Consider the following 82606-nt stretch of genomic DNA (forward strand, 5'->3'; position numbering starts at 1 on the left):
ATTCATCGTTCCTCCTGGTTGATTGGTTTTTGTCGACATAATTTTACCAGAAAACGGTGAATCATTTTTTGTTGCACTTAGATTGTAAATTCAAGACAATAAAAAACCGCCAAACGGCGGTTTTGTGTGTCATTCTTATTCTTCTTCGATTTCTTCCTCGTCGAAGTCGAAATCGTCGTCTTCTTCGTCGAAATCTCCGTAGAGCTCGTAGTCGTCAAAGTCGAGATCGTCGTAATCGTCGAAGTCGTCTTCTTCGTAGATAAAGTCTTCCAATTCGCCGAGATCTTCTTCCACGACGTCTACATAATCTTCGAGATCGTCCAGGCGGTCGTCTACGGTTTCAGCCAATTCGGCCACGACATCCACCAATTCCAGTAAAATTTGGCCTTCTTTCGATGTATCGTCCACACCCAAACCGTCCGCTAAACCTTGTAAATAGGCGATTCTTTGCAAAATGTTTTTCATAGCATCCTCCTTGGCTATACCCTGGACATATATTCGCCGGATCTGGTGTCGATGCGGATGATATCGCCGCGGTCGACAAAAAGAGGTACAAGTAGAGTAAATCCGGTCTCTACCGTCGCGGGCTTGGTGGCACCGGAAGTGGTATCCCCTTTTAAGCCGGGTTCCGTTTCGGTGACTTCGAGCTCGACGAAGTTGGCCGGTGAAACGTTAAAGGGCTTCCCTTGATAGATTTGAATGGTCGCGGTGTCGTTTTCGCGCATAAAATTCAGCGCTTCCTCCACATAAGACTTTTCAATGGGAATTTGCTCGTATGTATCGTTGTCCATAAAGTAATACAATTCGCCGTCGTTGTAGAGGTACTGCATTTCTTTGGTTTCGATTACAGCGCTCTCGAACTTCTCCGAGGGATTGAAAGTGGTTTCTTTGGCCCCCCCATTGATCACGGAACGAATCTTGGCCCGAACAAACGCCGCACCTTTTCCCGGTTTTACGTGTTGGAAGTCGACGATTTGATACACATCTCCATCCATTACAAAAGTTACGCCTTTTCTAAAATCACCAGCTGAGATCATATTTTCCTCCTTAAATGTACTTCGGTTCAATTATACCAAAAGGAAATTTCCCCCTCAAGTTTACTTTCTCCTACCGGAACTCCTTTTTCGTGCGGATATTGCCGCACTCGAGGAATTCGGGAAAATTTGCCAAATATCGCTCTGCCTTTCGGGGGTGAAAATTGGACACCGTATCCATCGGCAGGTACCCGATACAAAGGCCGTCGCAGACGATTTTCCCCTCGACGACGCTGTCCGCTTCGGCTATCACGACGCCGCGCACATACAGGGTTCCCCGTAAAACGCTGCCGGACCGCAAAAAGACGAGACCTTCCGTCGAATACCCGTCCGGGACCGATAGCTCACTGCGAATGTCGAGGGCCTGTTTTGCCTCGGTCTGTATCTGTCCATCCGCCCCATCCGTCAGGATCCATTTACCTCCATTGTAATGCATTTCGCTCGGCCGATCGACGACCACAGAAGGCAGTCTATCCTTCGGCGCATACGACCAGAGGCGAAATGCCTCTTTCCACGCGGGCAAAAGCCCCGCCGTTTCGATTTCGTCGGCAGAGAGAATGCCGTCTTGCTGCGCAAACAGCGGGTGGACGAGTTCTCCCGTTACGATCGCGCGGCTGTATATCCCCCGGTAGCGACAGTCGGCGGAAAGAGAAAACCTCGTATAGGCGCCGGACGTGCGTATAGGCGAGATCTTCGCCTTTTCTCCGGCGATGCCATCCCAACTGGGCGCGCTGAGGGCAATGGCATCCCTTTCCAAGAGCACTTGTCGAAACACTTCTTCGTCCGTCGATCGATAGGCCAAATGGGCCATCGATTCTGCGGCATAGCCGCTCTTCAGACCGTCTCGCTCCGCTTCCAATAAAAGGCCGCCCCGTTCCAGTCGAGACAATAAAAAGAGCAACAAGAAAGAAAGGATGGCGAAGATAAAGATCACCAAAATACTCACCGATCCCCGCGCCTTATTCATACTTCCCCCGGGCGGCGACGATCCGCTCTCGTTCCTCTATGCCGTCTTTCCATCGTATGCGCAGCAAATTCTGATCGCGTACAAAGCGTATATCCCCGCTCCCTTCCCATATGCGATTTTTTACGCCGTAAGGGCCGTAGCTTTCTTTCTTCCGCGGTACGCCGATATGATAGTCTGCATAGCGATCCAATCGACCCCGTTTGGAAACATAGGTGATGATGCCGTGTTTTTCCTTGCCCTCCCTTATGCGATAGATGGTGATCGCATCGGAGGAGACGGCGCGGATTTCTTCCGCTGCCAATACTTCCTCGGCCAGGGAATCTACGGCAAAGTCTCTGTCCCTTAATCGGTCGATCCTCTCATTTATATGCATGGCGCTCGTCAGCGATCCCGATAGAATCTCTGCCGTCGCCGCAATCAACACGGCGCTCAATGCGATGGCGATCAAAATCTCAAGGAGCGTAAATCCCTTCTTTCGGCCGATACACGCTGAAGAACTTTTCTCCCGTTTCTTCACTATATACCTCCACCATATCTCCATAAGGGTCGTAGGGCGTAATCATAACCATGATGCCCGGCTCTCGGCTTTCCTCGTAGGCGAGGGCGCATTCCGCGGCATTCTCCGCGCGGCGCAAAATTTCTTTTCGCGATTCGATGCGCCGCCCCTGCCGATACCCGCTCCCCAAAGCGGATGCGACGAAAATCACCAGCAGGCCCATCAAGGCGACCGCCGCCATCACCTCGATCAAGCTGAATCCCTTACTCTTCACGAATCTCCTCCACGCGAATACGCGCATTGACCGGCGACAGGATCAACAGATACCTGCCGTTTTTTGTTTCGAATTCGACCATTCCGCTATTGGAAGGCCGCCCGGAGGCACTGAATTCGAAATAATCTTTTCGGTTTGCCGTCCTACAAAGCCGCATATAGGTACCGGGTTCATAGACGACGGTTTTCGTTTCGCTGCCGTCTTCTAGTGCATAGCGATCCTCGAAAAAGTCCATTCGACAGCTCTTTCTTTTGACCATCGCCTCTCTGCGTAAGTCGTTCAATTCCGCTTTCATTCCATAAATTTGGCGCTCAGCACGGAATCGCTGAACGCCAAAATATCCCAAAGACGCAATGCTTACGACGATCGCCAATACGGCGACCGTACAGAGCACCTCGATCAGCGTCATAGCCGGGATCTTATGATTCATTGGAAAGAATTTGCACATTTTTAACGGCCATCGTCTCCTCTTTCGCCGTGTGCGGTGTAAAGCGATAGCGAATTTGCGTGGCGCGCATGGTGCCGTCCATGCCGTTTAAGGGGAAGAAAATACGGTGATAGCCGTCGCCCATATCGTCCGTGCGCACGGGCACGACTTCTTTACTATTGCCCTTGAGATCTGCCAAGACAAGGCTAAATTTGCCGTCGCTTTCGAGGGGCATTGATACGTCGATGCTGAACTCGTATCCGTTTTTCGGCAGATAGAATCCGCCCGTATCCATGCGGAGTTCGCGTTCAGTCGCCTCGGTTTCCGTTACGGGCACATCGGCGCCTTCTTTTTCTTCTGTGGTCTCGTCTTTCGACGCGTCGAGAGCCTGGATTTTGTACTGTAGCTTCAAAACATCTTCAGATTCTTTGTGTCCGGAAGGCTCCTGTGCCATGGAGACCGCATTTCCGTCGACAAAGTTTGCAGAGAGAATGCTCTTGAGCGCCGAATAACGGGTAATCGGCGGAGCGATATACTCCGTTTCGGCAGTCATGGGCGGTTTGTCGGTTTGCGGCTTCACCTTGGGTTTTGTCGGCGCTTGGGGCTTCTTCTCGGCGGGTTTGGCACTCGGCGTACTTGCCCTGGGCGGCGTATAGCTGACCGAAGGTTTGCGGCCGGTGATCACGCGGGTCTTGGGCGTCTTCGAAGCGTCAAATGGCTTGGTGGTCGCCGTAGAACCCGACGCGGGCTTGGGATTCGAAGAACTCGTACTCGGCATAGACGTCGACGGATTCGTGGGCGTCGCCGTCGTATTCGGCGTAGGCGTCGGCGGCGTCGGTGCCGACGGTTCTTCCGAAAAGGTCTTGTTCTCCAAGCTGTTGTCGGTCACCGTATAGGGAAGGAATACCCTAAGCACGGTAGATTCCGCGCCGGACGGGTCTTTCTGGTATGAAATGGAGTCGATTTGAATTTTTTTCGGCGCGCTTTCCAAGGTTTCGATATACTGCGCCAATACATCGCCGGAGCCGTTGTGCTCGACAACGAGATTAAGCGATCCGTTGCTGTCGTCTGTCTTTACGACTTCCTCGCTCACGATCACGGCATTGGGATCGGCAGAAATATAGTTGGCGACTGCGGCCTCGACTTCGTCCTCGCGCAAGATTTCCTTTTCCGGCGCATAGACGGAGGCATCGGGTTTTTCGGCATGGGCCACCGAAGAGGCATTCAATGCGGCCTTTAGGGCTTGTTGCTGCTCCAAAGGCGCCTTCAAAAATGCGGCATACCCGCAAGCACCGGTCAAAGACAATAAAAGCGCGGCAAACACGGCCTGTTCTCTCTTCGAAAAGTTTCCCTCTTTAAGTCGCTCCAGGCCGTTCTTAAACAGCGGATTGATAGGGCGTTTTTTTTCGGGCGTTCCCTCCGCCCGTTTCGGCAAAAAATTAAATTTCACTCCATCACCTCGCAAATATTGTATCAAAACTCACAAAGAAAGTCGATACAATCAAAAAGAAGAGGAGTCGCCTCCCCTTCTTACCAAAATTTTCTATCATTTCCTCCTGCATATACCGCATCGGCGATTCTTTCGTGCCCTTCGGGTACGAGATGGATGCCGTCGAAAAACAGGTCATCCGAACCTTCCAGCACCGCTTCTAAATGCAGCCCCTGGGCGATATGATCCCACTCTATCGCCTTTTCTCGCAGCGAATCCAAAAGAGAGATTCCTACAAACGGTTCTTCGTTTACAATCACCGGTACGGGCGGCACGATATACAGAAACCGCGCCCGCCGCGATTCGACGTAGCGTCGAATCGCGGCGACCGCCCTCTGTAACGTTTCGACCGAAGCGCCGCCGAGCAAGTCGTTGCAGCCGCCCAGTGCGAGTACAATCTCTCCCGGTGCGATCTCCGGCAGATTGTTTGCAATCTCCGTGATCCATGCCCCGTTTGCGCCCGAGTTTATAATGGGTCGTTCGAGCTTACTTTCTAAAAGCGATACCCAGCATTCGCTTGGAGCCACGCCGTAGCCGGCGACATAGGAATCGCCCAGGGCGATGATATTAGCCAATGACGTGCTCTTTGATTTCTTTTTGGAGCGAGGCGATCAAGTCTTCCATCTTTACGCCGGCGGTCTCTTCGCCGTCGCGGGCACGGACCGACAGAGTCTTGTCCGCCTGTTCCTTTTCGCCGACGATGACCATATAATTGATGCGGTTGATGCGGGCGTCGCGAATCTTCTTGCCGATTTTTTCATTGCGGCGATCCAATTCGACGCGAATGCCCGCCGCTTCCAATGCGCGATACACTTCTTCGGCATAGTCTTGCGATTTTTCGCTAATGGGAAGGACCGCCACTTGTACCGGCGCGAGCCAAAGCGGGAACTTGCCGGCGTAGTGTTCGACAAGGATGCCCATAAAGCGTTCCATAGAACCCATCAAGGCGCGGTGGCTCATTACCGGCTGTTTCTTTTCGCCGTCTTCGTCGACATAGGTGAGTTCAAAGCGTTCCGGCATTTGGAAGTCCAGTTGAATCGTACCGCATTGCCAGGTTCTTCCGATGGCGTCTTTTAAGTGGAAGTCGATCTTGGGCCCGTAGAATGCGCCGTCGCCTTCGTTGATTTCGTAGGCCATCTTCTTGTCTTCCAACGCTTTTCGCAGCGCTTCGATGGCCGTGTTCCACTGCTCGTCGCTGCCCATGCTGTCTTCCGGACGGGTAGAGAGTTCTACGGAGTAGTCGAAGCCGAAGGTCTTATACAATTCGTCGGCGAGTTCGATCAACTTGCCCACCTCTTCTTGAATTTGAGAAGGCAGCATAAATACGTGGGCGTCGTCCTGGGTAAAGGTACGGACGCGGAACAGGCCGTGCAGCGCGCCCGAAAGCTCGTGGCGGTGTACTTGGCCGAATTCCATCAGCTTGATGGGAAAATCGCGATACGAGTGCATATCCGCTTCATATACGAGGATCGAACCTGGGCAGTTCATGGGTTTAATGGCATAGTCTTCGCCGTCGATCTTCGTAAAATACATATTGTCGCGATAGTGGTCCCAGTGGCCCGAACGATGCCAGAGGTCTTCGTTCAAAATGATCGGCGTCTTGATCTCGCCGTATCCGCGTTCCAGTTGCAGATCCCGCCAATAGCGTTCCAGTTCGTTTCTGATGATCATTCCCTTGGGATGGAAGAACGGGAATCCGGGGCCTTCTTCGCGGAAACTGTATAGGTCCAATTCCTTGCCGATCTTGCGGTGGTCTCTGCGTTTCGCCTCTTCCAGGCGTTCGAGGTATTCGTCGAGGTCTTTCTTCTTCTCGAAGGAAATGCCGTAGATGCGTTGCAGCATCTTGTTGTTTTCGTCGCCCCTCCAGTATGCGCCGGCAACGGAGGTCAGTTTTACGGCTTTGATGGATTTGACTTCTTCCAAATGCGGGCCGCGGCAAAGGTCCACATATTCGCCCAGGCGATAAATCGAGATCTCTTCGCCTTCGGGCAGCTCTTGGATCAGTTCGGATTTATAGGGATCGTCTTTAAAGAGCTTGGCCGCTTCCTCGCGCGAAAGCACCTCTTTTTGGAAGACGGGATTCTCTTTGACGATCTTTTGCATCTCGTCTTGAATCGCCTCCAAATCTTCGGGATTGAGCTGCTCGTCGAGATCGATGTCGTAGTAAAATCCGTTTTCGATAGCGGGGCCGATCGCGAATTTTGCGTCGGGATAGAGGCGTTGTACCGCCGCAGCCAACAAGTGCGCCGAAGAGTGCCAGAAGATTTGCTTGCCCTCGTCGTCTTCGAACTTGACCACGCGGAAATTGCCGCCTTCGGTGACGGTGTCGTGTTTACCGAGAATCTTTCCGTCGACCACCGCACCCACGCTGGCGCGTTCCAAGCCGGTAGAAATATCGGAGATCAGTTCCTTTACGCTCTTTTCGCCTTCGTATTCTCTTACGCTGCCGTCGGGCAATGTCAATTTCATCATAATCACCTCAATAAAAAAAGCCGACCGTCCCGAAAGGACGATCGGCGTCGTGGTTCCACCTTTTTTGCTTCTTAAGGCATGTAACGTATGCAGACGCTGCCGATTAAGGCAGAAGTCGGGGTTGGTTTTCCACATGAGTAAGAGCTCGCACCGTCCTCTTATCGCTGATTGGTATGTGTACTCTTCCCGTCAAACTTAAGTGGAGTATAGCAGAATTTCATCGGGAATGCAAGTCGTCAATCGCGCTTTTTGTCACGCAGATATTCTACCAGCGCATCGGGAGAAAGGCGCTCTTCTTTGCCGTTTTCCATATCGCGGAGCGTGACCGCGCCGCTTTCGATTTCGGAAAGTCCGACGACGATGCAATACGGCACGCGCAGTTGGTCGGCGTATTTGAATTTCTTCCCCATCTTTCCGCTTTCGCCGTAATAGCCGGCGCAGATTCCCGCGTCTCGGAGCGTCTTTAAGAGGGCGAGAGACTCGCGTTTTGTCTCTTCAAAGGGAAGAATCAACACATCCAGCGCACTGTCTGTGAAATCGTCTAACAACCCCGCTTCGTTTAATTGGTAATACAGGCGCGACAGGCCGATCGAAATCCCCACCCCCGGCAACGACTGCTTTGTGTAGTGCGCGGCCAGATTGTCGTAACGGCCGCCGCTGCACACCGAACCGATGGAGGGATACTTGTCGAGAATCGTCTCGTATACCGTGCCGGTATAGTAGTCCAGACCGCGGGCGATCTTCATATCGGGTTTGATATGTTCTTTTTTAACGCCCAGGGCATAGGCGATATCGAAGACCGCTTCTAATTCCGCCACCCCTTCCGAAAATTCCGCCTCTTCCACAGGCAGCGCACGGAGGGCTTCAAAGACCTCTTGAGTCGTTCCGTCGATCGCGATAAAGTCGGCAATGGCGGAGACAGACGCATCCGAAAGCCCCAAGGCCTGTAGTTCCTCTTTTACCGCTTCCAAGCCGATCTTGTCGAGCTTGTCGACGATTCGAAGGACCTCGGTAGAATCATCGATGCCGAGGGATCGATAAAATCCGTTTAAAATCTTTCGATTGTTGATATGGATGGTAAAATCCGAAAATCCCAGATCCATAAAGGTGCTTTCGATAATCGAGGGAATCTCTCCATCGTTAAACAGCGACAGCTTTCCGTTCCCTATAATGTCGATATCGCATTGGTAGAATTCACGAAAGCGGCCCTTCTGCGCCCGCTCTCCCCGGTAGACTTTGCCGATATGGTAGCGGCGAAAGGGAAAACTCAAATCGCTATAATGCTGTGCAACATAGCGGGCCAGCGGCACGGTAAGATCAAAGCGCATCGCGAGATCCGTATTGCCCTTTTTGAAGGCATAGATCTGCTTTTCCGTTTCCCCACCGCCCTTCGCCAACAATACCTCCTGCTTTTCCAAGACGGGCGTGTCGATGGGCAAGAAGCCTTTTTCTTCGTAGTTTTTTCGGATAATGTCTTTCATCCGATTAAAAACCCGTTGGTCTTCGGGCAAAAGCTCCATAAACCCGGGCAGGGTGGACGGTTGTACGATATCGGTCATGATCTACCTCCTTGTAGGGCAAACATGGCCACCGATGCGGCCACATTGGCATTTAACGAATCGATGGAATCGCGGATGGGGATGCGGATGCGGTGCTCTGCGGCGCGGGAAATCTCCTCGCGAATGCCGTGGGCTTCGTTGCCCACCGCCAGGATAAAATCGTCTTTCGCCTCAAAATACGGCGTCAGCATATCTCCGCGGATATCCAAAGTATAAATGGGGCACTCTTTGGCCAGTCGGAAGAGCGCAGCATCGTCTATTTTGGCGATGGGAATGCGAAAGGCCGATGCCATCGACGCGCGTAAACTCTTGTCGTTGGCGGGATCCACGCAGTTCGGCCCGATCAGCACGCCGTCAAAGAAAAAAGCTTCCGCCGAACGGATCATGCCGCCCAAATTCCCCGGATCGGATACGCCGTCGGCATAGAGGAATCGACCGCGCTTCGGCAAAGCTTCGGCATCGCGTAGAAAATGTTTCGCCACGGCGACGACGCCCTGATCGCTCTCGGTGGAGACCAGGGAAGAAAATGCGCGCGGAGAAAGCAGCGTGATCGCCGCGCGCTCCTCCGAAAACTCATCCAACAGCGCTTCTGCGCGATCTTCGTCGATAAAGATTTCCTCGATATATCCCGTCTCTAAGACTTCCGTGACGGGAACGATGCCTTCCAGCAACAGCTTTTTGTAGCGCTCGCGATATTTTTTGTCTTTCAGCTTGCGGAGCGTTTTCAGTTTGTCATTGGACGGCGAATCAATTCGATTCATCGTACAAAGCCTTCATGGCGCCCAAATCTTCGCTGGAGCCGAAGAAGATAATGATATCCTCTTTGCGTAGGGGTTCTTTGGAAATATTTTGAACGATCAGATCCTCATTGCGACGCAGGGCGATGACGTTGATATGGTACTGGTTGCGCACCTCGAGATCGCGGATCGTATCGCCCACCCAAGAGTCGGGAATGCGGTATTCTACGATGCCATAATCCTCGGAAAGCTCGAAGAAATCCAAGATGCCGTCGTCGGTCAGTTTTTGCGCTAGGCGCACGCCCATGTCCATTTCGGGATAAATAATCTTGTGCGCCCCCAGCTTTCTGAGAATGCGTCCATAGCGTTTGGTCGGCGCCTTGGCGACGATCAGAGGAATCTCCGCTTCCACGCATGCCATCGTCGCCATAATCGCCGATTCCAAATTCGTGCCGATGGCGATAATCGCCACGTCGAAATTCTTCAGACCGATGTCTTCCAACACTTCTCCGTCGGTGATATCCGCTTGAATGGCGGTGGTCACGTCTTCGGAGATATTGCGCACTTTTTCGGCGTTAATGTCGATGGCGAGCACTTCGTTCTGTAAATCGAATAGCGTCCGGGCCACCGTGGAGCCCAATCGGCCGATGCCGAATACCACAAAACTCTTAATCAAATTTGCCTCCTATCCTACGATAAATCTGCCTTCCGCATAGCGGTATTTTTTGTCGTGTTCTTTTTGGAACAGTCCCATGGCAAAGGTGGTCGGACCGACCCTGCCCAGATACATGGTGAAGGTAATAAACAGCTTCGATAGCGGCGACAGATCCGCGGTAATTCCGCGGGTGACGCCCACCGTTCCGAAGGCGGATACGGTTTCGAAGAGAATGTCCACAAATACGAATTTGTTGTGTTCAAAGAACACGATACAGGATGCCACGAAAAATACCAGACAGATGGCGATTACAAAGAGTGCAAAAATCTTTCGAATCGTCGTCTCGCTGACCCGCCGCTTAAAGAGTTCCGTATCGCGGGTCCCCTTTAGGGTGGTAAAGGCGGCGGCCATGGTGATGGCAAAAGTGGTGGTCTTCAGTCCCCCGGCGGTGGAGCCCGGCGATCCCCCGATAAACATCAAGAGGATGGCGAAAAACACCGTAATGTCGTTCATGCTCCCCATCTCGACGGAGTTAAAGCCCGCCGTCCGGAATGTGGTCGATTGGAAAAACGCCGCGAGCCACTTTTGTTGCTCGGGCAATGCGCCCAGGGTCGCCGGGTTTCTAAATTCGAAGAAGTATATCAAAAACATTCCGCCTAAGAGCAGCATCGCCGTGGTGGAAAGCACCAGTTTCGTATGCGACGACAGGTGTTTGCTCTGCCGGAACTGCCACAATTCCACATAGACGATAAAGCCCAAGCCCCCTAAAATGATCAGGGCGGCGATGGTGAGCGTCACCAAATAGTCGCCTTGAAAGGGGATCATGGAATTGCCGAAGAGGTCGAAGCCCGCATTACAAAACGCGGAGATCGCATGGAATACCGAAAACACGACGCCCTTAAACAGACCGTAGGCGGGCACGAGGCGAAGACTCAACAAAAGCGCGCCGATTCCCTCTACGACAAAGGTAAAACGAATCACGAATTCGATCAGGCGCACCATACCGCTGAGCGTATTCGTATTTAGCTGTTCGCGAATAAACATGCGTTCTCTGAGCCCGATTTTTTTTCCTAAAAGCACCGAAACCAATGCGATTATGGTCATCGTGCCCAATCCGCCGATCTGAATCAGGGATATAATAACAAACTTTCCGAATACGCTCCAGCCCACCGCCGTATTTCTTACGATCAATCCCGTTACACAAGATGCCGATGTGGCGGTGAATAGGGCATCGATAAAACTCGCGCCGTTTCCGTCACTCGAGGCAAAGGGAAGCATCAATAAAAGCGTGCCCATCGAGATCAAGAGCATAAACGAGATGCCCAGCACCAGCGGCGGGTTCTTTAATACTTCCCTCTGAATATGATTCCAAATTTTCACAGTCTGCTCCTATGCACAAGAAAACCCCACGGGGAGACATCCCGGTGGGGCAAATCTTATTCTCCCTTGGCTACTTGAACGAGTTGTGCAAATGCTTCCGGGTCGTGAATAGCGAGTTCGGACAAAACCTTACGGTTGATGTCGACATTCGCCTTTTTCAAACCGCTGATAAAGCGGCTATAGCTCATGCCGTTTTGGCGTGCGGCTGCGTTGATTCTCGTAATCCAAAGTTTACGGAAATCTCTTTTTCTTTGTTTTCTACCGCCGAAGGCATAGCTCATAGAGCGCATAACGGCTTGGTTTGCCGGTCTAAACAGCTTCGACTTTGCGCCGAAATAGCCTTTGGCTTGTTTTAATACTTTTTTATGACGACGCTTTGCGTTCAATCCTCTTTTTACTCTGGCCATGTCTACCTCCCGATTACGGAATCATCTTGTCGATACGGCGGGTATCGGCAGTGGAGACCAAGTCCCCTTTTCTCAAGTTACGCGTTCTGCGCGGGCTCTTCTTGCCCGTCAGGTGGCCTTTATATGCCTTGTATCTTCTCAGTTTACCGGTTCCCGTTCTTCTGAAACGCTTTGCGGAACCTCTATGCGTCTTCATTTTACCCATAGTTTTCCTCCTTAATTTTCGGACTTCGGGGCGAAGAACATAACCATGCTCCTGCCTTCCATCTTCGGCTTCTTGTCGACTTCCCCGTATTCTGAAACGAGTTCCGTAAATTCATCCAACACTTCGCGACCGATTTCGGTATGTCCCATTTCTCGTCCGCGGAAGCGAACGGATACCTTGACTCGATTGCCGTCTTGCAGGAATTCTTTTGCTTTTTTTGCCTTTGTGTTTAAATCGTGGGTCTCGATCTTCGGCGTCAAACGCAGTTCCTTTACGCTGATCGTCTTTTGTTTCTTCTTCGACTCTTTTGCTTTTTTCATCATCTCGTAGCGGTACTTTCCGTAGTCGAGAATGCGGCATACAGGCGGCTTGGCTTTAGGCGCGATATTTACGAGATCCATTTTAAATTCTTCGGCAATCTCCATTGCCTTTTCAATGGACACGATGCCCAGTTGTTCTCCATCGGGGTCGATTAGGCGCACTTGGCGCGCGCGAATGTCTCCATTGACTTGAATTTCTTTAATGATTAAACACCTCCGTAGGCAATAAAAAAACGGGTACAAAAATACCCGCCTTCACACGTTACTGGAACGAAACCTTAAAACTGATGTCGTAAGGTGAGAAGCGGACTTCTACTTGCAATACTAAGTAATTCTACCAGCTTAATCTGTATTTGTCAAATCATTTTTCGATGCCGAAAGGATTTGGTCGATCTTCGTCTGGATCAAATCCACCGCCACCCGATTGTGCCCGCCTTCCGGTACGATGATATCCGCATAGCGCTTCGAGGGCTCCACAAATTGCAGATGCGCGGGCCGCACGGTGGTAAGATACTGCTCCATCACCGAATCCAGACTCCGACCGCGCTCACGCATATCCCGCCGAATGCGCCGCAGAATGCGCACATCGCTGTCGGTGTCGACGAATATACGCATATCCAAAAGCGACAGGATCTCGGGCTCGGAAAACAACAGTATGCCTTCGAGCAAGATAATCTTCTTCGGCTCTATGCGAATCGTTTCGCGTTTCCGGTTGTGGGCGGTAAAATCGTACTCGGGCATATCCACCGCCTGATTTGCCTTGAGCGCACGTATATGCGAAATCAACAAGGCGTTGTCGAAGGCGAAGGGATGGTCGTAATTGGTCTTCTCCCGCTCCTCAAAAGGCAAATGACTCTGGTCTTTATAGTAATTGTCCTGTCGAATGATCGTACAGCGCGCTTCTCCGGTGTGTTCGAAGATCGATTTCGTCACCGTACTCTTCCCCGAACCGGATCCGCCGCAGATCCCTATAATTACAGGTTTCATACCTCTTTCACCCGCTTTCTGATCATATCTTTGGGGGCAACCGGACGATCCACCGCGACGCTGAAATGCTGCCGGGCCCGATTGGCGATTTCGATCTTCTCGCCGTCGAGATCGCGCATATCCGTAAATATCTGGACAAAATGCGGCTTGCCCGGTCCAAAGATCTCCACCTCGTCGCCGTCAAATATCCGATTTCTCTGCTCGATGAGGGCGCGACCGGTTTTCGGATCGTAGTGCAAGACGACGCCGACAAAATCGTAATTTCTGATATATGTCGTCTGCTCGCTGATGCCCCGCGCGTCCTTCGCCTCGGAATAGTAAAAGCCCGTGGTGAAATCCCGGTGCGAGACCTTTTTGATCTCCTCTTCCCAGGCGGGATCGTACTGATAGCCTTCGGGATCGGCGTAATAGGCGTCGATCGCCATCCGATACGAGCGAATCACCGTGGCCAGATAATAGGCGCTCTTTACCCGGCCTTCGATCTTAAGCGAGCGAATATTCGCTTCGATCAGCGCGTCGATGTGTTCGATCATCGAGAGATCCTTCGAATTGAGGATAAAGCTTCCCTCTTCGATGGATTCTATAGGAAAATATTCCCCCGGTCGATTTTCTTCCACCAGATGGTATTTGTATCGACAGGGTTGGGCGCAGTCGCCCTGATTGGCGTCCCTTCCGGTCATATAGTTGCTCAGTAGACAGCGCCCGCTATAACTCATACACATCGCGCCGTGCACGAAGGTCTCTATTTCCACCTCGGACACATTGTTCGCAATGGTCTTAATCTCTTCCAATGTAAGCTCCCGCGCCAAAACCACGCGCTCTGCACCGAGGTCCTTCCAAAAGCGAACGGTATCGCTGTTGGTCAGGCTGCCCTGTGTGCTCATATGGATCGGTATGGCGCAAGCGGCCTTTACCCGTTGGAACATCCCGGGATCGGCGACGATGACGGCATCGACGCCGATCTCTTCCAAGAACGCGAGATAGTCTTCCAATCCTTCGAAATCTCCGTCGTGGGGAATGATATTCAATGTGACATGTACTTTTTTTCCCCGCGCATGGGCGTATTCTACACCTTTTTTCATATCCGCTTTAGGAAAATTTTTAGACGCTTTTCTGAGTCCGAATGCCTCACCGCCCAAGTATACGGCATCGGCGCCGTAGTCGATGGCGGTGATCAGTTTTTCGAGGTCTCCGGCCGGCGCCAGCAGTTCGATCTTATTCATATTCTCTCCTAATCAATAAGAGGCCGTCGTCGATGGGAAGGATGTCCGCTACGATCCCTTCTTCCCGCAGGATGTCGTAGAGCATTCGCTTCAATCGCTTGACGATGGTCACCTTTCTTCGTACATATAGTTCTTTAGAGGCGAGCATGCCGTGAAAAAGTACATTGTCCATGGCGATCACCCCGCCCGGTGCCAATAGGGCCAGCGCGCGCTTTAGATATTTTTCGTATTGGCCCTTCGCCGCGTCGACGAAAATAAAGTCGTATATGCCTTCGTCGTTTCGCATAAATGCCTCTGCGTCTTCCACCACCAAGCGGATGCGCGATTCGAGGTCCTGATTTTGAAAGTGCGTACGGGCGGAAACCGCCCGGTCCGGATCGATCTCCACGGTCGTGATCGTCGCTTCGGGAAGCACTGCCGCCATCACCGATGCGGAATAGCCGATGGCGGTCCCCAGTTCCAGAATTCTTGAAGGGCACAAGACCGGCAAGAAGAACCGAAGGAAATTTTCAACCTCTTCTCCGAAGATCGGAACGCCTTCTTTTTCCGCAAATGCGCGCAATTCGCCGAGATAGCCGCCCCGGTCGGGTGCGATACGGGCGAGAAACCATTCATTATTGTCTTTGATACTATCTTGCATCGCAAAAATAGCCGGAATATCCGGCTATTACACATCCATAATAATGGGAAGAATCATGGGGTTTCTGCGGGTCTTTTTGAAGATAAAGCTGCGCAGGTCGTCGCGAATCTGCGACTTAATCGAAGACCAGTCCTTGACGTTCTGACGCTTGCAGTCTTTGACCGATTTTTGTACCACGCCGCGCACTTCGTTCATCAAATCCGTGGATTCCCGCACATAGACGAAACCGCGGGAGATGATATCGGGTCCGGAGACCATATCTCCGGTCTTGCGGTTCATCGCGATAATGGCGATGATCAGGCCGTCTTCGGCGAGGTGTTTTCTGTCTCTGAGTACGATATTGCCCACATCGCCGATGCCCAAGCCGTCGATCATCACTTGTCCGGCAGGGACATCCTTCACCATGCGCGCGTCGTTTGCCGTCATCTCCAGGCAGTTCCCGTTTTCCAATATAAAAATGTTCTTCTTGGGAACGCCCATTTTTTGCGCCACTTCCGCATGCTTTAAGAGGTGCTTGACCTCCCCGTGGATCGGGATAAAGAAACGGGGCTTTAACAGGTTCAACAACAGTTTATGCTCTTCCTGATAGGCGTGTCCCGAGACGTGAATTTCGGAGAGGGATTCGTAGATTACGCGAACGCCCTTGTCCAAAAGGCGGTTGATTACGGTGTTGATCGCGCTTTCGTTCCCCGGAATCGGATGCGCCGAAAGGATGATGACATCGTCCTTGGTCAGCTGAATGCGCTTGTGCTCGCCGGTAGAAATCCGCGTCATCGCACTCATGGGCTCGCCTTGGCTGCCCGTGGTGATCAAGACCAGTTGTTTCGGATTATAGCGATTCATATCCTTGATGTCGATAATCGTATTGGGCTTGACGCGCAAATACCCCAACTTTTCGGCGATGCCCATGACATTCAACATACTCCGGCCGCTGAGTACGACCTTTCTGTTATAGCGTTCCGCCGCCGTGATGATCTGCTGAATCCGATAGACATTCGACGCAAAGGTCGCGATGATAATCCGATTGCCCTTCATCAGCGCAAAGAGCCGGTCAAATGTCGCGCCGACCTTCCGCTCGCTCATGGAAAATCCTTCGCGCAGTACGTTCGTAGATTCGCTAAAGAGCGCCAACACGCCGCGGTTTCCGATCTCCGCCAAGCGGTTCAGGTCGATGGGATCGCCCGAAATCGGCGTAAAGTCGACCTTGAAGTCCCCGGTGTGAACGAGTACGCCGACGGGGGTGGTAATCGCGAGGGCGGCCGCATCGGGAATAGAGTGGTTGACATTGACCCATTCCACTTCGAAGAATTTCCCGATCTTTACGGGCTTTCTGTATCCGACGGTGACCATCTTCGTGCTCCTGAGGAGTCTGTGTTCCTTCAGCTTATTTTCCAGTAGACTCAAAGTCAATTTGGTTCCGTATATGGGAATATTGACTTGCTTGAGCACATAGGGAATGGCGCCGATATGGTCTTCGTGCCCGTGGGTGATGACGATCGCCTTGATTTTATGTTTGTTCTGCAGCAAATACTTGATGTCCGGAATCACCACATCGATGCCGGGCATATCCTCTTCCGGGAAAGTCATACCGCAGTCTACGAGAATCAGCTCGTCCTGATGCTCGATGACGGTCATGTTCTTTCCCACTTCGCGCATTCCGCCCAAGGGAATGATGCGAAGCTTACCGTTATTCTTCATTCGTTTCTCCTTTCGAGGCCTCTCGACAATGAGAACATATTCCGTAAAATTTTAAATTGTGATCCGTAATATGAAAGCCTTCTCTGTTTTCGATCTCCTCTTCCAAATTGTCTAGGAGGTCCAGGTTTACTTCTGTAATATCGTTACATTTTTTGCAGATTAAATGGTGATGGGCATGCTTTTCTTCTTGCAGGCGCCGTTCGTAGCGCGTTACGCCGTCGTCGAAGGAAAGCACGGTTAAAAACCCGATCTCTTCCAAAAGATTTACGGTGCGGTAGACCGTGGCGATGCCGATTTCGGGCATCTTTTCCGCCGCATAGCGAAACACTTCTTCCGTCGTAATGTGTTCGCCTTCGTGGTCGGCGAACACTTCCATGACGACGGCACGCTGTCTCGTGTATTTGTAACCCTTGGACTGCAAAAATTTTTTGAATGTATTGTCTGACAAACTTACCACCTATTGTGCCTGTTCTATCAGGAGTTCTTCGTAGATCTCCATGGCGCGTACATACTCTTCTTCGTCGATGCCGGCATAATATACGTCCCCCGACTCGTCGTATTCTTCTCGGAGTATAAAAGTACCGTAATCGATATGTTCCGCATCTAAGAGGGCGATATAGTCGCAATCGTCGACGCGAAAACGGGCCTTAATGATAAAGCTGATGCCGTTTCCCATCTCGTCAAAAAACAACTGTCGGTTCATTTTCTCACCTGTGCGCATCCAAATACGTCTGAAGGATCATGGCGGCAGCGATCTTATCCACATGTTCCTTTCGATGTTCCCGGCGAACGCCGCCCTCGATCAACGCCATTTCGGCGGAGGCGGTGGTCAGCCGTTCGTCGACGTATTCGATCTCTATGCCCAAAGTTTCCCGTAAAAAATCGGCATAGCGCATGGTGCGCTCTGCCTGAAATCCGATGGAATTGTTCATGTTTTTCGGAAGACCGACGATCAGCTTTTCCACCGCGTATCGGTCGATCAGTTCTCGAAGCGCCTCCGCATCCGCCTTCTTCGAAGTCCTTTGAATGGTCAAAAGCCCTTGGGCAAAAATTCCCAAGGGATCCGAAACGGCGACGCCGACGGTCTTATTTCCGATGTCTAAACCCAATAGTCTTTTCATTTAAATCACTTTAATACAAAACTGCGGGCAGACTGTCGCACAGTAGCCGCAAAGGATGCAGCGTTCGTCTACGACGGCGCGTCCGTCCTCTACGTGGATGGCATCCTGCTTGCAACGTCGTTCACAATTTCCGCATCCGATACAATAATCGGCGATAATCAGCTTGCGTTTTCTCTTGGATACCGCATCATAGGCGGCTTCGTTTTCGGATTTTCGCAAAAAGAGATCCGCATTATAGTCGATCTCCTGCTTGGACTGCATGCCCACAGCCGTGGCATCGATATGGGGTTGCGCTTGAATCCAACGGAGCGCCTCGGCGCTGTTTCCGATTAGATGTCCGCCGCCCAAAGCCTTCATCGAATATATGCCGATGCCCTTTTTGTGCCGCGCCTCTATGGCGTGAAGCATCTCCGTCGCGGTGCCGTCCTGTATGCCGATGCCCATCCGATTGATAATCGGGTGGATGATCTCGATCTCGGGAAAGAGCGCCGTCGCATTTACACAGCCGATAAAATGGGTGGAAATGCCGATGGCGCGGATAATCCCTTCGCGTTTGAACGCCGCCAGGCGCTCGAGCGCCTCTTTGTGCCCCCGGAGGGTCAAAAGCGATTCCTGCTCGTGGAGCATAAAGATATCAATATAGTCGGTATCCATTTCCTTCAGCGCCTTGGCTACGCTCGCCTCTGCCGTCGCGCGATCGTAGCAATACGCCTTTGTCGTAATCGTCCATCTTTCACGGCCGATCTCTCGAATTGCTTCTCGGAGAAAATGATAGTTGTCGTAAATCTCCGCCGTGTCTATAAAGTTTATACCCTTTTCGTGAGCGTATACCAATAGTTCCGTGCCCTTTTTCAGGGAAAGATTCGCCTGAAATTTAGAAAATGTCAGCGAACCAAAACACAAAGGTGATACTTCGATCCCCGTCTTACCTAAAATCGCCATACTTCTCCCGTCTACAAAAGAATAGAGATGAGCCATCGCCCATCTCTATTTTTCCTTTAAATAGTATTGTAACAACTCGCCCAGCAATTCGTCTCGTTCGATCGACTGTATAATGCTTCTCGCGTCGTTATGGCTCGTAATATAGGTGGGGTCTCCGGAAAGAATATAGCCAATAATCTGATCGATGGGGTCGTATCCCTTTTCGATCAACGCATGGTATACCGTCAAAAGACCGGAACGTATTTTTTCTCCGTCGCCTTCTATCTTTTCAAAAATATGCGTCTCGAAATTATTATTGTCCATATAATCTCCTCCATAGTAAGCATTATACCACAAATTCGAGGCGCTTGGGACTAGTTTCTGAGTTCGGCGAGAATTTCTTCCAGTGCTCCCATCGCTTCGGGGATCTTTGCGGCGTCTTTTGCTCCGGCGGTCGCCATATCGGGACGGCCGCCGCCGCCACCGCCTGCGATCTTCGCCACGCGTTTAACGACATCGCCCGCCTTCACGCCTTTTTCGATGGCGGATTTGGGAGAGGCGCAGACAAATTGCACCTTCCCCGCGTTTTCAGCGCTCAACAGTACCAAAGCGTCTTCTTTGTCGCGGCGCTTTTCCGCCATGTTCCGAAGGTCTTCCACGCCGATATCGACAAAGCTTCCCCGAATCACGGATATGCCTTGGATTTCTTCCGTTTCACCCAGTTCTCGATCCATTTTGCTCGCGGCGATATCCGCTTGCAATTTCGCCAGTTCTTTTTCCAACTGTTTTTCCCGTTCCAAATGGTTGCGGATTTTTTCCGTGATTTGATCCTCGTTGGATTTTAACAAAGAAGCGAGTTCTTTTTGTCTCTCATCGAGTTCATTCATGTAGGCATATACCCCGAGTCCGGTCTTGGATTCGATTCTGCGAACGCCGGCGGAGATGCCGCCTTCGGAGAGGATCTTGAACATCCCGATCTGCGCGGTATTGTCCACATGGGTGCCGCCGCAGAGTTCTTTGGAATACTCGCCCATACTGACCACGCGTACCCGATCGCCGTATTTGTCTTCGAAAAGGCCCACAGCGCCTTCTTCCTTGGCTTCGTCATAGGACATGAGCCGCGTCGTCACCGGCAGGGACCGGAAGATTTCGACGTTTACCTTTTCTTCCACGTCTTGAATCTGTTCGGGTGTCATCGCCTCGTAATGCGTAAAGTCAAATCGCATGGCATCGGGCGCCACCAAAGACCCCGCCTGATTGACGTGCTCGCCCAAAACGTCGCGCAACGCCCGGTGCAAAAGGTGCGTAACGGAGTGGTTTCTGCGCGTCTTTTCGCGACGCGCTTCGTCTACGTAAAGGTCCACATCGCCCAATTCCACCGTGCCTTCTTTTACCGTTCCGATGCAATAGCTATGGCCGGTTTTGGTGCTTTTGGTATCGGTCACTGCGATTTTGAAATCTTCGCCGACGATCACACCGGTATCGCCCACCTGTCCGCCGCCTTCGGCATAGAAGGGCGTGGGATTTACGTAGAATATGCCCGTTTCTCCGGTTTGAAGGTGGTATGTCTCCTCGCCCTCTGCGAGAATATGCAGCAGTCGAGCGCCCGAAACTTGAAGCCGCGTATATCCCACAAATTCGATGTCCTCTTTGATTTCTTCGGGCGCCATCGCGCCGCCGGCGGACCAGCCGATATTGTCGGAGTCGTCGCGGGCCTCTCTTGCGCGCACTTTTTGTTCTTCCATGGCACGCAGAAACGCCTCTTCGTCGAGCTGCATATCGGATTCTTCGAGGATCTCTTTGGTGAGATCCAGGGGAAACCCGTAGGTATCGTATAGCTTAAAGGCATCTTCCCCGGAGAATCGGCGAGAACCTTCTTTTTTGAGACGCGCCACTTCCCCTTCCAAAAGCGTCATGCCCGTCTCCAGGGTCTTCAAAAACCGCTCCTCTTCTCTGCGGATGACGCGCTCGATCATGTCGCGATTTTCGTCGAGCTCCTCGTAGCGAATCTTCCAGGAGTCGATGACGGCGGCGGACAGTTTGTATAAAAATGCCGCATCGATGCCGAGATTTCTTCCGTGTTTGGCCGCCCGCCGCGTCAGGCGACGCACCACATAGCCGCGCCCTTCGTTGGAAGGAATGATGGAGTCGGAGATCATAAAGGTGACGGCGCGAATGTGGTCGGTGATTACGCGCACGGAAATATCCTTTTGCGGATCGCTGCCGTATTGATAGCCGGCGGTCTCGCAGACTTTTTCTAAGATGTCGTGGATCGCATCGATCTCGAAGATATTGTTCGCTTCCTGCAGCACCGACGCAATGCGCTCGAGACCCATGCCGGTATCGATATTGGGATTGGCGAGGGGGTGATACTCTCCCTCTTCGTCTTTGTCGAATTGCGTAAATACCAAATTCCACACTTCGATATAGCGGTCGCATTCGCAACCCGGCTTACAATCGGGATCGCCGCAGTCGTATTTCTCGCCTCGATCGAAGTAGATTTCCGAACAAGGGCCGGAGGGGCCTATCGCCAGTTCCCAGAAGTTGTCCTCTTTGCCCAAGCGGACCAATCGCGATTCGGGGATGCCGATTTCTTTGTTCCATATTTCATAGGCCTCGTCGTCATCCAAATAAACCGTCGCCCACAGGAGGTCGCCGTCGATTTCCAAGACTTCGGTCAAAAATTCCCAGGCCCAGTGAATGGCTTCGCGCTTAAAATAGTCGCCAAACGAGAAGTTGCCCAGCATCTCGAAGAATGTCGCGTGTCGGTCGGTCTTTCCGACATTTTCCACATCGCCGGTACGAATGCATTTTTGGGATGTCGCTACGCGGGAGCGGGGCGGCAGGGCTTCGCCCGTAAAGTACTTCTTCATCGGCGCCATGCCCGCGCCGATCAAAAGCAACGATTTGTCGTTTTGGGGAACCAAAGAAAAACTCGGTAAAATTAAATGTTGTTTGTGCTCGAAAAATCGCAGGTATTCTTGCCGTACTTCGTGTAATCCCAATGCTTTCATAATTCCTCCTATGATATATCAAATCTATGTTTTAAATTATAGAGTTCGCAGGAAATAAAGTCAATTCGCGCAAAATCCGATCGCGCAAAAAAAGCGACCGCAGTCGCTTTATTGCACTTTCCTGATTTCTTCTTTGTTCCGCCGATCTTCTTCGATTTTCATGCGAATAAAATTTTTCAAAATCACCAATACCGAAAACACCGGCACCGACAAAATCATACCCAACACGCCGAAGGTGCCGCCCCCGATAAAGATGCACAAGAGCACCACCACCGGGTGCAGACCCGTTCGCTTGCCGAGGATCTTCGGCGCTAGCAGATTGTTTTCCGCCCACTGCAAGAATACGAACAGGATCGCCACCCAAAACGCCTTGGCAAAGGAATCCATCAGGGCGAAGAAAAATGCCGGGACAAAACCCAAAAACGGACCGATATAGGGAATGATGTCGGCCACCATGGTAATCAGGCCGATGGCGACGGCAAAATTCACCTGCAAAATCCAGAGCATAATCATCGTCGCAATGCCCACGAAAAACGCCAAGAGGAGCTTCCCCTTGATAAATTCCATCATGGCGGTGTTGATTTCCGTCGCAAGATACATCGTATCACTCCGGTAGCGGACGGGAATCGACTTGTACAGGCGCACCTTGATGCGGTTCTTGTCGACGGTAAAGTAATAGGTCAGGATCAGCACCAACACAAAGCTGATGGCGCGACCCAAAGCCTGATACATCCCCGATGCCATAATGCGGAGCCGCCCCAATATGTCGGTCTCCAATACGGCCAGGTATTTTTCCATCTGTTGCTGCACGCTCTGCATGATGCGCGTCATATCCAGGTTCGTGATCTTCTCGATCTGATCGGAGGCTTGCAAAAACCAGTCGTTTACGCTTGTCACCATCTGCGGCAACGATACGACGAAGTTTCGTAGTTCCTCGATCGTCTTGGGGAGTACCACGACGAACAGCAGGACAAACATCAGCACAAAGCCCACATATACGATCAAAACGCCGATGCGCCGGGGGATATTCTTCCTCTCCATGGCGCTTACCAGCGGATTGATGATATAGGCGAGCATCGCCGAGATCGCGATCGCCGCCAAGGTCGTGCCCACTACGGGGAAGCGCTTGAAGACATACCGCAGGACGATAATCCCCAAGACGAGCCCCAAAAAGATCCCGACTTTTCGAAAGTCGAAGTGAATGCGGCGATTCCTGTCGATGTATTGATTGCCGATGTTCACCAAATAGTAAATGCTCAAGGCAATCAGAAGGATCAAGAGGATCCCGCGGATCGCAACGAGAAAATTCGGCGTCACCACGTTAAAAAAGGAATCGAATTGATTCATGCTCTATTGCCTCATATCCGCCAATGTCATGGAATCCAAAACGCTGTCCACCTGCGCCTGAATGCGGTCGAGGATGGACTTGGCGGAACAGGCTTCCCCGCGCTCACAGGAGATCTCGTCTTCCGCGCTGCAACAGGAAAAGGACATCTCCCCTTCCAGGGCGGAAATCACATCGCCGATGGCGATCTCTTCCGGCGGCCGCGCCAAAACGTATCCGCCCTGGGCGCCGCGAATGCTCTTGACGAGCTTTCTGGTCTTCAATCGTGAAAACAGTTGTTCCAGATAGGCCACGCTCAGGTCTTCCGCTTCGGCGATATAGTTCACGGATAGGGGACCTTCCCCGTAATTTTCAGCCAAATGATACATCGCCATCAATCCGTAGCGACCTCGTGTCGACAGCTTCATGCCTTCACCTCCCAATTCCCAGTAAATTCCTATGAATAAGATATCCTAACGGAATCCGTCTGTCAAATCATCGAACGACGATATTCAGAATCTTTCCGGGAACGTAGATTTCCTTGACGATCTCTTTGCCTTCTACCTGTTTTTCGTACGATTCCGACGCCCGCACGGCGGCAAATACTTCTTCTTTGGAGGCGTCTTTTGCCGTTTGCACCTTAAAACGGACCTTGCCGTTAAACTGCACGGGGATTTCGATGACGTCCTCTACCGTCTTTTCCGGGTCGAATGTCGGCCAATCCTGTTCACAGAGATGGCCGCCCAATTCGCAGATCTCCCACAATTCTTCGGTAATATGGGCCGCGACAGGGTTCAGAAGCATCAAAAAGGTGGAAAATTCCCTTTTGTTGACGCCCGTGTTTTGGAAGGCATTGACCATCGTCATCAGCTGCGCGATGGCGGTGTTCGCCTTTAAGTTTTCGTAATCGCGGCTTACCTTTTCTATGGATTGGTGCATCAACACTTCCACTTCGTCGCGATAGCGATCCCCTTCGAGGAGGCCGTCTTGAAGATTCCACACCCGCTCCAAGAAGCGGCGGCAGCCCTTTACGCCGTTTTCCGACCAGGGCACGGCCTTTTCAAAGTCGCCGATAAACATTTCGTAGGTCCGTAGGGTATCGGCGCCGTATGCGTCGACGATGTCGTCGGGATTGATGACATTTCCGCGGCTCTTGCTCATTTTGCCCCCGTCTTCGCCGAGGATCATGCCGTGGCTCGTCCGCTTCTTATAGGGTTCCTTGGTGGGAACCACGCCAATGTCGTAGAGGAATTTGTGCCAGAAGCGGGAGTACAGCAGGTGCAGCGTGGTGTGCTCCATGCCGCCGTTATACCAGTCGACGGGCATATAAAAATCCAGCGCTTCTTTCGATGCCGGCGCTTCGTCGTTGTGCGGATCCGTATAGCGCAGAAAATACCAACTGCTTCCCGCCCATTGGGGCATGGTGTCGGTCTCGCGCTTGGCCGGTCGATTGCATTTGGGGCAAGTGGTATTGACCCAATCCTCTACCAGGGCGAGGGGACTCTGTCCGTTGTCGGTGGGTTCGTATTGCTCCACATCGGGCAGTTCCAAGGGCAAAGATTCTTCGGGGACCGGCACCCATCCGCATTCTTCACAGTGCACCAAGGGGATCGGCTCTCCCCAATAGCGCTGTCTGGAAAAGACCCAGTCGCGGAGTTTATAGTTGACCTGCTTGCGGCCAAGTCCCTTTTCTTCGAGCCAGCGGATCATGGCGGGGATCGCCTCTTCGACCTTCATGCCGTCCAAAAAGTCGGAACCGGTCATCGTTCCCTCTTGATTATCGGTATAGGCGCCGTTTTCTATGTCTCCGCCTTCGACCACGCAGACGATGGGGAGGTCAAATTTTTTGGCGAATTCCCAGTCCCGCTGGTCGTGACCCGGCACCGCCATAATCGCGCCGGTGCCGTAACTCATCAATACATAGTCGGAAATCCAGATCGGAATCTCTTTTCCGGTGGCGGGATTGATACCATTTAATCCCTTTAGAGCGACGCCCGTCTTCTCTTTGGACATCTCGGTGCGTTCGAAGTCGCTTTTCTTTTCGACTTCATGCAGATAGGCCTCCACCTCGTCGTAATTTTCGATGCGCTCTTTGTATCGCTCCACCAGAGGATGTTCCGGCGCGATCACCATATAGGTGGAGCCGAAGACGGTATCGGGGCGGGTCGTAAAGACTTCGAGTGATTCGTCGGTGTCTTTGACGCGGAAGCGAATTTCTGCACCGACGCTCTTTCCGATCCAGTTTTTCTGTTGAATTTTAACGGCTTCGATATAGTCCACTTCGTCGAGATCTTCGAGGAGACGCTCCGCATATTCTGTGATCTTGAGCATCCATTGGCTGCGTCTTCGGTGAACGACGACGGTACCGCAGCGCTCGCATTTTCCGCCCACGACTTCTTCGTTGGCGAGGCCCACCTTGCAGGACGGGCACCAGTTCACGGGCATTTCTGTCTTATAGGCGAGCCCATGTTTGAACATTTGCAAAAAGATCCACTGCGTCCACTTATAATACGACGGATCGGTGGTATTGATCTCGCGGGACCAATCGAAGCTGAACCCGAGACTCTTCAACTGTTTTTTAAAGTTGGCGACGTTTTTTTCGGTGACTTTTTTGGGATGAATATTGTTTTTCATCGCGTAGTTTTCGGTGGGCAGACCAAAGGAGTCCCATCCCATGGTAAAGAGGACATTTTCGCCCTCATAGCGCCGCTTTCTCGCCACGATGTCCATGGCGGTATAGGGCCGGGGATGGCCTACGTGTAGTCCCTGTCCCGAAGGATAGGGGAATTCGATGAGGGGGTAGAATTTCTTACCGCCCGCGGCGAGGTCCGACTTATAGACTTCCCGGTCTTCCCAAAACGCTTGCCACTTCTTTTCTATCGCTTTCGGATCGTAAGTTTTCATTCCGACACCTCTCTAAAACTCTGCATTGCCGACTGTACGGGGGAAGGGAATGACGTCGCGAATGTTGCTCATGCCCGTTATATACATGACCGCGCGCTCAAATCCCAACCCGTAGCCAGAATGAACGACGCTGCCGTATTTTCTGAGATCCAGATACCAATCGTAGTCCTCGGGCTGCATGCCGAAATCGCGAATCTTCTCGGTCAAGACGTCCAATCGCTCTTCCCGCTGGGAGCCGCCGATAATCTCGCCGATGCCGGGCACCAATAGGTCCATGGCGGCGACGGTCTTTTTGTCCTCGTTTTCTCGCATATAAAATGCCTTGATTTCCTTCGGGTAGTCGCGAATAAATACCGGCTTTTTGTAAACCTCTTCGGTGATATAGCGCTCGTGTTCGGTCTGCAGATCGATTCCCCAGGATACGGGATATTTAAATCCCTGCCCGCTTTTTTCTAAGATGTCGATGGCTTCGGTATAGGTAATCCGCACAAAGTCGGATTCTACCACGTTTTTAAGCCGATCGATGACCCCTTTGTCGATAAAGGAATTGAAGAATTCCATCTCTTCGGGTGCGTGGGCGAATACATAGCGGATGATGTATTTGAGCATGTCTTCCGCCACGTCCATATTTTTCTCCAAGTCGGCGAATGCCATCTCGGGTTCGATCATCCAAAATTCTGCCGCATGGCGCTGTGTATTGGAGTTTTCCGCCCGGAAGGTCGGTCCGAAGGTATAGACATTTCGAAATGCTGTGGCGAAGGCCTCCGCTTGCAACTGTCCGCTTACGGTCAGATTCGTATGTTTGTGGAAAAAGTCTTCCTTATAGTCCACTTCTCCGTTTTCTGTGGTGGGCACATTTTCCATATCCAGCGTGGTTACCTGAAACATCTCACCGGCGCCTTCGGCATCGGATGCGGTGATAATCGGTGTATGCACGTAGATAAAGTTTCTCTGTTGAAAGAACTCGTGCACGGCAAAGGCGATCAGGCTCCGTACCCGAAATACCGCCTGAAAGGTATTGGTACGGGGACGCAGATGCGCCTTGGTGCGGAGGTATTCGAAGGTATGTCGCTTTTTCTGCAAGGGGTAGTCGCCGTCGGCGAGAAAAAGCGGCGCAATCGATGCGGCGTGGATCTCTACCGGCTGCTTAGCACCGGGGCTTTCCACCAGTTCGCCTTCTACGCGTACGGAACTGTAGATCGGGTATTTCGAGATTTCTTTAAAGTTTTCGATATCGCTTTCGTAGACGATTTGAATCGTCCCGAAGCCGCTCCCGTCTCCCAATTGCAGGAAGCCGAAGTTTTTAGAATCCCGCGACGTCTTGATCCACCCGTCCAAGACCAGGGTTTCACCCAAATGTTCCTTATAATTTTCCAATACTTCACGAATTTCCAAAATCGTCCTCCTGTCTTTTGATTCGGTCCAAATAGGCGCGCATCGTTTTTTCGTAGCCGCGCGTCGATGGCGTATAATAGGTCTTCTCTTCCATATCTTCGGGAAGATAGCGCTGCTTTACATAGGCGTTCTCATAATTGTGCGGGTATTTATACTCGGCATGTTCTTCCATAGGCTGATGCTGATCCCTGAGATAGGGCGGAATCACCGTCCCCATTCCTCGATCCACATCGGCCATTGCCGCATTTACGGCGACATAGCTGCGATTGCTTTTGGGCGCGGATGCGAGATAGGTCGCCGCCTGCGCGAGGATGATCCTCCCCTCCGGCATCCCGATGACGCGAAAGGCGTAAAAGGCATCCACCGCCACCGCGAGCGCCCTCGGATCCGCATTGGAGATGTCTTCCGAAGCGGAGATGATCATCCTCCGGGCGATGTACTCGGGATCCTCGCCGCTTTGTAACATCTTTGCCAAATAAAACACCGCCGCATCGGGATCGGAGCCGCGGATTGATTTTATGAAGGCGGAAATGGCGTCGTAGTGTTCGTTGCCGTCTCGATCGTAGAGTCGCGGCTTTTCGAGGGTCGAATCGGCGACGTCTTGTTCGTCGATGCGAATCACCCCGTCCGAACTGGGCTTGGTGCTGAGTACGCAAACCTCGAGGATATTGAGCGCGCGGCGTCCGTCGCCGCCCGCCGATTCGATCAGGCGCCGAAACCCCACATCGGTAAATTCGATCGCCATATCGCCGTAGCCGCGTTCGGAATCGGCGAGGGCGCGGCGCACGATGCGTTCGATGTCGCCTTCGTCGAGGGTCGTAAGACGCACCACCTGCAGCCGAGAAAGTAGCGCGGAGTTCACGTAAAAGTACGGGTTTTCCGTGGTCGCGCCCATCAGCACCACTTTTCCCCGCTCCACATAGGGGAGCAACACATCCTGCTGGGATTTGTTAAAGCGATGAATCTCGTCGAGAAAGAGCACCGTCTTTCGACCCGATGCACCCAAACGCTCCTCCGCCGCTTTTAGGATCTGTCTCAATTCTTTGACATTGCTGGTCACCGCGCTGATCGGCACGAATTCCATCTTCGATTCGCGGGCGACGATCTCGGCGAGCGTCGTCTTGCCGATTCCCGGCGGCCCGTAAAAGAGCAGCGACGGCAAAAAGCCCGCCTGCATCAGACGCGGAATATACTTTCCTTCGCCTGCGACGTGTTCCTGGCCGATGTATTCCCGCAGATTTCTCGGTCGCATACGCTCGGCTAGGGGCGCGCTCGTCTTCAGATTCTCCTGCATTTGAAATTCAAAGAGATCCATCCTCTTCCCTATTCCTTCTTGTTCTGCAGCGCCTTCAGCTCTTGCATAAAGCTGTCGATATCCTGAAATCGCCGATACACCGAGGCGAATCGCACATAGGCCACCTCGTCGAGGTCTTTTAAGCGCGCGAGGATCATCTCGCCGATCTCTTCGCTGGTAATCTGGCGGATCATATTGCTCTGCAGGGTCGATTCTATATCGTCTGCGATGGCCTCCATATCTTCTACCGACACCGAGCGCTTTTCGCAGGACTTGATCAAGCCGTTTAATATCTTATTCCGATCGAACACTTCGGTACCGCCGCTTTTTTTGAGCACGGTAATGGGGACCACTTCAACCTGTTCGTAGGTGGTGAAGCGCTTGTTGCACCCCAAGCACTCCCTCCGCCTGCGGATGGAAGTGCCTTCGTCCGTCGGACGGGAGTCGACGACTTTCGACTCCGAATGTTGGCAGTACGGGCAGCGCAAAAATCACACCTCCTGAAATACAAAAGGCGTATCCCGCAGGATACGCCAAAAACTCTTTTATCTCATTCTGCGGAGGAAATCCGGAATATTCAACTCATCGTCCTTAGCTTTGCTGCCGGATCCGCTCTTTTCGTCCTTGCCTTCGTCTCCGGTGCGCTTCGAACGATCGACATTCTTTTCGTCTTGATCCTGATCGAACTCGGTGGCGATGACGGTGATCTTCACCTGATCTTTCAGGGATTCGTCGATGCCCGCACCGAAGATAATATTGGCTTCTTCGTCGACCGCCGAGCGAATCAGATCGGCCGCTTCGTTCATCTCGAACATGCCCAGATCGTTTCCTGCCGTTATGTTCAATAGCACGGACTTGGCGCCGGAGATCGAGGTCTCCAAAAGGGGACTTTGTACGGCGTTTTGCGCCGCTTCGGTAGCGCGATCGTCCCCGGATGCATATCCGATACCCATATGTGCAATGCCCTTGTTGTTCATGACGGTCTTTACGTCGGCAAAGTCGAGATTGATGACGTTCGGAACGCTGATCAGCTCGGAAATGCCTTGGATCCCCTGTTTCAGGATTTCATCGGCCATCATAAACGCTTCGGAGAAGGTGGTCTTTTTGTCGGAGATATTGAACAGCCGGTCGTTGGGAATAATGACCAGGGTGTCTACCTTGTCCTTCAATTCGGAAATGCCGCGTTCCGCCTGACGGGTGCGTCTTGCCCCCTCAAAACTGAAGGGTCGGGTAACGACGCCGACGGTAAGGGCGCCCAGATCTCTTGCGACATCGGCGATAATCGGCGCCGCGCCGGTACCGGTGCCGCCGCCCATGCCGGCGGTGATAAACACCATATCGGCACCTTCTAAGGCTTCGCGGATCTCGTCGAGACTTTCTTCCGCAGACTGTTCGCCGATATCGGGATTGGCGCCTGCGCCCAGACCCTTGGTGATCTTTTCACCGATCTGAATCTTCGTCTCCGCCAAAGAATTCTTCAGCGCCTGGCGGTCGGTATTGATCGCCAGAAATTCCACGCCCTTTACGCCGGCGTTGATCATCCGATTCACGGCATTATTCCCGCCGCCGCCGACACCGGCCACTTTGATTTTTGCAAACTCTTCGTGGTCCATATCAAAATCCAACATAATACATCCTCCTAATTGCGCCCTAAAGCCACAGATATCGAATCAATTTATTCTATTTTATAGACAAATGCGAGACAAGTCAAGAATTCCCATTCTGTGTCGCGCGTGCCTTTTGTGCATCTTCTTCTGCGCCATCGCTTTCTGTCTTTGGGGTCTCTTTCGATGTCGTTTTCTCCTCGGCGCCCCGCGCTGATTTTGTCGTTTCGGAAGGCTTATTTTGCTCTGACTGTTCGCGCTGCGTATCGTCCTCGTCATCCTCGAGCGCAGAGGGCTTTACCGCGACGGGATGATCGCCCTGGTCCAAGTAAATCTCGCTGTAACGGCTGTTTTTCGCCTTCATTTCCTTGTAGATCTCTTCCAGCTGGCGGATCTTATAGGGTCCGTCTTCGAAGCTGCGAATATGCACCGCCGTTCCGTCGGAAAGGAGGATCTTGATCCCCCTGTCCAATATTTCGACGCTGTTGATGCTCTCCGCCACCGCCGATTGAAAGAGTCCGCGAATCATTTCGATCTTTTTTTCGTTTTTGGTTCCGTCAAAGACCGTATGCCCGATCTTTATCGCCTTCGTCGGCATTCCCGAAATCTTCGGAAGATTCGGATCATAGGAGCGCGTCTTCTCGAGCGCCTTGAATTCTTCATTCACCAAGACGTAGCCGTCATCGGTATAGATCTGCGCGAAAGGCGTCTCCTCTCGTATGTCGACCTTCAGCTTTCCGAAAAACCCATAGCCGATATGCACTTCTTTGACATAGGCATTTTGTGCGATGCGATTTTCCATGCGCTTTTTGTCGATGCGCGGATAGCTCGTTCCCACCGCCTCTTCGGCGACGGCGCGCGCCGTATTTTTGGGGACCACTTTGGTGCCCGTAACCTCGACGGTATCGATTTTGAGTGCCCGTGCGGCTCCCCATGCGAGCGCCGCGATCAGTAGCGCAGCGATAGCCACAAAGGCGATGCGCCGATTGCGGTACTTTTTCGGGAGTTTTTTCTTTCGCTTAGCCATGGTTTGCGATCTCCAGTATCGCATCGGCAATTTCTGCGGTGGCGCCGGGATTGCTGAGTGCATTGGCCGCATCCCCCATCGCCCGCGCCGTCTCTTTGTCTTCCAGTAGGTCCAAAACCTTGTTTAGCAGCACATCTCCGTTCAATTCGGATTCTTCGATGACAAAGGCCGCGCCCTTATCCCGATAGCTGACGGCGTTGTGGAATTGGTGATTGCCCGCCGTGTAGGCTTTGGGAATCAAGACAGACGGCAAGTGCATGGCGCTGATCTCCGCCAGCGTCATAGCCGATGACGAGGCGACGACGCCCTTGGCGAGCGCCAAATACTCGGGAATTTCGTGGGAATAATCCAGGATTTTATACGACGCGGCGTCCACCTCGGGCATCCGCTTCAGAAAGTCCTCGTAGTGGTCCTTTCCCGTGATATGCACCCAATAAAACGGCAGTTCTCGGTGTTTTTCCATAATCTCGAGCACCGCCTCGTTGGTGGATTCCTGTCCGCCGCTTCCGCCGAAGGAGAGGATTGCGTCTTTTTCCGTCTGCCAGTCCAGCGTCTTTTTCGCCGTGGCCTCGTCCATTTTTTCGAATGTATCGCGAATGGGATTGCCGGTAAACAGCTTCGGCGTCTCTTCCGGAAAATACTTTTCCGCTTCCGAAAAACTATATGCCACCAGTTGAACCCGCTTGCCCAATAGTCGATTGGTCTTTCCCGGGTAGGCATTTTGCTCTTGAATGGCGGTGGGAATTCCCTGATTCTGCGCCTTTAGAAGAATCGGCGCGCATACATAGCCTCCGGTTCCCACCACGACGTCGGGACGAAAATCCTTTAAGATCTCGCCGGCGTCTTTTAGACCGCGCAACAATTCGATCATAGAGAGGAACGAATCCTTGTTGATCTTCTTGCGCGGCAGTCCCTTTACGCGAATCGCACGAAAGGGCAGCCCCGCCTTGGCGGCGAGTTCTTCTTCCAGTCCGCCCTTCTTTCCCACATATAAAAATTCCGCGTCCGGCACTTTCTTTTTTACCGCATCGACAATGGCGAGGGCCGGGTAGATATGTCCTCCGGTTCCGCCGCCGGAAACAATCATCTTCATGCAGAAACTCCTTTCCCGGATAACCGTAATAGTATGCCGCTCATCCCCATCACCAAAATCAGCGCCGTACCGCCATAGGAAATAAACGGCAGCGTGAGCCCAGTTACCGGCAATATACCGGCGGCAACGCCCATGTTAAAGAACGCCTGAAAGCCGATGGATACGAAGATCCCCGACGCCAAGAGCTTTTCGTACAGCCCTTCTTGCAGCACCGCGACCTGAAAACCACGGTAGACAAAGAACGCGAATAGGGCGATCACCGAAAAGGTGCCGATCAGTCCCAATTCTTCTCCGATGATGGCGAAGATAAAGTCGTTGTACGCCTCCGGCAGATTGTTGAATTTTTGATTCGACTGAAAATAGCCTACGCCCGTGATCGACCCCATCCCCAAGGCGTACAGTGAATTGGCGAGCTGCCAATCCGTATTGGGAATGTCGTCGAAGGGATCCAAAAACGAAGTCAATCGCTTCATCCTGTACGGCACGCGAATCGCAAAGAGAAAAAAACCCAGCGCGCCGGCACCCAGCACGGCGACGAATTCGTGAAAGCGGATGCCGGAGATAAAAAACATCGAAAACAGGCTCAACCCGATAACGCTCGCCGAAGAAAAATCTTCTTTCGCCACGACGATTACCGAGACGCCGATCACGCACATAATCGCCAAAAATCCCTTTTTTCGGTGGTTTTTACGGTGCAAGACGCACAGATGTGCGACATAAAAGATCGAGGTGTATTTCAATAGATCCGACGGCATAAAGCGAAACCCCGTTCCCGGCACCTGCAGCCAGCGCGTGGCGCCGTTGATGGTGACACCGAAACCCGCCGCCACCAGGCCGCACAATAGAATGCTTACGACCCAAAGGGGCAGCGCGACCTTGCGATAAAACTTAACGGGCAGGATATAGCCGACGAAGGCGGCGCCGATCCCCAGCGCCAAATAGAGCAGATGGCGCTTTAAATAATAAGTGCCGGCATTGCCGTCTTGCATCCCCGCGGCCCACGAACTCGAGGCGACCATAAACACGCCCATCACCAAGAGCAGTACGATGTCGATCAAAAGCAGGGGATCTACGTATTTTTTCAATCTTTCCATGAAAACATCATCCGCCCCACTTCTCGGCGATCAGCGTCTTAAAGAGATCGCCTCGCTCTTCGAAGTTCTTAAACTGATCCCAGGAGGCACACGCGGGCGACAAGAGCAGCGTATCGCCGGACAGCGCCGCATCGGTCGCCGCTTTTGTCGCCTCGTTTAAGGTCTCGAATGTATGAATCTCCTCGATTCCCTCGCCGCGCGCCTCTTCGGCCATCAGATCTTTTGTCTCGCCAAATAGGTATAGTCCCGCGATCTTGTCGCGATGCCGGTGAAAGAGCGGCACAAAATCGCTCCCCTTGGAAAATCCCCCGGCCAATAGCCGAATCGGCCCTTCGAGCCCTGCAAGGGCGACGTCGGTAGAATCGGGATTGGTGCCCTTCGAATCGTTGTATACCCGGATGCCGGCGAATTCGCCGAGAAATTCCATGCGGTGGTCCACGCCCTTATAGTGCATCAGCGTCTCTCGTACGGACTTCGGCGATACGCCCATTAAATAGGCGCAGAGCGCCGCCTCCAGTGCATTTCTAACATTGTGGTCGCCGGGAAGAAGCATCTCCTCTCTCTCCATGAAAGGAATCAAGTCGCTGCCATAGCGAATATAGAGCGTGCCGCCGTCGAGGAACGCGCCGTCCTGGCGCACCGGGGCGGTACTGACGACCAAAGCGCCCTCTGCCTCTTCTCCCAATAGTGCCAAATAGGGATCGTCTATGTTCAGAATCAGATGGTCCCCTTCCCGTTGGTTCTTATATATGTTTTTTTTGCTCTCCCGATAGGCGTCTACGGATTTATGGTGGTCCAAATGGTCCTCGGTAATATTGGTGAGAATCGCCACTTTGGGCCGAAAATTGATGACGGTCTCCAGCTGAAAGCTGGAACATTCCACGACGAGGATGTCGTCCTTTTTGGCGCGTTTTGCCAAGGGAAGAATGCCGATTCCCACATTCCCCCCCATATAGGCGGTTTTACCGCCGTCGAGGAGCATATGGTACAAAAGATCGGTGATCGTGGTCTTTCCATTGGTGCCGGAAATTGCCACAAAATTTTCGCATTCGGAGATCCGATACGCCAATTCTACATCAGAGATGATGGGGATATTCCGCGCGGCGAGATCTACGAGTCTTCCGCTTTCCAGCGGGATCCCCGGACTCTTTACCACGAGGTCAATCTCTTGATCCTCGTATACGGGTAAAGAAGCGCCGAAGGACTCCATTCGCGCGGAATTGTCGTCATAAATATATAGGGTGTTGTCCTCGGCCAGGGCATCGATGGCACTTAGGCCGGTGGTGCCCAGTCCGTAAATCAATAGTTTCTTATCTTTCATCTCTTCCCCCTAAAATATCAGGAAGTAACTGATGATGCAGAGCACGATCTCTATGCCGACAAAAAGACCGACGATTTGCACCTCCCGCCAGCCCTTCTGTTCGAAGTGGTGATGCAGCGGACTCATGAGAAAAATTCGCTTGCCCCGCAGCTTAAAGGAGGCGACTTGCAAAATCACCGACAAGGTCTCTATAAAATAGATTCCACCGCAGATCGGCAACAGAAGCGGCAAATTCAGCAAAATGGCGACCGCCACCACCGCACCGCCCAGCGCCAAAGAGCCGGTGTCTCCCATAAACACTTTGGCGGGATATTTGTTGTACCACAAAAAGCCCAACAAGGCGCCCGCCGTCACCAGACAAAACGCGCCGATGGCGAGGCGTTGTGTTTGAAAGGAAACCAGGGCAAAAAACAGCATGATCACAATGGTCACCGAAGTGGACAGGCCGTCCAATCCGTCGGTAAGGTTGACGGAATTGACGGTTCCCACGACGACGAAGATGATAAAGGGAATAAAGAAAAACCCGAAATCGATCAGCCGCCCCGACCCCGGCAGCAATACCGCCGTACTCAGTCCCTTGCCGGAGAGGACAAGAAAGTACAGCAGTAAGGCGATACATATCTGCGCCAACAGTTTTTGTAGGGCCGTAAATCCCATATTTCTCTTGTTGACGACCTTAATATAATCATCCACAAATCCCACCAAAGCAAAGCCCAATGTCGATATAAAGAGGATTAGGGTCTCGTAGTTCAAATTGCCGGTAAACAGCGTCGCCAATAACATGGCGGACAAAAAGATGATTCCGCCGATGGTCGGCGTTCCCGCCTTTACCAAATGGCTTTGGGGTCCGTCCTCCCGGATCTCCTGACCGGCATTGAGCCGCCGCAATAGCGGGATGCATATTTTTCCCGCGATCAAACTGAGGATCAAAGCGGCCGGAAGGCTCGCCGTCGTCACTAATTCTCCCATCTCATTGTGTCTCCTTTTGCTTTGCTTTTGCTTTCTTTTGCGCGTCGCTCGCGCCGTCTTTCGTATCGGTTTGCTGTTTCGAATCGGAAGCGGATTTTTCGTCTTTTTCTTCTTTCAGATCTTTTTCCAGACGAATGTATACCTTCTTTTGATCGCCCAGCACTTCTCCTCCCAAGGGTTCTTGGGAAACGACCGTACCTTCTCCTTCAAAGGCGTAGTCGATGCCGGCCTTGTCCAAGAGCAATTTGACTTGTTCTTTGGTCTTGCCCTGTAATTTCGGTACGCGCTTTTTGCCGGCGTCGTTGGGATCTACGGACAGATCGACGATGGTATCTTCGTCCACTTCCGTGCCCGCTTTGGGCATCTGCTTTTCGACGATGCCGAAATTCCCCACATCTTCCGAAGACATATTGAATTTGAGGCCGGAATCGGTTAGGAGTTTTCCCGCATCTTCCAAAAGCATATTTTCCACGTCGGGAACAACGATCTTTTTCTTTTTCTTCGTAGCGCCTTCGCTGAGCATGGGGACTTCCGCTTCTCGTAGCGCGGCGCCCATAATTTCCGATGCGATGGGCGCCGCCACCGTGGCGCCGTAATAGTCGCCCTTGGGATTTTCTACGATGACCAGCACCGTATACGCGGGGTCTTCGGTCGGACCCACGGCGACAAAGGAACTGATGTATTTGTCCTTTTCATAGCCGCCCATCGCCGACACTTTATCCGCCGTACCGGTCTTTCCGCCGATATGATAGCGATCGACGGCCCCCAGCGTTCCCGTTCCCTCTTCTACGACTTTTTGCAAGAGGCGCAGCATGGTCTCGCTGGTCGCCGAAGAAATCACCTGCCGCCTTACCGTGCGGTCGCGCTTTTCGATGACATTGCCGCCGGCATCGCGAATCTCGCGCACCACATAGGGCTCGAGCAGATAGCCGCCGTTGGCGACGGCCGATACGGCGGTTACCATTTGGATCGGCGTTACGGCAATCCCGTGGCCGAAACTCATGGTGGCAAGGCGCGCGGCGTTGATATCCTTTACGCCCTCGGGCACCAAGCCCGCCTGTTCCGCGGGCAGATCGATGCCGGTCTTTTCGCCGAATCCGAAGGCTCTGATATATTTTAACATACCTTCTTCGCCAAGTTCCCGCGCCATGCTCACAAAGGTGACATTGCAGCTTTCGGCAAATGCCGTATCCATCGTGATGTCCCCGTGGGGATCCGGCAGCGAGGTACAAGTGATGGTAATGCCGGGGATGTCGCGCACATAGCCGGTGCAGTAATAGTGTTTTTTCGGATCGCTGGTGTTTTCTTCCAGCGCCGCCGCGGCGGTTACGGTCTTAAAGGTAGAACCCGGCTCGTACATATCGCTGACCGCAAAGTTCCGCCAGTTGTCGAACCAAATCTCGGTCTTCTGCTTGCGCGTCAGATCCTTCCACACGGAACGCTGCGCCGCATCCGCCGGATCATAGGGCTTGTTCAAATTATAATCGTCGGTGGATGCCATAGTGGCGATCGCCCCGGTGTCCGTCTCCTGTACGATGGCAGTGATGCGCTCCGCTTTGTTTTTGGTGCGGTGCGCATCCAAAATCTCTTCGGTTTTACGCTGTAAGGATTCGGAAAGCGTCAACGTGAGATCGGCGCCGCCCACCGCCGCCTTGGCGGAATCTCTGTTTTTCTTGTCCTTCCCCTGGGGCGCCAGGTTTTTTCCCACCACCCCCCGCAGGGAATCGTCATAGTAGCGTTCCAGTCCGTATTGGCCTTCCCCGTCCCGGTTGACGAAACCCAAAACCAAGGAGGCGAGATCGTTTCCGGGATAGGTGCGCGTTTCGTAGTCTTCGACCACCACGCCGGGGATGTCCGAATCCCGCACCTCGGTCGCCACCGTGCGCTCTACGCCGCGCTTGAGCAGGACGTGCCCGCCCTTGTCGAGGCGCGCCTGTACCTCGGATTTTTCCATGTCCAGTAGCGAGGCGGAAACCTTCATCAGTCGCTCCGTCGCCTTTTCGGCCTCCGCCGATGCCGAAAGCGTCTTGGTATCGACATAAATGTCGGAACGGCTGATATTTCCGACCAGCGCATTGCCCTTCGCATCGTAGATCACGCCGCGACGGGTCGTAGCGCGCTTATCACTTTCGAGTGCGAGTGCACTCTTGGTCAGTTCTTCCGATCGAAAGACCTGCAGTTGTACCATTCTTACGGACAAAATAAAAAAGAGCAGGAAGAGAAATGCGTACACCAAGGTCACTTTTCTGTCCGTTCGCTTCAAATACGAAGACAAAAAGTTTCCGCTATGCGCTTTCTTTCCCGCTCTTTTCCTATGCTTTCGCTTCCGCTCTTCCACAAGAGCCCTCCTAGTCCTCCTTGAAAATATGCAATACGGAGATTACCGGGTTCAAATACACATTTTCATTGACGTCATTTTTTTCATTTTTCATATTCACATCGATATATTTTACCTGATCGTTGTCCGGATAGACCATGCCCAGTTGAAACTTTGCTTTTCTGAGGATGTCTTCGGAACTTTTTATCGCATCCAATCCCGCATTCAAATCTCTATATGTCTTGTCCATCTCTTCGAGAGAGGCGTGTTGTTTCGCGATGGCGGTATTGAGTTCTGCAATCTGGGTGTGGGTTTTCAGATTGAAGACCAATGTAATTCCCAAGACGACGATAACGGCCGCCGCCAAAAATACGGCGGAAACTCCCCTGGCGCGCGGACGCCGTCTTTTGGCAGCACGCGTCTTCTGTTGCCGACTCCTCTGAACCCGTTTCATTATATCACTCCCATTACAGTTTTTCAGCAACCCTGAGCTTGGCCGAATGTGCCCGGTTGTTTGTGGCCAATTCGGCGTCGTCGGCGACGACGGGTTTGCGGGTGACGATGCGAATCTCTCTCTTTTTATTGCAGGTACAGATCGGTTGCCTGGGCGGACAGATGCAGTCCTGATGCAGATACTTAAAGGTGTTTTTTACGATCCGGTCTTCTAATGAGTGGAACGTGATAATGGCGAGGCGCCCCTTCGGCTTGAGCCGATCGACCATCATGGGAATGGCTTCTTCGAGCACTTCCAACTCCCGATTCACGGCGATTCGAAGGGCCTGAAAACTCTTCTTCGCCGGATGTCCGCCATCTCTTCGCACTTTAGCGGGGATCGCCTTTTTGATGATCTCGACCAATCGAAAGGTCGTATCGATCGGCTGGATATTGCGTTCGCTTACGATAAATTCCGCAATGCGCTTTGCCCAGCGCTCCTCTCCGTAACGGAGGAGAATATCCGTGATTTCATCGGCAGAATAGCGGTTCACGATGTCATAGGCGCGAATGTCGCCATCGCCGTCCATGCGCATATCCAAAGGACCGTCGAAACGATAGCTGAACCCGCGCTCCGGCGTATCGAATTGGTGGGAGCTTACGCCGATGTCCAAGAGGATTCCGTCGACGCGGTCTATGCCGTTTTCATCGAGGATCGCATCCATATGTACAAAATTTCCCTTCGCCAGCACAAAGCGATCCGAAATGGCGGACAATCTCTTCTCCGCGGCCGCCAGTGCCGCATCGTCCTGGTCGATTCCCACCAAAAGGCCGTCCTCGAGACGACGCAGAATTTCGCTGCTGTGGCCGCCGCCGCCCACCGTACCGTCTACGTATATGCCGCCGGGGCGAATTTGAAGATGCTCTATTACCTGCTCGTGCAGTACCGGTATATGACTGAAATCCATAACCCCTCCTATATGCCGAGATCCGCCAATTGCTGTGCGATTTGATCGTAAGAAAGGGATTCGTCCTCGTTGTAGGCATCCCACAACGCTTCGGACCATATTTCCATGCGCGTTCCCACGCCGATAATCACCGATTTTTGCTGCAAATCGGCATAGTGTATCAGATTTTGCGGAATCCGCACTCTTCCCTGCTTGTCCAATTCTCCGTCACAGGCGCCGGAGAAGAAATACCGTACAAAAGCGCGGGCGTTTTTGTGGGTCAGGGGCAGCTGTTTCAGCTTTTCTTCCATGCGCTTCCACTCGTCCAGGGGAAACAGAAAAATACACTGATCCAATCCCTTGGTCATGACAAAGCCCTCGGCCAAGCCGTCGCGAAATTTCGCCGGCATGACCAAGCGCCCCTTGGGATCGATATTGTGCTTTGCCTCCCCGAAAAACATATTTCCCCCAAAACAAACCCTTATGAACCACTTTGCCCCACTTACCTATATTCTACACCATTCAGTGCCTATTTCAAGCGGTTTTCGGCATTTTCGACAATAAAAAAACCGCCGATATTTCGGCGGTTCGCAAATTTCGTTTAGGATGGCTTTTTGTCAATCAGTCGGTAGTCGCCTCCGTCTTTTTTCTTGGACGCCACATAGAGGATCGCCAACCCGAAGAGAATTCCCAGAATGCTGACGAGTTGGGCGGTACGCAATGGCCCGATATACAGGCTGTCCGTGCGTATCCCTTCGATACAAAAGCGGCCGATGCCGTACAGGATCAAATACCACGCGGCGAGTTGCCCGCGAAATTTTCTTCGCTTCGCGAGCACAAAAAAGAGAAACAGAAAAATTCCCACGTCCAAGATGGATTCATACAAAAATGTGGGATGCACCATCTCGCCCCCCACCTGAATCGCCCAAGGCAGATCGGTGGGGCCGCCGTGGGCCTCTCCGTTCATAAAGTTGCCCCAGCGGCCGATGCCCTGTGCGAGCACCACGCCGGGCGCGAGCATATCTAAAAAGTCCCAAAACGACTGCTTCCTCTTGCGAGCGAAAAACCACGCCACGAGCATACCCGCGAGTATGCCGCCGTGGATGGCGAGCCCCCCGTTTCGGATGGCGAGGATTTCTGCGGGGTATTGTCCGTAGTATTCCCACTCAAACAACACATAATAGAGCCGTGCGCCCAGAATGCCCAAAGGCAATGCGTACAGGGCATAGTCGACGACGGATTCTTTGGGGATCGCGGGATTTTTTTGGATCAAATTTTCCGCCACCCATACGGCGAGTACCGCGCCCAAGGCGATCAGTATGCCGTACCAGCGCACGTCCAGTCCGAAGAGGCGAAATGCGACAGGATCCATTTTACGCCTCTTCGACGATGGCGACGGATTTGGAGGCGCCGATACGCGATGCACCGGCTTCGATCATGGCGAGGGCGCTCTTGCGGTCGCGAATGCCGCCGCTCGCCTTTACCCCCATAGACTCGCCCACGGCTTCGCGCATAAGCCGCACGTCTTCGACGGTGGCACCCGCTTCGGAAAATCCCGTAGAGGTCTTTACAAAGTCCAAACCCGCTTCTTTCGCCAGAGCACAGGCCGCGCGCTTCTCATCGTCGGTCAAAAGACAGGTTTCGAGGATCACCTTTACGACCACATGTCCCACCGCTTCTTTTACGCCGCGCATATCTTTGAGTACCGCTTCGTGATCGCCATCTTTTAATGCGCCGATATTGAGGACCATATCCACCTCTTCGGCGCCGTTTTCGACGGCTTCTTTCGCCTCAAACGCCTTGGCCTTTGCGGTCGTCGCCCCTAAGGGAAAGCCGATCACGGTGCAGACCTTTACATCGGTACCGGCGAGCATTTCGGCCGCCATGGAGACCCAATAGGGGTTTAGGCAGACGGATGCGAAACCGTACTTCTTCGCTTCTTCTATGGTGTTTACGACCGCCGCCTTATTGGCGTCCGGTCCCAAAATCGTATGGTCGATATATCTATTCAATTCCATTGTCCGTTCCTTTCACAAAACCCATTGCCGATAACAGCGCCATCGCCACGATCATAACGGCGCCGATGCGTAGCACCATGCCGGAAAAAAAGTTCTCCGGCAGCATTTGAATCATCAGATCCGTTTGGGGATCCATCAGCCACAATTCATTGGAAAATACCAGGCGATGAAACAAAAACCACGCCCGATGAAAATTCACAGCGATCGCCGCCGCCAGTAGCGCGAATACGGCGATCCAGATCCAGGCGGCACGTCCCACCGCACGCATACTCCCGCGGATGCCATAGCGCTTCTTGAGCCTATAGGCGCCCCAAACGACGATACATACGCCCGCGGCGGAGAGTCGAGCCATCCATTGAAAGAGACCGTATACGTCTTTCATATGGACGACTTCTTCCGCCGAGAAATACGGCGCGATTTGCTTCTCTTCGCCGGTACGCAAATAGGCGCGCAGGCCGTCCGATATTTCGTCGAGTCGCGTGAAGGAAAGACCCGTTACGCAATCGATCCGGTTTTTGCGCATTTGCGCGGCATAATAGTCCGCATCTTGGCTCTGTATATAGGTAGCCAGGCTGAAACACAAAAAAATGCACAGCCCGGCTACGAGCAGGGAGAGAAATTTTTTCATTTATGCTTCTTCTGCATTCTCCCAGTTATGATACACTTCCTGCACGTCGTCGTTAGACTCCAATTGTTCGATCAACTTGGTCATCTTGGCGCGATCTTCTTCGCTGTCGAGCGCCGTGGTGGTTTGGGGAATAAAGGTGATTTCGGAGATTACGAACTCATATCCCTTTTCCTCGAGGTGGTTACGCACCTTGTGATATTCCTCCGGCGCGGTGGTAATCTCGATCCCTTCGTCGATCACGGTCACATCTTCCGCGCCGGCTTCGATGGCATCCATCATGACCGCATCGGGATCGATTCCCTCGTCCGTGGCGATGCCCAACTGCCCTTTGCGGTCGAACAGAAACGATACCGAGCCGTTGGTGCCCAAATTGCCGCCGTTTTTGTCGAAGGCGTGGCGCACATCCGGCGCCGTGCGATTGCGATTGTCGGTTAAGCATTCCACCAATACGGCGATGCCGGAAGGACCATAGCCTTCGTAGGTGACGGCTTCAAAGTCCGCGCCGTCGTCACCGCCCGCTGCCTTTTTGATGGCGCGATCGATATTGTCGTTGGGCATATTTTCCGCCTTCGCCTTGTCAATCGCCGCTTTCAACGCCGCGTTATACGCCGGGTCGTCGCCGCCTTCTCGCGCCGCCACGGTGATGTTTCGGGAAAGCTTGGTAAAAATCTTTCCGCGCTTTGCGTCTTCTTTGCCTTTTTTATTTTTAATATTATGCCATTTTGAATGTCCTGCCATAGCTACCTCTCTTTCATTCGGTCCATTATTCTATCATATTCTTTTCTTATTTACCAAACTTCGGAGGCAAAACCCGCTTGTGAGCGCTGATCTTATGCAGGTGGTCGATCTTGTCGCGGTGTTCGCCGCGATAGTCCTCGCGGATCACCGCGTCGAGCTCTTTGTAGCTGAAGCCCATCTCCAACTCGTCGGTCTGCCCTTCATAGAGGCCCGCCGTTGGCTTCTTCTTCAGTACGACTTCAGGCAAGCCAAGCGCCTCGCCCAGTGCAAAGACCTCTTCTTTTACAAAGTCCACGAGGGGCATCAGATCGCAAGCGGAGTCGCCGAATTTGGTGAAGTAACCCACATAGTATTCGCTGGCGTTGGAGGAGCCGCTCACCAAATAATTGCGGTCCTGCCCATAATAGTAGAGGGTACTCATGCGCAGACGCGGCTTGAGGTTCGCCTTCGCCATGGTATTTTCACTTACAAAAGATGCGTCGAGGATGGCGTGATAGGCCGCACTCAGATCGACCTTTTCGATTTTCAGATCCAGCGCTTCGGCCACGAGCAATGCGTCGATTTCATCTTGGGGATGGGAGTCGATAGGCATAATGATTCCCAATGCGTCGTCTCCGAAGGCGCGTTTGGCAATGCCTGCGATCACCGCGGAATCGATTCCTCCACTCAAGCCGAATACGATGCCCTTTGCGTGCGCATCGCCCACTACTTTCTGCATCCATGTTACCAATGCGTCGATGGTTTCTTTCATAAGGACCTCCTAATCCGTGGTTTGTTTGTATTTTTGTTTATTATACAATAAAAATCCGTCTCTGACAGGCCTTTCGGTGGCCTTCTTCTCGACGATATAGACGTCGCCTGCCGTAAGATCCGTCAGCTTCTCGAGCAGTGCGTCCTCGTTCTCTGCGAGCAGCGTCGTCGAAAGCGCCACCTGATCGGTAAATTCCGCATCAAAAACCGGGTATCCGTACTGCATCAAAAAGTTTTCCAGCGCCCCGTGAAAGGTGTAGTCGTAGCGAATCCGCAGATCCAATGCCGCGTGCATTTCCACGACCACCGCCTCCTCAACCGCAAGGGAGGCGGCGGTAGAGTAGGCGCGGATCAGGCCGCCCGCTCCCAGTAAGGTGCCCCCGAAGTAGCGGGTGACGACGCAGACCACATTTTCCAGACCGTTTCTCTTGAGGACTTCGAGTATGGGCGGCCCGGCGGTCTTCTGGGGCTCGCCGTCGTCGTCGTATTTTTGCACGATGCCGCCCGCCCCCACGATATAGGCGCTACAGTGATGGCGGGCGTCTGGGTATGCTTTTCGCATATGCGCAATCACCGCCTCCGCCTCTTCTTTGGAACGAACATGAGAGACATATCCCAAAAACTCGGACTTTTTCTCCTCCAATCGACTGTGCCCTTCTCGCAATACGGTCTTATACATAGCGCCTCCGTATCTGTCTTTCGTAGCGGGGTAAGTAGCTCTTGGGAAGCGTCGTCGTAATCGCCACCCCTTCGTGGTCGTAGTCGAATTGCTCGACGGGGAACCGCGCCTTGATCTCTTCTACGCGGTGCATTTCGTCAAAACCGAAGTGCAGCTCCACCTTGGCAAATCCCCCTTCGATCTTTTCTTGCAGGGCATCGAAGAAATAGTCGAAGTCCGCATCGAATTTGACGGAACCGTAGAGCACCGTATCCTCTGCCGGCAAAAACGGGAGTCTGCCCGCTTCCATCTTGTCCCGCTTGTTTACGAACAAAATCGAAGGCGTCGCGCTCACTTCGAGATCCCGAAGGATCTTTCGGGTCGTCTTATACTGCATTTCGGCATTTTCTCCGGATCCGTCGATGACGTGTACGATAAGATCCGCATCCTTTAATTCTTCGAGCGTCGTATAAAAAGATTCGATCAGGGCGGTGGGAAGATTGGAAATAAAACCCACCGTGTCGGTGACGAATACACTCAAGCCGTCTTTAAGCCGAATGCGCCGCGTGTCGGGATCCAACGATGCAAAGGGCATATCCTCCACAAAGACCGGTTTTCCCGACGAGGCGCCGTCTTTGAGTAGGCGATTCATAATCGACGATTTTCCCGCATTGGTATAGCCTACCAAGGCGATAGAAGGGATTTTGGACGACAGGCGGTCCTTTCTCCCGGTGTTTCGGATCTTTTTGGCCCGGGCCAGGCGCTTTTTGGTGCGGGTGATGTCCGCGCGAATGCGCCTGCGATCGATCTCGAGTTTTTGTTCCCCGGGCCCGCGGGTGCCGATCCCGCCGCCCAATCTCGAATAGTTCCGCTTGCCGATCAAATGGTTTTTTCCGTATTCCAACTGCGCCAGATAGACCTGTAGCTTTCCCACATCGGTCTTCGCCCGGGCGGCAAAAATATCCAAGACGACGGCGGTGCGGTCCAAGACATCCGTCTCGAGAATCTTTTCGATCTCGCGCATCTGCACGCCGCTGAGTTCTTGGTCGAAGACCACCAGATCGACATCTTCCGCTCTGACGAAGTCCTTCAATTCCTCGAGCTTTCCCTTGCCCATTAGCGTCGACGGGTGGTAGGACCGCACGTTTTGGGTCATTTCCGCCACCACATTGCCGCCGGCGACTTCGACCAGGGCGTTCAGCTCCTTCAGACTTTCCTCGTTAAATTCGTTTTCATCGTCCCAAACGGCGACCGTTACCACCGATTCCGGACGACCTCCGCGATGTTCTATTCTGTTCACACAGTACCTCCTTTCATAAATATACACAATCCGAAGCTACTGCGCAACAGAGCCGCTGTGCTATAATTGGAGAAAGGAGGATGTGTATGGGTGGAATAAAACATTTGTCCCGCGGCGACAAGGCGAAGCTTTTCCTGCTTCTTCTCGTCGCGCTCTTCGTGTTAATCGCGGGATCGATCGGCGCCTGGATGCTCTCTATCCTGAAAAAGGCACCGGAAACCGACTTTACAAAGGTGACGACGGCGATCGCGCAGACCTCTGTGATTTACGACGCCGAGGGCGAAGTGATTGACGAGGTGGATCCTTCGGTCTTCAGCAACTATGTGCCGCTCTCGGCGGTGCCAAAAGATGTACGGAATGCCTTTTTGGCGACGGAAGACCGCAGTTTTTATAGCCACAAGGGACTCGACGGACGGCAACTTTTTGCCAGTCTTGCGACAAATCTAAAGCAAGGCAGAATCGTCCGCGGCGGATCGACCATTACCCAACAGCTGGTAAAAAATCTCTATCTGAGTACCGAGCAATCCGTCGACCGCAAAGTCACCGAGGCCTATTTGACCCTCGCCATCGAGGAAGCACTTCCCAAAGAAAAGATCCTCGAAGCCTATCTCAACCGCATCGATCTGGGCATGGGCGCCCAGGGGATCGACGCCGCGGCGCGGGCGTATTTTTCCAAGGCGCCCAAGGATTTGACCCTCGAAGAAGGGGCGCTCCTCGCCGGCATCGTAAAGAGCCCTTCAAAATACCAGCCGCTGAAGCGAATTCCCGAAGAGAACGTAAAAGATGAAACCCCCTTGGCGGTGCGCACCATCGCCGGGGAACGGTATGTACTGGTGGAAAACCCTCACGCCCTGGCACGTCAAAAGGTCGTGCTCGCCGCCATGGAAAGCGCCGGATACATAGACGCGAAGACGCGTGCCCGCGCTGAAAACAGGAATTTGGCCTTTCGGCCGCAAGAAGACGCCGAATCGCCTTACACTTCATATGTGGCCGATGCCATAAGCGAAGAGGCCGAAGCGCATATCGCCCAGGCACTGCGGCTGACGCGCGAGGAGGCGGAGAAAAAAGTCCGAGAAGGCGGCCTCAAAATCTACTCGACCATACAACCGGATATGCAACATAAGCTCGAAGCCCTGTACGATCAATTCCCCGATCTGGTGCGATCGGGTGCAGACAAGGGCGCAAATTTTGTCGACTTCAGCACCGATACCGAAGGCAATATCGTCGATGAAGCCGGAAAAATCCTCTACCTTTCCCACGACGACCTGTTTTTAGACGATGGTTCGTTGCGCCTTACAAAAGAGGCTTTTTCCCGCGCCGGCGGCGACCTACTTCTCTCCGGACGCTACTTCTCTTTCGACGACGGCATACTCACGCTCAAACCTTCCTATTATCTCGACGGCGATGGCAATCTCTGTACCGTATCCCGCATCACCACCGCCTTTGAAGAAGAAGACGTACAAAGCGGAAGCGACTACCGCATCTCCGCCAAAGCGCTCAAAAAATACGGCGACAAGATCGCCATCGACGACGAAGAATGCATTCTCTCCGGCGAACTCTTTCTCGCCTCGGAAAATATTAATGTGCAGCCCCAATCCGCCGCGATCATCATCGACAACAAAGACGGATCCGTCGGCGCCTTCGTCGGCGGAAACGACGTCACCGATCCCGCCAGAAAGCGCTATAACCACCTCTTCGGCAAACGGCAACCGGGCTCGGTGTTTATGCCCCTCTCTACCTATCTGACGGCGCTGTGCCGAAAGGACACTCTGGCGACGGCCTACGACGACATACCCATGTATGTAGACGGGCTGATTTGGCCCGAAGGCCGTAAATTCCGCGGCAATACGATCTTCGCCGAGGCCTTGGAGCAAGGCAGAAAATCGGTAAGCGGCAAGCTCCTCGAAAAATACGGTTACGACAATACCCTCAAAACCCTAAAGACTCTGGGTCTCTATGCCGATAGCGAAGACGACGACATCGTCACGCCCCAGGAATCGGCGAACCGCCACGACTTTACCTTCGATGCCATGGCATCGGGCAATTTGGTGAATGGCACGAATCTTATGCATATGACCGGCGCCTATGCAAAAATCGCCTCTTCTAATACGGGCAATATTCATATGGTGCAAAAGATCACCGATGCTTCGGGAGAAGTGCTCTATGAAGCAAAGGTAAAAAAATCGGAATTTCCGCGAAAGGCGGACGTGCTCTTGCGCTACGCCCTCGGCTCCACCGATGTGGCAAAGCGGCTTGGCGCCAAGGGCTATGATGCCTTTGCGGTGCTCGGAAGCAACAAATACAATGCGGATTACTTTGCCCTCGGCGCGACCCCCGGCTACACCTGCGGCCTGTGGCTCGGCAACGATCTGCAAAAGCTCGCGCTTACAAAAAATGACGCCGTCGTCTCGGACTTTTACGCCAAGCTCTACGATATCCCGAATGATAAGAGCACTTGGGAGCTGCCGAAAAACTTAGAGAAGAAAGAAGTGAGCGACCGCACCGGCCTTTTGGCCTCCGCCTACGCCCGCCGCGCCAAGTCGATCGTCAGCTTGCCGTTTTTGCCCAATACCGCACCCACCGAAGTCACCGAGCGCTATACGCGCAAGTTGATTTGTGCGGTCTCCGGCGAACTCGCCTCCACCTACTGCCCCTACGAAACCATCACCTACGGGTATTACTACGCCCGTCCCGACGGCTATAAGCCCGAAGACTTCGACGGCATCGTCCCCGAAGACTTCTATGCCGGACCGCGGCGCTACTGCACGGTGCATACCAAGGAATGGTATATGCAAGAGCAAGAGCGCATCCGCCAAGAGCTCGAAGAACAAAGGCGGCAGGAAGAGGAAGAAAACGAAGGCGATGACGAGGACGACGACAACAATACCTACAATCGTCAACAGAGCCAAAAACAAAACAATCGAAAGCGCAATTAGGATCGCGATGGATTTTACGAGTGAAAAGCGCGTGTTTCGGGTAAATAAATTGCATATACCCGAAATACGAAGGAGGTTCGCAATATGAAATTGAAGAAGCTCATTAAGTTTTTCGCCTTTGCCAAAGGCATCTCGCTGCTTTCTCGAAGACCCGTTCGCAAAAGAACCGGTGGCCTATTGAAGAAATATCTTGCCTGGAAATATCTGCGCAGACGCTAAAAAATCCCCGCTTTGACGGGGATTTTTTATGCAAGAAACATATTCTCAAGGAGCAAGAGATTGGTGAGACTCCCTACGCCGCCGGGCACCGGCGTCACATATTCGACGATCTTTTCTACCGCTTCGGTATCGACATCGCCGGTCATTTTTCCATTTTCGTCAAAAGCGATGCCGCAGTCGACAATCCACTGCCCTTCCCGGACAAAACGCTCGTCGATCCAACGGGACTTGCCCGTGGCATAGACCACGAGATCCGCCCTTTTCGCCTCTTCTTCCAGATTTCGCGTGCGGGAATGGGCGATGGTAACGGTGGCGTTCTTATCGAGGAGCATCATCGCCAAAGGCTTGCCGATCACCATAGAGCGATTGACGATAAGCGCCCGCTTTCCTTCCAAAGGTCCCATGGCCTCTGCAATCGCCAGGGCGCTTTTTGCCGTAGCGGGATATAGCACACCGCCCCCCGCATACACCTTGCGCTGGTTGTCCGGATGCAAGCAGTCGATATCCTTTTCGATTGCGACGGCGGCATCCACTGCGCCGGAATCGACGGTATCGGGAAGGGGATGGAAGACGAGAATGCCCCCGACGGCGGGGTTTTCGTTGTCCCGGCGAATCCCTTCGAGCAATGCCTCTGTCTCTACGTCCTCGGGGTAGCAGTGTACGTCCACGTCGATCCCCGCCGATTGCGCCGATTTCTTGAGTCCGCGCTCATAGGCGAGATCCGGCTGATTCTCGCCCACTCTATGAATACTCAGTATATAGCCTTTTTCCTCATTTCTCGCCGCTCTTGCTTTCTCTTTTAAGGAAGCGAGAATCTCTTCACGCAGTTCTGTTACGCCAAAACGCATATACGACCTCCTCTATTTCGGTAATAAAAAAGAGAACGGATTGTACCGTTCTCTCGTAATGTTATTTTACAGTACCCGCGTCGCGTTGACAAATCGGGAGCTATAATATTTTTCGCTCAACTTATTGGTTCTTACCTTTGCACTGCCGCTGGAGGCGTGGATAAACACGTCGTTTCCGATATAGATGCCCACGTGGCTTACGCCCTTACCGGAGGTGTTGAAGAATACCAAATCGCCGGGTTGCAATTGGTCTTTGCTGACCTGCTTGCCGACCTGAGATTGCGCGGAAGAGGTTCTGGGAAGGGAAAGACCCATTTCCTTTACATAGATAGAATATACCAAACCGGAGCAGTCATAGCCCTTGCCGCCGGTGGCGCCCCACACATAGGGGGAACCCATCTTCGCATAGGCGGAATCGACGACACATTGTGCCTTTTCGCCGTCTACTTGGGGAACATCGGCCGCTACGGCTGCCGCTTGGGCGCCGTCCGCTTTTTGTGCGGGCGCTTGTTCCTGAATGGTGGCTTGTTGTTTGGGGGCGATGCCGTTTTCACCGAAATCTAAGTAATTGGGATCGATTTGGAAATCCTTGCCTTCATCGTTTAAGAGGATGAAAAGGCCGTCCTTATAAGAAACTACGCGGACTTCCTGCTCTTTTTTCAGGCTATAAGTACCGTTGCTGTTTTCAAGGATCAAATCTTGTTTTACTTTTGCCGGGGTCACATAGGGACCTTCTTGGGCTTCGATGAACTCTTTGGGTACGGATCCGAACAGGCCGTCGGAGGTGTTTACCGCTACGGTGTTGGGATAGTGTTTTACCGTTTCCAAAGTCTCTCCGATAAAGAGATTGCGGACGATCTTTCCGTTGCGACGGAGGATCGCGTTCTTTTTGACTACATAGTGTTGGGGTTCGCCTTCGGTAACGAGGATTTTTTGTTTCGGTACTGTTACCTTTGCCTTGCCCTTTTGAACCACATATCCCTTATCGTTGGTTTCTACGATATTTGCCGCTTCTTCTACGGCGAAGCTCAATTTGCTGCCACTATATAGAGTTGTCGTGTGATCTTGTACGAATATTCCGGTGTCTCTCAGGCCTACCACGGAGACCAATGCCAATGCTGCGGTTCCGATGGTAAGCTTTAACTTCAAATTCATGAAAAAGTACACTCCTTACTCTCAAAATCCGCCGAAGCGGCGGAAAATCTTCTAAATTAGACATTTCTTAATGATCTTTGGAAATTATAACACAGAAGGTTACAGAATGTAACTATTTTCGGGGTCTTTTGTGTTACTTCTTTGTTACGTTTGTGTTTCAGTTCGTGATACAAATCACGAATTCGCCGGGATTTGCCGTATACCCTATAAATGCTATAATGTAGGAAGGAAACTGACGACCGGAGGTGATGGGTTTTGGAATACGAAACAAGTTATGACGAACTGATGGAACGGATCAAAGAGATCATCCGCGCGGGCGATGTGACAAAGACCCGAACGATCTACGAAGAGTACCACGCCGTCGACATCGACGAAGTGCTGGAAGATATGGAGGCGTCCGAACTTCAGTATTTTCTCTTTATGCTCGACCCGGAAATGGTGGCGGATCTGATGGAAAATGCCGAAGACGATCTGCAGATCCGTATGACCAATTTTTACTCGACCAAAGAGTTGATCGAGATCTTCAGCTATATGAGCAATGCGGACGTCGCCGACCTTTTGGGGTTGATGGGCACCAAGCGCCGCAAAGATCTGCTGAATTATATGAAGAAAAGCGACTCCAACACGCTACAAATGATCCTCTCTTACGACGAGGAGAGCGCGGGCGGGGTTATGACGACAGAGTTTTTGTCGCTGAAACAAACCCTTTCGGTGGGCGAGGCGTTACTTAAGATCAAAGAAATCGCACCGACTACAGAAATTATCGAGTCGATCTTTATTACCGACAATCTGCACCGACTGGTGGGAATCGTCGATTTAAGAGACATCTTGGTGGCGGCCGGCTTTACGCCCCTCTCGGATCTGATCCAGGACCATCCGTTTTTTATCTATGCGGATCAAGACCAGGAAGATGCCGCCAATTTAATCTACAAATACGATCTGAAGTACCTCCCCGTCGTCAACAAAAATATGGCGATCCTGGGGATTATCACCAGTGAAGATATTATCGAGGTCATGGAACAGGAACACAGTGAGGACATTCTCGCCATGAGCGGGGTCTCCAAAGACGAGGAATACGACTCGAATTTCTTTGAATCCATCAAGAGTCGCCTCCCTTGGCTTGTAATCAATCTGTTTACCGCCTTTATGGCCTCGGCGGTCGTCAGTATGTTTGAATCCACCATCAGCCAAGTGGTCGCCCTCGCCGCTGCCATGCCCATCGTCACGGGAATGGGCGGAAACGCCGGCAACCAGGCGCTTTCTATCGTTCTGACGAGCATCGCGCGCGACGAAATGGAATTAAAAGAAGATTTTCCGTTGGTGTTGAAGGAAATCGGCCTCGGCCTTTTCGACGGCGCCATGATCGGATTGTTGGCGGGCATAGTGCTATATTTTAAGTATTATAATTTCTTTTTGAGCTTTATTATCTTTGCCGCCATGATCCTCAACATGATTATCGCCGGCATCGTAGGCTTTTTGCTGCCCCTCCTCTTCGATCACTTCGAGATCGACCCGGCGATCTCCTCCCCCATATTTCTGACGACGTGTACGGATATCTTTGGATTCTTTATCTTCTTGGGATTAGCGACGACGCTGCTTCCCAAATTGATTTAACGAAAAAAAGACCCTTTGCAAGAACTGCAAAAGGTCTTTTTATATGCCCAAAATTCGATCGATCGCCGCCATGTCGACAGAGGATTCCACCAGATCCGCCAGTTTTTCGTATTGGCTCTCTTTGTAGGCGGCATAATCGCTGAGACTCTCTTTTTGAGAAATCCCCTTTTGTGCCTGAAGGGGCGCCAATAGAGATTCCGTAATCCCTTCGTCTTCAAAGGCGCCGTGGCGATCGAAGGTCGCGACCACAGCGTCCGCATTCGACGCATCGTGCGCCGCGTTCTCGTTCCACAAATCGAATCCTTCCAATCCGCCGCTCGCGCCATCCCCTTTTACATATTTTCCCAACAAATCCTTGCCTTCGGCCACGGCGACGAGCTTTCCGCCCGTTGCCGCATATTTCAGGACCGCGGCATACAATCCGCTTTCTTTCAGCCACTTCAAATCGCCGTAGGGACGCAGCGTGCCCGGCAAAATCAACAGATCCGGCGCACGAAAATTCCGCAGGCCGTCGATATATCGCAGCGATACATCGGGATGGCGATAAAAAGGCGCGAAATCGGTAAAGTCGGTCATATAGGGCAGCCGCAGCACCGCCACATCGACCGCGCCGCTTCTTATTTCCGCAAGGCTTTCGGATAGCGAATCTTCCGCCTCTATGGTGAAATCGCCGTAGGGTATGACGCCCAAAACCGGCGTTTTTGTGATTTCTTCCAGCGTCTCGAGCCCCGGCATCAGAATCGAGACGTCGCCGCGAAATTTATTCACGACGATGCCCTTCAGTCGCCTGCGCTCTTCTCTGTCGAAGAGCAAATGGGTGCCCGCCACGGCGCCGAACATACCGCCCCGATCGATATCCGCCACCAACAGTGCGTCCATATCCGCCGCCTTGGCGAGGCCCATATTGACGATATCTACCGATTTCAGATTGATCTCCGAAGCGCTCCCCGCCCCTTCGGCGATTACGATGTCGTATTCTTCGCGCAGGCTCTCTAAAGAACGCAGCGCCGCTTTGAAAAACGCCGCTTTTTTCGCGTAGTACGCCCGCGTCGAGAAGCGACCCGCTACGCGGCCGTTTACGATCACCTGGCTCGTGCCCGGCGCCACCGGCTTTAAGAGAATGGGGTTCATGCGGACATCGGGGGCGATCTGTGCCGCCTCCGCCTGTACGATCTGTGCCCGCGCCATTTCCTTGCCGTCTATGATGCCGCTGTTGAGTGCCATATTCTGCGACTTAAAGGGGCATACGCGGTATCCGCGGCGTCGATAGATGCGCATAAGCGCCGTAACGAGGGTGCTTTTTCCGCCGTTAGAAGCCGTGCCCAAAACGATCATCGATCCCATACTCTCGCCTCCTCTAGGGCATGTAACCATCGAGAAAATACCGAGGTATTTCCCGTAAGGTGAAGCTGTGCATAGCCCAAATAGGCATTGGGTTCATGATATCCTCCCACGTGGTTTCTAGCGGAAAGGGGTTTTTGTAACCAAAAATCCTCGCCGCTTTGCGACGATCGGGAATAATGAAACTCGTGTACGCCGATCTGCTCCCCGCGTCGTAAGAGCAGTCCGTCTTTTTGGGCATGCATAGAATAATAGCCGAAATTTTGCAGGCGATCGGTGCTCTCTACCCGGCCCGGAAGGATCGACAGTGTGGGCACGCCGTCGATGGTTTCTTGAAGTGCCGCAAAGCCCCCGCCTTCGGCAATGACGACGCCGCCGGTTTCGTAAAAGGCGCGGATTTCGTCGGCGAGGGTATGTCTGTGGGCGAGCGTCTCGCGATAGAGTTCGGGATAGCCGCCGCCCAGATAGAGCCCCGAAACTTCCTTGGGCAGAGGATCGAGAAGCGGCGAAAAACGCACCCACTCCACCCCCGCCGCCTCGGCTTCTCGCAGGACATCCTCGTAATAGAAACAAAAAGCTGCATCCTGTGCCAGGGCGCAGCGGACGGGTTGCGCAAGCCGCGGGGATATATAGTCGCTTTCGGTCTCGGTCCGTTCGGCGATCAACCACAGCCGCTCCATATCGATATGGGCTTCAAAATCGTCGGCGGCAGCATCTACATAGGCGTCGAAATCCGCCCATTCCTCCGCGCGCATCAGTCCCAAATTCCGCGAAGGCGCTTCGAGTTCCATGCGGGGAATACAGCCCAATAGGGGCAGATCTGCGTGGTCCTCTATAATTTTTTTGTAATAGCCATACATGGAAGGCTTGGTCTTGTTGAGGATCACGCCGGCGATGGTATTTTTCGAAAAATTTCGAAACCCCGCGATTTCCGCCGCGAGGCTCAACCCCTTCCCCGCACCGCTTGTGATTAAAATTACGGGCGTATCGGTCTCTATCGCCATTTCACAGGCGGAGGCGCGTCGACTCGAGCCGATACCGTCGTAAAATCCCATGGCGCCTTCCATAACGACGATGTCGTTTTCTTCCATTTTCGCCAGTAAATGGCGCCGATACGCCGCTTCTGTCAGGATCGAATCGAGATTCATGCCGCGCGCGCCCGCCGCCCGGTGATACATCGGGTCGATATAGTCCGGGCCGATCTTGGCGGAAGCCACGGTATGCCCCCGCCGCACGAGGGCGCGAATCAGGCCGACGGTCAATGTGGTCTTGCCCGCATCGGATGCCGTGGCGGCGAGCAAAATGCGCCGCTTCACGGCCGGCTCCATTGATAGGCGATCCGCTCTGTTCCGTCTCCTACGCGGATCGTGCCGCAATGACGGAATCCGCTCGTCTCGATCAAATTTCGCATGCGGAAATTGTCCCGGTGGGTGTCGATCCGCACCTCCGACAGACCCTTCGAGATGGCAAATGCCTTGATTGCATCCAAGGCCCGTCGTCCAATGCCGTGGCCTTTCTTTGCGGGCGAGACCGCCATGCGGTGTACCGTCAGGTACGGCCGGGCATTGGCCCAGGCCCCGTCGATCACATGATAGGTGGGTTCCTCGCCCAAACAGAGTGCCGCCGTCGCCACAGGATCCTCCCCTTCTTCACAAAATACATAGCAGGCGCCGCGGCAAATATCTGTCCGCAAAGTCTCGCGGCTCGGTTCTTTGCCCTGCCATTGGTCCACGCCGTCTTTCGCGAGGGACTGTTTTGCCCCGTAAATCATTGTCTCTATGATAGAAAGATCCGCCTCCCTCGCTTGCCGCATCGCAAGCGGAGCATCGAGCCGCACGGCAACCGGTCGCGACAGATGCATTTCGGCGCCGTCGATCTTCGTATCCATAGCATAAAGATCTACGCCGGCTTGTTCCGCGCGGCAGAGTGCCGCCGCAAAGGCGGGGTCCGTCTCGTGATTGGGCGAAAAGGCGAACACGCCGTCCGTCTGTATCACAAACCATACCATGGTGCCTTCCCCTTTGGCGGCAATTTGCGTAAGTTCGTCGATATGCCGCGTGCCCCGCAGCGTGGGCGCATCAGGAAAACGAGCCATTCCGTTTTCTTCCAAGGTGACGCCTTTCACCTCGATATAGCCGGCGGCCTCCCCCCCTACAACGTAAAAGTCGAATCGACTCGTGCCTTTTTTAACCTCTCGCCGATAGGACCGCACCTTGCCGAAGCCCTTCAGCACGGGCGCGGCGTCGAGATACTCCGCCACCAGGTGATTCGCGGCGGCGGAATGAATATGAAACCACCGGTCGTCCTTTTCTACGGCGATCAGACTATATTCGGTTTTTCTCGTCTTTGTCTGTGCCGCTTTGGCGAGCAATACGCGGCGCCGGGGCACCAGGAGTTCTCGCAGGCGACCGGTATTGGGGACGTGCACGCGGATGGGCACCTCGCCCAGCTCTACCCAAGCAATAAAGCGATTTTCCCGTTTTAGAAAAATCGCTTCTTCGACAATCTCGTATTTCATTTATCGTCCTTCCTTCTGTCTTTTCCTCCGAAAATGGCGAATCAAAAACAGGATGCCCGCCACGACGAGGATCGCGGCGATGACGTATTTGTAGTAATCCAGATATTTTAATATGCTGTGCCAGTTCTCGCCTGCTTTTAGGCCCGCGAATGTGAGAATGCAGTTCCAAAGGAAAGACCCCAGGGCCGTGAGCACGGTAAAGGAAAAGAGATGCATCTTCACCATACCCGCCGGAATGGAAATCAGACTTCGGATGATCGGCACACAGCGGCCGAATAGCACGAGGATTTTCCCCTTTTCCTCGAACTTTTCGACCACCATGGTGATCTCCTGTAACTTAAAGCCCAACTTTCGCATCCAACCGCGTTCGGCGGAGGCATATATTTTTTCGGCGGGCACGAGTTTTCCGATGCCGTAGAGAATAAAGGCCCCCGCCACCGATCCCGCCGTGGCGGCGAGTACGGTGGGGAAAAAACCCAGGGCGCCGGTGCCGACGAAAAATCCCCCGAACAAGAGAATCACTTCCGAGGGAATGGGTGGAAATACATTCTCGATAAAGATCAGGGCAAATACGGCGAAATAGCCATAGGACTCGATCGCCGAAGTCATCATTTGTTCCAAAGCGCTCCTCCTATTGCATGGCCTTTAGCTTATTGGTCAGCATTTCGTTGGCCATCTGCGGATTGGCTTTGCCGCGGCTCTTTTTCATAACCTGCCCCACCAAAAATCCGACGACGCGGTCCTTCCCGTTTAAGAACTGCTGTACGGACTCGGGGTTTTCCACGAGCACCTCTTCGACAATGCCTTCGATCGCCGAAGCGTCTCCGATCTGGGTGAGCCCTTCCGCTTCGATGATATCGGCGGGCTTTTTGCCCTCTTCGCACATAATGCGGAAGACCTTTTTCCCGGCATTGTTGTTGATCTTCTTATCGCGAATCTGTGTTAGTAGATAGGCAAAATCTTCGGCAGAAAATGCGACCTCTACCTCTCCATCTTCTGAAATGGCGATGCGGCGCAGAAACTCGGTCATAAACCAGTTCGAGAGCATCTCGTAATCGTCGAATTTCTCGGCGACGGCCTCATAAAAATCCGCCACCGCCTGAGAACCGCAGATGACCTTGGCATCATAGCTTTTGAGCCCGTAGGTATCGATAAAGCGCTGTACCTTGACGTCGGGAAGCTCTGCCATGCCGCTTTGTACCTCGCGGATCCACGCCTCGTCGATATACAGAGGACCCAGATCTCCTTCCGGCGCAAAGCGATAGTCGTTTGCCGTATACTTCACCCGCATAACGACGGTCTCGCTTTTCGCATCGTCCCAGCGACGGGTGGCGCGGTGTTCTTTTTCAGCCTTTTCCATCAGCGCCTTTTGCCGTGCGACTTCGTAGTCGATCGCCTTTTCTACGGCGCGGAAGGAGTTTAAGTTCTTTACCTCGGAAATGGCACTGCGCTCGCCGCTCTCTTCGTCTTTGATGTTGACATTCACATCACAGCGCAAAGAGCCCTCTTCCATCTTGACGTCGCTTACGCCGAGATAGCGCAGGGTATTGCGGAGCTTTTCCAAGAAGAGACGCGCCTCTTCTCCCCCGGTGAGATCCGGTTCCGTGACGATTTCCACCAAGGGAACGCCCGCCCGGTTGTAGTCCATCAGGGTCATCCCCTCTTCGGTATGCAGGCTCTTGCCGGTATCTTCTTCCAACTGAATCTGCGCGATCCCGATCTTTCGCGTCATACCCTCGTGTTCCACCTCGATATAGCCGTCTTTGGCGACGGTGGCATCGGTTTGGGTGATTTGGTAGCCCTTCGTAAGGTCCGGATAGAAATAATTTTTTCGGTAAAATGTACTCTTGGGTTGAATGTCCATGTGAAACGCCGTGGCGATCTCGATGGCGCGATCCACCGCGCCCTTATTTAAGACCGGCGTCGCGCCGGGAAGCCCCAAACAAACCGGGCACACACAGGTGTTCGGTTCTCGGCCGTAGGCGTTTTCGCAGCCGCAAAACGCCTTGGTCGCCGTCGAGAGTTCTACGTGGATTTCCAACCCCACTATTGTCTTGTAAGCCATCAGATATTGCCCTCCAATTCTTTTGCGGTCGCCAATGCCTGGTGATCTTCTCCCTTTCTCGGTATAATCTGCACGCCGAAGGGCAGTCCGTTTTCACGATGCACCGGCACGCTGATGCCCGCGGTGCCGATGAGATTTACCGGCACCGTAAACAGGTCGAGCATATAGATCTCGACGGGCGACAAGTCCTTGTCGACGGGCACGGCGACGGTGGGAGAGGTGGGACAGAGGATAATGTCGTGGTCCTTAAATACCTCTTCGAATTCGACGATCATGCAGTGGCGCATTTCCAACGATTTGTCGAAGTATTCCTTGGAATGGTCCATGCTCATGATGTAGGAGCCGATCATAATGCGGCGCTTGACTTCTTCGCCGAAGCCTTCGCTGCGGGTCTTGATATACAATTCCTCGAGCGAATCGTACTCCTCTGCCCGGTAGCCGTAGCGAATGCCGTCGAAACGACTCATATTGGGGGCGATTTCGCCATTTACGAGGATATGATAGATCGAGATGGCGAGCGCCAAGCTTTCGATGGGGACATATTCCACCACGGCGCCTTGTTCGCGCATATATTCTACCGTGCGGGCAAATCCTTCGCGCACTTCGTCTTGCACATCGAAGGTCTTAAAGATCTCGGGGATGCCCACGCGCAGGTCCTTTAAGGGCACCGCGTCTTTCATGGCATCGAGTCCCAACGTCGCATTGCCGATACAGGTCGCATCGCGCGCGTCAAAGCCCTCGAGGATGTCGAGCACATAGGCGGTATCGTCTACGGTCTTTGCTAGCACGCCGACCTGATCGAAGGTATTCGCCATGGCGGAGACCCCATAGCGGGAGATGCTGCCGTGGGAAGGCTTCATGCCGACGAGGCCGCAGAAGGCGGCGGGTTGGCGTACGGAGCCGCCCGTATCGGTGCCCAGGCTTACAGAACAGAAGCCCGCCGCCACCGACGCAGCGCTGCCGCCGGAACTGCCGCCGGATACGCGGCTGCGGTCGACGGGGTTTCGGGTGACGCCGAAATACGAAGTCTCGGTGGAAGATCCCATGGCAAACTCGTCGAGATTTACCTTGCCGATCAAAATCGCATCTTCTTTCTTCAATTTGTCGACGACCACCGCGTCATAGGGCGCGACGAAATCGGCGAGCATTTTGGAGGCACAGGTCATCTTTACGCCTTTGACGGCGATATTGTCTTTGATCGAGACGACGATCCCCGCCATCTTGCCCAAAGACTCGCCCCGATCGCGCCGTTCGTCGAGTTCTCTCGCCTTTTCGAGGGCCGAATCTTCCATTACGGTGATAAAGGCGTTGATTTCGTCGTCTTCCTTCTTAATATTTTCTAGATAGGCCTGTACCAATTCCACGCAGTCGATATCGCCCGAGAGAAACTTTTCGCGCGTTTCGAGTGCGCTCAAATCTGTCAGCTTCATATATCCTCCTATTCCACGAATTTGATGATTTCAAAATAGCCGTATTTTTCGGTCGCGGTGTTTTGTGTCGCCGCCTCTCGATCGAGGGACGGACGAATGGTATCCTCCCGAAGCCGATTGGGTAGATCGTTGGTGTGGAACGTGGGATCGCAATGGATCGGCGATTGTTTTATGGAATCGATCAGATCCATGGTTTCGGTAAAGTGCTCGGCAAAGCCGTCCAATTCTTCGTCGGTAAAGCGAAGCATAGAGATCTTCGCGATATGTTGTATGTCTTCTCGGTTCATCGTAATTCCCCCCATCTGGTATATAACTCGTCTTCCGACAAGATTTCGATATTCAGTGTTCGCGCCTTTTCGACCTTCGAGCCGGGATTGTCGCCGGCTAAAACGAAGTCCGTCTTTTTCGAGACGGAACCGGTGACTTTGGCGCCCTCCGCCTCGAGTTTTTTCTGCATCGCATCCCGCGGCATGCTGAGCGTACCGGTAAGCACAAAGGTATAGCCTTCGAGGAGATCCCCCGCCGCCTTTTCGGGATAGAGGATCTCGATCCCCGCCTTTTGGAAATCTTCGAGATATTCGGCGATAACGGGGTCGGTAAAAAACAATCGAATCTCCTCGGCGGTATGCGGGCCGATGTCTTCGATCTTCTCGAGCGCCGCCCGATCGGCATGGGAAAGGGCCTCGAGATCGGAAAAGCTGTTTGCGAGATCCCCTGCCGTCTTTTTGCCCACTTGCCCGATCCCCAAGGCATACAAGAACCGCGCAAAGGGCACGCGCTTCGAATTTTGTAAGGCGGAAATTAAATTCTCCGCTTTTTTCGGCCCGAACCCTTCCAGTTCCATCAGCGCATCGGCATCCAAAGCGTAGAGGTCGGGGATCTCGCGCACCAGATCGGCCGCGATCAGCTTCTGCGCCGTTTTTTCGCTAAGCCCTTCGATGTCCATCGCATCTCGCGAGGCAAAATGGCTGATGCGCCGGACCAGCTGTGGTTCGCAGCCGATGGTATTGGGGCAAAAAATATGCACCCCATCGCGAATCAGCTCGGTTTGGCAGGCGGGACAATGGGTGATGACGGGGATCGGCTCCCCCTCTTCTCCGATGCCCTTTAGGATCTCGGGAATCACCTCATTGCTTCTGCGGAGCAGTACCGCGCCGCCTTTCTTTACGCCTTTTCTGAGGATGTCGTCGTAATTGTTGAGCGTCGCCCGCTGAATGGTGGCGCCGTCGATTTCCACGGGCTCGAGGATCGCCGTAGGTGTCACCTTTCCCGTGCGCCCCACATTCCATTCTACATCCAAAAGGCGGGTGTTGACCTCTTTTGCCTCGAATTTATAGGCGATCGCCCAGCGGGGAAACTTGATCGTATGCCCCAAGCGCTCCCGCGCCGCGAGGTCGTTGATCTTTACCACTACGCCGTCGATCAAAACGTCCAGCAAATCGCGCGTCTCTTCCACCTCTCGAATGTAGTCCAAGAGTTCTGCAAAACCGTCTACGCGTTTGGTCATGGGATGGACGAGAAAACCCTGCTCGGCGAGAAAGACTTTGACCTCTCGATCGGTTTGAAACTGCGCGTCCTCGATGGCGGTGGCGTTGTAAAGATAGGCGATCAGCCCCCGCCTTCTCGTCTCTTTGGGATTGAGATTTCTCAGGGCCCCGGCCGCGCCATTTCGGGCGTTTTTTAATTTCTGCACAGCCGTTCGATTGTACCGCTCCAACGAAGCAAAGGGCATCAGCCCTTCCCCCTGTACCACCAAGTGCCCGGTAAAGGGAATCGAAAGCGGCACAGAAGAAATCGTACGTACCTGTTCGGTGATGACCTCTCCCGTGGTGCCGTTCCCCCGCGTAAGGGCACGGGTCAGTCTGCCGCCGTCATAGGTCAGAGAAATCGTAAGGCCGTCGAATTTGAGTTCCGCCATCATGCCCGCATCCAGAGCGCCCGCCGTCTCCATGCGCTGCGCCCAGTTCTGTAAAGTCTCGAAACTCTGCGCTTTGTCGAGGGAGTAAAGAGGCGTCTCGTGATCCGCTTTCGAAAATGCCTTCAGCAGCGCACCGCCCACCCGAAGCGTCGGCGAATCGGGTTCTGTGTGTCCCGTCTCTGTTTCCATCTGCACCAATCGGTCGTACAAGGCGTCGTAAGTCGCATCGTCCACCAGCGGATCGTCATAGGTGTAGTAGGCTTCGGCCCAACGGTTTAATTGGTCTACGATCTCTCGCATATTCATATTATTCCTTCTTTCGAATGGGCGCCACCGAGAGGTTTAGAGTCTTAAGCCCCTTTCCCGCAAAGGAGATCACGGCCTCGGCACCGCCGCCCTTCAGTTGCACCACCATGCCTTCGCCCCACTTTTTGTGAAGAATCTTATCGCCGATTTGGTAGTGTACCGCATCCTGAGGCGCCTCTTTCGGCTTAGGTATCTCTTCCGTCGTCGTACCGGCAAATATCTTATGCCCCGTGCGCTGATCTTTCTTCCGGTTCTCGTCTTTTACGATCTCGATGGCGTCCTCGATTTCGTCTACAAACCGACTCCGCTTCGACACAATCCGGTTTCCGTAGAGGGTGCGGGACTTCGCCGAGGAAAGAAAGAGCCGCTCCTCTGCCCGCGTAATGGCGACATACATGAGCCGCCGCTCCTCCTCCATATCCGCCTCGTCGTCGAAGGCGCGGGAAGTCGGGAACAAGCGCTCCTCCAGACCGACCACGAACACAATTGGAAATTCGAGGCCCTTCGCCCCGTGTACGGTCATCAGTTTTACGGCGCGGTCTTCGTCGGCCAATTCGTTTTTGTCGCTCACCAAACTGAGATTTGCCAGAAAATCCGTCAGCGTCAATTCCGGATTTTCGCGCTCGAATTCCGATGCCGCCGATACGAACTCCTCGAGGTTTTCCAGTCGGCTCGCCGCCTCTACGGTGTCCTCTTTCTTGAGCTCCTCGAGATACTTGCTTTCGAACAGAATGGTCTCCACCAATTCGCGGATGCCCATCTCCGCCCGCTTGCCTTGGAGCAGGTGAATCAGATTGACGAAGCTGCGGATGTTTTTTTGGGCGCGAATCTTCAATTCGTCGTTTTCCTCGAGCCCTTCCATCACCGAAAACAGGTCCATATCGTGCGCATCTGCGTATTCGCGCAGCTGGCCGATGGTGGTCTCGCCGATCCCCCGCTTGGGCACATTTACGATGCGCACCAGATTTACTTCGTCGCGGGGATTGTCGATCACCTGCAGATAGGCGATCATGTCTTTAATTTCCTTGCGGTCGTAAAAACGCAGGCCCCCCACCACCCGATAGGGAATGCCCTCGCGCATCAAAATCTCTTCAAAGCCGCGGGACTGAGCATTGGTGCGGTACAGAATCGCCATATCGCCGAAGGATGCGCCCTTGTAGTTGAGATGCTGCATTTTCTGAACGACGGCGGTCTCTTCTTCGCTATTGTGGTAGAACTCGCGGTAGACGACGGGCGCGCCGCCTTCTTTGTCGGTCCATAGGTTTTTTTCTTTGAGACAGGGATTGTTTGCGATCAATCGATTGGCGCTGTTCAGAATCGGCGAGGTAGAGCGATAATTCTGCTCCAAGAGGACCGTCTTTGCGCCGGGAAAGTCCCTTTCAAAGGAAAGAATATTGCCCACATCGGCGCCGCGCCAGCGATAAATCGACTGGTCATTGTCGCCGACGACGGTGAGATTTGTCCCGTCGTTGGCCAACATGCGCACCAAAAGATACTGAATGTGGTTGGTATCCTGGTATTCGTCGACAAAAATATGCGTAAATTTATGGCGATAAAAGGCCAATACATCCGGCCGCTGCTCGAACAGCTCGACGGTCTTTACCAATAAGTCGTCGAAGTCCAGTGCATTGTTCTCGCGTTTTTGTCGTTCATACAGACGATAGACCTCCGCCATATTGCGCATATGGTAATCTCCGAAATGCTCTTTCATCGCCGCATCCGCGTCGATCCCTTCGGTCTTCCAGGCAGAAATCTGGCTGAGGATGCTGTAAGGCTTATACAGTTCTCGGCTGATGTTCAACCGCGCCATACAGTCTTTTACCAGCGTCTTTTGATCCGATGTGTCGTAGATGGCAAAGTTCTTCGCGTATCCCAAATGGTGAATGTCGCCCCGCAATATGCGCACGCACATGGAGTGGAAGGTGCTGATCCACATCCCGTCGACATTTCGGTCCAGTAAAGCGGCGACCCGCTCCTTCATCTCCTTGGCCGCTTTGTTGGTAAAGGTGATGGCGAGAATCGCATAGGGGGATACGCCCCGCTCCCGAATCAAGTACGCGATCTTTCCGGTGACGACGCGGGTTTTTCCGCTTCCGGCTCCGGCGAGGACCAAAAGCGGTCCCTCGGTATGTAAAATCGCTTCTCTTTGACGCTCGTTATAGTCCGCTAACAATGCCATGACTCCTCAATTCTACTTCTCAATCAGATCTCGTACGATTTTCGACGCCATAATTAGGCCCGCGGCAGGCGGTACAAATGCGATGCTCGCCGGCGTGCGTTGTTCCTTTGGAATTTCGCGGGGCGGCTCTTTGGAATAGACGACGGTATAGTCATCGATACCCCTTTTCCTCGCTTCCCTTCGCATGACCCTCGCTAAGGGACACACCGAGGTCTCGGACAGTTTTGCGATCTCGAAACACTCGGGACGCAATTTATTTCCCGCCCCCATAGACGCGATAAAAGGCACCTTCGCCTTTTGCACCGCCTCGGCCAAAAGGAGCTTTGCGCTTACATCGTCGGTGGCATCGGCGACATAGTCGTAGGCGGAGAAATCAAAATCGCCGATATTTTCCGCGTTTAAGCGAATGGGGAATGTCTCCATCTCCAAATCGGGGCGAATGGAGAGGGCGCGCTCGCGAAACACTTCCACTTTTATGCGGCCCACGGATTCCGTGGTGGCGATGACCTGCCGGTTCAAATTGGTCACGTCTACCGCGGCGAAATCGACGATGTCGATGCGGCCAATCCCGGTGCGCACCAATGCCTCGGCGAGGCTTCCGCCGACGCCGCCTGTACCGAAGACAATCACCTTTTTTTGCTGTAAATTCTGTAACGCCGCATCTCCGATCAGCATGCGGGTACGTTGCGTCCAGTCCATAACGCCTCCTCCCTGTCCTAACGTCTAATTATACCAAAAAAGACCCCGCGAAAACAAATTCGCAGGGCCTTTTGCCGCTTGTTAAAGTTTTTATAGACCGGCGTTAATGGGAAGGGCGGGAACGCCATTGACGGTGGCATTGATATAATAGATCTCTCCATCTCTTCTCATCACATCGGCTTTCATTGTGAGAATAGTGCCGATCGTGTATTTCTGAGTGCTTTGGAATCTTCCGCGGAAGGTATTGTCGACATCATTGCTGTCCAGCATCGTAAACTCATAGGCAGTATATCCCCGCATTGCATTTTTCCCCCAACCGGAAGTGTCGATCATCAATCTGTCGATCTTGATCTGAACTTCCTTTCCGGGTTCTTGTACATAGCCGCGTAATACTATTTTAACGACTCTGTCATTGACCATATATACATCGAGGAAAGCATTGTTCTTGTTCTTTAAAATATTGTGCAATTCCCAGGCAGTATATGTGCCGGAAGCACCTCCAAGGCTCTCATCGACATATTCGATTTTGTCCGCGAGGACATATCTCTTTTCTCCGTTTTCGTTGCTGAGTTTAATCGCAAAATCCCAAGTGGAGTTGGTGAATCCGGTGTCATATCCTTTAAAGGTTCCCTGTACCATTCCCTTTGAAGTATATTTCTCCACGCCGACGATATTTTGATACAGTAAATTGAAGCGCAGCTTCACATTTCTGTCGTTGTCCTTGATCAATGTATTGATCTTTTCAATAATCTCAGGCTCCAATACATAGTACGTGAATGCATTATCCTCAGAGAGTTTTACCTTTACCGCTTGGCGCTTGCCTTGCATTGTACCATAATCGATATCGACGACGGTTCCTTCTACGGAATGGGTCTTCGGATATACGGCGATCTCTTTTAATCGTCCGTTTTCGGTGGTAAACGCCACCATATCGTCTTTACGGATGTCGGAGGCTTTGATTTCCGCGCCGTGACGGGTGATCTTCGCATTGTCCGCAAAGGAGAATACCTCGGTTTTTTCCATATCGAATTCATGGGAGGGATCGATATTGTCTTTTAAGGTATACGAAATCTTAAGGCCGTCTTTTTCTACGCTTTGCACAATACCGATGGTCTTTACGTCTGCTTTCACCACTTCTACGGTCTTCGCCGTCAGTGCGGTAATGGCGCCCTCTTCCATATAGGCACTCACCTTGACGGTACTGCCTTCGACGATGGCATCGGCGTCAGCTGCCTTTCCATTCACGGTTACTTGGGTCTTGTCGTTCAACACAAAGCCCACGGTTTTCTTGTCTTTGGTCGCGATGGCGAAGGTGTTGGTGTTGTTCAGCCGCTCGTGATAGATGACCTTGCCTTCGTATTCACGGGTATTTTCTTGTGCTGCCTTATATTGATAGCTCAGGTCGGTGATTTTCGCCATTTGCTCGCGCTTTAAGGTATCTTGGGGTCTGAATTGTCCCTCGTCGCCCAGAGCGTCGAAGATCTTGGCGTCGACCATGGCGGCATACAGTCCCTTTACGTCGACGTCGCCGATCAGTTCCTTAGCGGTCTTTCCGATGGCATCGAGGTCCGATACCTTGATCGAAGACAAGTCGTTCGAGGGCTTCATGCCGAGTGCCTTGGCATAGAGAACCAAAGCGACTTCGCGGTTCGGGTATTGGTCGGCCGTGGGTTGGCTGGTAACCCATCCGCGGGCGTAGGCCGCCTTCAAATTCGTCTCGGTCAATAGGCCGGTGTTGAGCGCATAGGAAACTGCGCTTTTTGCCCATTGGGGCACTTTATACGCGTCTGCGATATAGCCTTGCTTGGCCAGGGCTTCGGAGATTTCCGCGCCGGTGGGTTTTTGAACGCCCTTGAGCAGCTCGAGAATTTCCAAATAGCTAACGGCACGGTCGGGCTTGAAAGAGCCGTCGACATAGCCGTCTACGATCTTCAAATCGGAGAGCTTGGAAATATGTGTATACGCCCAGTGGGTGTTGAGTACGTCGCTATAGCTCGCGGCCAAAGCGGCGACGGGCGATGTCGCCAAGATGCCGGCGAGTGCGAGGGTGGCAATGGATTTCACGTGTAATTTTTTCATCCGGATCCTCCTATAAATCATACAGTTCACAATTTCATTATAACATGGACCCATCGACTTCGTTGTTACGTTTCCGTTTCATGGGGAAACGAGGATCTCTTTTTTTGCTATAATATGGCTATACACCATTATAATTTACATCCGAGGAGGTATTATGCGCTACTTTCCCCTCTACATGGATACGCGGGGTAAAAAAGTCTTGGTCTGCGGCGGTGGCCGCTCGGCGCAGTTAAAAATAGAAGGACTCCTGTCGAGCGAGTTTCATTTTTACTGCATCGCAGAGACGTTTTCTCCGGAGATTACCGCATTGCAGAAAAAATATCCCGCACGCATCTCTTTGAAAGCACGGCATCTCGACGAAGACTTTGTATTCTTCGCCTACGATTATGTGATCGTCGCCACCGACGACTACGCCGTAAATGCCGCCCTGATTCGGCGAGCAAAGCACCTGTCCGTGCCGGTTCTTTCGACCGAAAATCGCGAGGACAGCGACTTTCGCCTCGCCTATCGGATCGAACACGGTCCGCTTTCGGTCAGCGTCTCTTGCCAAAATCCTACGATTTCCAGAAAGATCGGCGAGGCACTCCGGCCGCATATAGAGCAGTTCGATGCGGAAAAGTTATCTCTTTTAAACCGCATCCGCGCCTGTATGCGCAGAAAGGGGCAAAAAAATATCTCCGAGGTGATGGAGGATTTATGGACAAACGAAAGTATTCAAGCACGAAAATTTTTGGAGGAAATCGATGAAACTACGCCTGGGCACAAGGGGCAGCCGATTGGCGCGCATACAAGCACAGAGCATTCAGAAGATCTTTGAGGCGACGGGATACGAGACCGAAATCAAGGTCATTACCACAAAGGGCGACAGAGTTCGCAATCTGCCCATCGATCAGGTAGGAAAAAACGGCGTCTTTGTCGGCGAGTTAGAACGCGCCCTCGTGGCAAAAGAGGTGGATGTGGCCATCCATTCGCTCAAGGATATGTCTTCAAAAATCCCCGAGGGATTTACATTGGCCCCCCCTCCTAAGGCGCCGCGGGTAGAAGATGTATATGTTTCGAAGCGCGCGAATATCTTGAGGGACGACTTAAACGGGCATATGGTCGCAACCGGATCCAATCGCCGTAAGGCACAGCTGCTGCACTTTTTCCCCCGGGCAAAAACCGTGCCCGTCCGCGGCAATATTCAAACCCGCATCCAAAAAATGGAGGAATCCGAAGCGGACGGAACGATCCTCGCCTATGCGGGGCTCGAGCGCGCGGCATTGACCGACAAGATCTCGCTCGTCCTGGACCCGAGGGAATTTATCCCCTCCCCCTGCCAGGGCATATTGGGCATCGAAGTTTCCGAGGCGCGTCACGATCTGATCGAGGTGCTGGAAGCGGCGGCGGATCCGGTGACGCGCTTTCGCATGATTATCGAGCGCAAGTTTCAGATCACCCTCTCCGCCTCCTGCCAATCGCCCATCGGCATCTACACGGAATTTACAAAAGACGGCGTTAGGCTCCACGGCTGTTACGCCAAAAATGTCGACTCTCCCCTCCGCTTCGCCCGAGTGGATACCACCATAGAGACCGCACTTAAAGACGTTGTAATACTCGCAAAGCAGGTGAAATATGAATAGAACGCGCCCCGTAGTGATCGCCGGCGCCGGAATCGGCGGCGCAAAGTACTTGACGCAGGCAGTCGATGCGGCCCTTCGCGCAGCCGATGTGATCGTATACGATCGTCTGCTGGATGCCGCCATCTTAGATCGCTACCCCGCCGCCGAGAAAATATACGCAGGAAAATCTCCCGATCGCCACACCCTACGCCAGGAAGAGATCAATGCGCTCCTCGTCAATTGTTATCGATCCCGTAAAAACACGGTGCGGCTCAAAGGGGGCGATCCTTTCGTCTTTGGAAGGGGCGGTGAAGAGGCACTTCACCTGGCATCGGAAGGCATTCCCTTTCGCGTCCTATCGGGACTTACGGCCGGCGTCGTCGTACCGGCACAATTCGGCATCCCCGTCACACACAGAAATATCGCTACCAGCGTTTCGTTTATCACCGGCCACCGCGCCGACGAAAACGACGATTTTTCGATCTATGCAGAAATTCCCGGCACGCTTATTTTTTACATGGGCCTTTCGAATGTCCAAAAGATCGCATCAGATCTCTGTGCCGCCGGAAAAGACCCCGACACCCCCCTCGCCGTCCTATCCAAGGGGATGACGGCAGAGGCGGCGCGCTTTACGAGTACGCTGGGCGCCGTCGTCAAAGACGGCATCCCGGATTCGCTCGCCACGCCGGCCCTTATCGCCGTCGGCGATACAATCGCACTTGCCGATGCGATCGACCCCACGCGCATCCTCCTCTTGGGCAGAAAAAACATCGTGCTTACGGGCGATCGGGTGCGGGCGGAAATGGCGGATATTCTCACCGCATTCGGCGCAAATGTCGTAGAGCGCCCCACCATCGCCATCGAGCCGATCCACCAAGAGCACTTGGCTGCGGACATATCCGCATTCGATGCCGAGGTATTGGTCTTTACCTCCGCCAATGCGGTTTCCATTTTCTTCGATGCATTCCGTAAAGCGCGGGACATTCGCGACCTCTATGGCGTCGCGGTCTATGCCGTCGGCGAAAAGACCGCAGAAGCCGTATCGCGTTTCGGCATTCGACCCGAAGCCTACCCAGCCGTTTATAACGGCGACGCCTTTGGCGCGTTCTTGCGCGCGCGATTGAAGAAAGGCACGCGCATCTATTTCCCGCACTCCCTCCATAGCCGCCCGGACCTTCGGGCGACTTTAGAGGAGATCGGCAGGTGTAAGAGCCGCGCCGTCTACCGGCCCGCGCTTCCCGAACGTGCGCTCCCGCTTCCGGATTCTATCGATGCCATCGCCTTTTCGTCGGGCTCCACGGTGGCGCATTTTGTCGCGTTGTATTCCCGCAAACCGCTTTTGGATACGAAGATATTCAGCATTGGCCCGATGACCACTGAGCGACTTCTCGCCGAAGGCGTGGATTCCGCGCGCATTATCGAGGCAAACTGCGCCACCGCCCATTCGCTCGCGGAATCGATTCTCGACGCCTTTGAATCAGAACATCAAGGCGATTGGAAGCCGAAGGAGGATCCCCATGATTAAAAACGACTTTTTATTGCGGCAAATTCAAGAGACGATTCTATTTCTCGTACGCCTCCTCTTTCCCCGCGGCATCACAGAGCGCGAACGCAAAGAGATTCGCAATACCGAATTGTATTTGGCGCTCACGGATTTGATCCGCGCACAAAAATTCGGCGAGGCGGAAGACCTCCTCTTCGAGAAGGCGGCGGAAGGGGGCGCCGATGCGGCAACGGGCGTGTTCTTCTATGAGGATTTGCTCGCTTTGGGCGAAACCAAACTCCGTGCCGGCGACTTCTCGGTAAAGGAAGTCGAATCGGGCTTAAACGATTATATGAAACTCTTTCATTTGCGCATATAAAAAGCGGATTCGAGGAAAAATCCTCGAATCCGCTTTTTGCTTGTGATCTATCTTTCTTCTCTTAATTTTCTCAGAATCATCTTTTGTTCCACGCCGGATACCAATCGTCTGGTGTAGTCGACCGTGTCGGGGTTTACGGACATAGAGGTAATGCCGCATTCCACCAAGAATTCTGCAAATTCCGGGTATTGGCTCGGACCTTGGCCGCAGATGGAGCAAGTGATGCCCTTTTTGTTCGCCGCATCGACGAGGATCTTGATGGCGTTTTTCACCGCCGTATTTCTCTCGTCGAAGTATCCCATGCGGTTTAAGATGCCGCTGTCGCGGTCGGCGCCCATGGTGAGTTGGGTCAAGTCGTTGGAACCGATCGAGAATCCGTCGACGAGTTCGGCAAATTCTTCGGCTTGGAAGACCACGGAGGGCACTTCTGCCATAATCCAGATCTTGAAGTTCTTGGATTGTTTTAGTCCTTCTTCCGCCATGATTTCCTTTACGGTTACCAATTCTTCCGGCGTACGCACGAAGGGCAACATGGCAACGACATTGTCGAGGCCGAAGTCTTCGCGTACCTTGCGCATGGCTTGACATTCCAGACGGAATCCCTTTTCGTATTCGGGAGAAATATAGCGGCTTACGCCTCTCCAGCCGATCATCGGGTTTTCTTCGTGGGGTTCCACTTCGTCTCCGCCCTTTAGGCCGCGGAACTCATTGGTTCTAAAGTCACTCATACGCACGACGACGGGACGCGGGTAGATGGCGCCGGCGACTTCGGCGATGCCTTCGGCGAGTTTTTCGATCAACAGATCGCCTTGGCCGGTCTTTGCAAGATACATGGGGTGCGCGCCGATTTTATTGGTAAAGATAAATTCCGTGCGCATCAATCCGATGCCGTCGAAGGGAAGATCCTTATATTTTTCGATCAGAGCGGGCTCGCCCAGATTCATATAGATCTTGGTGGCCGTGGTAGGGGCGACCATCTTTTTGAGTTCGTCTAGGGAGATGCCCAAGCCCGCACCGGTGCCTTCGGTTTTTTCCTTTTTCTTTTCCTTATCTTTGAGGACATTGCCTTCGTAGACCACGCCGCGGGTGGCATCGACGGTAATGAATTGGCCTTCCTTCAAGGTCGAAGTGGCGGTGTTGCTTCCTACGACGCAGGGAATGCCGAGCTCGCGGCTTACGATGGCCGCATGACAGGTTCTGCCGCCTTCGTCGGTGACGACCGCTGCGGCTTTTCGCATGGCGGGCACCATATCCGGGTTGGTCATGGCGGTGACGAGGATGTCGCCGTCTTCGACGAGATTGATTTCGCTAACGTCTTTAATCATCTTCACCTTGCCGCGGCCGATGCCGGGAGATGCGGCGAGACCACGTACCAACGGCGTCAGTTTTTCGGGTTGCTCGTTCATTTCAGACTCCTCTTCTTCGGATACCTCTTTTAAGGTCGTGATGGGGCGAGATTGCAGGATATACAAACCCTTGGTGTCTCTATCCATGCCCCATTCGATGTCTTGCACGCTGCCGTAAAGGCTTTCGATCTTGAGGCCTGCCTCGATTAGCGTATTGAGCTCTTCGGGGGTCAAACATTCTTCCTTCACGGCGCCCGCACCCAATACGTCTTCTACGCTTGCTTCGTGGGTGCCGATGCCGGAATCGTTTTGAACGACCATCTTTTTCTTATCGGCGACGACTTTTTCGAGTACGGATTTGTCGGACTTGCGAATCGTGTATTCGTCAGGGGTGACGATACCGCTAACCACCGCTTCGCCGAGGCCATAGCTGGCATTGATCATCATTTCATCGGTGGAACTGGTAATGGGGTTGGCGGTAAACATTACGCCGGATTTTTCCGAGTTGACCATCTTTTGTACGACGACCGCCAAAGAGACGTCGAAGTGGTTGTATTGTTGCTTTTCCCGATAATAGATCGCCCGCGGGGTCCACAGGGACGCCCAGCACTTGCGAACGTGCTGAATCAATTCCTCTTCGCCGGCAATGTGCAAATAGGTATCTTGTTGCCCGGCAAAGGATGCATCGGGCAGGTCTTCCGCTGTGGCCGAAGAGCGTACGGCGACTTGCGGATCTTTCACCTCGATGGAGCGACTGAATTCCTTATAGGCCAATACGATTTCTTCTTCGAGCTTCGGGTCGATCTCGCCCTGCTCGATATTTCTGCGAATGTCGTTCGACGCAGCGGTGAGCATATCCACATCGTCTACGTCCAAATCTTGCATCAAAAACCGAACCTTCTCGTCGAGTCCGGCGTAGTCGATAAAGGCGTCATAGCCCTTCGAAGTGACGCAGAATCCCGGAGGCACGTCGAGACCGAAATTGGTCATTTCTCCGAGGTTGGCGCCCTTCCCGCCGACGATGCCGACATCGTCTTTGCGGATCTCATGAAAAAAACGAATGTACTTAAAACCTGTCATATTCTTCCTCCTCGGAAATATTATAACACACTTAATATATATGTTGTACTATTTATTCCACGATTCCTTTAATTCTCCGATCGTCTTCGAACTGATCCGATCTTCCGGGAGTCCCAACGCGCGAACCGCCTCGTAAATCGCTTCCGCATTCGGCCCCTCGATCTCCATATAAGGTACCGGAAAGGTGTCCGCATCCCAGCGGTCCAGGTCGAAGCGCAAACCGTCTTTCTCGTAGCTGATCCGATGTTTTTTTCCGTAAATCTGGCGATTGAATCCCAAAAGCGCAAGTATTTTTCGCATCGACTCCATGTCGTCGATCAAAGCGGTGTGTTCGTCGTAGAGTTTTACCGCCCCTTCGCCGATTTTTTCTTTGAAGGTCATCTCGATCCGCTCGTCGCTTTCTTTGACCACGCGGCGAATCCGAAGATAACCCTTTTCTTCGTCGACGGGATGCGCATCGGAATTGATCCGCACGGTCTGGTGCACCTCTTCGGAAACTTTTTTCGCACCGAATGCGATCAAATCCGCCTCCACCGCTTCTCGATCGATGTCGAGCACCTTGATTTCCATTTCTCGTTCCATATCACACCTCAATCTGTACCGGTCGAAAGTCGATATAATCGGAAGAAACGCAGATATACTCTACGCCTTCTATATCGCCTTCGACGATAAATTTATGTCCGTAACTGTGCAGATGGCCGTACACGCAGATGTCGATCCCCGCTTCTTTGAGGATATCGGCAAAGTCGTTGGGACTCCCCTTCGCAGAAAACGGCGGATAGTGGAGCATGGCGATGCGCTTTGTAAGCCCCGCTTCCTTGCCCTTCGCCTCCATATCTTCAATGCTGAGGCGCAGGCGGTTCAGTTCCCGGAGATAGATTTTCTCGTCCTTCTCGTCGAAACCGCCGGAGTCGATATCCGACCAGCCGCGGCTGCCGCAAATGCCGATTCCCGCGGCGACATAGCCCGTATTTTGCAAAAACTCCATGTCGGACAGGCCCAAATCGTACATTTTCTTTAAAGAGGACCACCAGTAATCGTGGTTTCCCTTGATGCAGATTTTGGTGCCGGGGAGCGTTTCCAACCTTCGAAGGTCTTTTTCCCCTTCTTCCAACTTGAGCGCCCACGAGATGTCTCCCACCAAAAGGACGATGTCCTCCGGTCGCACCCGTTCTTTCCAAGCGTCAAAAATCCGCTCCTCGTGATCCTCCCAGTCCTTGCCGAAAACATCCATCGGCTTTTCTTTTTTATAGTCCAAATGGAGATCCCCCAGGGCCCAGATCAATCCTTTCCCCTTTCTGTTTCCGCTTCTGTCGTCGTCAGACAAATGCACTGTCTTTCGAGCGACTCCAATACCGAATATATCTTTGTCTTTCGCCTGCCGTCCGCGTAGACGAATACATCGTCTAAAACCATGGGAATGGATGCGTCCATTCGCTCCAATGCGGCAAAGCGGAGCGCCATGACCAAAATATGCGCCGTCGACCGACTTAACTGCGCCTCATAAAAACTCGCACCCCACGCGTCTATCACCGAAAATTCGCCGTCTCCCATCAGGATTTTTCCGTAACGGCCATCGGATAGCGTATAGAGATATTCGCCCGCTTTTTCGAGCATATCGGCGAGAAATGCCTCGCGATCCCCGGCCTCCGCTTCTTCGAGCAGAGTTCTGGTCATCTCGATCGCTTCGAGTTCCCGCTCCAAATGAGCCTTCTGCGCCAGTTCTTCGGCATAATCTTCTTCTTTTTTACGGCGCTCGGCGGCAATCGCATTCTCCCGTTTCAATTGTCCTTCTAGCTGGCCGATGGTGCGCTGTGTATTTTCTACCGCTTGTGGCACTTCGGCGCTACGATCCGGCAATCCCTTCAGATGTGCCGCATACGTCGTCATCGCGTCCAGAAGCAATTCCATTTCAAACTCCCGCTCCACATGGGGATCAAACCACTGGAAGATGGCGTCTTTTTCCATCAAAAGGCGATCTCTCTTCATATAACATTCGTGATAGAGGCGAATGCGCTTTTTGGTGCGTTGCCGCATGCCGAATATACCCAGCGTAATAAGAGACACTGCGCCCGTTAGGAAAACGCCCACGGTCCAAATCGAAATCTCGTTGACAAACAAAAGAAGCGTCACCGCGGCCGCCGCAAGAGAGGCGATCACAAAGTATCGCAGCAAGCGCGAATCCGAAAAGGCGGTCCGCTTCTGCATCGACTCAAAGCGGTCGATCTCCTTTTCATTGGCCGCCAACTGGCGATCCAAGACTGCTACCTCGCCCATAGCGCGCTCGAGCTGCGGCAAAAAGTATTTCTTGTCGTTCAACTGCCGCTCTTCGCGCTTTAAGGAACTCAGCCGATCGGCGAGTGCCTCTTTTCGGGCTATGTCTTCTCGTAGGCGGTTCTCTTCGGCCTTCTTGCGCGCGATATCCGCCTCGAGACTTCGTATGTTTTCTCGATTTTCTCCCACCGGAGATTTCTTCGCACGCTCCGTTCCCAGCGCGCGCTCTTCTTTGTCCAGATACGCATAGGCTTTTGCCATATCCACGGCATAGGAACCGGTGGTTAAATAATTTTTTGCTTCCTCGATGCGACTAAAGATGTCGGCCGCGCTGTAGAGTCGTAGATCCTCCAAACAAAAAAAGCGCATAAAGTCGTCCTGGGAAAGTCCCCAGAACAGAGCGCCCGGTTGTGGAATTTTAGAGTATCGATACAATTCCTCGTTATCGCCGAGGACCCGATTGTCGTCCAGAGAAATGATATTTAGCCGTTCGTTCTCCTTCAGAAAATTGCGCTCGATACAATAGCGTTTGCCCGCCACCGACAGTTCCATGGCGGCGGCATAGCGGTTGCGATCCTTGGGAAAATACAGATCGTACGCTTCGCTATAGCGCCGCATATGCAAACTGTCTTTGGAGAAACCGTAGAGAAGGGTGCGAATACACATTACCATGGTGGACTTGCCGGACTCGTTATCCCCGGCGAGGAGCTGAAACCCTTCGTCGAAATATACGGTTTCTTCGTGAAACATGCCGAAGTCGCGCATTTCCAATTTATGAATCATACTCGTCCCCCAACACCGCGCGGATCCCCAAATCGTATACCCGCTCTCGCAGGTCGTCGTCCATGGGATGCGCCTTCACCTTCTCTAAAAACGTACCAAATTGATCGTCCGCATGTCGCTTCTCCAATGCCTTTACGATCTTCGGCAGATCTCGTGCCCAGCGAATTTCATAGGGAATCTCCATTTCCTCGAGCGTCGCGCGAATCGCCGCGTCAAAGACGCCGCTATAGGCGCCGGTGATCGCAATCGTATAGATCCGGGTTCCGTCGTCAGAAAATTCGCGCACCCGCCGTAAAATCACCTCGTCGTCCGCGTCGCCCCTTCGATGAAAATTTTCGCCAATCACAGAACGTCGCGCCAAGGAAATATATTCCGTCTCGAGATGATCGGTGAGCGCGCCGGAGACGATGCCCAAACGGCCGCGGTCGGTGTGATCCAAGGGTTCGGGCGTGCCGCACATCTGCAATTTGTTTTCATAGAGAATCGGCTTGTGCACATGCCCCAGGGCGATATAGTCGAAATACGGCAATATATTTGCATCCACGGGAAAGTAGCCGTCTCCGCCGGTCCAGTTTCCGTGGTGCAAAAGCACATGGCGAAACCCTTCCCGCAGCCCCGCCGGATCGATTTCGAGAATCTTGTGGTGGCTATCCCTCGACCAGCTTACGCCGTGAAAATCGATGCGATGCCTTTCGTCGGTAAACACATCGGAGCCCTCTTGGTTAAAGAGATAGACATTTTCGGGCACCCGCTCCGTCAGATACGGATAGAGGGTAAAATCGTGATTGCCGAGGAGCAATAGGATCGTCGCCGAACAATTCGCCATCTCGGCAAGGGCAAAATCTACTTCTTCTCGACTGATCTTTTTTTGTTCGAAAATATCGCCCACCAAAAACACATACTCCGCCTCGTATCGGTCGGCGCGGCGCAGAATATTGCGAAACGTCTCAAAGCGATCCCGCTTTCCCACTGCCCGCAAGGCAGAGTCCGTAAAGGGAAAGGAGCGCCCCAAGTGCAGATCTGCCGTATGCAAAAACCGCATTATTTGATCAGTTTTTGAACGGCTTTAAACTCATCCGTGCCCGATACGGAATTCAAGTCGAAGAGTATGGTCTCTGTGGGACGCACGGCGGCACCCATTTGGCGCATTTCTTCTGCGGCATACAGTGCCGATTCGGGATCGCGCGATCCGATCGCATCCGATGCGACATACACGTCGATGCCGCGCGCAATCAGATCCCGTACCGTCATCAATACGCAGATATGCGCTTCCATGCCGGAGACGATGACTTGTTTCGGCTTCTTTTCGTCGAAAAAGGCGGCGATTTCGTCGTCTAAGAGGCAAGAGAACGATTTTTTGTCGAAATCCTCCGCATCCTTGACCTTATTTCGAATTTCTTCGTTAAAATCGCCCAGGCCCTTTTTGTACTGCGTCGTAAATACAGAAGGAATCTGCATAATTTCTGCGGTATCCGCCAATATGCCGGCATTCTTTTTTAAGCGTTCTTCTCGATCGATCACCTTCGAAAGGCTGTCCTGGATGTCGATAAACAAAAATACCGCATCTTCTCTTCGCAAATTAAAATCCATATCATACCTCCATTTTTCTGACTTCGATTCGATTCATATCCGATTTAATGTCGACAAATTCCGAGTCGTCCGTACTTTTTGCCGCTGCAAGCGACAGTTTTAAGATCATGCGCGCATCGTAATTGCGCAGGATGCCGGTCGCCATGGCGAACAGCGCATTGTGTTCGTCGAACTCGATCTCTTCCGTTTCATGCTTGCCGTGAAAAAATTCGCCGCGGAAGAACAAAATCGCCCCTTTGTCGCTCCCGGTAACGAGAATCAGCGGAATGCGTTCTTGAAACAGCGATTTTAAGGCCTTGGATACATCGCCTATAAATTGCATGTTCTTGCCCGTGAGTTTGGAAAGGGCAAAACGGTCGATGACGATTCCGAAGGGCCGTGCCTCCACGAGATCGTCGATGTCGTCCGTATGGTCGCAGAGGACGACGACGGGCTTCGATTTTTTACGGGCGTAGCGGATCAGGGGCAACTTCATCGCTTCCCCCTCATCCCGCCTGCGGTCCCGCGTAATCGCCACGACGTCGCTTTCCGCCACTTCCTTGGCATAGCGCTCGTAGAAGTCCAAGACGCTTTCTCGGGTAATGCGTGGCTCTTTGGTAAAGATCTGCGTCGACTTATATTTTTCTTCCAGAATAAAGCACTCCTGGGTCTCGTCGCGTAAAGGCTCTCTGATCACATCGCCGCCGCGAGAGACGAATAAAGTCTCAAAGCGATCGCCGGCATTCCCACCCAAGAAGGTAATCAGACGCACGGATTCGTTCATGTCCGCCGCCAGTTCACACATATCCGCGCCGTACCCCGCGGGTCTCGTCTGCTGAGAATCCGCATAGCTCACGCGGGACTTGGGGAAATCCTGCCCGGTAATCTTGCGCTCCAGATAGGGGCAGGGATCTACAACCAGAATCATTGCTTGCCGTCAAATCGATCGGTGATTGCAGACCGTATCCAATCGATTTTCTCCCTCGCCACCTGCGCGTCTGCATCCGTCGTATAGATATAGAGCTTGATCTTCGGCTCTGTTCCGGAGGGACGCACATAGAAGCGGCTACCGTCGGCCATATGGTATTCCAACACGTCGCTCGCGCCGATCTTTTCGATTCCGTCGCGGTAGTCCACCACGCCTTCGACTGCGATATCGCCGATACATTCGATGGGGCGCGTGCGCAGATCTTTCATAATATTCGCAATCTGTTCCTGCCCCGCCTGTCCTTCTTTTACGACCGACATCAAGTGCTCCCCATGGAAGTGGTGTTCGCGGTAAAGATCCTCGAGAACCTCGCCCAAGGTCTTTCCCCTTCTCGCATAATAGGCGGCCATCTCTACGATCATCATCGTGGTCACCACGGCATCCTTGTCCCGCACGTGATCGCCGTAGACATATCCAATGCTTTCTTCATAGCCGAATAGGAAGGTATATTCCCCGGTGTGATCCCATTCGTTGGCGAGGGCACAGATGTTTTTAAAGCCGGTCAGCGTATTGAACATGGGCACGCCGTATTTTTCACAGATTCTCGTACCCAATTCGCCGGTCACGATGCTCTTCACCACGGCGGCGTTCTTCGGCAAATCGCCCTTTTCGCTCCGTCTGGATAGGATATATTCCAAGAGCAACGCGCCGGTTTGGTTTCCGTTGAGGGGTACAAAACCGCCGTGTTCATTGCGCACCACTATCGCAACCCGGTCGCAGTCCGGATCGGTGGCGATCAAGATATCCGCATCGACCGCTTCGCCGAGTTTCATCGCATACTCAAAGGCGTGCACATCTTCGGGATTCGGGTAGCCCACCGTCGTAAAATTCGGGTCCGGATTGGTCTGTTCCTCCACCAAATGCACTTTATGAAATCCCCGTTCCTTTAACACCCGACGCACCGGAAGATTTCCGGTCCCGTTCAGAGGGGTATATACGATGTCGATTTCCTTATCGATATCGTCTTCAATCGCCTTGGAGAGCGTGAGGTCGTAATAGCGATCCTCCACATTTTTGGGGATCGTAAGGATCAGACCGTCCGCTTGGTATTCCTCGAAGGTTTTGTCCACGGTGACATCATAGTCGAGTTTTTCGATTTCACCGGAAATCTCGTCGGCGATGGCATCTCGAATCTGCGATCCTTCTTCCCAATATACCTTATAACCGTTGTATTCCTTGGGGTTATGGCTTGCGGTAATCACGATCCCCGCCTGGGTATGCAGCGCGCGAACGGCAAATGAGAGCATGGGCGTGGGGCGAATGCCGCTAAAGATATGCACACGGATACCGCGCGATGCGAGTACGTCTGCCGCTACGCGCATAAACATCTCGCTGCGATGGCGGATGTCCCAGGCGATCGCGACACCTCTATGCTTTGCTGCTTCCCCGCGGCTTTCGATCACTTTGGCGAGCCCCAACGTCGCCCGCGCAATCACCTGTTCGTTCATGCGGTTGGTGCCCGGGCCCAGCTTACCGCGCAGACCCGCCGTCCCGAATTGCAATTCCCGGTAAAAGCTATCCGCTTTTTCCGCTTCGTCCATTTCTATCAGCCGCTCCCGATCCTCGGGAGATACGGTGGGCAAAGATTTCCAAATCTCAAAACGATTATTGATTTCCATTAGTTCCCCTCTTTCGTCAAATCTGCAAAGTCCGCTTTTGCGACACGGGCCAAATCCTGCGGCGAGATTCGCATCTGAAGTCCCTTTTTGCCGGCGCTTACATAGATCTCTTCATACGCTTCGGCCGACTTGTGGATCCAGGTGGGAAACTCTTTTTTCATTCCCACCGGAGAACAGCCGCCGCGCACATAGCCCGTAAGGGCCGTCAGCTTCTTCACCGGCAGCATTTCCATCTTCTTTTCATCGGTGACGCGCGCCGCTTTTTTCAAATCCAATTCCTCCGAGACGGGAATCACGAAGACAAAGTGGTTCTTGTCCTTTCCCTCTGCCACCAGCGTCTTAAAGACCTTTTGTGGCGGCAAATCGTTTAAAGCCGCGATTTGAACGCCGTCGACTTCCGCATTCGAATCATATTCCAGTGTTTCATATGAAATTTCCTCGAGATCCAAAAGTCTGAGCGCATTGGTCTTTTTCATAATAACACCTCTCGTATAAGTATACCCGACTTCAAAACAGATCCATTCGAAACCTTATTATATCATGGAAATTCTTATCATTCCCGCCCCTACACCAAATTCAGAACGTACGCGCGATATTGCACCGAATGGCTTATCTGCAAGAACGCAATAAAAAAAGGACCGAAGTCCTATTTTATTCGTCTTTCAACATTTCTCTTCTGGCCTGCATAATTTCCATAAGCTCGTCCAGGTCTTCCAGCGTCGCCTTTGTTCGAATAAAAGATCTGGCCGCACGCCGCCCGGCCAAATAGCGGGTACGTTCCGGATTCTTCTTTTCCCAGCGCCTGGAAGCTGCAATTTGCGCATCCGATGTTTTGTTCTCGCCCATCTCGATCTACTCCTTTGTTTTCTCGACGTCTCACGCGTAAATAGTCTTCTTCTATTATACGACGCCTGCGAACTTTCACAAAGAGGATTTACACAGTTCGGAGTAGGATGTTATATGTTTTTTCGATCTTTACCATCTTCGAACGAGAAAGAAGCACACAAAAAAGCCCTGAAACATTGTAGTTTCAAGGCTTCTTTGGCGTACCTCAGAGGATTCGAACCCCTGACCTTTTGGTCCGTAGCCAAACGCTCTATCCAGCTGAGCTAGAGGTACATATGGAGCGGAAGACGAGATTCGAACTCGCGACCCTCGCCTTGGCAAGGCGATGCTCTACCACTGAGCCACTTCCGCATATTTGGTGGAGGAGAGTGGATTCGAACCACTGAAAGCTGAGCTAACGGATTTACAGTCCGTCCCCTTTGGCCAACTCGGGAACTCCTCCATATTTACTTATATAAGTAGATGGCGACCTGGATCGGGCTCGAACCGACGACCTCCAGCGTGACAGGCTGGCATTCTAACCAACTGAACTACCAGGCCATAATAACACTTGTAGTAATGTATGGTGGGCGCTATAGGGCTCGAACCTATGACCCCCTGCTTGTAAGGCAGATGCTCTCCCAACTGAGCTAAGCGCCCATACATGGTGACCCCGCCGGGATTCGAACCCGGGTAACCGCCGTGAAAGGGCGGTGTCTTAACCGCTTGACCACGGGGCCAGTATGGTAGCGGTGAACAGATTTGAACTGCTGACACTACGGGTATGAACCGTATGCTCTAGCCAACTGAGCTACACCGCCTTATTCAAGAAAAATAAAATGGTAGCGGGAGCAGGATTTGAACCTACGACCTTCGGGTTATGAGCCCGACGAGCTACCAGACTGCTCCATCCCGCGATAGTAATTTGCTGATGGACTATCCTTTTGGTGCCGAGGACCGGAATCGAACCGGTACGATCTCAACGACCGCAGGATTTTAAGTCCTGTGCGTCTGCCAATTCCGCCACCCCGGCTTATGGCTCTCAGGGTGGGACTCGAACCCACAACCTACCGGTTAACAGCCGGTTGCTCCACCATTGAGCTACCTAAGATTATAAGATTCATTGGCTATACCATTCTATTTAATTCAGAAGAAGATAAATCTTCTGTCCGGCAATTTCCTACTCTCCCGGGTCGTTACCAACCAAGTACCATCGGCGTTAGGAGGCTTAACTTCTGTGTTCGGTATGGAAACAGGTGTGTCCCTCTTGCTATTGTCACCGGACAACCTACAATCACTACACAATCAACTATCTTGGTCAAGTCTTCGACCGATTAGTATCTCTTAGCTACATACATTGCTGTACTTACACCTGAGACCTATCAACCTCGTAGGCTACAAGGGGTCTTATCATTGAGGGAAATCTCATCTCGAGGTGGGCTTCGTGCTTAGATGCTTTCAGCGCTTATCCCGTCCAAACTTAGCTACTCAGCCGTGCCATTGGCATGACAAC

The 82606-nt window shown here is 52.8% G+C and carries 79 protein-coding genes, 10 tRNA genes and 2 rRNA genes; 7 read left to right on the top strand and 84 right to left on the bottom strand.

Translation table 11 applies throughout. From position 1 onward, the window contains the following. Window positions 1-135 precede the first annotated feature (135 nt). From QO008_RS06820 to hflX, 49 genes are all read right to left on the bottom strand, one after another. Window positions 136-465 (bottom strand): CD1247 N-terminal domain-containing protein, encoded by a 330-nt coding sequence (locus QO008_RS06820; RefSeq protein ID WP_126465491.1) that lies wholly within the window; start codon window positions 463-465, stop codon window positions 136-138. A gap of 14 nt (window positions 466-479) precedes the next feature. After that, window positions 480-1037, bottom strand: coding sequence for an elongation factor P (gene efp, locus QO008_RS06825; RefSeq protein WP_307385328.1), 558 nt, complete (start codon window positions 1035-1037; stop codon window positions 480-482). Between the two features lie 70 nt (window positions 1038-1107). Next, window positions 1108-2001 (bottom strand): hypothetical protein, encoded by an 894-nt coding sequence (locus tag QO008_RS06830; RefSeq protein WP_126465493.1) that lies wholly within the window; start codon window positions 1999-2001, stop codon window positions 1108-1110. Further along, entirely contained in the window at window positions 1994-2518 is a 525-nt protein-coding gene (locus QO008_RS06835; RefSeq protein WP_164715220.1) for a PulJ/GspJ family protein, read from the bottom strand. The genes QO008_RS06830 and QO008_RS06835 overlap by 8 nt, the downstream gene beginning before the upstream one ends. Continuing rightward, complete coding sequence (locus QO008_RS06840) at window positions 2454-2771, bottom strand: type II secretion system protein (protein ID WP_307385329.1); 318 nt, start codon at window positions 2769-2771, stop codon at window positions 2454-2456. Before QO008_RS06840 ends, QO008_RS06835 begins: the two co-directional genes overlap by 65 nt. Then, a complete protein-coding gene (locus QO008_RS06845) occupies window positions 2761-3201 on the bottom strand; it encodes a type II secretion system protein (RefSeq protein WP_307385330.1) in 441 nt (146 codons plus the stop codon). The genes QO008_RS06840 and QO008_RS06845 overlap by 11 nt, the downstream gene beginning before the upstream one ends. Then, the gene (locus tag QO008_RS06850; protein ID WP_307385331.1) at window positions 3191-4648 is read right to left on the bottom strand and encodes a hypothetical protein; all 1458 of its coding nucleotides are present in this window, start codon (window positions 4646-4648) and stop codon (window positions 3191-3193) included. Before QO008_RS06850 ends, QO008_RS06845 begins: the two co-directional genes overlap by 11 nt. 80 nt (window positions 4649-4728) lie before the next feature. Further along, a complete protein-coding gene (locus QO008_RS06855) occupies window positions 4729-5262 on the bottom strand; it encodes an SGNH/GDSL hydrolase family protein (RefSeq protein ID WP_307385333.1) in 534 nt (177 codons plus the stop codon). Next, window positions 5255-7159, bottom strand: coding sequence for a threonine--tRNA ligase (gene thrS / locus QO008_RS06860; RefSeq protein WP_307385334.1), 1905 nt, complete (start codon window positions 7157-7159; stop codon window positions 5255-5257). Before thrS ends, QO008_RS06855 begins: the two co-directional genes overlap by 8 nt. Before the next feature lie 236 nt (window positions 7160-7395). Then, the gene (hisS, locus tag QO008_RS06865) at window positions 7396-8718 is read right to left on the bottom strand and encodes a histidine--tRNA ligase (protein ID WP_126465500.1); all 1323 of its coding nucleotides are present in this window, start codon (window positions 8716-8718) and stop codon (window positions 7396-7398) included. Continuing rightward, window positions 8715-9479 carry a TrmH family RNA methyltransferase gene (locus QO008_RS06870; protein ID WP_307385336.1) on the bottom strand — a complete coding sequence of 255 codons (765 nt, stop codon included), beginning with the start codon at window positions 9477-9479 and terminating at the stop codon, window positions 8715-8717. Before QO008_RS06870 ends, hisS begins: the two co-directional genes overlap by 4 nt. Continuing rightward, window positions 9466-10131, bottom strand: coding sequence for a potassium channel family protein (locus QO008_RS06875; RefSeq protein ID WP_126465502.1), 666 nt, complete (start codon window positions 10129-10131; stop codon window positions 9466-9468). The genes QO008_RS06870 and QO008_RS06875 overlap by 14 nt, the downstream gene beginning before the upstream one ends. A gap of 9 nt (window positions 10132-10140) precedes the next feature. Next, entirely contained in the window at window positions 10141-11490 is a 1350-nt protein-coding gene (locus tag QO008_RS06880) for a TrkH family potassium uptake protein (RefSeq protein ID WP_232006450.1), read from the bottom strand. 56 nt (window positions 11491-11546) lie between these two features. Further along, window positions 11547-11897 carry a 50S ribosomal protein L20 gene (gene rplT / locus QO008_RS06885; RefSeq protein ID WP_126465503.1) on the bottom strand — a complete coding sequence of 117 codons (351 nt, stop codon included), beginning with the start codon at window positions 11895-11897 and terminating at the stop codon, window positions 11547-11549. A gap of 13 nt (window positions 11898-11910) precedes the next feature. Continuing rightward, a complete protein-coding gene (rpmI, locus tag QO008_RS06890; RefSeq protein ID WP_126465504.1) occupies window positions 11911-12102 on the bottom strand; it encodes a 50S ribosomal protein L35 in 192 nt (63 codons plus the stop codon). A gap of 11 nt (window positions 12103-12113) precedes the next feature. Then, a complete protein-coding gene (gene infC, locus QO008_RS06895) occupies window positions 12114-12665 on the bottom strand; it encodes a translation initiation factor IF-3 (protein WP_126465505.1) in 552 nt (183 codons plus the stop codon). A gap of 99 nt (window positions 12666-12764) precedes the next feature. After that, entirely contained in the window at window positions 12765-13409 is a 645-nt protein-coding gene (udk, locus tag QO008_RS06900; RefSeq protein WP_307385340.1) for a uridine kinase, read from the bottom strand. Further along, on the bottom strand, window positions 13406-14632 hold the full coding sequence (locus tag QO008_RS06905; RefSeq protein WP_307385342.1) for a peptidase U32 family protein: 1227 nt from the start codon (window positions 14630-14632) through the stop codon (window positions 13406-13408). Before QO008_RS06905 ends, udk begins: the two co-directional genes overlap by 4 nt. Further along, window positions 14625-15272, bottom strand: coding sequence for an O-methyltransferase (locus QO008_RS06910; RefSeq protein WP_126465508.1), 648 nt, complete (start codon window positions 15270-15272; stop codon window positions 14625-14627). The genes QO008_RS06905 and QO008_RS06910 overlap by 8 nt, the downstream gene beginning before the upstream one ends. 27 nt (window positions 15273-15299) lie before the next feature. Further along, window positions 15300-16970: a ribonuclease J gene (locus QO008_RS06915; protein ID WP_307385345.1), complete on the bottom strand. Its 1671-nt coding sequence runs from the start codon at window positions 16968-16970 to the stop codon at window positions 15300-15302. Further along, window positions 16960-17418, bottom strand: coding sequence for a Fur family transcriptional regulator (locus tag QO008_RS06920; protein ID WP_232006451.1), 459 nt, complete (start codon window positions 17416-17418; stop codon window positions 16960-16962). The genes QO008_RS06915 and QO008_RS06920 overlap by 11 nt, the downstream gene beginning before the upstream one ends. A gap of 9 nt (window positions 17419-17427) precedes the next feature. Next, window positions 17428-17673 (bottom strand): DUF1292 domain-containing protein, encoded by a 246-nt coding sequence (locus QO008_RS06925; RefSeq protein WP_164715224.1) that lies wholly within the window; start codon window positions 17671-17673, stop codon window positions 17428-17430. Window positions 17674-17677: 4 nt separating this feature from the next. Beyond that, window positions 17678-18091, bottom strand: a complete 414-nt coding sequence (gene ruvX / locus QO008_RS06930; RefSeq protein ID WP_197721080.1) for a Holliday junction resolvase RuvX — start codon at window positions 18089-18091, stop codon at window positions 17678-17680. Next, window positions 18092-19033 carry an aldo/keto reductase gene (locus QO008_RS06935; RefSeq protein ID WP_307385348.1) on the bottom strand — a complete coding sequence of 314 codons (942 nt, stop codon included), beginning with the start codon at window positions 19031-19033 and terminating at the stop codon, window positions 18092-18094. A gap of 45 nt (window positions 19034-19078) precedes the next feature. Continuing rightward, on the bottom strand, window positions 19079-19336 hold the full coding sequence (locus tag QO008_RS06940; RefSeq protein ID WP_126465512.1) for an IreB family regulatory phosphoprotein: 258 nt from the start codon (window positions 19334-19336) through the stop codon (window positions 19079-19081). Window positions 19337-19386: 50 nt separating this feature from the next. Further along, the gene (alaS, locus tag QO008_RS06945; RefSeq protein WP_307385350.1) at window positions 19387-22026 is read right to left on the bottom strand and encodes an alanine--tRNA ligase; all 2640 of its coding nucleotides are present in this window, start codon (window positions 22024-22026) and stop codon (window positions 19387-19389) included. A 108-nt stretch (window positions 22027-22134) separates the two neighbouring features. After that, entirely contained in the window at window positions 22135-23373 is a 1239-nt protein-coding gene (locus QO008_RS06950) for an AI-2E family transporter (protein WP_307385352.1), read from the bottom strand. 3 nt (window positions 23374-23376) lie between these two features. Then, complete coding sequence (locus QO008_RS06955) at window positions 23377-23778, bottom strand: RrF2 family transcriptional regulator (protein WP_126465515.1); 402 nt, start codon at window positions 23776-23778, stop codon at window positions 23377-23379. 67 nt (window positions 23779-23845) lie between these two features. After that, on the bottom strand, window positions 23846-26254 hold the full coding sequence (gene leuS, locus QO008_RS06960) for a leucine--tRNA ligase (protein ID WP_307385354.1): 2409 nt from the start codon (window positions 26252-26254) through the stop codon (window positions 23846-23848). Between the two features lie 12 nt (window positions 26255-26266). Then, window positions 26267-27652 carry an asparagine--tRNA ligase gene (gene asnS, locus QO008_RS06965; protein ID WP_126465517.1) on the bottom strand — a complete coding sequence of 462 codons (1386 nt, stop codon included), beginning with the start codon at window positions 27650-27652 and terminating at the stop codon, window positions 26267-26269. Then, complete coding sequence (locus QO008_RS06970; RefSeq protein ID WP_126465518.1) at window positions 27636-28964, bottom strand: replication-associated recombination protein A; 1329 nt, start codon at window positions 28962-28964, stop codon at window positions 27636-27638. The genes asnS and QO008_RS06970 overlap by 17 nt, the downstream gene beginning before the upstream one ends. An 8-nt stretch (window positions 28965-28972) precedes the next feature. After that, window positions 28973-29431: a transcriptional regulator NrdR gene (nrdR, locus tag QO008_RS06975; protein WP_126465519.1), complete on the bottom strand. Its 459-nt coding sequence runs from the start codon at window positions 29429-29431 to the stop codon at window positions 28973-28975. A 57-nt stretch (window positions 29432-29488) separates the two neighbouring features. Beyond that, window positions 29489-30571: a cell division protein FtsZ gene (gene ftsZ, locus QO008_RS06980; RefSeq protein ID WP_126465520.1), complete on the bottom strand. Its 1083-nt coding sequence runs from the start codon at window positions 30569-30571 to the stop codon at window positions 29489-29491. Between the two features lie 79 nt (window positions 30572-30650). Beyond that, the gene (locus QO008_RS06985; RefSeq protein ID WP_307385357.1) at window positions 30651-31574 is read right to left on the bottom strand and encodes a cell division protein FtsQ/DivIB; all 924 of its coding nucleotides are present in this window, start codon (window positions 31572-31574) and stop codon (window positions 30651-30653) included. Beyond that, window positions 31567-32667, bottom strand: a complete 1101-nt coding sequence (gene murG, locus QO008_RS06990) for an undecaprenyldiphospho-muramoylpentapeptide beta-N-acetylglucosaminyltransferase (protein WP_307385359.1) — start codon at window positions 32665-32667, stop codon at window positions 31567-31569. Before murG ends, QO008_RS06985 begins: the two co-directional genes overlap by 8 nt. Beyond that, window positions 32664-33761 carry an FtsW/RodA/SpoVE family cell cycle protein gene (locus QO008_RS06995; RefSeq protein WP_307385361.1) on the bottom strand — a complete coding sequence of 366 codons (1098 nt, stop codon included), beginning with the start codon at window positions 33759-33761 and terminating at the stop codon, window positions 32664-32666. Before QO008_RS06995 ends, murG begins: the two co-directional genes overlap by 4 nt. 7 nt (window positions 33762-33768) lie before the next feature. After that, complete coding sequence (gene murD, locus QO008_RS07000) at window positions 33769-35082, bottom strand: UDP-N-acetylmuramoyl-L-alanine--D-glutamate ligase (RefSeq protein ID WP_307385362.1); 1314 nt, start codon at window positions 35080-35082, stop codon at window positions 33769-33771. 9 nt (window positions 35083-35091) lie between these two features. Beyond that, window positions 35092-36051 (bottom strand): phospho-N-acetylmuramoyl-pentapeptide-transferase, encoded by a 960-nt coding sequence (mraY, locus tag QO008_RS07005; protein WP_126465525.1) that lies wholly within the window; start codon window positions 36049-36051, stop codon window positions 35092-35094. Window position 36052: 1 nt separating this feature from the next. After that, entirely contained in the window at window positions 36053-38389 is a 2337-nt protein-coding gene (locus QO008_RS07010) for a penicillin-binding transpeptidase domain-containing protein (protein ID WP_307385364.1), read from the bottom strand. A 10-nt stretch (window positions 38390-38399) separates the two neighbouring features. Continuing rightward, complete coding sequence (locus QO008_RS07015) at window positions 38400-38822, bottom strand: septum formation initiator family protein (RefSeq protein ID WP_126465527.1); 423 nt, start codon at window positions 38820-38822, stop codon at window positions 38400-38402. 13 nt (window positions 38823-38835) lie between these two features. Next, the gene (gene rsmH / locus QO008_RS07020; protein ID WP_126465528.1) at window positions 38836-39768 is read right to left on the bottom strand and encodes a 16S rRNA (cytosine(1402)-N(4))-methyltransferase RsmH; all 933 of its coding nucleotides are present in this window, start codon (window positions 39766-39768) and stop codon (window positions 38836-38838) included. Between the two features lie 8 nt (window positions 39769-39776). Beyond that, on the bottom strand, window positions 39777-40208 hold the full coding sequence (gene mraZ, locus QO008_RS07025) for a division/cell wall cluster transcriptional repressor MraZ (RefSeq protein WP_126465529.1): 432 nt from the start codon (window positions 40206-40208) through the stop codon (window positions 39777-39779). Between the two features lie 140 nt (window positions 40209-40348). Further along, the gene (gene lgt, locus QO008_RS07030) at window positions 40349-41119 is read right to left on the bottom strand and encodes a prolipoprotein diacylglyceryl transferase (RefSeq protein WP_307385367.1); all 771 of its coding nucleotides are present in this window, start codon (window positions 41117-41119) and stop codon (window positions 40349-40351) included. A gap of 1 nt (window position 41120) precedes the next feature. Then, window positions 41121-41765 (bottom strand): deoxyribose-phosphate aldolase, encoded by a 645-nt coding sequence (deoC, locus tag QO008_RS07035; protein ID WP_307385369.1) that lies wholly within the window; start codon window positions 41763-41765, stop codon window positions 41121-41123. Then, entirely contained in the window at window positions 41752-42393 is a 642-nt protein-coding gene (locus tag QO008_RS07040; RefSeq protein ID WP_307385370.1) for a TIGR01906 family membrane protein, read from the bottom strand. The genes deoC and QO008_RS07040 overlap by 14 nt, the downstream gene beginning before the upstream one ends. After that, window positions 42394-43131: a YebC/PmpR family DNA-binding transcriptional regulator gene (locus tag QO008_RS07045; RefSeq protein WP_126465533.1), complete on the bottom strand. Its 738-nt coding sequence runs from the start codon at window positions 43129-43131 to the stop codon at window positions 42394-42396. Window positions 43132-43177: 46 nt separating this feature from the next. Then, entirely contained in the window at window positions 43178-43882 is a 705-nt protein-coding gene (gene nadE / locus QO008_RS07050; protein WP_307385372.1) for an NAD(+) synthase, read from the bottom strand. Window positions 43883-43891: 9 nt separating this feature from the next. Beyond that, window positions 43892-44560, bottom strand: a complete 669-nt coding sequence (locus QO008_RS07055; RefSeq protein WP_307385374.1) for a YigZ family protein — start codon at window positions 44558-44560, stop codon at window positions 43892-43894. Next, entirely contained in the window at window positions 44553-45839 is a 1287-nt protein-coding gene (gene hflX / locus QO008_RS07060) for a GTPase HflX (RefSeq protein WP_307385375.1), read from the bottom strand. The genes QO008_RS07055 and hflX overlap by 8 nt, the downstream gene beginning before the upstream one ends. Before the next feature lie 86 nt (window positions 45840-45925). On the opposite strand from hflX, the gene QO008_RS07065 reads away from it, so the two are divergent. Together QO008_RS07065 and QO008_RS07070 are read left to right on the top strand one after the other, a co-directional pair. Continuing rightward, entirely contained in the window at window positions 45926-48775 is a 2850-nt protein-coding gene (locus tag QO008_RS07065; RefSeq protein ID WP_307385377.1) for a transglycosylase domain-containing protein, read from the top strand. 84 nt (window positions 48776-48859) lie between these two features. Continuing rightward, window positions 48860-48994 carry a hypothetical protein gene (locus tag QO008_RS07070; protein WP_269471177.1) on the top strand — a complete coding sequence of 45 codons (135 nt, stop codon included), beginning with the start codon at window positions 48860-48862 and terminating at the stop codon, window positions 48992-48994. 26 nt (window positions 48995-49020) lie between these two features. Here QO008_RS07070 and QO008_RS07075 read toward each other — a convergent pair whose 3' ends face one another. Both QO008_RS07075 and QO008_RS07080 read right to left on the bottom strand, forming a co-directional pair. Next, entirely contained in the window at window positions 49021-49842 is an 822-nt protein-coding gene (locus QO008_RS07075) for a bifunctional 5,10-methylenetetrahydrofolate dehydrogenase/5,10-methenyltetrahydrofolate cyclohydrolase (protein ID WP_307385381.1), read from the bottom strand. A gap of 66 nt (window positions 49843-49908) precedes the next feature. Continuing rightward, entirely contained in the window at window positions 49909-50997 is a 1089-nt protein-coding gene (locus QO008_RS07080) for a C40 family peptidase (RefSeq protein WP_307385382.1), read from the bottom strand. Window positions 50998-51252: 255 nt separating this feature from the next. Between QO008_RS07080 and mgtE the strand changes: the two genes are divergently transcribed. Next, a complete protein-coding gene (gene mgtE / locus QO008_RS07085; protein ID WP_232006452.1) occupies window positions 51253-52611 on the top strand; it encodes a magnesium transporter in 1359 nt (452 codons plus the stop codon). Between the two features lie 39 nt (window positions 52612-52650). Here the strand turns inward: mgtE and QO008_RS07090 are convergent, their stop codons facing one another. From QO008_RS07090 to QO008_RS07140, 11 genes are all read right to left on the bottom strand, one after another. Next, window positions 52651-53955, bottom strand: a complete 1305-nt coding sequence (locus tag QO008_RS07090; protein WP_307385385.1) for a cobyric acid synthase — start codon at window positions 53953-53955, stop codon at window positions 52651-52653. Then, window positions 53943-55268, bottom strand: a complete 1326-nt coding sequence (locus QO008_RS07095) for a cobyrinate a,c-diamide synthase (RefSeq protein ID WP_164715229.1) — start codon at window positions 55266-55268, stop codon at window positions 53943-53945. The genes QO008_RS07090 and QO008_RS07095 overlap by 13 nt, the downstream gene beginning before the upstream one ends. After that, the gene (gene sfsA / locus QO008_RS07100) at window positions 55265-56470 is read right to left on the bottom strand and encodes a DNA/RNA nuclease SfsA (RefSeq protein WP_307385386.1); all 1206 of its coding nucleotides are present in this window, start codon (window positions 56468-56470) and stop codon (window positions 55265-55267) included. Before sfsA ends, QO008_RS07095 begins: the two co-directional genes overlap by 4 nt. Continuing rightward, window positions 56471-57082, bottom strand: a complete 612-nt coding sequence (locus tag QO008_RS07105) for a DedA family protein (protein ID WP_232006518.1) — start codon at window positions 57080-57082, stop codon at window positions 56471-56473. 19 nt (window positions 57083-57101) lie between these two features. After that, window positions 57102-58535: an Asp-tRNA(Asn)/Glu-tRNA(Gln) amidotransferase subunit GatB gene (gatB, locus tag QO008_RS07110; protein ID WP_307385388.1), complete on the bottom strand. Its 1434-nt coding sequence runs from the start codon at window positions 58533-58535 to the stop codon at window positions 57102-57104. Next, window positions 58535-59965, bottom strand: coding sequence for an Asp-tRNA(Asn)/Glu-tRNA(Gln) amidotransferase subunit GatA (gene gatA, locus QO008_RS07115; protein WP_307385390.1), 1431 nt, complete (start codon window positions 59963-59965; stop codon window positions 58535-58537). Before gatA ends, gatB begins: the two co-directional genes overlap by 1 nt. Before the next feature lie 8 nt (window positions 59966-59973). Further along, the gene (gene gatC, locus QO008_RS07120; RefSeq protein WP_126465546.1) at window positions 59974-60252 is read right to left on the bottom strand and encodes an Asp-tRNA(Asn)/Glu-tRNA(Gln) amidotransferase subunit GatC; all 279 of its coding nucleotides are present in this window, start codon (window positions 60250-60252) and stop codon (window positions 59974-59976) included. After that, window positions 60249-62189, bottom strand: coding sequence for an NAD-dependent DNA ligase LigA (gene ligA, locus QO008_RS07125; RefSeq protein ID WP_126465547.1), 1941 nt, complete (start codon window positions 62187-62189; stop codon window positions 60249-60251). The genes gatC and ligA overlap by 4 nt, the downstream gene beginning before the upstream one ends. A gap of 1 nt (window position 62190) precedes the next feature. After that, entirely contained in the window at window positions 62191-64368 is a 2178-nt protein-coding gene (locus QO008_RS07130; protein WP_126465548.1) for an ATP-dependent helicase, read from the bottom strand. A gap of 12 nt (window positions 64369-64380) precedes the next feature. Next, entirely contained in the window at window positions 64381-65067 is a 687-nt protein-coding gene (locus QO008_RS07135; RefSeq protein WP_307385392.1) for a tRNA threonylcarbamoyladenosine dehydratase, read from the bottom strand. A 90-nt stretch (window positions 65068-65157) separates the two neighbouring features. After that, window positions 65158-67146 carry an S-layer homology domain-containing protein gene (locus tag QO008_RS07140; protein ID WP_307385394.1) on the bottom strand — a complete coding sequence of 663 codons (1989 nt, stop codon included), beginning with the start codon at window positions 67144-67146 and terminating at the stop codon, window positions 65158-65160. A 154-nt stretch (window positions 67147-67300) separates the two neighbouring features. Between QO008_RS07140 and QO008_RS07145 the strand changes: the two genes are divergently transcribed. From QO008_RS07145 to QO008_RS07160, 4 genes are read left to right on the top strand one after another with little or no spacing between them, the layout of a single operon-like run. Beyond that, window positions 67301-67963: a precorrin-2 dehydrogenase/sirohydrochlorin ferrochelatase family protein gene (locus QO008_RS07145; protein ID WP_307385396.1), complete on the top strand. Its 663-nt coding sequence runs from the start codon at window positions 67301-67303 to the stop codon at window positions 67961-67963. Next, on the top strand, window positions 67890-68768 hold the full coding sequence (hemC, locus tag QO008_RS07150; RefSeq protein WP_126465552.1) for a hydroxymethylbilane synthase: 879 nt from the start codon (window positions 67890-67892) through the stop codon (window positions 68766-68768). Before QO008_RS07145 ends, hemC begins: the two co-directional genes overlap by 74 nt. After that, complete coding sequence (gene cobA / locus QO008_RS07155) at window positions 68761-70272, top strand: uroporphyrinogen-III C-methyltransferase (protein WP_126465553.1); 1512 nt, start codon at window positions 68761-68763, stop codon at window positions 70270-70272. Before hemC ends, cobA begins: the two co-directional genes overlap by 8 nt. Then, window positions 70265-70609, top strand: coding sequence for a DUF6483 family protein (locus tag QO008_RS07160; RefSeq protein ID WP_126465554.1), 345 nt, complete (start codon window positions 70265-70267; stop codon window positions 70607-70609). Before cobA ends, QO008_RS07160 begins: the two co-directional genes overlap by 8 nt. 47 nt (window positions 70610-70656) lie before the next feature. Here the strand turns inward: QO008_RS07160 and ppsA are convergent, their stop codons facing one another. The 22 genes from ppsA to QO008_RS07270 all read right to left on the bottom strand — a co-directional run. Beyond that, window positions 70657-73035, bottom strand: a complete 2379-nt coding sequence (ppsA, locus tag QO008_RS07165) for a phosphoenolpyruvate synthase (protein ID WP_126465555.1) — start codon at window positions 73033-73035, stop codon at window positions 70657-70659. A 48-nt stretch (window positions 73036-73083) separates the two neighbouring features. Then, window positions 73084-73617, bottom strand: coding sequence for a class IV adenylate cyclase (locus QO008_RS07170; protein WP_307385400.1), 534 nt, complete (start codon window positions 73615-73617; stop codon window positions 73084-73086). A 1-nt stretch (window position 73618) separates the two neighbouring features. Then, window positions 73619-74320 (bottom strand): metallophosphoesterase, encoded by a 702-nt coding sequence (locus QO008_RS07175; protein WP_126465557.1) that lies wholly within the window; start codon window positions 74318-74320, stop codon window positions 73619-73621. Then, entirely contained in the window at window positions 74317-76092 is a 1776-nt protein-coding gene (locus tag QO008_RS07180; RefSeq protein WP_307385402.1) for an ATP-binding protein, read from the bottom strand. Before QO008_RS07180 ends, QO008_RS07175 begins: the two co-directional genes overlap by 4 nt. Further along, window positions 76082-77125 carry a metallophosphoesterase family protein gene (locus tag QO008_RS07185; protein ID WP_307385403.1) on the bottom strand — a complete coding sequence of 348 codons (1044 nt, stop codon included), beginning with the start codon at window positions 77123-77125 and terminating at the stop codon, window positions 76082-76084. The genes QO008_RS07180 and QO008_RS07185 overlap by 11 nt, the downstream gene beginning before the upstream one ends. A gap of 8 nt (window positions 77126-77133) precedes the next feature. Beyond that, window positions 77134-77682: an isochorismatase family protein gene (locus QO008_RS07190; protein WP_126465560.1), complete on the bottom strand. Its 549-nt coding sequence runs from the start codon at window positions 77680-77682 to the stop codon at window positions 77134-77136. Between the two features lies 1 nt (window position 77683). Beyond that, window positions 77684-78589, bottom strand: a complete 906-nt coding sequence (locus tag QO008_RS07195) for a PfkB family carbohydrate kinase (protein ID WP_126465561.1) — start codon at window positions 78587-78589, stop codon at window positions 77684-77686. Further along, a complete protein-coding gene (locus QO008_RS07200) occupies window positions 78586-80268 on the bottom strand; it encodes a phospho-sugar mutase (RefSeq protein ID WP_307385407.1) in 1683 nt (560 codons plus the stop codon). Before QO008_RS07200 ends, QO008_RS07195 begins: the two co-directional genes overlap by 4 nt. Beyond that, complete coding sequence (gene ybaK / locus QO008_RS07205) at window positions 80268-80744, bottom strand: Cys-tRNA(Pro) deacylase (protein WP_307385409.1); 477 nt, start codon at window positions 80742-80744, stop codon at window positions 80268-80270. Before ybaK ends, QO008_RS07200 begins: the two co-directional genes overlap by 1 nt. Window positions 80745-80919: 175 nt before the next feature. Continuing rightward, a complete protein-coding gene (locus QO008_RS07210; protein WP_126465564.1) occupies window positions 80920-81114 on the bottom strand; it encodes a hypothetical protein in 195 nt (64 codons plus the stop codon). 196 nt (window positions 81115-81310) lie between these two features. Next, window positions 81311-81387, bottom strand: a tRNA-Arg gene (locus QO008_RS07215). A 3-nt stretch (window positions 81388-81390) separates the two neighbouring features. Next, window positions 81391-81465: transfer RNA gene (locus QO008_RS07220), tRNA-Gly, on the bottom strand. A 5-nt stretch (window positions 81466-81470) separates the two neighbouring features. Further along, window positions 81471-81556: transfer RNA gene (locus tag QO008_RS07225), tRNA-Tyr, on the bottom strand. 21 nt (window positions 81557-81577) lie between these two features. Continuing rightward, window positions 81578-81654, bottom strand: a tRNA-Asp gene (locus tag QO008_RS07230). 23 nt (window positions 81655-81677) lie between these two features. Next, window positions 81678-81753, bottom strand: a tRNA-Val gene (locus tag QO008_RS07235). A gap of 5 nt (window positions 81754-81758) precedes the next feature. Then, window positions 81759-81833: transfer RNA gene (locus tag QO008_RS07240), tRNA-Glu, on the bottom strand. Window positions 81834-81837: 4 nt separating this feature from the next. Continuing rightward, window positions 81838-81914 (bottom strand) — tRNA-Met (locus QO008_RS07245). A 19-nt stretch (window positions 81915-81933) separates the two neighbouring features. After that, window positions 81934-82010: transfer RNA gene (locus tag QO008_RS07250), tRNA-Met, on the bottom strand. A gap of 28 nt (window positions 82011-82038) precedes the next feature. After that, window positions 82039-82126, bottom strand: a tRNA-Leu gene (locus tag QO008_RS07255). A 3-nt stretch (window positions 82127-82129) separates the two neighbouring features. Continuing rightward, window positions 82130-82204 (bottom strand) — tRNA-Asn (locus QO008_RS07260). Between the two features lie 56 nt (window positions 82205-82260). Then, a 5S ribosomal RNA gene (gene rrf / locus QO008_RS07265) occupies window positions 82261-82377 on the bottom strand. A 30-nt stretch (window positions 82378-82407) separates the two neighbouring features. Then, window positions 82408-82606: ribosomal RNA gene (locus tag QO008_RS07270) — 23S ribosomal RNA — on the bottom strand; the annotation flags it as partial.

It is taken from the genome of Aedoeadaptatus ivorii (assembly GCF_030815095.1).
Lineage (GTDB): Bacteria > Bacillota > Clostridia > Tissierellales > Peptoniphilaceae > Aedoeadaptatus > Aedoeadaptatus ivorii.

What these genes read in the sequence shown, in the direction of transcription:
- ybaK (WP_307385409.1), bottom strand. Translation starts at nt 80,744, where the DNA reads ATGAAAAAGACCAATGCGCTCAGACTTTTGGATCTCGAGGAAATTTCA.
- QO008_RS06905 (WP_307385342.1), bottom strand. Translation starts at nt 14,632, where the DNA reads ATGAATAAGATCGAACTGCTGGCGCCGGCCGGAGACCTCGAAAAACTG.
- gatA (WP_307385390.1), bottom strand. Translation starts at nt 59,965, where the DNA reads ATGAAGCTGACAGATTTGAGCGCACTCGAAACGCGCGAAAAGTTTCTC.
- QO008_RS07090 (WP_307385385.1), bottom strand. Translation starts at nt 53,955, where the DNA reads ATGGGATCGATGATCGTTTTGGGCACGGCTTCTAACGGCGGAAAAAGC.
- thrS (WP_307385334.1), bottom strand. Translation starts at nt 7,159, where the DNA reads ATGATGAAATTGACATTGCCCGACGGCAGCGTAAGAGAATACGAAGGC.
- QO008_RS06995 (WP_307385361.1), bottom strand. Translation starts at nt 33,761, where the DNA reads ATGGAAAGATTGAAAAAATACGTAGATCCCCTGCTTTTGATCGACATC.
- QO008_RS06820 (WP_126465491.1), bottom strand. Translation starts at nt 465, where the DNA reads ATGAAAAACATTTTGCAAAGAATCGCCTATTTACAAGGTTTAGCGGAC.
- QO008_RS06935 (WP_307385348.1), bottom strand. Translation starts at nt 19,033, where the DNA reads ATGGCGATTTTAGGTAAGACGGGGATCGAAGTATCACCTTTGTGTTTT.
- hemC (WP_126465552.1), top strand. Translation starts at nt 67,890, where the DNA reads ATGAAACTACGCCTGGGCACAAGGGGCAGCCGATTGGCGCGCATACAA.
- gatC (WP_126465546.1), bottom strand. Translation starts at nt 60,252, where the DNA reads ATGAACCGAGAAGACATACAACATATCGCGAAGATCTCTATGCTTCGC.
- QO008_RS07070 (WP_269471177.1), top strand. Translation starts at nt 48,860, where the DNA reads ATGAAATTGAAGAAGCTCATTAAGTTTTTCGCCTTTGCCAAAGGCATC.
- hisS (WP_126465500.1), bottom strand. Translation starts at nt 8,718, where the DNA reads ATGACCGATATCGTACAACCGTCCACCCTGCCCGGGTTTATGGAGCTT.
- rpmI (WP_126465504.1), bottom strand. Translation starts at nt 12,102, where the DNA reads ATGGGTAAAATGAAGACGCATAGAGGTTCCGCAAAGCGTTTCAGAAGA.
- QO008_RS07045 (WP_126465533.1), bottom strand. Translation starts at nt 43,131, where the DNA reads ATGGCAGGACATTCAAAATGGCATAATATTAAAAATAAAAAAGGCAAA.
- rsmH (WP_126465528.1), bottom strand. Translation starts at nt 39,768, where the DNA reads ATGGATTTCAGTCATATACCGGTACTGCACGAGCAGGTAATAGAGCAT.
- QO008_RS07180 (WP_307385402.1), bottom strand. Translation starts at nt 76,092, where the DNA reads ATGATTCATAAATTGGAAATGCGCGACTTCGGCATGTTTCACGAAGAA.
- QO008_RS06845 (WP_307385330.1), bottom strand. Translation starts at nt 3,201, where the DNA reads ATGAATCATAAGATCCCGGCTATGACGCTGATCGAGGTGCTCTGTACG.
- QO008_RS06955 (WP_126465515.1), bottom strand. Translation starts at nt 23,778, where the DNA reads ATGAAGCTGTCGACACGAGGTCGCTACGGATTGATGGCGATGTATCAT.
- gatB (WP_307385388.1), bottom strand. Translation starts at nt 58,535, where the DNA reads ATGGCTTACAAGACAATAGTGGGGTTGGAAATCCACGTAGAACTCTCG.
- QO008_RS06985 (WP_307385357.1), bottom strand. Translation starts at nt 31,574, where the DNA reads ATGGCTAAGCGAAAGAAAAAACTCCCGAAAAAGTACCGCAATCGGCGC.
- ruvX (WP_197721080.1), bottom strand. Translation starts at nt 18,091, where the DNA reads ATGAAAAGACTATTGGGTTTAGACATCGGAAATAAGACCGTCGGCGTC.
- QO008_RS06915 (WP_307385345.1), bottom strand. Translation starts at nt 16,970, where the DNA reads ATGAAGAATAACGGTAAGCTTCGCATCATTCCCTTGGGCGGAATGCGC.
- QO008_RS07140 (WP_307385394.1), bottom strand. Translation starts at nt 67,146, where the DNA reads ATGAAAAAATTACACGTGAAATCCATTGCCACCCTCGCACTCGCCGGC.
- QO008_RS07135 (WP_307385392.1), bottom strand. Translation starts at nt 65,067, where the DNA reads ATGGACTGGACGCAACGTACCCGCATGCTGATCGGAGATGCGGCGTTA.
- lgt (WP_307385367.1), bottom strand. Translation starts at nt 41,119, where the DNA reads ATGGATCCTGTCGCATTTCGCCTCTTCGGACTGGACGTGCGCTGGTAC.
- QO008_RS06910 (WP_126465508.1), bottom strand. Translation starts at nt 15,272, where the DNA reads ATGCAAGATAGTATCAAAGACAATAATGAATGGTTTCTCGCCCGTATC.
- mraY (WP_126465525.1), bottom strand. Translation starts at nt 36,051, where the DNA reads ATGGGAGAATTAGTGACGACGGCGAGCCTTCCGGCCGCTTTGATCCTC.
- QO008_RS07200 (WP_307385407.1), bottom strand. Translation starts at nt 80,268, where the DNA reads ATGGAAATCAATAATCGTTTTGAGATTTGGAAATCTTTGCCCACCGTA.
- QO008_RS07055 (WP_307385374.1), bottom strand. Translation starts at nt 44,560, where the DNA reads ATGTATAAGACCGTATTGCGAGAAGGGCACAGTCGATTGGAGGAGAAA.
- murD (WP_307385362.1), bottom strand. Translation starts at nt 35,082, where the DNA reads ATGAAAGATAAGAAACTATTGATTTACGGACTGGGCACCACCGGCCTA.
- QO008_RS07040 (WP_307385370.1), bottom strand. Translation starts at nt 42,393, where the DNA reads ATGAAAAAATTTCTCTCCCTGCTCGTAGCCGGGCTGTGCATTTTTTTG.
- rplT (WP_126465503.1), bottom strand. Translation starts at nt 11,897, where the DNA reads ATGGCCAGAGTAAAAAGAGGATTGAACGCAAAGCGTCGTCATAAAAAA.
- QO008_RS06970 (WP_126465518.1), bottom strand. Translation starts at nt 28,964, where the DNA reads ATGGATCTCTTTGAATTTCAAATGCAGGAGAATCTGAAGACGAGCGCG.
- alaS (WP_307385350.1), bottom strand. Translation starts at nt 22,026, where the DNA reads ATGAAAGCATTGGGATTACACGAAGTACGGCAAGAATACCTGCGATTT.
- mraZ (WP_126465529.1), bottom strand. Translation starts at nt 40,208, where the DNA reads ATGTTTTTCGGGGAGGCAAAGCACAATATCGATCCCAAGGGGCGCTTG.
- QO008_RS07190 (WP_126465560.1), bottom strand. Translation starts at nt 77,682, where the DNA reads ATGGATTTTAATTTGCGAAGAGAAGATGCGGTATTTTTGTTTATCGAC.
- QO008_RS07080 (WP_307385382.1), bottom strand. Translation starts at nt 50,997, where the DNA reads ATGAATTTGAAGTTAAAGCTTACCATCGGAACCGCAGCATTGGCATTG.
- QO008_RS07145 (WP_307385396.1), top strand. Translation starts at nt 67,301, where the DNA reads ATGCGCTACTTTCCCCTCTACATGGATACGCGGGGTAAAAAAGTCTTG.
- QO008_RS06830 (WP_126465493.1), bottom strand. Translation starts at nt 2,001, where the DNA reads ATGAATAAGGCGCGGGGATCGGTGAGTATTTTGGTGATCTTTATCTTC.
- leuS (WP_307385354.1), bottom strand. Translation starts at nt 26,254, where the DNA reads ATGAAAACTTACGATCCGAAAGCGATAGAAAAGAAGTGGCAAGCGTTT.
- QO008_RS07105 (WP_232006518.1), bottom strand. Translation starts at nt 57,082, where the DNA reads ATGATGACTTCGGCGATCGAGTCCTATGGCTATTTCGCCGTATTTGCC.
- QO008_RS06925 (WP_164715224.1), bottom strand. Translation starts at nt 17,673, where the DNA reads ATGAACCGACAGTTGTTTTTTGACGAGATGGGAAACGGCATCAGCTTT.
- QO008_RS07195 (WP_126465561.1), bottom strand. Translation starts at nt 78,589, where the DNA reads ATGATTCTGGTTGTAGATCCCTGCCCCTATCTGGAGCGCAAGATTACC.
- cobA (WP_126465553.1), top strand. Translation starts at nt 68,761, where the DNA reads ATGAATAGAACGCGCCCCGTAGTGATCGCCGGCGCCGGAATCGGCGGC.
- ftsZ (WP_126465520.1), bottom strand. Translation starts at nt 30,571, where the DNA reads ATGTTGGATTTTGATATGGACCACGAAGAGTTTGCAAAAATCAAAGTG.
- ligA (WP_126465547.1), bottom strand. Translation starts at nt 62,189, where the DNA reads ATGAATATGCGAGAGATCGTAGACCAATTAAACCGTTGGGCCGAAGCC.
- nadE (WP_307385372.1), bottom strand. Translation starts at nt 43,882, where the DNA reads ATGAAAGAAACCATCGACGCATTGGTAACATGGATGCAGAAAGTAGTG.
- QO008_RS07065 (WP_307385377.1), top strand. Translation starts at nt 45,926, where the DNA reads ATGGGTGGAATAAAACATTTGTCCCGCGGCGACAAGGCGAAGCTTTTC.
- ppsA (WP_126465555.1), bottom strand. Translation starts at nt 73,035, where the DNA reads ATGACAGGTTTTAAGTACATTCGTTTTTTTCATGAGATCCGCAAAGAC.
- QO008_RS06940 (WP_126465512.1), bottom strand. Translation starts at nt 19,336, where the DNA reads ATGGACAATAATAATTTCGAGACGCATATTTTTGAAAAGATAGAAGGC.
- murG (WP_307385359.1), bottom strand. Translation starts at nt 32,667, where the DNA reads ATGAAGATGATTGTTTCCGGCGGCGGAACCGGAGGACATATCTACCCG.
- QO008_RS07210 (WP_126465564.1), bottom strand. Translation starts at nt 81,114, where the DNA reads ATGGGCGAGAACAAAACATCGGATGCGCAAATTGCAGCTTCCAGGCGC.
- QO008_RS07015 (WP_126465527.1), bottom strand. Translation starts at nt 38,822, where the DNA reads ATGAAACGGGTTCAGAGGAGTCGGCAACAGAAGACGCGTGCTGCCAAA.
- QO008_RS07170 (WP_307385400.1), bottom strand. Translation starts at nt 73,617, where the DNA reads ATGGAACGAGAAATGGAAATCAAGGTGCTCGACATCGATCGAGAAGCG.
- QO008_RS06870 (WP_307385336.1), bottom strand. Translation starts at nt 9,479, where the DNA reads ATGAATCGAATTGATTCGCCGTCCAATGACAAACTGAAAACGCTCCGC.
- QO008_RS07130 (WP_126465548.1), bottom strand. Translation starts at nt 64,368, where the DNA reads ATGGCATTGTTAGCGGACTATAACGAGCGTCAAAGAGAAGCGATTTTA.
- QO008_RS07075 (WP_307385381.1), bottom strand. Translation starts at nt 49,842, where the DNA reads ATGCGTTTTGGCGTAACAGAACTGCGTGAAGAGATTCTCGCTTCCTTA.
- efp (WP_307385328.1), bottom strand. Translation starts at nt 1,037, where the DNA reads ATGATCTCAGCTGGTGATTTTAGAAAAGGCGTAACTTTTGTAATGGAT.
- QO008_RS07160 (WP_126465554.1), top strand. Translation starts at nt 70,265, where the DNA reads ATGATTAAAAACGACTTTTTATTGCGGCAAATTCAAGAGACGATTCTA.
- udk (WP_307385340.1), bottom strand. Translation starts at nt 13,409, where the DNA reads ATGAAACCTGTAATTATAGGGATCTGCGGCGGATCCGGTTCGGGGAAG.
- deoC (WP_307385369.1), bottom strand. Translation starts at nt 41,765, where the DNA reads ATGGAATTGAATAGATATATCGACCATACGATTTTGGGACCGGACGCC.
- sfsA (WP_307385386.1), bottom strand. Translation starts at nt 56,470, where the DNA reads ATGAAATACGAGATTGTCGAAGAAGCGATTTTTCTAAAACGGGAAAAT.
- QO008_RS06950 (WP_307385352.1), bottom strand. Translation starts at nt 23,373, where the DNA reads ATGAATCAATTCGATTCCTTTTTTAACGTGGTGACGCCGAATTTTCTC.